General features: G+C 42.3%; 104 protein-coding genes and 4 pseudogenes (2 of these 108 running past the window's edge). 11 read left to right on the top strand and 97 right to left on the bottom strand.

What is annotated here, in order from left to right; genetic code table 11:
- From I2F76_RS05875 to I2F76_RS05815, 13 genes are all read right to left on the bottom strand, one after another.
- On the bottom strand, nt 1–3,175 hold the 5' portion of the coding sequence (locus tag I2F76_RS05875; RefSeq protein ID WP_195487433.1) for a family 20 glycosylhydrolase. Its footprint begins 362 nt before the window's first position; 3,175 of the gene's 3,537 nt are visible here — the first part of the coding sequence; its start codon is at nt 3,173–3,175; its stop codon lies off the left edge, out of view.
- A 161-nt stretch (nt 3,176–3,336) separates the two neighbouring features.
- Nucleotides 3,337–4,470 (bottom strand): molecular chaperone DnaJ, encoded by a 1,134-nt coding sequence (gene dnaJ / locus I2F76_RS05870; RefSeq protein WP_003004734.1) that lies wholly within the window; start codon nt 4,468–4,470, stop codon nt 3,337–3,339.
- A 266-nt stretch (nt 4,471–4,736) separates the two neighbouring features.
- Entirely contained in the window at nt 4,737–5,369 is a 633-nt protein-coding gene (locus tag I2F76_RS05865) for a DJ-1/PfpI family protein (RefSeq protein WP_061455650.1), read from the bottom strand.
- Between the two features lie 208 nt (nt 5,370–5,577).
- Nucleotides 5,578–7,401, bottom strand: coding sequence for a molecular chaperone DnaK (gene dnaK, locus I2F76_RS05860; protein ID WP_195487432.1), 1,824 nt, complete (start codon nt 7,399–7,401; stop codon nt 5,578–5,580).
- A gap of 259 nt (nt 7,402–7,660) precedes the next feature.
- Nucleotides 7,661–8,185 (bottom strand): nucleotide exchange factor GrpE, encoded by a 525-nt coding sequence (grpE, locus tag I2F76_RS05855; protein ID WP_320910008.1) that lies wholly within the window; start codon nt 8,183–8,185, stop codon nt 7,661–7,663.
- A gap of 24 nt (nt 8,186–8,209) precedes the next feature.
- Nucleotides 8,210–9,244 (bottom strand): heat-inducible transcriptional repressor HrcA, encoded by a 1,035-nt coding sequence (hrcA, locus tag I2F76_RS05850; RefSeq protein ID WP_003004578.1) that lies wholly within the window; start codon nt 9,242–9,244, stop codon nt 8,210–8,212.
- A 168-nt stretch (nt 9,245–9,412) separates the two neighbouring features.
- Nucleotides 9,413–10,186, bottom strand: coding sequence for a M15 family metallopeptidase (locus I2F76_RS05845; protein WP_195487431.1), 774 nt, complete (start codon nt 10,184–10,186; stop codon nt 9,413–9,415).
- Nucleotides 10,176–10,877 (bottom strand): histidine phosphatase family protein, encoded by a 702-nt coding sequence (locus tag I2F76_RS05840; RefSeq protein WP_195487430.1) that lies wholly within the window; start codon nt 10,875–10,877, stop codon nt 10,176–10,178. Before I2F76_RS05840 ends, I2F76_RS05845 begins: the two co-directional genes overlap by 11 nt.
- Nucleotides 10,878–11,000: 123 nt before the next feature.
- Nucleotides 11,001–11,690, bottom strand: a complete 690-nt coding sequence (locus I2F76_RS05835; protein WP_195487429.1) for a histidine phosphatase family protein — start codon at nt 11,688–11,690, stop codon at nt 11,001–11,003.
- Nucleotides 11,691–11,771: 81 nt separating this feature from the next.
- Nucleotides 11,772–13,109 carry a PFL family protein gene (locus I2F76_RS05830; RefSeq protein ID WP_003013901.1) on the bottom strand — a complete coding sequence of 446 codons (1,338 nt, stop codon included), beginning with the start codon at nt 13,107–13,109 and terminating at the stop codon, nt 11,772–11,774.
- 18 nt (nt 13,110–13,127) lie between these two features.
- The gene (locus I2F76_RS05825) at nt 13,128–13,394 is read right to left on the bottom strand and encodes an ACT domain-containing protein (RefSeq protein WP_003004214.1); all 267 of its coding nucleotides are present in this window, start codon (nt 13,392–13,394) and stop codon (nt 13,128–13,130) included.
- Nucleotides 13,395–13,678: 284 nt separating this feature from the next.
- Nucleotides 13,679–14,800 carry a VanZ family protein gene (locus tag I2F76_RS05820; RefSeq protein WP_195487428.1) on the bottom strand — a complete coding sequence of 374 codons (1,122 nt, stop codon included), beginning with the start codon at nt 14,798–14,800 and terminating at the stop codon, nt 13,679–13,681.
- A 144-nt stretch (nt 14,801–14,944) separates the two neighbouring features.
- Entirely contained in the window at nt 14,945–15,535 is a 591-nt protein-coding gene (locus tag I2F76_RS05815; protein WP_101770813.1) for a rhomboid family intramembrane serine protease, read from the bottom strand.
- A gap of 319 nt (nt 15,536–15,854) precedes the next feature.
- Here I2F76_RS05815 and I2F76_RS05810 point away from each other — a divergent pair, with 319 nt between their 5' ends.
- The gene (locus tag I2F76_RS05810) at nt 15,855–16,058 is read left to right on the top strand and encodes a CsbD family protein (RefSeq protein ID WP_049489171.1); all 204 of its coding nucleotides are present in this window, start codon (nt 15,855–15,857) and stop codon (nt 16,056–16,058) included.
- Nucleotides 16,059–16,983: 925 nt separating this feature from the next.
- Here I2F76_RS05810 and I2F76_RS05805 read toward each other — a convergent pair.
- The 15 genes and pseudogenes from I2F76_RS05805 to I2F76_RS05735 all read right to left on the bottom strand — a co-directional run.
- The gene (locus I2F76_RS05805) at nt 16,984–17,310 is read right to left on the bottom strand and encodes a hypothetical protein (RefSeq protein WP_031576111.1); all 327 of its coding nucleotides are present in this window, start codon (nt 17,308–17,310) and stop codon (nt 16,984–16,986) included.
- An 8-nt stretch (nt 17,311–17,318) separates the two neighbouring features.
- Nucleotides 17,319–17,615 carry a hypothetical protein gene (locus I2F76_RS05800; RefSeq protein ID WP_070595605.1) on the bottom strand — a complete coding sequence of 99 codons (297 nt, stop codon included), beginning with the start codon at nt 17,613–17,615 and terminating at the stop codon, nt 17,319–17,321.
- A 13-nt stretch (nt 17,616–17,628) separates the two neighbouring features.
- Nucleotides 17,629–19,032 carry a hypothetical protein gene (locus I2F76_RS05795; protein WP_070595607.1) on the bottom strand — a complete coding sequence of 468 codons (1,404 nt, stop codon included), beginning with the start codon at nt 19,030–19,032 and terminating at the stop codon, nt 17,629–17,631.
- Nucleotide 19,033: 1 nt separating this feature from the next.
- Nucleotides 19,034–19,624 carry a hypothetical protein gene (locus I2F76_RS05790; protein ID WP_070595609.1) on the bottom strand — a complete coding sequence of 197 codons (591 nt, stop codon included), beginning with the start codon at nt 19,622–19,624 and terminating at the stop codon, nt 19,034–19,036.
- Between the two features lie 514 nt (nt 19,625–20,138).
- Nucleotides 20,139–21,188 carry a DUF389 domain-containing protein gene (locus tag I2F76_RS05785; protein ID WP_000126416.1) on the bottom strand — a complete coding sequence of 350 codons (1,050 nt, stop codon included), beginning with the start codon at nt 21,186–21,188 and terminating at the stop codon, nt 20,139–20,141.
- A complete protein-coding gene (locus I2F76_RS05780; protein ID WP_001253404.1) occupies nt 21,185–21,508 on the bottom strand; it encodes a potassium channel family protein in 324 nt (107 codons plus the stop codon). Before I2F76_RS05780 ends, I2F76_RS05785 begins: the two co-directional genes overlap by 4 nt.
- Before the next feature lie 13 nt (nt 21,509–21,521).
- Nucleotides 21,522–21,863, bottom strand: coding sequence for a hypothetical protein (locus I2F76_RS05775; RefSeq protein ID WP_000397556.1), 342 nt, complete (start codon nt 21,861–21,863; stop codon nt 21,522–21,524).
- A pseudogene (locus I2F76_RS05770) lies at nt 21,845–22,090 on the bottom strand (TMEM175 family protein); the annotation flags it as partial. The gene I2F76_RS05775 and the pseudogene I2F76_RS05770, both read right to left, overlap by 19 nt.
- Nucleotides 22,091–22,488: 398 nt before the next feature.
- On the bottom strand, nt 22,489–22,827 hold the full coding sequence (gene cadX, locus I2F76_RS05765; protein WP_002889640.1) for a Cd(II)/Zn(II)-sensing metalloregulatory transcriptional regulator CadX: 339 nt from the start codon (nt 22,825–22,827) through the stop codon (nt 22,489–22,491).
- Nucleotides 22,828–22,838: 11 nt separating this feature from the next.
- On the bottom strand, nt 22,839–23,453 hold the full coding sequence (locus I2F76_RS05760) for a CadD family cadmium resistance transporter (RefSeq protein WP_002911684.1): 615 nt from the start codon (nt 23,451–23,453) through the stop codon (nt 22,839–22,841).
- A gap of 299 nt (nt 23,454–23,752) precedes the next feature.
- On the bottom strand, nt 23,753–25,816 hold the full coding sequence (locus I2F76_RS05755) for a heavy metal translocating P-type ATPase (RefSeq protein WP_002893754.1): 2,064 nt from the start codon (nt 25,814–25,816) through the stop codon (nt 23,753–23,755).
- A gap of 1 nt (nt 25,817) precedes the next feature.
- A complete protein-coding gene (locus tag I2F76_RS05750) occupies nt 25,818–26,096 on the bottom strand; it encodes a DUF6110 family protein (protein ID WP_002893755.1) in 279 nt (92 codons plus the stop codon).
- Nucleotides 26,097–26,276: 180 nt separating this feature from the next.
- Nucleotides 26,277–26,867 (bottom strand): annotated as a pseudogene (locus I2F76_RS05745) (IS256 family transposase); the annotation flags it as partial.
- Nucleotides 26,868–27,015: 148 nt separating this feature from the next.
- Nucleotides 27,016–27,349 (bottom strand): annotated as a pseudogene (locus I2F76_RS10560) (diacylglycerol kinase family lipid kinase); the annotation flags it as partial.
- 3 nt (nt 27,350–27,352) lie between these two features.
- Nucleotides 27,353–27,496, bottom strand: a pseudogene (locus I2F76_RS05735) (IS982 family transposase); the annotation flags it as partial.
- 350 nt (nt 27,497–27,846) lie between these two features.
- Here I2F76_RS05735 and I2F76_RS05730 point away from each other — a divergent pair.
- Together I2F76_RS05730 and I2F76_RS05725 are read left to right on the top strand one after the other, a co-directional pair.
- Nucleotides 27,847–28,455: a DUF1269 domain-containing protein gene (locus I2F76_RS05730; RefSeq protein ID WP_002893760.1), complete on the top strand. Its 609-nt coding sequence runs from the start codon at nt 27,847–27,849 to the stop codon at nt 28,453–28,455.
- A gap of 244 nt (nt 28,456–28,699) precedes the next feature.
- A complete protein-coding gene (locus I2F76_RS05725) occupies nt 28,700–28,921 on the top strand; it encodes a tyrosine-type recombinase/integrase (protein WP_002893762.1) in 222 nt (73 codons plus the stop codon).
- A gap of 109 nt (nt 28,922–29,030) precedes the next feature.
- Here the strand turns inward: I2F76_RS05725 and rpsI are convergent, their stop codons facing one another.
- The 5 genes from rpsI to rlmB form a co-directional block, all read right to left on the bottom strand.
- On the bottom strand, nt 29,031–29,423 hold the full coding sequence (gene rpsI, locus I2F76_RS05720) for a 30S ribosomal protein S9 (RefSeq protein WP_002893764.1): 393 nt from the start codon (nt 29,421–29,423) through the stop codon (nt 29,031–29,033).
- A gap of 18 nt (nt 29,424–29,441) precedes the next feature.
- Complete coding sequence (gene rplM, locus I2F76_RS05715; RefSeq protein ID WP_002876943.1) at nt 29,442–29,888, bottom strand: 50S ribosomal protein L13; 447 nt, start codon at nt 29,886–29,888, stop codon at nt 29,442–29,444.
- A gap of 152 nt (nt 29,889–30,040) precedes the next feature.
- The gene (locus tag I2F76_RS05710) at nt 30,041–30,904 is read right to left on the bottom strand and encodes a DegV family protein (RefSeq protein WP_195487427.1); all 864 of its coding nucleotides are present in this window, start codon (nt 30,902–30,904) and stop codon (nt 30,041–30,043) included.
- Nucleotides 30,904–31,416, bottom strand: a complete 513-nt coding sequence (locus I2F76_RS05705) for an NYN domain-containing protein (protein WP_014712893.1) — start codon at nt 31,414–31,416, stop codon at nt 30,904–30,906. Before I2F76_RS05705 ends, I2F76_RS05710 begins: the two co-directional genes overlap by 1 nt.
- An 18-nt stretch (nt 31,417–31,434) precedes the next feature.
- Nucleotides 31,435–32,163 (bottom strand): 23S rRNA (guanosine(2251)-2'-O)-methyltransferase RlmB, encoded by a 729-nt coding sequence (gene rlmB / locus I2F76_RS05700; protein WP_003010074.1) that lies wholly within the window; start codon nt 32,161–32,163, stop codon nt 31,435–31,437.
- 96 nt (nt 32,164–32,259) lie between these two features.
- Here rlmB and I2F76_RS05695 point away from each other — a divergent pair, with 96 nt between their 5' ends.
- Together I2F76_RS05695 and I2F76_RS05690 are read left to right on the top strand one after the other, a co-directional pair.
- Nucleotides 32,260–33,222 (top strand): aromatic acid exporter family protein, encoded by a 963-nt coding sequence (locus I2F76_RS05695; protein WP_070590477.1) that lies wholly within the window; start codon nt 32,260–32,262, stop codon nt 33,220–33,222.
- A gap of 114 nt (nt 33,223–33,336) precedes the next feature.
- The gene (locus tag I2F76_RS05690; RefSeq protein ID WP_125334924.1) at nt 33,337–36,567 is read left to right on the top strand and encodes an LPXTG-anchored zinc carboxypeptidase; all 3,231 of its coding nucleotides are present in this window, start codon (nt 33,337–33,339) and stop codon (nt 36,565–36,567) included.
- Nucleotides 36,568–37,045: 478 nt separating this feature from the next.
- Here the strand turns inward: I2F76_RS05690 and I2F76_RS05685 are convergent, their stop codons facing one another.
- From I2F76_RS05685 to I2F76_RS05630, 12 genes are all read right to left on the bottom strand, one after another.
- Nucleotides 37,046–38,713 carry an alpha-glucosidase gene (locus I2F76_RS05685; protein ID WP_195487426.1) on the bottom strand — a complete coding sequence of 556 codons (1,668 nt, stop codon included), beginning with the start codon at nt 38,711–38,713 and terminating at the stop codon, nt 37,046–37,048.
- Between the two features lie 66 nt (nt 38,714–38,779).
- Nucleotides 38,780–39,910: an ABC transporter ATP-binding protein gene (locus I2F76_RS05680; protein WP_003010064.1), complete on the bottom strand. Its 1,131-nt coding sequence runs from the start codon at nt 39,908–39,910 to the stop codon at nt 38,780–38,782.
- 124 nt (nt 39,911–40,034) lie between these two features.
- Nucleotides 40,035–40,895: a helix-turn-helix domain-containing protein gene (locus tag I2F76_RS05675; protein WP_195487425.1), complete on the bottom strand. Its 861-nt coding sequence runs from the start codon at nt 40,893–40,895 to the stop codon at nt 40,035–40,037.
- Nucleotides 40,895–41,290 carry a Mini-ribonuclease 3 gene (locus I2F76_RS05670; RefSeq protein ID WP_195487424.1) on the bottom strand — a complete coding sequence of 132 codons (396 nt, stop codon included), beginning with the start codon at nt 41,288–41,290 and terminating at the stop codon, nt 40,895–40,897. The genes I2F76_RS05675 and I2F76_RS05670 overlap by 1 nt, the downstream gene beginning before the upstream one ends.
- On the bottom strand, nt 41,283–42,626 hold the full coding sequence (gene cysS / locus I2F76_RS05665) for a cysteine--tRNA ligase (protein WP_195487423.1): 1,344 nt from the start codon (nt 42,624–42,626) through the stop codon (nt 41,283–41,285). The genes I2F76_RS05670 and cysS overlap by 8 nt, the downstream gene beginning before the upstream one ends.
- A gap of 20 nt (nt 42,627–42,646) precedes the next feature.
- Nucleotides 42,647–43,513, bottom strand: a complete 867-nt coding sequence (locus tag I2F76_RS05660) for a GNAT family N-acetyltransferase (RefSeq protein WP_195487422.1) — start codon at nt 43,511–43,513, stop codon at nt 42,647–42,649.
- A 12-nt stretch (nt 43,514–43,525) separates the two neighbouring features.
- Nucleotides 43,526–44,143: a serine O-acetyltransferase gene (gene cysE, locus I2F76_RS05655; protein ID WP_031576159.1), complete on the bottom strand. Its 618-nt coding sequence runs from the start codon at nt 44,141–44,143 to the stop codon at nt 43,526–43,528.
- A gap of 24 nt (nt 44,144–44,167) precedes the next feature.
- Nucleotides 44,168–46,390: a polyribonucleotide nucleotidyltransferase gene (gene pnp, locus I2F76_RS05650; RefSeq protein WP_195487421.1), complete on the bottom strand. Its 2,223-nt coding sequence runs from the start codon at nt 46,388–46,390 to the stop codon at nt 44,168–44,170.
- A 620-nt stretch (nt 46,391–47,010) separates the two neighbouring features.
- Nucleotides 47,011–47,748 (bottom strand): hypothetical protein, encoded by a 738-nt coding sequence (locus tag I2F76_RS05645; RefSeq protein WP_021154407.1) that lies wholly within the window; start codon nt 47,746–47,748, stop codon nt 47,011–47,013.
- A gap of 104 nt (nt 47,749–47,852) precedes the next feature.
- The gene (locus tag I2F76_RS05640) at nt 47,853–49,154 is read right to left on the bottom strand and encodes a DUF6287 domain-containing protein (RefSeq protein WP_195487420.1); all 1,302 of its coding nucleotides are present in this window, start codon (nt 49,152–49,154) and stop codon (nt 47,853–47,855) included.
- A gap of 79 nt (nt 49,155–49,233) precedes the next feature.
- On the bottom strand, nt 49,234–51,879 hold the full coding sequence (locus I2F76_RS05635) for an SEC10/PgrA surface exclusion domain-containing protein (protein WP_195487419.1): 2,646 nt from the start codon (nt 51,877–51,879) through the stop codon (nt 49,234–49,236).
- 47 nt (nt 51,880–51,926) lie between these two features.
- Nucleotides 51,927–52,892 carry a hypothetical protein gene (locus tag I2F76_RS05630; protein WP_195327161.1) on the bottom strand — a complete coding sequence of 322 codons (966 nt, stop codon included), beginning with the start codon at nt 52,890–52,892 and terminating at the stop codon, nt 51,927–51,929.
- Between the two features lie 330 nt (nt 52,893–53,222).
- Between I2F76_RS05630 and pepF the strand changes: the two genes are divergently transcribed.
- Nucleotides 53,223–55,019: an oligoendopeptidase F gene (gene pepF / locus I2F76_RS05625; protein WP_195327162.1), complete on the top strand. Its 1,797-nt coding sequence runs from the start codon at nt 53,223–53,225 to the stop codon at nt 55,017–55,019.
- A gap of 50 nt (nt 55,020–55,069) precedes the next feature.
- Here the strand turns inward: pepF and trxA are convergent, their stop codons facing one another.
- The 7 genes from trxA to I2F76_RS05590 all read right to left on the bottom strand — a co-directional run bounded on the left by trxA (nt 55,070) and on the right by I2F76_RS05590 (nt 62,866).
- Nucleotides 55,070–55,384 (bottom strand): thioredoxin, encoded by a 315-nt coding sequence (trxA, locus tag I2F76_RS05620; RefSeq protein ID WP_003013593.1) that lies wholly within the window; start codon nt 55,382–55,384, stop codon nt 55,070–55,072.
- Between the two features lie 12 nt (nt 55,385–55,396).
- Nucleotides 55,397–55,621 carry a DUF4649 family protein gene (locus I2F76_RS05615; protein WP_021154401.1) on the bottom strand — a complete coding sequence of 75 codons (225 nt, stop codon included), beginning with the start codon at nt 55,619–55,621 and terminating at the stop codon, nt 55,397–55,399.
- A 340-nt stretch (nt 55,622–55,961) separates the two neighbouring features.
- Nucleotides 55,962–56,231, bottom strand: a complete 270-nt coding sequence (gene rpsO, locus I2F76_RS05610; RefSeq protein WP_003004251.1) for a 30S ribosomal protein S15 — start codon at nt 56,229–56,231, stop codon at nt 55,962–55,964.
- Between the two features lie 411 nt (nt 56,232–56,642).
- Nucleotides 56,643–59,342 (bottom strand): Cna B-type domain-containing protein, encoded by a 2,700-nt coding sequence (locus tag I2F76_RS05605; protein ID WP_195487418.1) that lies wholly within the window; start codon nt 59,340–59,342, stop codon nt 56,643–56,645.
- Between the two features lie 372 nt (nt 59,343–59,714).
- Complete coding sequence (locus I2F76_RS05600) at nt 59,715–60,443, bottom strand: pseudouridine synthase (RefSeq protein ID WP_195487417.1); 729 nt, start codon at nt 60,441–60,443, stop codon at nt 59,715–59,717.
- On the bottom strand, nt 60,434–61,597 hold the full coding sequence (locus I2F76_RS05595) for an MFS transporter (protein WP_118397341.1): 1,164 nt from the start codon (nt 61,595–61,597) through the stop codon (nt 60,434–60,436). The genes I2F76_RS05600 and I2F76_RS05595 overlap by 10 nt, the downstream gene beginning before the upstream one ends.
- Before the next feature lie 105 nt (nt 61,598–61,702).
- Nucleotides 61,703–62,866 (bottom strand): MFS transporter, encoded by a 1,164-nt coding sequence (locus tag I2F76_RS05590; protein ID WP_195487416.1) that lies wholly within the window; start codon nt 62,864–62,866, stop codon nt 61,703–61,705.
- A 146-nt stretch (nt 62,867–63,012) separates the two neighbouring features.
- Between I2F76_RS05590 and I2F76_RS05585 the strand changes: the two genes are divergently transcribed.
- Together I2F76_RS05585 and def are read left to right on the top strand one after the other, a co-directional pair.
- The gene (locus I2F76_RS05585; RefSeq protein WP_195487415.1) at nt 63,013–63,699 is read left to right on the top strand and encodes a cyclic nucleotide-binding domain-containing protein; all 687 of its coding nucleotides are present in this window, start codon (nt 63,013–63,015) and stop codon (nt 63,697–63,699) included.
- Nucleotides 63,700–63,759: 60 nt separating this feature from the next.
- Nucleotides 63,760–64,374: a peptide deformylase gene (gene def / locus I2F76_RS05580; RefSeq protein ID WP_003004253.1), complete on the top strand. Its 615-nt coding sequence runs from the start codon at nt 63,760–63,762 to the stop codon at nt 64,372–64,374.
- A 52-nt stretch (nt 64,375–64,426) separates the two neighbouring features.
- On the opposite strand, the gene I2F76_RS05575 is transcribed toward def, so the two are convergent.
- The 22 genes from I2F76_RS05575 to I2F76_RS05470 all read right to left on the bottom strand — a co-directional run bounded on the left by I2F76_RS05575 (nt 64,427) and on the right by I2F76_RS05470 (nt 92,377).
- Nucleotides 64,427–65,431, bottom strand: a complete 1,005-nt coding sequence (locus I2F76_RS05575; protein ID WP_070665112.1) for a hypothetical protein — start codon at nt 65,429–65,431, stop codon at nt 64,427–64,429.
- 83 nt (nt 65,432–65,514) lie between these two features.
- Complete coding sequence (locus I2F76_RS05570; RefSeq protein WP_070665111.1) at nt 65,515–66,180, bottom strand: DUF443 family protein; 666 nt, start codon at nt 66,178–66,180, stop codon at nt 65,515–65,517.
- A gap of 206 nt (nt 66,181–66,386) precedes the next feature.
- Entirely contained in the window at nt 66,387–66,617 is a 231-nt protein-coding gene (locus tag I2F76_RS05565; protein ID WP_003010011.1) for a GlsB/YeaQ/YmgE family stress response membrane protein, read from the bottom strand.
- A 9-nt stretch (nt 66,618–66,626) separates the two neighbouring features.
- Nucleotides 66,627–67,868 (bottom strand): aminopeptidase, encoded by a 1,242-nt coding sequence (locus I2F76_RS05560; RefSeq protein ID WP_070594811.1) that lies wholly within the window; start codon nt 67,866–67,868, stop codon nt 66,627–66,629.
- Nucleotides 67,869–68,123: 255 nt separating this feature from the next.
- Nucleotides 68,124–70,976, bottom strand: a complete 2,853-nt coding sequence (locus I2F76_RS05555; RefSeq protein ID WP_195487414.1) for an AAA family ATPase — start codon at nt 70,974–70,976, stop codon at nt 68,124–68,126.
- 150 nt (nt 70,977–71,126) lie between these two features.
- Nucleotides 71,127–71,276 (bottom strand): hypothetical protein, encoded by a 150-nt coding sequence (locus I2F76_RS05550; protein ID WP_118228571.1) that lies wholly within the window; start codon nt 71,274–71,276, stop codon nt 71,127–71,129.
- A gap of 17 nt (nt 71,277–71,293) precedes the next feature.
- Nucleotides 71,294–75,688: a PolC-type DNA polymerase III gene (locus tag I2F76_RS05545; RefSeq protein ID WP_195487413.1), complete on the bottom strand. Its 4,395-nt coding sequence runs from the start codon at nt 75,686–75,688 to the stop codon at nt 71,294–71,296.
- 215 nt (nt 75,689–75,903) lie between these two features.
- Nucleotides 75,904–76,128 (bottom strand): hypothetical protein, encoded by a 225-nt coding sequence (locus tag I2F76_RS05540; protein ID WP_195487412.1) that lies wholly within the window; start codon nt 76,126–76,128, stop codon nt 75,904–75,906.
- Nucleotides 76,129–76,503: 375 nt separating this feature from the next.
- The gene (locus I2F76_RS05535; RefSeq protein WP_195487411.1) at nt 76,504–77,388 is read right to left on the bottom strand and encodes a DUF4299 family protein; all 885 of its coding nucleotides are present in this window, start codon (nt 77,386–77,388) and stop codon (nt 76,504–76,506) included.
- Nucleotides 77,385–77,852, bottom strand: a complete 468-nt coding sequence (locus I2F76_RS05530; protein WP_195487410.1) for a hypothetical protein — start codon at nt 77,850–77,852, stop codon at nt 77,385–77,387. Before I2F76_RS05530 ends, I2F76_RS05535 begins: the two co-directional genes overlap by 4 nt.
- A 1-nt stretch (nt 77,853) precedes the next feature.
- Nucleotides 77,854–80,073 (bottom strand): hypothetical protein, encoded by a 2,220-nt coding sequence (locus tag I2F76_RS05525; RefSeq protein WP_195487409.1) that lies wholly within the window; start codon nt 80,071–80,073, stop codon nt 77,854–77,856.
- 8 nt (nt 80,074–80,081) lie between these two features.
- On the bottom strand, nt 80,082–80,567 hold the full coding sequence (locus I2F76_RS05520) for a hypothetical protein (protein ID WP_195487408.1): 486 nt from the start codon (nt 80,565–80,567) through the stop codon (nt 80,082–80,084).
- Complete coding sequence (locus I2F76_RS05515) at nt 80,568–81,230, bottom strand: hypothetical protein (protein WP_195487407.1); 663 nt, start codon at nt 81,228–81,230, stop codon at nt 80,568–80,570.
- The gene (locus I2F76_RS05510) at nt 81,227–81,574 is read right to left on the bottom strand and encodes a hypothetical protein (RefSeq protein WP_195487406.1); all 348 of its coding nucleotides are present in this window, start codon (nt 81,572–81,574) and stop codon (nt 81,227–81,229) included. The genes I2F76_RS05515 and I2F76_RS05510 overlap by 4 nt, the downstream gene beginning before the upstream one ends.
- 31 nt (nt 81,575–81,605) lie before the next feature.
- Nucleotides 81,606–82,019: a hypothetical protein gene (locus I2F76_RS05505; RefSeq protein WP_195487405.1), complete on the bottom strand. Its 414-nt coding sequence runs from the start codon at nt 82,017–82,019 to the stop codon at nt 81,606–81,608.
- A complete protein-coding gene (locus I2F76_RS05500; protein WP_195487404.1) occupies nt 82,016–82,522 on the bottom strand; it encodes a hypothetical protein in 507 nt (168 codons plus the stop codon). The genes I2F76_RS05505 and I2F76_RS05500 overlap by 4 nt, the downstream gene beginning before the upstream one ends.
- 7 nt (nt 82,523–82,529) lie before the next feature.
- On the bottom strand, nt 82,530–86,945 hold the full coding sequence (essC, locus tag I2F76_RS05495; protein WP_195487403.1) for a type VII secretion protein EssC: 4,416 nt from the start codon (nt 86,943–86,945) through the stop codon (nt 82,530–82,532).
- A gap of 3 nt (nt 86,946–86,948) precedes the next feature.
- Nucleotides 86,949–88,238 carry a type VII secretion protein EssB gene (essB, locus tag I2F76_RS05490; RefSeq protein ID WP_195487402.1) on the bottom strand — a complete coding sequence of 430 codons (1,290 nt, stop codon included), beginning with the start codon at nt 88,236–88,238 and terminating at the stop codon, nt 86,949–86,951.
- A gap of 1 nt (nt 88,239) precedes the next feature.
- A complete protein-coding gene (locus I2F76_RS05485) occupies nt 88,240–88,482 on the bottom strand; it encodes an EsaB/YukD family protein (protein ID WP_013904565.1) in 243 nt (80 codons plus the stop codon).
- Nucleotides 88,483–88,938, bottom strand: coding sequence for a type VII secretion protein EssA (essA, locus tag I2F76_RS05480; RefSeq protein WP_070465180.1), 456 nt, complete (start codon nt 88,936–88,938; stop codon nt 88,483–88,485).
- Nucleotides 88,935–91,958: a type VII secretion protein EsaA gene (gene esaA, locus I2F76_RS05475; RefSeq protein WP_195487401.1), complete on the bottom strand. Its 3,024-nt coding sequence runs from the start codon at nt 91,956–91,958 to the stop codon at nt 88,935–88,937. Before esaA ends, essA begins: the two co-directional genes overlap by 4 nt.
- A 131-nt stretch (nt 91,959–92,089) precedes the next feature.
- Complete coding sequence (locus I2F76_RS05470; RefSeq protein WP_049474440.1) at nt 92,090–92,377, bottom strand: WXG100 family type VII secretion target; 288 nt, start codon at nt 92,375–92,377, stop codon at nt 92,090–92,092.
- Nucleotides 92,378–92,854: 477 nt separating this feature from the next.
- Between I2F76_RS05470 and I2F76_RS10555 the strand changes: the two genes are divergently transcribed.
- A complete protein-coding gene (locus I2F76_RS10555; protein WP_229289695.1) occupies nt 92,855–93,130 on the top strand; it encodes a hypothetical protein in 276 nt (91 codons plus the stop codon).
- Nucleotides 93,112–93,405, top strand: coding sequence for a hypothetical protein (locus I2F76_RS10550; protein WP_229289692.1), 294 nt, complete (start codon nt 93,112–93,114; stop codon nt 93,403–93,405). The genes I2F76_RS10555 and I2F76_RS10550 overlap by 19 nt, the downstream gene beginning before the upstream one ends.
- Nucleotides 93,406–93,459: 54 nt before the next feature.
- Here the strand turns inward: I2F76_RS10550 and I2F76_RS05460 are convergent, their stop codons facing one another.
- The 21 genes from I2F76_RS05460 to I2F76_RS05360 all read right to left on the bottom strand — a co-directional run bounded on the left by I2F76_RS05460 (nt 93,460) and on the right by I2F76_RS05360 (nt 111,400).
- The gene (locus tag I2F76_RS05460; protein WP_023919525.1) at nt 93,460–95,310 is read right to left on the bottom strand and encodes a proline--tRNA ligase; all 1,851 of its coding nucleotides are present in this window, start codon (nt 95,308–95,310) and stop codon (nt 93,460–93,462) included.
- Nucleotides 95,311–95,325: 15 nt separating this feature from the next.
- Nucleotides 95,326–96,585: an RIP metalloprotease RseP gene (rseP, locus tag I2F76_RS05455; protein WP_024054626.1), complete on the bottom strand. Its 1,260-nt coding sequence runs from the start codon at nt 96,583–96,585 to the stop codon at nt 95,326–95,328.
- A gap of 36 nt (nt 96,586–96,621) precedes the next feature.
- A complete protein-coding gene (locus I2F76_RS05450) occupies nt 96,622–97,425 on the bottom strand; it encodes a phosphatidate cytidylyltransferase (protein WP_024054625.1) in 804 nt (267 codons plus the stop codon).
- Between the two features lie 9 nt (nt 97,426–97,434).
- Complete coding sequence (locus I2F76_RS05445) at nt 97,435–98,184, bottom strand: isoprenyl transferase (RefSeq protein WP_024054624.1); 750 nt, start codon at nt 98,182–98,184, stop codon at nt 97,435–97,437.
- 154 nt (nt 98,185–98,338) lie between these two features.
- A complete protein-coding gene (gene yajC, locus I2F76_RS05440) occupies nt 98,339–98,665 on the bottom strand; it encodes a preprotein translocase subunit YajC (RefSeq protein ID WP_003004444.1) in 327 nt (108 codons plus the stop codon).
- Nucleotides 98,666–98,821: 156 nt separating this feature from the next.
- Nucleotides 98,822–99,067 carry a hypothetical protein gene (locus I2F76_RS05435; RefSeq protein ID WP_003009969.1) on the bottom strand — a complete coding sequence of 82 codons (246 nt, stop codon included), beginning with the start codon at nt 99,065–99,067 and terminating at the stop codon, nt 98,822–98,824.
- Nucleotides 99,068–99,292: 225 nt separating this feature from the next.
- Nucleotides 99,293–101,422 (bottom strand): AAA family ATPase, encoded by a 2,130-nt coding sequence (locus I2F76_RS05430; RefSeq protein WP_023919529.1) that lies wholly within the window; start codon nt 101,420–101,422, stop codon nt 99,293–99,295.
- A 355-nt stretch (nt 101,423–101,777) separates the two neighbouring features.
- The gene (locus tag I2F76_RS05425; protein ID WP_024056353.1) at nt 101,778–102,077 is read right to left on the bottom strand and encodes a hypothetical protein; all 300 of its coding nucleotides are present in this window, start codon (nt 102,075–102,077) and stop codon (nt 101,778–101,780) included.
- An 18-nt stretch (nt 102,078–102,095) separates the two neighbouring features.
- Nucleotides 102,096–102,476 (bottom strand): hypothetical protein, encoded by a 381-nt coding sequence (locus tag I2F76_RS05420; RefSeq protein WP_024056354.1) that lies wholly within the window; start codon nt 102,474–102,476, stop codon nt 102,096–102,098.
- Complete coding sequence (locus tag I2F76_RS05415; protein ID WP_070448949.1) at nt 102,455–104,050, bottom strand: hypothetical protein; 1,596 nt, start codon at nt 104,048–104,050, stop codon at nt 102,455–102,457. The genes I2F76_RS05420 and I2F76_RS05415 overlap by 22 nt, the downstream gene beginning before the upstream one ends.
- Nucleotides 104,040–104,435 (bottom strand): DUF1310 family protein, encoded by a 396-nt coding sequence (locus I2F76_RS05410; protein ID WP_024056357.1) that lies wholly within the window; start codon nt 104,433–104,435, stop codon nt 104,040–104,042. The genes I2F76_RS05415 and I2F76_RS05410 overlap by 11 nt, the downstream gene beginning before the upstream one ends.
- Before the next feature lie 163 nt (nt 104,436–104,598).
- Nucleotides 104,599–104,985 (bottom strand): DUF1310 family protein, encoded by a 387-nt coding sequence (locus I2F76_RS05405; protein ID WP_024056358.1) that lies wholly within the window; start codon nt 104,983–104,985, stop codon nt 104,599–104,601.
- 14 nt (nt 104,986–104,999) lie between these two features.
- The gene (locus I2F76_RS05400) at nt 105,000–105,407 is read right to left on the bottom strand and encodes a DUF1310 family protein (RefSeq protein WP_024056359.1); all 408 of its coding nucleotides are present in this window, start codon (nt 105,405–105,407) and stop codon (nt 105,000–105,002) included.
- 19 nt (nt 105,408–105,426) lie between these two features.
- A complete protein-coding gene (locus I2F76_RS05395) occupies nt 105,427–105,825 on the bottom strand; it encodes a DUF1310 family protein (protein WP_070448947.1) in 399 nt (132 codons plus the stop codon).
- Between the two features lie 105 nt (nt 105,826–105,930).
- Complete coding sequence (locus tag I2F76_RS05390; RefSeq protein ID WP_049507565.1) at nt 105,931–106,695, bottom strand: amino acid ABC transporter ATP-binding protein; 765 nt, start codon at nt 106,693–106,695, stop codon at nt 105,931–105,933.
- Nucleotides 106,696–106,714: 19 nt separating this feature from the next.
- Nucleotides 106,715–107,401, bottom strand: a complete 687-nt coding sequence (locus tag I2F76_RS05385; protein ID WP_003004305.1) for an amino acid ABC transporter permease — start codon at nt 107,399–107,401, stop codon at nt 106,715–106,717.
- 3 nt (nt 107,402–107,404) lie between these two features.
- Nucleotides 107,405–108,097, bottom strand: a complete 693-nt coding sequence (locus tag I2F76_RS05380; RefSeq protein WP_049507562.1) for an amino acid ABC transporter permease — start codon at nt 108,095–108,097, stop codon at nt 107,405–107,407.
- A gap of 66 nt (nt 108,098–108,163) precedes the next feature.
- The gene (locus I2F76_RS05375) at nt 108,164–109,042 is read right to left on the bottom strand and encodes a transporter substrate-binding domain-containing protein (RefSeq protein WP_155169342.1); all 879 of its coding nucleotides are present in this window, start codon (nt 109,040–109,042) and stop codon (nt 108,164–108,166) included.
- Between the two features lie 27 nt (nt 109,043–109,069).
- Nucleotides 109,070–110,071, bottom strand: coding sequence for a uroporphyrinogen decarboxylase family protein (locus tag I2F76_RS05370; RefSeq protein WP_195487400.1), 1,002 nt, complete (start codon nt 110,069–110,071; stop codon nt 109,070–109,072).
- A gap of 99 nt (nt 110,072–110,170) precedes the next feature.
- Entirely contained in the window at nt 110,171–110,371 is a 201-nt protein-coding gene (locus tag I2F76_RS05365; protein WP_006595041.1) for a hypothetical protein, read from the bottom strand.
- An 18-nt stretch (nt 110,372–110,389) separates the two neighbouring features.
- Entirely contained in the window at nt 110,390–111,400 is a 1,011-nt protein-coding gene (locus tag I2F76_RS05360) for a uroporphyrinogen decarboxylase family protein (RefSeq protein ID WP_416385348.1), read from the bottom strand.
- Between the two features lie 426 nt (nt 111,401–111,826).
- On the opposite strand from I2F76_RS05360, the gene I2F76_RS05355 reads away from it, so the two are divergent.
- Nucleotides 111,827–112,684, top strand: a complete 858-nt coding sequence (locus I2F76_RS05355; RefSeq protein ID WP_195327185.1) for a 5'-nucleotidase, lipoprotein e(P4) family — start codon at nt 111,827–111,829, stop codon at nt 112,682–112,684.
- Between the two features lie 62 nt (nt 112,685–112,746).
- On the opposite strand, the gene glmS is transcribed toward I2F76_RS05355, so the two are convergent.
- The gene (gene glmS, locus I2F76_RS05350) at nt 112,747–114,555 is read right to left on the bottom strand and encodes a glutamine--fructose-6-phosphate transaminase (isomerizing) (protein ID WP_195487398.1); all 1,809 of its coding nucleotides are present in this window, start codon (nt 114,553–114,555) and stop codon (nt 112,747–112,749) included.
- A gap of 231 nt (nt 114,556–114,786) precedes the next feature.
- Nucleotides 114,787–115,343: the final stretch of a glycoside hydrolase family 1 protein gene (locus tag I2F76_RS05345; protein WP_195487397.1), read on the bottom strand. Its footprint extends 829 nt past the window's final position; 557 of the gene's 1,386 nt are visible here — the last part of the coding sequence; the start codon falls outside the window, past its right edge; it ends in the stop codon at nt 114,787–114,789.

Genomic DNA, 115,343 nt, shown 5'->3' with positions numbered 1-115,343 from the left:
GACTTTGATCAAATGCCGAAACCTCTACATACTCAAGACCTTGCCCTTTAACCCCAGCCTGGATCACTCTGCGTTCTCCTTTAGCGAGATCTGGATTGGGCCGTTCCACAAGGTCAAAATCAAGTTCTTTTTCTACGATTTCAAGACTTGGTTTGTCTTCCACTAGGGCTTTGACGTCATTTTCAGCCAAGCTACCTACTTGCGTGATTGGCTTGAGCCCCGCAAGGGCTTGGGTTAGAGCAGCCACTTCTTGATCCACCTGATCTTGATGAGCACGGCTCACATTCCAATTCAAGCTATCTAAGACTTTCGCAAGTGCTGCGCGAGATTCTGGTGTGTATATGGCTAGATCTGTTGGCACCGTAGCAACTGCTTTTCTAAGAGCAGTGAAGTCTGCCTTGAAATAGTCCTTGTTGTGGTTGGCAAAAGCTTCCATGACCTGGAAGACTTCTTCTTCCTTGTATTCATTGGCCGGCTCATCAGCCCAAATTCCCAACATACTTCCGGATGTCGGTATCTTGACATCAGGATATTTGGTTGAAGCTAATTGTTCAAATGGAACGGTTTCTGAATGTTGAAGAGCTTTATCGAGTGGATAGCTTTGCTCTCCTCTATGGCCCAAAACATAGTACCAGTCACCGTTGGTATTGAGGAATTTGTAGCCCTTGTCTGCGAGGTACTGTGGAGATGCGAGGTTATAGCCCCACCATCCTTTAGACCAGTATGAAATCAAGACGTCCTTGTCAAAGGCAACATCATCTTCATCTCCATAATAGAAGCCATCGTTAAAGGCCATTGGCTGCAAGCCTTTTTCACGCGCCATAGCAGCAAGACTATTGGAATACTCCGCAAATTTACCATAGAGTTCATACCACTTGAGGTAGTACCAGCCTTGCGCACTGGTAGCGTCATTGGCATATTCATCCGTTCCATAATTAAAGATCTTAGACTTGTCTTTGAAGTAGTCCATGTACTTGCCAATCAAGGCTTTGGTAAAGTTGACTGCTGCTTCATTGGTCAAATCCATGGTTGTTTTTGAAACCGTATCAAAGCTGGCTTGTGGATTTTCAATGCCCAATTTTTCCATGGCAACCAACAAAGCATCCATGTGGCCAGGACTATTGACCGCCGCAATCAAGCCGATTCCTTTCGCAGTAGCATAAGCATGGAGTTCATCCATTTCTGTTTGAGTCAAGGCTTGACCATTTGGATCATCGTAATAGGCCTTGGTGCCTTCTAAAATGGCCTTTTTCACATCATCACTGGCATAGGTTTTGCCATTGGCTTCCACCGTCATATCATCGAGGACGAAGCGCATGCCATCGTTTCCGACCAGGAGGTGCAAGTCAGAATAACCCAACTCACTGGCCTTATCTACGATCCGTTTCAACTGCTCCAGTGAGAAGTATTTGCGGCCTGCATCGATCGAGATGACCTTCTTCATGGCAAGTTTTTCTTCCGCTTCTTTTGCTGCAACTTCTTTCGCGTAGCTTTCTGTATACACCAAAGCATCTTGAGCTGCTTTGAGATTGTCGATCAAGGTTTTGGCCTCTGCTCGAGTGGTGTTTGCTCCTGCCCCTTCTAAAGCTTTTTTAGCTGCCGTAAAGGCTACTAGAGATTCCGGTGTGTAGTGGTCCAAATCAGTTGGAGCTTCTGAAAGAGCTTTTTCGACGACTTCAGGATCTGCTACAAAGTAGTCCGCATTCTTGTCCGCGAAAGCATGCATGAGCTTAAAGAGAAGGTCTTTTTTGTAGGTTGCAGATGGCGTATCTGCCCAGGCAGCTACCATCCCACCGATGAAGGGCACCTTAGCCCCATCATTTTTTTGAACCACATCAATCGCTGACTTGTAAATTCCTTCAAGACCTTGATCAAGGTTGTACCAACCAGATCCAGCCTTGTCCCGTCCAAGCACATAATACCAAGCATCATTGGTATTAAGAATCTGATGACCTAGTTCAGACAAGAGTTTTGAAGAAGCGACATCATAGCCGTTCCAGCCACCTGTCCAGTAGGAGACAATGATATCCTTGTCAAAAGTGCCATAGGAAGTATCGCCATTGTAGTAGATTCCATCATTAAAAGCCATTGGTTTCATCTTGTGTTTTTTCACAATAGCTGCTAGATCATTAGCATATTGGATGAATTTTTCATAGCCTTTTTCTGGATAGCCTTCACCTGGCCAATGCTTGCTAGCTTGGAGAACCTGCCAACCATGGGCATCTGTAGCATCGTTGGCATATTCATCCAACCCGATGTTAAAGATTTCTGTCTTGCCACTGAAATAAGCTGCATACTTTTCTACCAAAGCCTTGGTAAAGTCTAAGGCTTTTTGGTTGTCCAAATCAACTGTCCGAGCTGATTTTTTAGTGCCAAAGTAATTAAAGTGAGGGTTTTCGATCCCCAATTGTTCCATGGCTGTCAGAATCGCATCCATGTGACCTGGACTATTAATGGTTGGGATGACGCCTACTTTCTTCGATTTGGCGTAGGCCAAAATATCATCCATTTGAGCCTGGGTCAAGGCTGTCCCGTTTGGATCATCGTAATAAGCCTTCGTCCCTTTTTCAACCGCATCTGTCACGGCTTGGCTAGAATAAGAAGTATCTCCCACTTTCAAAGACATGTCATCCAGCACAAAGCGCAAACCATCATTTCCAACTAGAAGATGCAAGTCTGTATAACCCGTCTTACTTGCTTCATCAATGATTTCCTTGATTTGGTCTGGTGAGAAGTACTTGCGACCGGCATCGATCGAAACAATCTTTTTCTTGGCTAATTTTTCTTCTTGGTCAGGAGCTTTAGCAGGCGTTTCCGTTGCTGCTGTCGTTGGTTGAGCTGCCACATCCGACTCTACGACAGAGCTTGCTTCTTCGCGAATCAAACGGTCAAGATCTGATACCCGCAATTCACGATCAGGCAGTGTCGGTTGACTTTGATCGACGATTGGGGCAGGAGCCGTTGGTTTTTCTACTGTTGGCTGAGAAGCTTCCTCATTAAGGGAAATCGTTGACTCACCCTCGCTTGGCTGAGTTGGAACTGTCGTTGAAGGACTTTCAGTAGTCGTCGGCGTATCGGCTGCTACAACCTGAGCGCCAGCAAAAAATCCTATGAGCACCGAAGCAGCTCCTACTGCATACTTGCGAATCGCATAACGTGGTTGATGTGATTTCATCAGGACCTCCTAAATTGTCTTTGTAATCGTTTTCTTAAATTTACCACGATATCTTAATAAATTCAATGAGGGTCCTCATTATTCTTTAATTAGGAGAGGAAGTTCTTGGATTCGATCCAAAATAAAACGAGCTCCTTACTCAAAAGGAAACTCGTTCATTCTTATAAATCATCTAAAGCATCTTTGACCTTGTCAAAGAACCCTTTTTTCTTTGGGTTGACCTTCAAATCACTTGCTTCCGCAAAGGCTTGAAGGGCTTCTTTTTGCTTGTCATTTAAACCAGTTGGGGTGACGACATTGACAGATACATATTGATCCCCCATAGCACCACCACGTAAGCTTGGAGCCCCTTTTCCACGGAGGCGGAATTTCTTACCGGTTTGGGTTCCTTCAGGAATGACCAAATCGACATCTCCGTGAACAGTTGGTACATGGACCGTATCTCCAAGAGCTGCTTGGACAAAGTTCAAGTCTAACTTGTAGTAGATGGTTGAGCCATCTCGTTCAAAGCGATCGCTCGGCTCAACATTGACAACGACATACAAGTCACCATAAGGTCCACCGTTAAAGCCAGCTTCTCCTTGACCAGCTAAGCGGATTTGTTGACCCGTTTCAACTCCTGCAGGAATCTTGACGTTCACGCTATGAGCTTGTTTTTCATGACCTGTTCCACGACAAGTCGTACATGGATCTTTGATTTCTTGACCACGACCATGACAGACGTCACAGGTCACTTGACGGCGCATCATCCCAAGAGGGGTTTGCGTATCCACATTGATGACTCCAGAACCATGACAGCGTCCACAGGTCACCGGACTAGTCCCTGGCTTAGCCCCAGAACCATGACAGGTATGACAGCTAGCTTCCCGATGGTACTTGACTTCTTTTTCCGCACCAAAAATCGCTTCTTCAAACTTGAGATTGACGCGGTATTGGAGGTCATCCCCTTGACGAGGTGCATTTGGATTACGACTTGCACCACCACCAAAGAAGCTAGAGAAGATGTCTTCAAAGCCACCAAAACCAGCACCATCAAAGCCACCAAAACCACCTGCTCCGCCACCGAAGCCACCATTGGCACCCGCAGCACCATATTGGTCATAAGCAGCCCGTTTTTGCTCGTCACTCAAAGTCTCATAAGCTTCTTGAACTTCCTTGTACTTTTCCTCAGCACCAGGCTCCTTGTTGATATCTGGGTGATATTTTTTAGATAATTTCCGATAGGCTTTCTTGATCTCATCTTGAGATGCATTCTTTGAAACGCCCAAACGGTCATAAAATTCAGTATTGTTCATACAAGATACTAAGAGCGAACAGAAAGCGACTGAAATTTAGGAAACCGACAAGAAATCCTGATTTCTTAGGCGGTTTATCTAATTTCCAAGCTTTCCGCTCGAGTTCAATTCCCCGAACGCTCTTTGTTCCTTTCTATTGATGTTGTGAATCAAACCACGATTTAGATCGGGTTCAGTTCCTTTCTTTTATATTGAATTAGAAACTTTGGAACCCGTGTTCAGTTACGAACACTCTTTGTTCCTTTCTATAATTTTCATGTAAATCTTTAGAGGCTGTTTTCTATACTTCGCTTCACTTGATCAAACTCTTGGTCCGATAGAGTAAATATCAAATTCTCTTCTGAGTAGTCGTTTCGTTCTTTAAAATAGTTGTCCGTATTCTCTGCCAACCCTAAGCTTAGAATTACTTTTCTTGCAAACTCTTGATGGGCAAAACCGATAGCCGTAATGTTTTGTTTATCTTGCACAACCAGTTTGGGTTGGAAATTCTCACGTGGAAGAAATTCAAAATAATCAAAGAAGTTTTGCCAAATTCCACCTGTAAATTTCGTGTCCTTCAACAGACCTGCTTTCGCTAATAAAAGAGGCGCTGAAGAAATGGCTGCAATGAGGATATCTTGCTCACCAAGGTCCCTCAAGAACGAAATCAATTTCTCATCCTGTAGAGCAGGTCCAATGTTAACCATTCCGGGCAAAATCACACAAGAATACTCTTCTATACGGATTTGATCTAGTGTTTTCGTTGGTTGACAAGGCAAGCCATCCTCAGAGACCACTACCGAATGATCTGAAGCGGCATAATCAATCGTAACATCAAAAGACAGAGCTAAAGTACTCGTTAAAGCAGTTATCTCATAAAGAGAAAAATTAGGATAAATGATACAAAGCACTTTTTTCATACGCAACATCCTCTATTTTACCGAAAAACAGAGGCTGGGTTGCAACCTCTGGATTTCTTTTTATCATTACGACGTTCTAAAACAAAGTCGATTATACTTTGTTTTAGAACTAGTAAGGCTGAATTGAGTTTCGGATTAAAGGAATCCTAGAATCTCGGAACCTTTCTTTATTTCAAGAGGTTCCGCTAAAACAATCCACTGGATTGTTTTACTTTTCCGTAAACTCTCCGTCTACGACGTCATCGCCTGCGTTGCCTGTTGCTTGTGCGCCTTCTGCTCCTGCTTGAGCTTGTTGCGCTGCTGCAGCTTGTTCGTAGAGTTTCACAGCAAGTCCTTGAGCTTTTTCGTTCAAGGCTTCCAATTTTGCTTTCATTTCATCCAAGTTGTTGTCTTCTTGGGCTTTCTTAAGCTCATCAAGGGCAGCTTGGGCAGCATCACGTTCTGCATCGAAGCCTTTACCTTCAGTTTCTTTGATTGTCTTTTCAGTCGCAAAGATAGCTTGGTCTACTTCGTTACGAAGGTCAACTTCTTCTTTACGTTTCTTATCTGCTTCAGCGTTTGCTTCTGCATCTTTCATCATGCGGTCGATTTCTTCGTCTGTCAAACCTGAGTTTGATTGGATAACAATGGTTTGTTCTTTTTGAGTTCCAAGGTCTTTCGCTTTAACAGATACGATACCGTTCTTATCGATGTCAAAAGTAACTTCGATTTGTGGGATACCACGAGGTGCAGCTGGGATATCAGTCAATTGGAAGCGTCCAAGAGTCTTGTTATCTGCTGCCATTGGGCGTTCCCCTTGAAGAACGTGGATATCAACGGCTGGTTGGTTATCTGCTGCAGTTGAGAAGACTTGTGATTTAGAAGTTGGAATTGTAGTGTTGCGGTCGATGAGTTTTGTGAAGACTCCACCCATTGTTTCGATACCAAGTGACAATGGAGTTACGTCAAGAAGGACAACGTCTTTGACGTCACCAGTGATCACACCACCTTGGATCGCAGCACCCATAGCCACAACTTCGTCAGGGTTCACTGATTTGTTTGGTTCTTTACCAGTTTCAGCTTTAACAGCTTCTACAACGGCAGGAATACGAGTTGAACCACCGACAAGGATGACTTCGTCGATATCTGACAAGCTCAAACCTGCATCTGAAAGGGCTTGACGAACTGGAGTTTTTGTACGTTCTACAAGATCACGAGTCAAATCGTCGAATTTCGCACGAGTCAAAGTCATTTCCAAGTGAAGAGGTCCAGCAGCTCCTGCAGTGATGAACGGCAAGCTGATTTGAGTTGAAGTCACACCAGAAAGGTCTTTCTTCGCTTTTTCAGCTGCGTCTTTCAAACGTTGAAGCGCCATCTTGTCTGTTGACAAGTCGATACCATTTTCTTTCTTGAATTCTTCAACCATGTAGTCGATGATTTTTTGGTCAAAGTCGTCACCACCGAGTTTATTATCCCCTGCAGTTGCCAATACATCAAAGACACCATCACCCAATTCAAGGATAGATACGTCGAATGTACCACCACCAAGGTCGAATACCAAGATTTTTTCTTCTTTATCAGTCTTATCCAAACCATAAGCAAGGGCTGCTGCTGTTGGTTCGTTGACGATACGTTCTACTTCAAGACCAGCGATTTTACCAGCGTCTTTAGTTGCTTGACGTTGAGCATCGTTGAAGTAAGCTGGAACTGTGATAACAGCCTTCGTTACTTTTTCACCAAGGTAGTCTTCAGCGTAACCTTTCAAGTATTGAAGAATCATCGCTGAGATTTCTTGTGGTGTGTATTCTTTACCATTTGCAGAAACTTTTTCAGAAGTACCCATCTTAGATTTGATAGAAATCACTGTATCTGGGTTTGTTACTGCTTGACGTTTTGCAGCGTCACCAACGATGATTTCACCGTTTTTGAATGACACTACAGATGGAGTTGTGCGGTTACCTTCTGGGTTTGCGATGATTTTTGATTCAGTTCCTTCAAGAACTGCTACTGCTGAGTTTGTTGTACCTAAGTCAATACCGATAATTTTAGACATGTGTTTTTCTCCTTGTTGATTTTTTCTTCTTTTTTCTTTTTGATACTCTTCTTAAGTGGCGACGCCGTCAGAGCTTGACTTCGTCAATCTCTTTGACTAAACTTTGAGCCTAAGGTCTCAAAGTTTGCGAAGATAGCGCCACGGCGAAGAGTATCGCCTTTGGTTCGCTTCGCTTCTTACTATTGGTGAAGCTGAACCATTGTTTATCTTTCTTTCATAGTTTAGTGTCGTTTCGGACAAGGTTTTTAAGTTTTCTCGCCTAGTTGAACACTACTACCATGGCTGGGCGTAGGATGCGGTCATGGAGTTTGTAGCCTTTTTGGAAGACTTGTGCGATGGTGTCTGCTGGATGCTCGTCATCTGCAGGTAAGGTTTGGATGGCCATGTGGTAGTTATGGTCAAAGGCTCCATCTGCTGGAATTTCTTCAATCCCTTCTTCTTTTAAGGCATGTACCAAACTTTCTTGGACCATTTCCAAGCCCTTCTTCACATCATCTGTCAAGCCTTCAACGGCAAGGGCACGTTCGAGGTTGTCCAGTGATGGTAAGATCGCTTTTGCCAAATCTTGGCTACGGTATTTTTGTAATTGTTGACGTTCTTCATTGGCACGGCGCTGAATGTTTTGCATTTCTGCATGAGCACGAAGGTACTTGTTTTCAAATTCCTCGGCACGCGCTTGTGCTTCTTCTAACTCAGAAGGTTGGTTGCTTTCCTCTACAACTTCTTCAGTTGTTTGGGCAACTTCCTCTTCTTTCACGTCTTCTTTTTTGATATCTTCTGTCAAGGCATACACCCCTTTCATTTGATCTTAATTTACTTCATAATGGTTGCTGTTGAGGTAACGGTAGTAGTCCGTCAACTTCATAACCAGTACCCGTCCGATGACATTGACCAGGCTAATCACACGCCTGTAATCCATCTCTACGGGACCGATCACATGCATGAGGGCCATCCCACGATAAGGCACTAGGAACTTGTGACTAATCACCGTCACATTTTTCAAGGCCTTTTCTTGGGATTCTGCAACCAGGATCTGGGTCATTTGGTCTTCTGGCATTCCCCCTCGTAACTCCAAGGCTACGTGTTGGGGATTATCTAAGAACTGATAGGTCTGAAGATCGGCGTAGGTTAATGATGAAACCTTTCCTTCTACAAAGACCAGTTCTTGAAACAGTTGCGAGAAGACGTAATCAAAGAGATCCAGCACATTGTCTGTCGTCTTGAAATAGCGCTGTACAATCTGTGGAATCTCTGTCCGCAAACGGTAGTGGATATCCAAGACTGTATTTCCAATGAAGCGTTCTTGAACCAGCTGATGGAAGATTTCCAAATCACTGGTTAAGAAATTCTTTGGAATGGCAAACTGGACGGTGACGGGCTTTGATTCATCCAAGGTCAACACCGCTAAGGCATCGTGATTGGATAATGGAACAATCTCAAAACCAGTCAAGCGCTGACGTGTCGGTTCAACATCCTGAATGACTGCGGTGTAGCCCGTCATTTGGGCTAGTAACTTAGCTGTAGCATCCAAGATATCGTCTAACTTAAAGGCTTCGAAATCAAAGGCTTTCACCACCTGGTAGACATCTTGCTCATCAATCAACTCTAGATCAAGCGAGTTCTGAACAAAATATTGAAAACCAGCTCGACTAGGCATGCGGCCACTCGAAGTGTGGGCCTTTTCAAGTAAGCCTTGTTTTTCGAGGGCAGCCATGTCGTTTCGAATGGTCGCACTACTGGATTGAATGACATCTTGTAGCGCTTTTGAACCGACTGGTTCGTGGGTCTTGGTAAAGATATCGACAACAAGATTGAGAATCTCATTTTGACGTTCTGTAACCATGACCTCACCTCTCTTTCATTTTTTAGCACTCTAAACACTCAAGTGCTAAACTATGATTCTATTATACACCCATCCAAAAGAAAGTCAAGAGAAAAATCCAAAAAATTAGCACTCTTTTTTCAAGAGTGCTAAAAATCATTCTTAAGACCTAGAGAAGTGAATCTCCTCTTATTTGCCAGCTTTTTTCAATAGCTGAATATATTCTTCCAATACTAGCTGATGCTTGGCCATATACTGAGCATTTTCTACGCCAACATAACGGAAATGCCAATTCTCAAAATTCACACCCGTGATGTTGCTCTTCCCATCTGGGTAGCGAAGAACGAAACCATATTGCGGTGCGATGGCAGCCAGCTGCATGCCCAACTCATCACTTTGACCAGCTTCGACACTCATATCAATCGCAAGCCCTGTCTGGTGTTCACTCGCACCAGGGACCTGTACCTGGGTCTGCACCTGTTTTTCAGCTTCTTCGTGCGAAAGGCCGCTAGCCTCTAGTTGCGCAACACGTTCATTATAGAGCTCTGTTTGCTCGGCCACACTTCGATAGCCTGATATCAAGGTTTCTTCTGGGGCAATTTTGCGAGCTGCTTCTAAAAATTGACGAGTTGGCTCTACAATTCGACTATCCACTTTGATAGCCTCCACATCTGTCAATTGCGGGTTCAACTCTGGCTTCACATTGTCACGATTGACCAAGATCAACTGCCAGTCTTTTGTCGAAACGGCTGGTAAATCTGATTTTTCTTCCTTTTTCTTAGAAGAAGAGGGAGTCGTTACAGCTGTTTTTTTGGCCTTCCAAAACTGAAGCCCTGAAAACAAGCTCGGCTTCGCTAAGTAAGCACCAATTCCTGATCCAAGGACCACAAGAAGAAAGAAACTCAATAGGTAAGGCCACCATTTCTTACGCTTTTTTCTTGCGCGTCTATACTTATTCGTCATGGCCACCCTCTAGAAGTTTTGCTCCAACCTTACGATAGGACATATCCCCAATCTTTTCAATATGAAAGGCACCATCTTCATAGGCCAAAACCGTCACGCTTCCGTTGTCCAAGACTAATTCTTCGACAGCCTTAGGATCGATGAGATAAATCAAGGTCGTAATGGTCATGCCGTGGCTAACCACAATCGCATTGCCACCACCAGCTGCTTCTAGCTCTTTTGCAACTGCCTCAAATCCTTCTAGGATCCGACTACTCAAGGCTCCCCAGGATTCAGCCCAACCAGTGGTATCCACTTCGACGATCCCTTCTGCTAACTCCATTAGGCTCAACTGATGGAAATCATCGACCTTAAAGACACGGGGTAAAACCCCCATGAAGAGATCGCCATCATAAGCACCGTCAAAACTACCAAAACACCACTCGCGGATCCGTTTGTCATAACGATAAGGGATTTTCCCTGTCAGACCGAGTTCTTGAAGAATAATTCCCATGGTTTGAATGGTGCGTCCAGAATCACTCGAAACAGCCTCTTCAAAAGAAAGCCCAGCTTCCTTGAGACCAAGTCCTAATTCTAGAATTCCACGCTCTCCTGCTTCTGTCAGCGGAGTATCTGACCAGCCCTGTGCCCGCCCAATTGTATTAAACATGGTTTTTCCATGACGAGCAATATATAATCTGGTTTTTGTCATTGTATTACCTCCGTATGTATCTCTTTCATTATATCATTTTTTGCAAAAAGAAAGTAGGAAAGCTCTTACAAGTTTTGAGAAAAAGAAAAGGCCATGACCAAAGGGTCAGCCTTTCAGGACGGATTATGATTCTTGCAAGCTTTCACCGACCTCACGGAAACTGCTATCTCCAACCCCCTTAACTGTCAATACTCCATCTTCATATTCTACAAGGGTAACACTACCGTTTGAAAGAGGCAGATTGAGATTTGGTTTTCCTTCGATCAAGCAGACCAAGGTCTGAATGGTCCAACTATGGCTGACCACCAAGGCATTGCCTCCACCATTTTCTTCTACTTCTTTGGCAATAGCTTTAAAACCTTCTAGGATTCGGCTTTTCAAAACTTCCCATGGTTCAGCCCAATTTGCTGTATCCACTTGGCAAATCCCATTGGCCAAGTCTTCCAAGGTCAAGGTCTTATAGTCTTCTACATCTAGCACGCGCGGCACGACACCGTGAAAGAGCTCCCCACCGTATGCCCCATCAAAACTACCAAAACACCACTCGCGGATCCGTTTGTCAAAGCGGTAAGGAATCTGGTCTTTCAAGCCCAATTCATCGAGAATGATCCCCATGGTCTGAATGGCACGGCCTGAATCACTGGAATAAGCTCGAGTAAACTCCAAACCAGACTCACGCAAGCCGATTCCCAGAGCCTGAATCCCTCGTTCTCCTTCTGCTGTCAAGGGTGTATCGGACCAACCTTGAGCACGGCCAATGGTATTAAACATGGTTCTCCCATGACGAATCACAAATAATCTTGTTTTAGCCATCTTGTCTCCTTTTGCAAGAAAAAAGTCTGGAGTTTTATCATCACAGACTTTTCTATTTTCTACTATTATACTAGATTTCTCTTAGTTTTTAAAGCTATGAACCGGAGCTGGAATTTGGCCACCACGGGCAATGAAATCAGCTGACGAAGCCTTGTTGACCTTCATTACCGGAGCAGACCCAAGAAGTCCTCCAAGCTCTAACATATCGCCTTCCTTACCATAAGGAATGATCCGAACCGCTGTTGTCTTTTGGTTAATGACCCCGATAGCTGCTTCATCGGCAATCATGGCCGCAATGGTCGTATCTGGAGTATCAGCTGGGATGGCAATCATATCCAGACCGACGGAACAGATAGCTGTCATGGCTTCCAATTTTTCCAGATTGATATGGCCTGATTGGACCGCCGCAATCATCCCTTCATCTTCTGAGACCGGAATGAAAGCACCTGACAACCCACCGACTTGGTTACAAGCCATGATCCCGCCTTTTTTCACTTGGTCATTGAGCAAAGCTAGGGCTGCTGTTGTCCCGTGGGTTCCTACTACTTCAAGCCCCATGGCTTCAAGGACACGGGCAACCGAATCCCCAACAGCTGGTGTTGGTGCGAGAGACAAGTCGACAATTCCAAACTCAACACCGAGACGTTCACTAGCCATTTGACCTACCAATTGGCCGACACGGGTAATCTTGAAAGCTGTCTTCTTGACTGTTTCCGCCAATACATCAAAGCTAGCTCCTGGAACTTTTTCGATGGCCCGTTGGACGACACCAGGTCCTGAAACCCCAACGTTGATGACAACATCCGCTTCACCGACACCGTGGAAGGCACCCGCCATAAAAGGATTATCTTCTACTGCATTGGCAAAAACTACGAGCTTACCAGGCCCCATTGGATCTGCTTGGGATGCTTCTTTAATGATACGGCCCATATCTCGGACAGCTGTCATATTGATCCCCGTCTTGGTCGATCCAATATTGACTGAAGAGCAGACAAAATCCGTCTCTGCAAGGGCGCGAGGAATGGAATTAATGAGGATTTCATCCCCTTTTTGGTAGCCTTTTTGAACAAGGGCTGAGAAGCCACCGATAAAGTTGACCCCAACTTCTTTGGCCGCACGATCTAGTGCCTTGGCAAAGGGTACATAATCTGTCGCATCTGTTGCGGCTCCGATAATAGAAATCGGAGTGACTGAAACCCGTTTATTCACAATGGGAATACCAAGTTCTGCCGCAATCTCATCCCCAACAGCCACCAAATCTTTGGCCTTTGTCACAATCTTATTGTAGACTTTTTCTGCCGCTTTTTCGATATCCGGATCAATACAATCGAGAAGCGAAATCCCCATGGTGATAGTCCGAACATCGAAGTTCTGCTCCTCAATCATGGCAATGGTTTCTGTTACCTGTTTAATGTCCATAAATTCTCAACCCCTATCTTACAAATTGTGCATGGCATCAAAAATCGCTGCGCTTTGGATATTGATTTTTACATGAAGAGACTGACCGAATTCTTCCAACTCTGAACGGAGCTGTGTGAAATCTTTTTTCTCATCTGACGATACAACCGCCATCATGGTAAAGTATTCATCCAATACGGTTTGAGAGATATCATCGATATTGAGTCCTAATTCTGCCACTTTCGTTGCAACACCCGCTACGATTCCTTTTTGGTCTTTTCCAACGACTGTAATAATTGCTTTCATGTCACTGCTCCATTCTATCTATTTGCTTCCATTGTAGCACAATCCCCTTAAAATCGCCCTTCTCAACTGGGAACGTTCGGATATATTAAACGTGTATAAAAAAATAAAGAGGCTGGGACAAAAGTCCTAGCCTCTTAATTGTTTTTGGATTGTCGAGCAAGACGCAGTGGTTGAGTGGGCTCTACTACGCTGATTTCATCAGTTTTTACAGCCCTACTCAACTGTGCGGAGGTGAGACGACGGAATCGAATTCTAACGAATTACCGATTTCTGTCCCACTCTCTCTATTTTGACGATTCAGTTTCATCTTTTAAGAGCTCTTTCTTCACGCGCACCGTGCTCTCATATTCAGCTCCAGCTAGACGGTCAAAGGGAAAGCGACGATTGAGCAAGACGATAGCAAGAGTGAGAATCAGGTACAATAAAAGCATAAAGAAGAGCAATAAAATCATAGACAGGGTTAAAAGGGAATTGTCCGTCAAATCGCTATTCAAGAGCGAAATCAAATAGAACAACCCTTGAGGAATCAGATAGAAATAACCTACTACTAGAATCCCCCGCCAGATGGTGCGAAGCCATTTTTGCTTGTCAAAATGCAAGCGGAATTTCAACAAAGCCATTCCCAAGGTTCTGCCCCGCCACAAGGGAATCAAGGCAAAATAAACAGCCAAAACCGCTACATAAGGAATCGTCTCTAAACGCTCGATTACCGCGTAAAGTAAGGATAGCATCACAAAGTCGATCAAGAAGGCAAGACCCATCCGAAAACCAGACACTCTGGTTCCTACTCGGAAAGAATGCTCGTCAATTTCGTCTCGTGTCGGCAATAACCAAACCAGGAACCAACCAAGCAGATAACCCACTCCACCACCAGTGGTATTTTGAATAATATCATCGACATCTGCTAGGCGGTAAGGGCCCGGATACATAAAATAGAGACCTGATAACTGGGTCAGCTCCAAAAAGAGACTAAAGAGGGCTGTCAGGAGAATCGTTTTCTTAAAACCACACTTGAAATAATAGCGTAGATACATCCCAAAAGGAATCAACATCAGAATATTAAAGGCAGGCACATAAAAAGTTGGATGCTTAAGGGCTTGAATCCAAGTACCAGTCTGCGCTAAATCAAAGGGGTTCTCCTTGAAAAAATCCACTACAAAGGCAAAGGGATGGAGATTGACCATTTCCGAGTAGCTAGTATGAATCTTACTTGGATCCGGCAGAGGCAAGATCACCAGCAGATAGACCGTCATCAAGTAAAGTATAAAAGAATAGAAAATCAGCACCCGCAATTTATTGACCGAACCATATTTTCGATAATTCAAAATCATGTAGGGCAAGGTCAACAAAAATGCCAGAAAAGGAAAGAGCTGAACAGCTGTTTTGATTGTAGAGATATACCCCATTGTGTCTCCTTTTTACCGTTATAAAATCACCCTTTGCACAATGACAAAAGGTGATTTCTTCATTGATATAGAATATTATACGGCGCGGTAGAGGAAGAGTCAAGGAAGTACGATGAAAACCATACTGAGGAGCCGTCTTAATAGTTAGCTCCTTCCCTTCAAGCCTTTACTTCCGATAAAGACCAACAGATAACTCACAATCCCTGAAAGATGCAATAGTGTTGAGATCCATCCGGTGATTGCTGGTAAGAGCATGAGGCCAGATAGGAAAATTAAGAATAGATAAAGCCATTTTACGGTGCGCGAAAATTCTTTCCACACGTTTGGCAGGAGCATAACCCCTCCGGTCACAAAGGCATAGCCGACGGCAGAGATCCCTGTTGCCTGAATGTCCTGCCCGTGTGTTAAGAAGTGAAAAACGATGGAAGAGAGGACTGTCGCCGTCACAAAAACGATTAAGACTTGTATGGAGCCTCTTTTTCTTTCTAGCAGTCCACCGAAGGGAAGGATCATGAGTCCGTTTAAAATCAAATGGACCCATAAAAACCAGGCAGGGGCTCCTTTACTACCATGCATCAAGGTCCCACTGACATACTGCCAACCATACACCGGCTTCGAATGAAAAGCTAATAAGTCATACATAGCATCCCCATAAAAGGAAGTCAATAGACCGAGCAACAAACAGATTAGAGCTAAAGTGCTGATAATAGGGTAGGTTGTGAGGATTCTTTTCATATTTATCTTCTCTTTTTCAAAAAACAGCGTTACGATGTTTCCATTCACGATTATTATACCATTTATTTCATTGGAGACAGAAAAAGTTTTTTGCTTCTTTCGTTTCAAATCTTTGCTGGAAAAACGAAATATCGTGACTTATTAGTCGGTCATTATTCGTGACCGGAAAGCGATCCTGTTTTTTAGCCGTAGCAAAAATTTGACTTTCTATTTTAAAAAGAATATACTCATTCTAATCTGAGACAAATATTTTTTATTTTTTTAAATCAACAGTATTGCATTCAGAGAAATAAACGACTAACTTCATGGAGGTGACGCTATGTCATTAGAAGAAAAATTGAACCAAGTAAAAGGCTCTGTTAAAGAAGGCCTTGGTAAATTAACCGGCGATACAAAAACAGAAGCTGAAGGCACTGCTGAAAAAGTTGCTTCAAAAGCAAAAGAAGTTGCTGAAGATGCAAAAGAAGCTGTCGAAGGAGCTATCAAGGGCGTTAAAAATATCTTTCATAAAGACGACAAATAGTCTTTAACATCCTAGACCCACTCTATTTTCTACAGTCATGTTTGACTGTGGAAGATAGGGTGGGTTTTTATTTTCCATTTATCTTAGGTATAGAAAAAACACCCCGAAGGGTGCTCTTTGTAAGTATAGTAATTCCTTCGAATTAACATTTTGCGTGCAGTGGTTGCTATCCATTCAAATATCGCTTCGCTTGTTTTCTTGGGGCAACTGTGCATAGCATATCTCTACGCGACTAAAGTCGCTAGAGCTATCCTAATTACGCACCGCCAGTTCTCATAGATAAAAACACCTTGCAAGATGTAAAATGTTTTCGCTTGTATTCTGTATTCCAGTAACGAATTAACGTTTAGAGGCAATTGACTTCGTCGAATTGCAGCCGTATTTGTAAGTGGCTAAAGCCACAACAACTACATCAACTGCCACAATTTAGTATGAAAACATACAAAGAACACCTCGAAAGGTGTTCTTTGTAAATATTGTAATTCTTTCGAATTAACGTTTACTAAATTGTGAAGCTTTACGAGCTTTCTTAAGACCTGGTTTGGAAAGTATGAGTTTCAGTTGGACTAAAAACAGCGTAATATCAAGTCTTTTCAGAACTAAAACTACTTATTCATTTCATAAAATTTGAATCAATATTTTTTAAATAGGGGAATAGTTTAGTTCTGTAAGTATTGATATAACACACCTACAAAGCTTATTATATCAGATTTTTCTCAGTTTTAGAAAAATAGGTAGAGAAAAAAACAACATCTGGATTCTCCAAAAAATCTTGATCAAACAATCTTTACAACGAGTTGACGTATTTATAAATAAAAGGAATCGCTATCAAAAATTAGTTCATTTTCAATTTGGAATTTACACAAATTTTCGGACAATTGGAGCAAGTAGTATTACTATAAAGTATTATAAATAGTGATAGGAGTTACACCTTCTTCTTTTCTTCTTCAAGAGATTCCATGCTTTTATTATAAAGTTTATTTTCTTCCTGATACGTTTGGCTTAATCTAGTTTCAAACCTAGAAATTCTCTTTTCAAAATTATCTCTATTTTCTTCTAATTGCTGCAATTCATGTATTGGAAGTTCTTGATTATGTTTATGACAATAGGAGATGATAAAGTCAGTTATATCTTCATATAGTCTTTTTGCATCTCGCTTCATATCTTGATAATCTAATTCATAATCTGCTACTTTTCTTCTGAAAGCTTGATGATCACTCTCGACTTTATTAATTTTATCATTAATATTCATGTATTCTCCTAAAGTATTGGGCTGGACAGATCAGGTTCAGGTACTTCAGTTAAAGTTTTATTAATTGCATCAGCAGCACCCCCAGTTAATCCTCCTTCTAGAGAAGCAGGTACTTGAGAAGTGGCAAAATTCTGCATTTTAAACGCCTGATTAGCCAGCCAAGTTTGTAAAATAGCCCCTTCAGCCATTAGGACACCTTTTGTTGCTGAAACTAGAGCCTGGATTGCCAATCGTTCTTGAACTTTCATGTATTCAGTTTTTATGCGCTCTGCTTCTAATCGATCTTCAGTATTCGGTTCAATCATTCATTAACTCCTTTTAATTGCTAAAAATCTTGGCACCTATTTGATCACTTTCAATAATTCTATCAGCAACTTTATTCAGATTATCTGAAATTTGAGACATTCTATTCCTATAATCGCTTGCTGAAGTGATAGTTTTTGTCTCTTTCCCACTGTTCCATGCAGTATCCAAACTTAGTTCAGATAATAGAACCTCTACTTCACTAGATGATAAGTGACGAGCAATACTATATGCTTCAGATTTGAGGGATGAAATTTTTTGAGAAACCTTTTCCTTTTCAGATTCAATTTTTGATTTAATTTCTTCTTCGTAAACCTCAGCTTGAAGTTTCGTGGTTTCCGCACTTACTCGGACCAATTCTTCTCTTAAACTAATTTTTTTACTACCAGAACTAGACTTCAAAGAGGCCTTTATCTCTTTTATTTGTTTGATATTTAAAGTGATTAAATCTTGTTTAGTTGGTTCAGGAGCAAAAGGACCGTAATTATTTAAATACCCGTTAATATAAAACTCCGGCCTATCAAAAATATCTTCTAACCCATAATTAACAATTCCTAAATTTGGTTTAAAATTCTTTGCTTTATATTCCGCTATCTTTCGGACCTGCTTTTCAGTCATGCCAGAGGCGAAAAGGTTTTTTTTATAATAATAATCGATATCTAAAGCATTTCCCTTTAATACAGGTGTTCGTGGTGAATGTCCATCTTCGTCTCCAATAACTTCAAACATCATTGTTTTTCCATAGGGAACTGCACCACCATTACCATCAAGTTTAACAACGTCCCTTCTACTATCTCTATAGATCGTAGCGTTCTTATTAAGATAGGCTACCTGTTCCTTTGAAATACCACCTGTATCTACAGCTTTTTTAGCTGCGAAATCCATGAAATTTGTAACTTTAATAGTCCGATTCTCTTTAAGGCCATACTTTGAAGCTGTATAAGCTACGCCAGGTCCTGCTTGACTATGCCCAGACATATTAGAAATTATACCATTATGAGATTTTATTTTCTCTTCAGTAATTTGATAAAACATATCAATATCATCTGCTTGGGGAGTTAGCATTCCTGGAAATATACCAAACGCCCCACTAGCAAAGAATGCTCTTTCAGACGAATCAACAATATCTCTATTCTTTTTAAAAAAATAAGGTTGATTCCCCAATTCTTTAGAATTTTCAAAGGGTATTTGAGTTCCAGCAACAACTATCGTTGTTTCTTGATAATTTGGATTATTACCTTTTGGATCATCAACAGGGACAAAGGCAATTGCTTGGGTAGTAGCATCCATGCTGTTAACGATTTGGAAATATCTGTCTTCACCATTTATTTTATAATTTAGTACTTTTCCTGGCTTTTCCCTAACATTATTTTTAAGACCAAACTGTAATCTCTGTACTTCTTCATTAGATAAAGCCATATTATATATCTCCTTTTCTTAAGTCATCATTATAAACAATCTCAGCATATGGACTTCCTTTTTCATCTTTTACTACCCCTTTTAATTGACCATTATCAACCAATAATTTAATATTACCATCCGTAGAGGATTCTCTAATTAGTTTTGCTTCATCAGGCAGGTGCTGTGCTTTAGAAACATCGATATTATTTCCATTGGAGTCCTTTAAATCTATAGCTTCATTCCCGCCTCCATCAAAATTGAGAAGAACATGAGAAACGATACCAAAACTGCTTGGATTATAGTTATTAATTGGAGTTCCTAGAGTAGCCTTATTTCCATACTTATCATAAATAGTTGGACGGACATACGCATTTGAGAATGTTGACCCTTCCTCTGTAACGTATATTGGGGAAAATTCAATCTTCTCAATACCTCTATAGTGTTCTTTGATGTAGGTTCCTATTTGCTCTTCTAGCAAACGAAAGCCATGCTGATAGAGTTTGGCTGTTTTGGGGCCAAGATTTGGTTTAGTCAGCTTATTATACATATATGTTCCTCCAAATATAAGAATGATTACAATAGCAATTATTTTAGTAACCTTATTTCTCATTAGTCGCCTCCGATCTAATTGATTATCCACCATTTTTTCATGCAACCATATTACTTATTATAACATAATTGCAAATTTGTAACATTAAGCCAAACAGAAAAGCATCCCGTATGTTGAATACGAAATGCTTTCAATATCTGTAAATAAGTTTTAACGTTTACTAAATTGTGATGCTTTACGAGCTTTTTTCAAGCCTGGTTTGGAAAGTATGAATTTCAGTTGGACTAAAAACAGCGTAATATCAAGACTTTTCTCCGCTTTTATAAAAGCGTTTTTCCAATCAAATTCAACTAATTTTATCTAAATGGTGTGGATTTTACCCCCAAAATTACAGAGAATGGAGCTGATAAACACTAAACGTTCACACCATTAGTTAAATGATTTTTTTCATCATTTTTCTTAGATGATAGAACTTCTAATTTATTTCTTATTCAAGCAAAAACAACCTGCTATAAGTAAGAAAGAGGAAGATACAAGAAAAACACGGCGTAAAAACCGATTCAGTTCATTGTCCTCAATCCTTGTCTGCTTCATTTTCTTTTACGAGATCGTTTTGTGAATCTTTTTCAGAGAGTTTTTGATCAATATACTTGTCAATGTTTTCATAAAATTCCTTGGTCGCTTCACTATCTAATGTTGGCGAGTTCTGAACTTGATTCACTTTCAATTGAACAGATTGAATACCGTAAGAGGCTTGTTTTTGGTGGAGTGTTTCTAATTCTTCTTCTGAAATCGGATCTCCAACAACCGTCAAGACCAATTCATTGTTACTTGACTTGTAGACTTGATTAATAACCGTATAATTGGCGAACTCTTTTCCTACAAACTGTTTGATCCCTTCTTTGCGCGCTTGTTCTATTGTCAGAGTAACTGCCGAATAGCTAGCTGGAAGAATCAACAATACAATCAAAGAAATCAAGCCAATTCTCATTTTAATGCTCAGCTCTTTAAATGAAGTTAAAGGAGATTTTCTCATCAAAATTCTTGTTCCAACAATGTTGGCTAGCATGATAAAGACACAGTTGATCAAGAAAAGATAGAGAGCCCCCAATAAAAATCGTACATTCCCATTAGCTAAACCATAGCCAGCAGTACAGATAGGCGGCATCAAAGCTGTAGCAATGGCTACTCCTGGCACGATATTGTTTGCTTCTTTTTTCCTTGAACCGATCACACCAGCAATCCCACCAGCAATAGCAATGAGAACATCCCAAATGGTTGGAGAGGTTCGTGCGATCAACTCGCTACTTGCATAAGACAAGGGAGAAATCCAGAAATACAGAGTCGAGACAAGCAAACTGACCAACACTTGAGTCAATAAAACCTCTAGAGATTGCTTGATTAAACGCGTATCAAAAATAGCTAAACCGAATCCCAGTCCAACAATCGGTGTCATGAGAGGTGAAATTAACATGGCTCCAATAATAACAGCTGTTGAATTCATATTTAGACCGATAGAGGCAATAAAAATTGCACACATCAAAATCGCTGTATCTCTCAATCGAACATGAAGGTCATCGTATAATTTCTCACGGTATTCCCGTGTTGAATAATTGGCAGTCATTTGTCCTCTCCTCTTTCCTTATTTAAATCGGTATAATAATTAATAATAACAGCTGATAAACAGCCAAAAAATATGAGCCCATAAATCGTCAAGAAGACACTGGTAATCCTTCCAATCAAGGTCACAGCTAGGAGATCCCCGTAGCCGACAGTCGTCGAAGTCACAAAAGCATACCAAAGACCGTCTCCGTAATTTGTGATAGCAGGTTCAACTAGGAAAAGCACGCCTCCTGACCCAAAAACAAAGGTCACAAAACTCAGAGCAAACCGAGTAAAACCCGTAACCTGTATAATATGCCATAACATTTTTAAACGTCTCATTTGTTCTCCTTATTCATACTAGCTCCTGACCGAGCCGTTTTTTCCAATAATCAAAGTGAAGATAGGACATGATCTCCATCAGAGAAAGATAGACAAACTGATAGATCTGATTTAAGCTGATTATCAACTGATATTGTTTGAAAAATGACTGGAAGAAAGACCAGATATGACTGTCTTGAATCAGTCCCTTCTTAACATCAGACAGGATATTAGCTAAAGCTCCCAAGGACTGAAACGGTAAATCCTTGACATTTATATAGATCCGGTCCACCACATCATTCAGACTGGTATCTTGGATGGCATGAAATTCTCCAAAGAGAACTCCTGCCGCTCCAAGAGTAGAAACAAATTCCACCAAATAATTTCTGAGGAAATTTTCTCAACCTTTTCCCATAATGTGTTTAGTGCCATCCATAACGATCCCAACCAGAAAAAAGAAAGAAAATAAGCAAAGAAATTTTGCCGTAAATCCCAAAAAGCTTGAAGACTTGGTGTCGTTGGTTTTTCTAATTCTAAGATTAGGATAGTCATTATAATTGCTAGAACCGCATCTGTCAATGCAATTAATCTATCTTTCTTCATCAGATTACATCGCCTTTCATTTTGTAGCATTCTATCTCATCGTATAATATTTATTAATCTTAAATATTGGATAGTCACTTCATATTTTGAGTACAAACAAGATACACTAAAAAGCATGTATCTGTCATATTCTATTTAACTTTAGAAATATTCATCCATCTAAAAAATAAATATATCATATTTCACAATAAATGACTACTATCAAAGATACATTTTCTTTCAGATTTCTCCCTTTTCAACTTGGCTAACTTGACCTGCATTACCTAGGTCGCTTTGCTTTAAATTATACTTTTTTCTTAAACATTTGCTACGAGTAGTCTTTCTTGTGAGTAATTTTCATCAAAAAATTTCATAGATAAGTCCTATATATAATCATGATAAAGTAGTAAAAATAGTTGTTATCCTAGTTGATTAAAAAAGTCTTTGATTTCCTCATCTTTTATAAAATAATATATAATTTTCCCCTCTCTTCTAGTATCCAAGATGTTTTGATTGGCTAGTTTACGAAGATGGTGGGAGGCAGATGCCATACTGAGATTTAGTAAACAGGCTATATCACAGACACAGAGTTCTTCAACAGCAAGGAGATAAAAGATGATATTTATCTGTTTATTATCGGTAAATTTTGATAAAATGCGAAGTGATTTTTGGACTTTTTCCTTTTCAAGGTAGTTCGTTGCGGTTGTAACATTTTGTTGATTTATAACATCCACTTGACAGATACTATCTTTTTTCATAATTTTTTCTCCTAGCCTAACACAGCCCATAGCATGTCAAAGCTGTTGTTTTCAATCAGGATATACATCCCCAATCCTAAATAGACAACGGCAATAAACCATCTACTATATTTTTCCAAAGTTTCTCCAACAGAAGGGACTTGTGCTAATTTTTGGGCAGAAAAAACCAAGAGATAAATCATGACTAGAAAAGTAAGTAAAGTCACTATCAAATTCGCTAAATTTAAGGTGGTAAAATATGGGACAAAGACACCAATATTGTCAGCGCCACAACTTGCAAAAGTAATCATAGCGACTAGAAAAATCAGGTTTTTATTGTCTTTTCGCAAACCATCTTTTGCAATAGCTTCTCCATCAGAATCTCCTAAAAGCAAAACTTTGAGGCCTAGGAAAATTGGAATCAAACCGAGTAAACCTAAAATCTCTTTACTAGGAATATAATTTAAGACAAATGCAAAAAGCAAACTTAGGAATATTAGACTAACAGAGCCTAGAAATTGTCCTAAATAGATGTTAATGATGTCCTTTCTGCTTTTTCTTTTGGCAAAAAATAACATTAGGATAATAAGTAAGTCTACGGCTGTCCCAGAATACAGGATTATTGAAGTAACAATATTTTGAATCATAAAACACCTCATTCAAATATATTTTTGAATGTATTCTAACATTAACCTTTGTAGATGTCAACTTAAAATCCACCAATTAATAATTGCATGTCAATATTTGTATTGTGAAACTAGTTTCAGAAATATATAGTCTTAAAGTATGTCCACTGCCAATGGTTTTTTCAATATTTAAAAGGAGAGAACCAATTTGGTCCTCTCCAGGGTATAATTTTCCACCAACCCACTACAGTTGACAAAGAGCCGTTATTCTCAAATGAGACAACTCCTTTTAGTTTTTATAACCTCAGCTTCTCGGTCTCTTACCTACTTTTAATAGAAAGACTACGAAGGACGATTCTTAAAGTAGTCAGATTGTGCAATATCGAAAGATTAGATGGGCTTAACCAATTTAACAACCCAAATCCAATTAAACTTCCATTTATTACAACTGTTTCTTGAATATTTCTTTGAATTAATTTCTGCAACGATTCAGATAAAGAATTCAATTCCTCGAAGAAATCTAAACGATTATCTAATAATAAAATATCACTCATCTGCTTAGAAATATCAGCACTTTCATTCATCACAACCCCAATATCTGCAAGCGTCAAGGCAGCAGAGTCGTTTAACCCGTCTCCAACCATCAAAATAGTTCGGCCAGCTTTCTGTAATTCCTGAACCAACTGAAACTTACCATCTGGTTTTAAATCAGTATAAACGTTGTCAAATGGCAGATCTTTAACCAACTCTTCTGTTCTAGCCAACGTATCACCAGTTGCCAGAATCAGTTTTTTCCCTTGGCGCTTTAGCTTTTTCAATGCAACTTTCGCCTCGCTTCTCAAGGGAGTGTGGATACAAAACATCCCAATTAATTCTTTCTTATAAGCCAAAAACAATAAATTGTAATGAGTCTTATATTGCTCAATCAAGGCCAGCTGCTCAGAACTAATTCTTACCTGTTCGTCTTGCATTAGTACATAATTTCCAATGACAACCGATTGACCATCAATTTGCGATTTAATCCCTTTGCTTGCAACATACTGAAGCTTGCCATGCATTTCTTCGTGTTCAATGCCTTCAATTTCAGCTTGTTTAACAATTGCATTGGCAATAGGATGATAGATATGTTCCTCCAAACATGCACTTATTCTTAAAATATCTTTCTCAGTATAATCTCCGAAAGGAAGAACCTTTTCAACCAAAGGATAACTCGTCGTGATGGTACCCGTTTTATCAAACAAGAAAGTATCCACTTCCAGATATTTTTCTAATACATCACCATCTTTAATAACCATTTCTCGATTTAGACCTTCCTTTATGGCCGTAAGGTAGGCTACAGGTGTGGATATTTTTAGAGCACATGAAAAATCCACCAATAAAAAGGAAATGGCTTTTGAAAACGAACCTGTTAACAGATAAGTCAAACCAGCACCTAAGAAGTTATATTTTACAACCTTGTCTGCCATCCTAATAAAATGACGTTGTTTTGTCTTCTTACTCTCTTCAGATTTTTTCATCAGATTGATGAGTTGCAAAATACGACTGTTTATCTGATTATCAGTCACACGAATTCTTAACTCTCCTGTTTCCAAAACAGTATTCGCACATACAGAATCTCCCTCTTTCTTTTCAACAGGGAAGCTCTCTCCAGTCAAGGAACTCTCATTGACCATGCCTAATCCTGAAACCACTTGGCCGTCAAACAAGATTTCATTACCTTGGGAGACAACTAATACATCACCTACTTGAACATCAGAACTCTTGATGCTGATGACCATGTCTCCCCGCACTAAGAAAACATCACTTTCTTTAGCAAGAAGGCTTTGTTCCAAATCTGTTGCTGTTTTTTTTAAAGACCACTGATCCAGATGATTACCCAAATCAAGCATAAACATGATGTTGCTAGCTGTCTTGGATTGGTTCATAAACAAGGACAACAAAATGGCCGAACAGTCCAAGACCTCCATGGTTAGTTCCTTGCGCGCTAAAGTTTGATAGGCTTCTTTGACATAACCCAAAGCCTGATAACAAGTCCAAATATAACGAATAGGGTAGGGTACAAAACTTCGAAACAGCAAACGCTTAATCGCTGCACCCGATACAATTGAATAAGCACTCTCTTCTCTACGAATGGGAAGAGTCATCAAGTCCGAAACTTTCCCCTTGTCAATTTTTTTTAAAAAGGCCTCTGCATTTTCTAATACAGAGAAGCCTTCTTTCATACGTAGAGTAAAGTGCTGCTGATCCATATAAAACTGAATAGAGTCGATCCCTTTTTCATCTTTAGCCAAGGAACGAAGATAATCTTGAATATCCAAGGTCAGTGAAAACGAGGACGATAATCGGATATGTTGATATCCTCTGTGTAGCACTTTAAAAGACATATTATTCACCTGTCAGGCTATCTAATTGTTCTTCTTTCTTTTCCTGTTCGTATAAATATTTAGCGTCTTGTAAAACATCATCACCGTGTTGTTTTACAACAGAAACAGATGCATCCAGTCCATCTTTCAATTTGTAAGCTTTAGCCAAGGCCTTAGAATAGCCTTTCTTAGCTTCTTTACTTGCTAAGACTTTCAAGCCAAGCGTCCCAAATGCTACCCCTCCTAAGAAGAGAGATGATTTTTTCGCAACTTTTGCGACGTTTAATACTTCTTTTAACATGTTTATTTCCTCCTTGTAACTATTGTAGCGAAAAATGACAGCAAAAGCAATTGCTGATATCTGATATATAGATAAAATTCTCTATACTGATATTTAATTATATTATGATGAAAACAATATACTTTATTTTTTGATACTGTAAATAATTATGTGTAAACACTTAAGTAGAGTTACGGAGTGTTAATTAAATAAGCTTTCAAGTGTATCAGAACATTGACCAAACCCTTTATGGATTCGTTGACTTTGCTTGAAATTATAATCTTCAAACAACGTAACTAAGTAACGTTCCAGAGCCTCCTCATTAGGAAAAAGAACCTTCTTTTTCGTTTGATGTTTGATTTCTTTGTTAAGAGACTCAATGAGGTTTGTCGAATACATGCTGTGCCAAATCTGGTAGGGAAACTGATAAAAAGTTAAAAGATTATCCGTCTTCTCCAGACTTTCCATGACTTTCCTATACTTTGGTTTCCATTCGGCGAGAAAGTCCTCTAAAGCTTGTCCTGCCATTTCTAAATTTTCAGCACGATAAATCATTATAAATTGCCCCAGAATAACCGCTCTATCTGCTCGTTTCACTTTACTAGCTAGATTTCGACTAATATGAATTAAGCAACATTGTTGTTTAGCTAATGGGTGAGCCTGACTGATAATCTGCTCAAGCCCCTTAAAGCCATCTGTAACTACAAGAGAAATCTGTTGGATTCCTTGGTTTTGAAGCTTGTCTAACAGGGTGGACCAAGAAGCATTGTTTTCTTGAGGCAACTGTGCATAGCATATCTCTATGCGACTAAAGTCGCTAGAGCTATCCTAATTGCGCACCGCCAGTTCTCATAGAAAAAAACACCTTGCAAGATGCAAAGTGTTTTCGTTTGTATTCTGCTGTCCAGTAACGAATTAACGTTTACTAAATTGTGATGCTTTACGGGCCTTTTTCAAGCCTGTTTTCTAGTATTTTTATATCTATTGGCAGATTATCCGACTTATCCCCATCAACATCTGACTCTAACTCAACCTCTGAAGAAATCCTAATATTGCGTACTTTGATATATTCGATATTATTGTTACCTACTAGATCCCCTTTTTAATAAATCTGGGATAGCCGATAATTTAGAAATGATGGATGAATCCTTTAAAATCAAGATATTTCCATATTCATCTGTATTTTCATCAAATAGTTTTTTGTCTGCATAGTAATTGGATAGAAGAACTAAGACCTGAGTAGCTTCACCTTCATAATTGCCATTTTTGCTTTCAAAAGGTAATAATTGCTTGTTCATAGCTTGGCGAATCAGTTGCACCAGCCAAATTAATTGTCTTGACCGACGAATAAAGCGACTTCTTTCAAGGATTCGACCATAAGGAAACAGTTGGCAGATTCTATAAAAGTGTCGATGTGATTCGGCACGCTCATCAGACTCGCTACACAGAGCTGGTACATAATATCTGCTATAATTTTCTGGAAGATTTGGTCAAGCGGTCTTTTAGCCGTGTGACAGGCATACAGGAAAAACACTATTTATTTACTTTTTGCACGGGAGGCTTTAAGATGTTGCTGGACGCCTTTCTTGATAATCACTCAGAGTCGCCAGAGTGTCTGGGCTGGGATATGGCAAAGATATACCGCTGCCTGAAACTGTTCTTTGACGCTGATAAACGCGACATATCAATTAAAATGTCGCACTAAAATGATTGAAAAGTGATTGAAACTGTATTATAATGAACGTATATATTTAGAAAAGAGGTACTAACTATGGAAAACCTAGTAGTTTCAGTCTTTAACACTGAAAGCGAAGCTTATCAGTCCTTTGCGGATTTGAAGGCTTTCCGCCAAACTCAGACGACCAAGGTTGCTCAAATCGCCTTGGTCAAAAATGAAAACGGTCACATCGTTGAAAAAGAACGCTATGACTTTGAAGATTCAACGACGGATGCAACCCTAGAAGGTGGCTTGCTCGGTGCAGTTATCGGGCTTTTGGGTGGTCCTATCGGCGTCTTGTTTGGTTATGGTATTGGCAGCCTCTATGGTTTGGCTGCTGGTGATACCGTTGATACGGCAGAAGCTGGCTTGATTGACGTTGTGTCTCAAAAATTGATCGACGGCGAAACAGCCGTTGTCGCCTTGGTGCAAGAAAACAACGAAGCAGTCATCGATGCTTACTTCACCAAGTACGACACCCAAATCGTGCGTTGGGATGTAGCAACCGTCGTAGCCGAAATCGAAGCAGCTCTGCAAGTCCAAGAAGACCTCTACAACCAGGCACGTGCACAAATGAAGGCTGAACGTAAAGCCGAACGCAAGGCTAAACTTGAAGAATTCAAGGCAAATGTCAAAGCAAAATTTGACAAATTGAAAGCCTAACGTCTAAGCGTCTCATAAATTTAAATGTGACTGAGACGCCATTTAAAATTTATGTGCGTCGGATTCTCACAGTTAAATAATTGCGTTGACAAAGCCGTTACAGCCGTTCTTCCATTCTTTGAAAAGAATGTTTAATAGACAAGAAATCTGGACTAGTATTGGTCTGGATTTTTTTGTGAATATAGAGGTCATAGCTTTTTGACTATGCTTCGTTATAATTAGAAAAATTTTAAGTTTTATCAAGATGAAATCAGTCAGACGAAGACATCCCGAATTAGCACCAGCATCACCACACAAACTAAGACATACTGGTGCTACTCTTGCTAAACAAGCAGGTGTTTCTCTTGAAGCCTTCTCAGAAGCTCTTACTCATAGTGATAAAGAGATTACAAAAACTTACGTTAATATCAAAGATAAAGTCAATCAGACTGTAGGTGATATTGCTTTTCGTAGTTTAAAAAATTGATGGGGTGAATATGGGGTGAATTTTGGGGTGAACTTTGATTTTTTGAAACAAAAAAGACATCCAAGAAATAATTCTTGAATGTCTGTAAACGTTGATATAATCGTATTGATTAACGTTTTGAGAATTGTGATGCTTTACGAGCTTTCTTAAGACCTGGTTTCTTACGTTCAACTTTACGTGAGTCACGTGTAAGAAGTCCTGCGCGTTTCAATGAATCGCGGAAGTCTGGGTCTACTTGAAGAAGGGCACGAGCGATACCGTGACGGATAGCTCCTGCTTGACCTGCGTATCCACCACCTACAACGTTAACGAAAACGTCGTATGAACCTGCAGTTGAAGTAACTGCGAATGGTTGGTTGATTACAAGACGAAGGTCAGCGTGTGGGATGTACTCTTCAACATCTTTTTTGTTAACAGTGATTTTACCAGTTCCTGGAACAAGGCGAACGCGTGCAACAGCGTTTTTACGACGTCCAGTACCTGCATATTGTGCTTGTGACATACTTTATTGTTCCTTTCCTTAGATAAGTCCTGAAATATCAAGAACTTCTGGTTGTTGTGCAGCGTGAGTGTGCTCAGCTCCAACGAATACTTTCAATTTCATACCTTGAGCGCGGCCAAGAGTATTGTGTGGAAGCATACCTTTAACTGATTTCTCGATCAAACGTACTGCATTTTTAGAACGAAGTTCACCAGCAGAGATTGATTTCAATCCACCTGGGTGGTTTGAGTGAGTGTAGTAGATCTTATCAGTTGCTTTTTTACCAGTCAATTTAACTTTTTCAGCATTGATAACGATTACGAAGTCACCTGTATCAGTGTGAGGTGTGAATGTTGGTTTGTTTTTTCCGCGAAGCACGCTAGCAACAACTGCTGAAAGGCGTCCAAGAGGTACATCAGTTGCGTCAACAACGTACCATTTGCGTTCTACTTGGCCTGGTTTAGCCATGAATGTAGTTTTGTTCATGATTTCTCCTATATGAATGTCGTTTTTGTTTACAGGGCGGATGTTCCGGTCCGCGAGTTATTTGAAAGGTTCCGGGGCCTTACAAATGGGGTAAACAATACCGCCTACTATTGTATCAAAATTCTAAGATAAAAGTCAACCGATTTGGAAAATTATTTACGATTTTCTTTTCCCATGACAAATCCGATCAAGGAATTCGGGCCAACGTGGGCTGAAATAACTGGTCCAAGAGGCATCACAAGGACTTCATCGATGCCTTCAAGCGCAAGCATTTCTTGCTTCAGTGCTTCTGCTCCTTCTAGATCGTTGGTATAAGATACCAAGGCTGTGCTTTCACCGATATCTGCTTTGATCAGCTCCAGTAATTCCCGGACAGCTTTTTTGCGTCCCCGAACCTTGCTAATAGGGACTAATTTCCCTTCCGCATCTATCCAGAGAATGGGTTTGATGCTGGCCAAACTTCCCATGATCGCGGCACTTTTTGAGAGACGGCCGCCACGCATGAGGTGGTAGAGGTCATCAACTAGGAAATAAGTCCGCAGTTTTGGCGCTAGGTCCATGATTTCTTCTTTGGCTTCTGCTAATGAACGACCTGCATCACGCGCAGCTACTGCTCGCATGACCAGATAACCCTCTCCAATCCCAGCAGCCTTCGGATCGACAATCTCGATCACGGCTTCCGGGTAGTCTTCTAAAACCAGGTCTCGTGCCATGACTGCACTCTGATAGGTCCCAGATAAGACCGATGAAAAGGCCACATAAAGCAGATCTTTTCCTTCTTTGGCAAATTGTTTAAAGGTTTCCTGAAATTGGCCCACATTGACCTGACTGGTTGTCGGTTTGGCCCCATTTTTCATGGCTTCTAAAAGCTCAGGGCTGGTCAATTGAGCTTGGCCTACTGTCTGGTAAACCGTCCCATCTAACTCAATGGTCAAGCCAAGAATGGTCACCTGATGTTCCTTGGCCCAGTTTTGGTCTAAATCTGCGGTCGAATCGGTTAAAATAGCAAATGTCATTACTTGTCTCCCATCATTTCTTGTAATTGTCGCAATACTTGGTGATCGAGCGGTCGCATGGGTGGTTTTTGATCGTTAACCACTCGCTGCGCTTGATTGAGGTTTCCTTTGACGACTGCGACCCGTTTTTCTAACTCTCTGGCAGATACCCGAAGAGCTCCTTGAGCAAAGACGGTCCATTGCTCATTTAAGTCACTGGTCGCTACTGATACTTGGTGGAGGGGCGTGTTAAGCTCTGCCGCCAAGCGCTCGATATAGTCATCTGCCGTCTCATCCTCACCGGTAAAGACCACCTGAACATTGAACTCCTCATAGGTCTGCCGCACTCCTGGCATATACTGGGCATCAAAGACACAGATGACTTCGATTCCTTCAAAGCTAGCATAGTGGCTCAGTTTTTGCAGGAGGATATTGCGGGCTGCATCGAGCTCACTTTTTTGAAAGAGCTGGCGGGTCTCCTGCCAAAAGGCAATCATATTATAGCCGTCAACCAATAAGATTTTTCGTTTCATATCATTGCCTTTCTAGGATTATAGTCGATTGCGAAAGACCTCATACATAAGGATGGCTGCTGCCACACTGGCATTGAGGCTTTGCACATGACCATTCATGGGAATGGTGATCATCTCATCGACTTGTTTTTTGATATTGGCTGAGATCCCTTTTCCTTCATTGCCAATGATCAAGGCTAACTTGCCAGCCGTATTCCACTGATGAGATGGCGTGCCGTTCATGTCGGTTCCAAAGATCCAGAAGCCCTCTTCCTTTAGCTTGTCTAAGGTTTGGCTAAGATTGGTCACACGCGCAATGGGAATGTGTTCCACTGCTCCGGTAGAAGTTTTTGACACCACTGGGGTCACCCCAACCGCTCGGTGCTTAGGAATGATGACTCCTGAGACATTGGTCGCATCAGCTGTCCGCAAGATAGATCCAAGATTGTGCGGATCTGTTAAGCCATCGAGAATCAATAAAAGCGGGTTCTCTTCTTGGGCTGTCTGTTTCAGAATCGCTGCCAAGTCGGTGTAAGCAAAGGCTGCCACTCGAAGAACAAAGCCTTGGTGAACAGCTCCTTCTGTCATTTCCTGCAGGGTTTTCTTTGGCGTCCAAGAAATCGACACTTTTTTCTCAGCTGCTAAGGCCTTGATCTTGTCGACATTTTTTCCTCGGAGATCTTCTTGAATATATAATTTATTGCCTGTATTGGCTTGTAAAGCCTCGGTGACTGCGTGAACACCGTATACGATATCGTTATTTTCCATAGAACTAGTATACCACAAGAAAGGAGGTTGAGGCCAATTCATGATATAATGAAATCAAATCTATCTTAATGAAGGAACCGAACTAGAAAGGAAGCCATGCCTCTTTTTCAACGAACCATCAAGCTCACCTTGGCCACCTGTTTAGCAGCTGCCCTTGCTTATGCTCTGGGCTTGACCTATGCCATCTCAGCTGGCGTCATTGCCATCTTGAGTATCTCTGATACGCGTCGCAGTACGATCAAGCAAGCCTACCAGCGCTTTATGTCGACCTTGCTGGCCCTTGTGATCGGAAGTATCGCTTTTTCCTTTTTTGGATTCAACCTTTGGGCACTGGGAGTCTTTATCGCTCTCTATGTTCCATGCGCCTTTCTAATGGGTTGGCAGATTGGCATCACCCCTAGTACGGTCCTCGTCACCCATCTCTTGATTGAGCAGTCTACTTCCTGGGGGCTCTTGCTCAATGAACTTGCCCTCTTTTTAATCGGGACCAGCTTTGCCCTGCTGGCCAATCTCTATATGCCTTCTAATCAGGCTGCGATTGATCACTACCATGATGTTGTCGAAGACCAACTGAAAAAGATCCTTGGTCGTTTTGCGGAATTACTTGGTAAAGGGGATGGTCGCAACGATGCCCGCTTGATCAAGGAATTGGATGGTATCCTAAAGGACGCTTTAAATCTCGTCTATCTGGATCATTCCAACCACCTTTTTCATCAAACCAACTACCACATTCACTACTTCGAAATGCGCAAGCGCCAAAACGATATCCTGCGGGATATGGCAGAAAACGTCAACCGCTGTCAGTTAGCAGCGAGTGAAAGTATGATCTTGGCTCAACTTTTTAAGAAGACTGCGCAACAGTTAAGTCAGGAAAATCCTGCCCAAAATCTTCTAGATGATATTACTCAGTATTTGGCGATCTTCCGCGAACGGCCCTTGCCCAAGACCCGGGAAGAATTTGAAACACGCGCCACCTTGCTCCAATTGTTAAGAGATTTAGAAACCTTCATTCAGGTCAAGGTTGATTTTTACCAACAATTTCATCAGGAGACAGAATAGACAAAGAAGCCCTTGCCAAATGCAAAGGCTTCTTTATTGCGGGAGATGTTGAAAACGTTTTCCTAAAATGGTATACTGGAACAGGAAAATAACTTTTTAAGGAGGGTCTTCTATATGAAGTCTTCATATAAGAAACATTTGTACACTACGACGCTCAGCCTCTCAGCTGCTGTCTTGCTTTCTGTCATCGGTCATGGTCAAGTATCAGCCGATAGCTTAGAAGCGCCTCAAACAGAACCAAGTACGGTCCTTGAAGCAGCACCCGCTACTGAGCAAGCAGTGACAGCTGAGACTGCCAGTCCTGCTACAGCTGAAAAAGGAGACACCGCAGCCCCTGCCACTTCTGCGGAAACAGCCGCGACCTCTGATGTGGCTTCTACTACAGAAGTTGCTCCAGCTGCTAGTCCAAGCACTAACCGTGCTACAACAACCGCTGACCAATCGACACGATTGGCAGATAGCACCATTTATCTCTCTGAAAAGAGCACGATTGATGACAAAGTCCAAGAAAAAGCTCAAGCTGCTGGCAAGATCAACTGGACCTTGGACAACAAGCCTCTCTCGGAGTGGAAAACCTGGGATATGGAGACTGGAACCCTAAGCAAGGATCCATTCCTTACTATCACAGAGACTGCAAACGGCAATGATTTGGATCTCCATATGGAAGTGAAAGATCTCTTTGGTGAAGATCTTAGCCTTCGGAGCCCAAATAATATCCGCCGGACTTACCGCAACTACATCGGTAATCATGAGCTGGTCGGAACCAATGCAGACTTGGGTGTGACCATCAATAAAACTCTTGTTTTTCGACCTTACCAAGACTACCATACACATGAAGAGATGCTCGCTGCTATCGAAAAATCCAAGGAAGAAGCGAAACCCGATCGTTTGGTGCAGTTAGAAACCCTTGGTAAGAGCGCCCAAGGCCGGGACATGAAGATGGGGATCGTGAGCAAGGACCAAGCCAGCATCGATCACTACCTGTCTAGCACCAATCCTACAGCTTTGACCAAACCAAGCGAAATGCTGGCTGCACTGAAGGACAAGACCTTGGATTACAAACTACCTGTCTTAGTCCACAACACCCATGCGGATGAGCAGCCAGGGATCGACATCATCACAGGCCTCTTTAATACCTTTGCGACCAAGGAAAAGGTGAGCTTTAACACCACAGATGAAGCTGGAAATGCTAAAACTGTCACGCTAGATATTCCAACCTTGCTCAATAAATTCATCTTCTTATTTGACTTCACGGAAAACCCAGATGGAGATGCTCTCAACCTGCGGGCCCTAGCAAACGGGCTCGATCCAAACCGGGATGCCAGCTACCAAACCAACCCTGAAGTCCGGACCGTCATCCAAATGATCAACAAGTGGAATCCGATCGCTCTCTACGACTTACACGGTTTTGTAAAAGAATTCTTAATCGAACCTGCAACACCTCCACATGATCCGAACTTTGAATACGATCTCATGTCCAACCTCATGCTGGAAAATGCCCATCATATGGGCCGGGCTGGAGTTGCCAATTCCAAATACGACAGTTACATCATTCCAAAACTAGATTGGGGCGATGGCTGGGATGATTCCTTCTCTGGCTATACAGGGGTTTATGCTGTCTATCACGGCATCTTGGGCCACACCATTGAAATACCAGAATCCAACCAAGAATCCTATAAGGCTGGACGCAATGCTGTCCTAGGCGGCATTGACTTCCTCAACCAAGATCCAGACCGTCTCCTTGAGATGCGGCTCAACTTCTACTTACGTGGTCTCAATAAAACGGAAGATCCAAAAGCTGAAAATGAACTGGTCGGCCCAAATGGGGAAATCGTTGGACGTGTGAAAAACGGTCGTCCAAAATTCTTCCCAGACTACTACGTCATCCCAATGGGTCTCGACAAGGACAATGACGCCCAAGAAGCCTTCAATATGATCGACTACTTCAAACGCAATGGTGTCCTCGTCAAAGAACTCAAAGAAGATATTGGAAGCTATAAAAAAGGTGACTTGGTCATTGACATGGCCCAAGCCAAACGCGGCTATGCCAACCACATTCTCTACAAGGGCTCCAACGAATCTGCCTGGGCTGCGATGTACGCAGAGTTACTGGTTAACTTCCCAGATATGAGAGGGTTCAAGTCCGAACCTGTCTTTGCGGATGGTCTTTTCAATGGAAAATTAGGCGAAGTCACCACTACCCGTGCGACTCGTACTTCTGAGATCGATCCAAAAGCTCCTTACTATGTGATCGCAAATACCTCAGCCAGTGCCGTTAAAGCTATCAACCAGGCCATTTCCCAAGGAAAATCCGTCTACCTAACAGATGATGGCTACATCGTTGACCGCGATACCTTTGCTTCACTCCTGCCAAACTATGCCATCTATGGTGATGCCCTCTACAAGGTACCAAGCGGGCCAACCTTGAAACCGATGAAGGTCTACTCTCCAAACTACCACTATAATTGGGCTGGAGTCGATGCGCCTGCTCATACTAGTCTAGTCCTTGAAAAATTAGGCTTCCAAATCGTCAATACTCCAGAAGAAGCGGATGTTGTTATTTTGGAAAGCAATCGTTTTGACGCTTCCATCTTTGGTAAGAAACCAACTCTCGTCATCGGCGGGGAAGCCATGCAGAAACTGGAAAAATTGGGAGTTCTTGCAGGATTTGACGCTGAAAAATTAAAAGGCGGTAGCGACTACGAAGGCTTGATGAAAGCGATCATTGATGATCAGGATCCATTGACCAGCGGATACAAGAAGAACGCCCTCTTCTACTCCAACTCAGGAAACTGGATTGAAAAGGTTCCAGAGCATTTCAAAACCTTGATGAGTATTGCTCCGAGCGATTATTATATTGCAGGTTGGTGGCCACATAACGATGTTCTAGCCAACAAAGTCATGGCCATCTCTGGAGAACTGATGGGACAACCACTCTTTGTCTATGCAGGAAATCCAACCAACCGTCAACACCCTGTCCACTTCTTCCGCTGGGTAACCAACGCGATCTTTGGCAGCAAGTTGGCTAGCTTGATGGATTACGTTCCAGCTAAGGAACCAGATCAAGTGGTGGTTCCAATTCATAACCAAACAACCACTCCACAGCCAATCTTGACCAAGAAGGAGACTCCTAAAGTTCTCCTTCCACAAAAAGAAATGACAACTGAAAATGGAGAAAGTGTGCAAGCCTTGACTTACCAAGTGGGACAAAGCTTCCAAGAAAGTCCATCCAAGGCACAATTGCCACAAACTGGAGAAGACACAAGGGCGCACTTCATTCTTTCAGGCTTCTTGTTAGCCATTAGCGGAGGCTTCCTCCTCTTGAAAAAGAAAGAAGTTGAATAAGATTTTAGACTAGCTATGAATTTCAAGTTCATCTTTTCATAGAAAATCAATTTTTCATATAAAATAATCTAAAAATTAGACAGAAATTATAAAACTCGCTCTAATATTTAGCATTATTCAGTCTTATACTGAAACTTCCCGCTGTGAGAAAAGTGCTTGAAACTGTCATGTTTCAAGCACTCGGGAGTTTTGAAAGTAAAACAGTTCGGGGAACTGTTTTAGCCTGAGCCTAAAAATTGAAAAGCGAAGGGGTTCAATACTAATTGAACACGGGCTACGGATTGTGTCAAAAAGATAAGTTCTCCTAGAATCGAAAGATTCTGCGTCAAACTTCCTATTTTGACTTTATCCGTAGACGCCCTATGTATCTTAATTAGTCATGGAACTTCGTAGAAGTTCGCTGACGTCCGTACTCACCTAAGGAAAGTTACGAAAGATATATCTTCAAAAAGAACCTTCGCGTTTGCGAAGGTTCTTTCTATTCCACCAATTCCAGCACAATGCTTTGGTAAGGGGCCAATTCTAATACCTGGTCTCCTTCTTGGAACAACCCAGCAGTATTATTTAAAACGAGCGTTTTAATCGGAGCTGGTAACTCCAAAGTGGCCTGGCGATTTTGGAAATTGCTGACAACCAAGAGAAGCTTGTCCCCACGGCGTTCAAAGGCAATGATATTCTCACGGTCCCGATACGCTGGGATCATATCTCCAAACCGGATGGTATTTCCATAGAGGGGATGGCGATACAAGGCCGTCAGCTGGCGGTAATAATTCAAAATAGAATCTGGATCCTTTTCCTGGTCTTCCACATTAATGGAATAATCTGGTTTGGGACTGATCAGCCAGGCTGGTCCATCGCTAAAGCCCAGACCTGGCTCTCTTGTCCACTGCATCGGTGTCCGCGCATTGTCTCGGCTGTAGTTGGCAATCACTGCTAAGGCTTCTTCCTCGCTCAAACCAGCTTCTTTAGCCACATGATAGCCATTGATGGTCGCGATATCATCAAAGTCCTCTACTGATTCAAAGACTTGGTTTTCCATTCCAATTTCTTGGCCTTGATAGATAAACGGAATTCCCTTGCGCAAAACCTGAATAGTTCCTAGGGCTTTTTTACTGGTGTCGTTTACTGGACCTTCAGCAATATAATGGGACACCCCACGAGGCTCATCGTGGTTTTCAATGATGGTCGAGAGAATCCCAATACTATCTGCGCGCTCATGCGCTTGGAAAATACTTTCCTTGAGTTCATCTGCAGTTGGAAGAGCATGATCGAACCAGCCTTTTCCTTCCTGACCCAGCATGGTTTGTTTGAAGTCAAAGATGGAAGAGAAGACACCATCTTTTCCAATGAAGAAATGCAATTCTTCGTCGGTTTCATTGAAAACTTCCCCTACTGTGAAGGCATTGTACTTGGCGAAGGTCCGCTCCTTTAACTCTTGCAAGAAAGGTTCAATCGGTTGGGCATTGACCAGCGATTCCGGTACTGGGACCAGGCCATTGTCACGATCGGACGGAAGTGAACGCCATTCTAAATCTTTTTTAATGTTGATGATGGCGTCGATCCGGAAGCCCGCAATTCCCTTGTCCAACCACCAGTTGATCATCTTGTAAATCTCTTCGCGTAAGACAGGATTTTGCCAATTGAGATCCGGCTGATCCTTGTGGAAAGAATGGAGATAGTATTTGTTGGTGCCAGGAACGGGTTCCCAGACACTGCCTCCAAAGTAACTTTCCCAGTTGTTGGGTTCCTTGTCACTTTCGATGAAATAAAAGTAATCCGCATAAGGACCATCTGGATCCGCTAGAGCTTTTTGGAACCACTCGTGATGACTGGAGCAGTGGTTGACCACCAGGTCCATGATGATGGAAATGCCCCGTTTCTTACCTTCCGCAATCAGCTCCTCCATATCTTCCATGGTTCCAAAAATAGGATCAATGGCATAATAGTCGGAAATATCATAACCCTGGTCAATAAACGGACTCTTGTAAATAGGCGATAACCAGAGAATGTCAATCCCTAATTTTTGAAGGTAATCGAGTTTCTCCGTGATGCCTTTCAAATCCCCAACGCCATCACCATTGCTGTCTTTGAAGCTTTTTGGGTAGATCTGATAAGCGACCTTCCCCTTCCACCAGTCTTTTTCCATGTCTTGTCTCCTTAAAATGAAAGAGACTGAGACACATTGTCTCAGTCTCTATAGCGTCAGTAGGTATTAGTATACTGTTTTTTCAGTTTCTTTGTCGAAGAAGTGAGCTTTGTTCAAGTCAAATCCAAGTTCGATGGTTTCACCAGTTCCAAGGTAGTCACGTGCATCTACTTTAGCGATGAATTCGTTGTCACCAACTTGGCAGTACAAGTGAGATTCTGAACCAAGCAACTCAGATACAGAGATGGTTGCTTTCACGACTGATTCTGGGAATGTTTCAAGGAAAGCAGCTTCTGTATTCACGTCTTCTGGACGGATACCAAAGATCAATTCTTTACCATCATAGCCTTTTTCTTTCAAGACTTTCAAAGCACCTTCTGGAACTTTCAAGTTCAATCCATTGGCAACGATGTGTCCACCTTCCAATTTCACGTTAATGAAGTTCATAGCAGGGCTTCCGATGAATCCAGCTACGAATTTATTCACAGGGTTCTTATACACTTCTTGCGGAGTACCGATTTGTTCTACACGTCCGATAGTACCTGTACCAGCTGGGTTTTTAGTAGCAGACATGATAACGATACGGTCAGCCAATGTCATCGCTTCTGTTTGGTCGTGAGTTACGTAGATTGTTGTAGCTCCGATACGACGGTGGATTTTCGCAATTTCAGCACGCATGGATACACGAAGTTTAGCATCCAAGTTTGACAAAGGTTCGTCCATCAAGAACACTTTTGCATCACGGACAATGGCACGACCCATGGCCACACGTTGACGTTGACCACCAGAAAGGTCAGCTGGTTTACGATCCAAGAATTCTTTCAAGCCAAGGATTTCAGCTGCTTCTTGTACACGTTTGTCGATATCTTCCTTGCTGTATTTACGCAATTTCAAACCAAATGCCATGTTATCGTACACAGTCATGTGTGGGTAAAGAGCGTAGTTTTGGAATACCATGGCGATATCACGGTCTTTAGGTGCCACGTTGTTTACAACAGTGCCATCGATTGAACATTCACCTTCTGTGATGTCTTCAAGACCAGCGATCATACGAAGAGTCGTTGATTTACCACATCCTGAAGGACCTACGAAAACGATAAACTCTTTGTCTTTGATGTCCAAGTTGAAGTCTTCAACTGAGTAGTGTTCGCTGTTTGGATATTTTTTATAAATGTGACTAAGATTCAATTCTACCATGATGGTACTCCTTTGATTTTTATAGTTCTATTGTAAATGAAAACGTTTTACAAATCTATGGCAAGTCTCACAAAAAAGAAAAAGAGTTTTGTGCAAGTTGCACAAAACTCTGGATTGATTCCGTTTAAATCACATCTTGTAAGACCAAATGATAGCACAGGGCTAGATCTGTCAGATTTTTCAACTGAAGACCCGTCAACTCCTCCCACTTGTCAATCTTGTATTGGAGCGAATTGCGGTGGAGATAGAGTTGCTGGGCGGCCTTGGTGACGACTGCCCCATTGTCCCAAAGAGCAACAATGATGTCTTGCAATTGATCTTGACTTTCAATCAACTGATGCAAACTTGCCTTGATTGGAGTGAGATCCAAATCTGCCTGCTCGATTCCCCACAGATAGAGTTGAGAAAAGCGATAAACACCTTGATGGCCCTCTCGAATCCAAGCTCGAAAGACCGCCTGTTCTGCTCGGATGACAGGAGACACTTTCCCGTCTTTTGACTCGGTCCATACTTGCCCGACCAGGATAGATAAACGAATATTGAAGTCATACTCCATGGCAGAGACAGTATCTTTTAAGATATCGGCCACAGGTAAAGACTGGTCTTGATCTAGAATGAGCACATAATCTTGTCCGCTCAGTTGCAAGGTTGCTCGGAAGTTGGGCAAGAGTGTCTGCATCATCTCTAACCAAGAAGCCGTCCCTTCCGCTGTTGAATGTGAGATGTGGCAATAGACGAGCTGCATTTTTTGGATGACTTGAGGGGCTTCTCCCTTTCCATCGATCAGGTACTGGTACCAAGGATTAGGGGCAACCTCTTCTTCACCGCCCAACCAGGAAATCAATTGTTTTTCTCGCTCGGTTAGCTCTTCTTCCTTCAGCAGCAGCCATTGATGAGCCTGAAGGGGAATGGCTACATAACCCGTTGGTGGATTGGGTTGATCCGTTACCTCTGCCTGAGGAAACCACTCTCTGATATCTTTCACTACTTTGTCCCTTCTTCCACTTTTTGAATACACCAAGCCACCAATTCCTCTAAGCGGTTGATTTCATCTGTCAAGTGCAAGTAACCCATGACCGCTTCAAAACCTGTCGACATACGATAGGTCACAACGTCAGCATTTTTGGCCTTGGTGTGGCTATTGGTATTGCGACCGCGCTTGTAGATCTCCAACTCTTTTTCCGTCAGAATTTCTTGCTCCAGCATGCTTTCAATCAAGCTGGCCTGAGCCCGAGCAGAGACATAGCGGGTGGCAGCCTGATGAAGCTTATTGGGCTTGGTCATCCCTTGAAAAATCAGGTGTCTGCGAATATACATGGAATAGACCGCATCTCCCTCAAAGGCAAGGGCAATCCCATTGATTAGATTGACATCAATCACGTGTCCACCTTACACCTTCTTTTGTATCCAAGAGCTTGATTCCTTGTGCAGCCAATTCATCGCGAATCGCATCTGCTCGCGCAAAATCTTTCTTAGCCCGCGCTTCCTGACGTTCAGCGATCAAGGCTTCAATATCCGCATCCAAAACTTCTTCAACAAAGACCACTCCAAAGACTTCTAACATCTTTGCCAAGGCATCCTTAACGTCTTGATTGTAGTGACCTGAATTGATCCATTTGGCCAATTCAAAGACGACGGTGATTCCGTTTGCGGCATTGATATCTTCATCCATGGCCGCGATAAACTTGTCCACAAAACTTTGCAAGTCTGCTGGATCTACTTCTCCTGTGAACGGTTGCTCATAAGTGTTTTTCAAATACTTGAGGTTGGTCTCCGCATCGCGCACAGCTTTTTCTGTGAAGTTAATCGGCTTGCGGTAGTGCTGGGTCGCAAAGAAGAAACGAAGAACTTGACCATCAATGGTCTTGAGTGCATCATGCACAGTGATAAAGTTGCCCAAGGACTTGGACATCTTAACATTATCAATATTGACAAAACCATTGTGCATCCAGTAGTTGGCAAAGGTCTTGCCTGTCTTAGCCTCTGACTGGGCAATTTCATTGGTATGGTGCGGAAACTCAAGGTCAGCTCCACCACCGTGGATATCAATGGTATCGCCTAAAATCCCCGTTGACATGACCGAACATTCGATATGCCAGCCTGGACGACCAGGTCCCCAAGGGCTTTCCCAAGAAACTTCACCTGGTTTGGCAGCTTTCCAGAGGGCAAAATCGACTGGATTTTCCTTGCGAGCTGTTTCCTCATCTGTCCGACCAGAAGCACCTAGCTCTAAGTCTTCCAAAGTTTTATTGGCTAATTTTGCATAGTTGTGGGATTTTTCCACACGGAAATAGACATCGCCTTGGCTCTCGTAGGCATAGCCTTTTTCGATCAAGTCGATAACAAAGCGAATGATATCATCCATAAACTCAACCACACGAGGGTGGCGGGTTGCAGGCTTGACTCCAAGAGCCGTCACATCTTCACGAAAAGCCGCGATGTACTTATCCGCCACTTCCTGAGGAGTAATGCCTTCCTCTTTGGCACGATTAATGATCTTATCATCCACATCTGTAAAATTGGAAATGTAGGCAACTTCGTAGCCACGATACTCAAAGTAGCGACGAATCGTGTCAAAGGCCACCGTTGAGCGGGCATTCCCTACGTGGATATAGTTGTAAACCGTCGGACCACAAACATACATGCGGACCTTTCCTTCCTCGATGGGGACAAATTCTCGCAAATCACGAGACATGGTATCATAAATTTTTAACACGCTTCATTTCCTTTCTGTTTCTACTCTTTTGGCTTCAAATAAACCACCTGAGTCTGTTTGACAAAGCCAATCTTTTCATACAAACGTTTGGCACCTACATTGCTGTCTTCCACGGCAATCTGAAAGGACTTGTCATTTTGCTCAATGAGTTGGTTGACAAGAGATTTTGCCAGGTAGCTTCCATAGCCTTTTCCACGTTCATGTTCGGCTATTGCTAAACCATAGAGGTAATTCGTATTACTCGATAAATCAACTGTACAAGTTCCAATAACCTGACCGTTTTTTAGCAAAATATATAGGCGACTTTCTGGATCTTTCAGAGCTTCAGCGACATATCTATCCACAACTTCTTTAGATTCATGCTCCTCTGAAAATGCCTGAAATTTCAACTGACTAATTTGATCCTGATACGAACGATCTGCTAACAAAACGTCCAGATTGGAAACAGTGGCTAACGGATAAGGTCTTCTATCCTTACCTAACCAGGTTTCTGTCTCTTCATCCTCGACCAGTCCCCAATTGCTGGCAAACTCAGGATGGCGCTCTAGAAAAACACGTTCTGTCTGAAAAGTTACAGACTCAATTGGATAAGAGGCCGTTTCTGTCTCAAAACTTCCATACAAAGCACGCGCAATTCCCTGCCGACGGTGATTGGGGTAGACCAGAATCGCTACTTCCACATCTTGGTCATCCGCATAGATAGTTAATAGGCCAACAAGTTCACCCTTTTCATAATAAAGGAAAAAGGCGGGCATATCGGGATCAAAATTGAGCATATTGGAGAGATAAGGATCCCGAAAAGTTCCGTCATACTTCTGACAGATGGCAATAAGGGCCTTTGCTTCCAGTAGTTGGTGGTCATTCAATGTATGGGTTGCTTGAATCACGTAGCGATCTCCTTACAAGCTAGAAGACCGATGACTGGCTTCCTTGGCATGCTCCATCTTATTCACATAGTATTCGCGTTTTTCTTCTTCTTGGTGAATGATTGGCTCATCCTTCTTACCGTGAACACGAACAATCTTGGCAGGAATACCGACAACGGTCACATCACTTGGTACATCTGAAACCACGACCGCTCCCGCTCCTACTTTGGCCTTGGCCCCAATCTCAATCGGACCGATGACCTGGGCATGAGCGGAGACCAAGGCTCCTTCACGAACCGTTGGATGGCGTTTCCCGACATCCTTCCCTGTTCCCCCAAGGGTCACCCCGTGGTAGAGCATGACACCTTTTTCAACAATGGCCGTTTCCCCGATAACGAGGCCCGCTCCATGGTCGATAAAGACACCAGAAGCAATGGTCGCACCTGGATGGATTTCAATCTGGGTCCAAAAACGCCAAAACTGACTATGCATCCGCGCCAAGAGCTTAAAGCCATGGTTCCACAAAAAGTGGGAAACACGGTGAGCTGCCAGTGCTTTGACGCCCGGATAGGTCAAAAGGACCTCCAGCGAGGTACGCGCTGCTGGGTCATTTTCTTTTACAATATCGATGGTTTCACGCCACCATCCCATACCGTGCTCCTCCTTTTCTAATGATTATTCTGAATCTTTTTGTGTAATAGTAAAGTCTTTTTTAGGTTTGTGGTCTTTGTTGTGGTGACGAGGACGGTCGCCATGGCGATGAGTTTTTTCACCTTTTTCCTCGCTGTTTTCTGCTTTTGGCGGACGAGGGAGAAGAGCTTTCATAGAAGCATCGACACGACCTTTTTCGTCAATCTTGATAATCTTCACATCGACTTCATCACCGATGGCTACCAAGTCTTCGACACGGTTGGTGCGCGTCCAAGCCATTTCAGAGATATGAACGAGGGCATCTGTCTTGTCAAAGAGGTTGACAAAAGCACCAAATTTCTCGATCCGAACCACTTTGGCATGGTAGACTTCGTCCACTTTCGCTTCACGAACCAAACCAGCAATGATTTCCTTAGCACGGTTGATGGCATCTTGGTCGCTCGAGTAGATAGATACGTTACCTTCTTCGTCGATATCAATCTTAACGCCTGTTTCAGCGATGATCTTATCGATGGTTTCTCCACCCTTACCGATGACAATCTTAATCTTGTCCACATCAATCTTGATGGTGTCAATTTTCGGAGCTGTTGGAGCCAATTCTGGACGAACTTCTGGAATAGTTGCTTCGATCACATCAAGGATTTCAAAACGAGCTTTCTTGGCTTGAGCCAAAGCTTCCGTCAAGATTTCCGCAGTAATCCCTTGGATCTTGATATCCATTTGAAGGGCTGTAATCCCATCACGAGTTCCTGCAACCTTGAAGTCCATATCTCCAAAGTGGTCTTCCAAACCTTGGATATCTGTCAATACGGTATAGTTATTTCCATCTGAGATGAGACCCATGGCAATACCTGCTACTGGTGCCTTGATTGGCACACCACCCGCCATAAGGGCAAGTGTTCCCGCACAGATAGAGGCTTGAGATGAAGAACCGTTTGATTCCAAAACTTCTGCTACCAAACGAATCGCGTATGGGAATTCTTCCAAGCTTGGCAATACTTGAGCAAGAGCACGCTCTCCAAGAGCACCGTGACCAATTTCACGACGACCAGGTGCACCGTAACGTCCAGTTTCCCCTACAGAGTATTGTGGGAAGTTATAGTGGTGCATAAAGCGTTTCTTGTATTCTGGATCCAAACCATCGATGATTTGCGTTTCACCCATTGGCGCCAAAGTCAAGATAGAAAGAGCTTGCGTTTGTCCACGCGTAAAGAGTCCTGAACCGTGCACGCGAGGAAGGTAGTCGACTTGTGCATCCAACGGACGGATTTCGTCGACCTTACGACCATCAGGGCGAACCTTGTCTTCAGTAATCAAACGGCGCACTTCTGCGTGTTCCATTTGTTCCAAGATTTCAGCTACATCACGCATGATCCGGTCAAATTCTTCGTGGTCTGCATATTTTTCTTCGTAAACGGCTGTCACTTGGTCTTTAACCGCTTGAGTCGCAGCTTCACGCGCTAATTTTTCTTCTACTTGAACTGCTTTTTGGAGGTCACTGTTGTAGGCTGCAATGATTTCAGCTTGCAAGTCAGCATCTACATGAAGCAATTCTACTTCTGCTTTTTCTTTCCCAACTGCTGCAACGATTTCTTCTTGGAAGGCAATCAATTCTTTAACAGCTTCATGCCCTTTGAGAAGGGCTTCCAACATGATTTCTTCTGACAATTCTTTAGCGCCAGACTCTACCATATTGATAGCGTGTTTGGTACCAGCTACTGTCAATTCAAGAAGAGAGCGCTCAGCTTGTTCTTGCGTTGGGTTGATGACGATCTCCCCATCCACATAACCTACTTGTACCCCGGCGATTGGTCCGTCAAACGGAATATCTGAGATAGAAAGTGCCAAGGATGAACCAAACATGGCTGCCATTGGGGCAGAGGCATTTTCATCGTAAGAAAGAACCGTATTGATGACTTGCACTTCGTTACGGAAACCTTCCGCAAACATAGGACGTATTGGACGGTCGATCAAACGCGCTGTCAACGTCGCATCAGTAGAAGGACGTCCTTCCCGTTTCATAAAGCCACCAGGAAATTTCCCAGCCGCATACATTTTTTCTTCGTAGTTGACTTGAAGTGGGAAGAAATCCCCAGTTGCCATCTTCTTAGACATGACAGCTGCCGTCAAGACAGTTGACTCACCGTAACGTACGACAACAGCGCCATTTGCTTGCTTGGCAACCTGGCCAGTCTCTACGATTAACTCACGACCCGCAAAAGTCGTTTGAAACACTTGTTTTGTCATTGTAATCCCCTTTGGATTGATAAAATTATACGACTTGCCTACAAAGATCAAGATATTTTGGACGGTTCGGCTTGCCGAACATTTCTGTAGAAAAATAGGAAGGTGACGCCGCACTCGATGAGTGCTAGGAAGCTTATCTTTTTTCCTAAGAAATGAGGCCAAAATTCAGTTCATCAGGATACAAAGGGCGTGAAGAATCCCGTATGAAAATAGGAGATTGACGCAGTGTGCCACGCACACCAGGAAATCTATCTTTTTCACTAGGGGATTAGCCCGTGTTCAACTATCAAGATATTTTGGACGGTTCGGCTTGCCGAACATTTCTGTAGAAAAATAGGAAGGTGACGCCGCACTCGATGAGTGCTAGGAAGCTTATCTTTTTTCCTAAGAAATGAGGCCAAAATTCAATTACTCAAGATACTAAGGCTACCCAACTCAACGAGATAGGAATTTCAAGAGCCCATCTATTTGTTATATCCTCATCTTTGTATCCAAGCACGTATACCTTTTATTTTAACATATTCAAGCCCAAAAGAAAAAGGCTTTAAGGGCCTTTTTCTGCGAATCTTCCAAGAGACCTATATAAAAATTTTAGATCCAGGTATAGCTTCTATTTATTTTTAAGATTTCGCGAATTCTGTACTGTCGACATAAAAGCGTGTTTTATGGCTTCCACCCTTGTAGTTCTTATTGTTACGTTTCAAGACAAAACGTCTGTATGGATCGGAAGTACCTTGGATAGTCGTTGTCACTTCAACTGAATCTTCATTGACCACCCATTCATCAGGCGAAGGGATTTCCATCGGTGGCATCGCTCCTCCACGACCACCAGGTACAATTTCGTAGAAGGCCTTGTCTTTTGTCGAATAGAGCCAGCCGTCCTTCTTTTCGTTTGTCAGTTGGATCAGCTTGTCTTGTGACAGACTGCGGATAGAGTCCGATGTCTCTTCTGCATTCAATTTATCAATGACATCTTGCAGATTATAGGTTCCCGGCGTATAGGTATTGTAGTAATCAATGAACATGTCTTGCGGGTAACCATCAACCGCACCGTGATCATTGTTCAACTCTAGCAAGCGAGTCGGTTGCACCTGAAGTGAATAGGTCAAAGACGCACTGTTTTCAATGATCGAGTAGATATCCGCTTGGTCCGCTTTTGACAAGGTCCCAATGGCTTCTTTATCATGCTCATCTGACTTAGCTTCTTCTGACTGTTCTTTTTCTTGCGCCTTGTCAGATGATTTTTTGACCGATGAAGCTCCTACTGGACTGTGCTTACGCTCATAGCGTTTTGGGGCGCAGGCTGCTAGGGAAATTACCGAACCAACTGTTAAGAATAAAATAATAAATTTTTTCACAATATCTCCTATTTTTTTATCCTAGTCTATCAAAGGAAATCTATTTACTCAGTATCAATGAAGAGACCACTAGCAAATATAATTTTTTGTTTTTCTAACCTTTTTTAGTCTTCCTTATAGAACAAGTCGCTTTGATCTGAAATAACATTCTGACCCCAATAAATAATATCCTTACTATTATCAACAGAAAAATTTCCATATTTTAATGATGCAGGAAACTCTTGACCTGCTGGGAAAAAACTCATTGCTGAAGCACCAGCTGGGGCAGTTGAATGAACACTACTACTTAAGTATCCAAATTCATGATTAAAGCGGTCTACAACCTGATCTGTTGGTGCACCATTTATCTTTGATATACCGTTATCATCAAATGTTACACTCATTCCTTTCCCATTTCTCCAGGTCCCTGCAATACTTGAAAAATCACCGTTCTGAATTTCTTGAATATTCATTCCACTGCTTTTCTTACTTGTGCTTGCTGATTTAGAACCATCCACACGCGTTGTGAAGTCAAGGGCGATCCAGCCTTGTCCAGATTCAAGCTTGCCCCAGGTATGACCATCGGCATCTACGGTTTCCGTAATGGTGTGAGTTCCTTTTGAGATCATCCCTGCAGAGGGTGCTGAAGTAGACGGTTCTTTTCGAATACGAAGATCGGCCACGCTAACTTGTACTTGAAAGCTTTCCGATTTTTTCTCTTCTGCTTTAGCTGTTGATTTGGAGTATCCTGTACCATCAAATGTTTTCCAGTCAAGTTTACTGAGGTCTAACTTCTTGGCTGAAATACCGAGAGCCTGCTCTGCTGTTTCCTTCCCACCAATTTGAATGGTTGCTTTCTTTTCTTCCTTGGCTTCCCCTTTTCCTAGTGAATATAGGATCAATTCCATTTCTGGATTAAGGGATTGCCAAGTGGCATAGACGATTTGCCCATTGTCAAAAACTTCTAAGCTAGAGCGATAGCCACCTGCAGAAGCCACATAGGCTACATGGAGCAAGGTTGGCTGCTTATCTTTCAAATAATACACAGCAGCAATCGTTTTGCCATCCCCAATCAGCAGTTCATCATTACCATCACGATTAAGATCCTCAAAAGCATATTGCCACTCATTGGTACTCCCAAGTGTTTGAAGGTTAAAGACATACGCATATTCTTCTGAAGTTGCTTCGATCTTCTTCAGTTCATTTTGTAAAGCTGTTTTGTCCTTAGTATGAATGGCAACCGCATAAGACTTATAGCGATCTAATACCTCTTGATAATACTTTTGACCTGTATCCTTCTTCTCTTTTTTAACCGATGATGACGTTGCTGTCTTTGTTTTACTTTGGCGTTCATAGCGTTTGGGCGTACAAGCCACCAGAGCTAGAACGGACGCACCCGCCAGTAGTGAAATCATAACCTTTTTCATAAAAATTTCCCCATTCGACTTACTTTTTTCTTAAAATTATATCATTTTAGGCTGGGTTTCCCCAGCCTAAATAGTGTTTTTATTTTGATTCGCGTTTGCGTTTCAATCCAACAAAACCTAGAGCTGCCATTGCTAGCCCCATAAGTCCAAGTGTACTTGTAGTTCCACCAGTTGATGGCAATTTCTTCATATTTGCTTGTTCTTCTTGAGCTGCAACTGGTGTGTTTGCACCAGGAGTTCCTGTTACGATTGGGACGATTGTCTTCATCACTTTGTTTTGAGTGGATTCATGACGAACTGGTTCGTTGCGACGAGTTTCTTCTTCGTGTTTGATACGTTCTTGTTCGAGACGAATTGCTTCTTCCAATTGTTTCGCTTTAACGAGTTTTTGATAAGCTTCGAAGACGCGAGTGTAATCTTCTTGAGCCACTTTCGCTTTTACTTTCAAAGCTTCAAGTTTTGCAACTTCTGTTTCAAGAGTTGCTTTAGCTTCAGCTGTTTTAGCTTTTGCTTCAGTTAGTGCTTTTTCAGCTTCAGCAAGTTTTGTAGGAGCATTCTTGAGCAATTCAAGATAATCTTTTGCGTCTTGTACGGCTTGTTCTGCTGATTTGACAGCTTGTTTAGCACGTTCAACTTTAGCTTTAGCTTCAGTTGTTGCAAGACCTTTTGCTTTCAAATCGTTTTCAGCGTCGATTGCTGTTTTAAGAGCAAGTTTAAGATCTTCTTCTTGAGCAACCAATTTAGCTTTAGCGTCTTTTAATTCAGATTCGCGTTGTGCACGAACTTGTTGCAAGTTTGCAAGATTTGATTTAGCTGTTGCAAGTTCATCTTTAGCTGTTTCAAGAGCTTTTGCAGTTTCAACTACTTTAGCTTGAGCTGCTGGAGTTTGTTCTTTGACCGCAAGCGCGTCATCGTATGCTTTTTGAGCTTTAGCAATAGCATTTTGAGCAGCGTTCAATTTTGTTTGAGCGTCAACTTGAGCTGATTTTGCAGAAGCAAGATCATTTTCAGCAGATTTAACGGCTTTATCCGCTGCTATTTTCTTATCTTTTGCTGCCTGAAGTGCTTGTTCTTTCTCTGCAATCGAAGAAGTAAGGGAGGATTTGTATTCAGCATCAGTACTAATATAGTCTGCCTTATCTTCGTTCATAGCACGGCTTGTTGACAAAATGTGAACCGCACCAGAACTTATACCGATACCAATACCAGTTCCTTGAAGTGTGATTAAATGTTTTGTGTGACCGTTAGATTGGTCACCATCGGCAAACATCATTTTACGGATTGCGCTCGCAATGTCTTGTTTGATATTTAACATAGTGTATCCGTCAAAGTTTTCTTTATGCCATTCTGGTAAAAGTCCCCCAAGAGATTCTCCCGCACCGTATTGTCCAAGAATTGAAGATAGGTGTTCCCAATTTTTAAGAAAATTAAACTTATCTGGTGTCCCTCCATTATCCGCATAGAACTTAGAATATCCATGAGCGATAGTGTCAGCCATTTCTTGACCACCTACTGTCAATTGAAGAGGTTCTATTGTTTTACCTGGTTCGCGTTTAGACCAATATTGTTGGTTAAGGTCATTCAACATTTGAGCCGTAAATTCAGCAAGTTCTTTACGTTGAGCTGATGTAAGATTTGCAAGATCGACGACTTCTTTATTAGAGCCAATGCCTGTTTGGCTATAAGCATCCCAGTCGATTTCTGGTTGCAATTTCATGAACTCATCTTTATGAGAGATGAACCATTCGTAGTCCTTAATATCGTGTTTTGCATAGTCAGCAGGAACGAAGATTTTACGGAGAGCTTCGTCTTGTTTCAACTTAGCAACTTTTTCTTGATAAGCGGCGTTTGCTGCATCAAGTGCTTTTTGAGCTTCATCAACTTCAGCTTGAGCGACACCTGCTTTAGCTTTTGTTTCAGCAAGAGCTTTTTCTTTTGCTTCTACGTTAGCTTTTGCATCAGCGAGACCTTGTTCAAGAGCAGGAACGTTCTTTTCAGTACGTTCTTTTTCGAGAGCTGATTTTGTTTCATCAATTTTAGCTTGACGGGATGCGTCGAATTCTTTTGCACGAGTCAATTCATCTTGAGCGGCTTTATTCACAGACTCTGCATCTTTCAGTTTATTTCCCGCAATCGTCACTGTCTCCTGTGCTCTGGTCAGTGTTGTCTCATTAAGAGCTTGTTCTGCCTTCTTCACTTCTTCCTTGGCTAATGCGACTTTTGCTTTTTCATCTTCTATTTTTTTAGTAGCCTCTTCATATTTTTTTCCTGATTCGGCTTCTGCTGTCTCAGCTGATTTCACACCTTCTTCAGCCGTTTTTACACTTTCTTCAGCTGATTTCACACCAGCCTCTTTTGTTTTAATGGCTTCTTCAGCTTTTGCAATATTTTCAGGAGTTGCTTCCCTCGCAGCTTCTTTTGTTTTTTCATAGGTTGCTGCTGCCGTTTTTTCAGCAGCTTCCGCTTCCTTAGCCTTTTGATCGGCCACGCTGACAACCTTTTCTTGTTCTGTTACCGTTTTAGCCGCAGCATCAGCTTGCTCTTTTGCTGTATCAACTGCCTCTTTTGTAACCTCAGCAGTATGGTCAATATTTGAAACAGTTGCTGATGTCCCTGTCTGAGGTTGAGCAACTGGCGCTTCTTCAGCTTGTACAACTGAAGTTACAGCAGTAGCGGCAATAATAGTAGCACCGATAGCAATACTTTTCTTTGTTGTTTTATTCATAATTATATTCCTTCTATTTACTTCCCTACCTATTTATCCCGGATTTCTTATCTTCCATAACGAATATTCTCAAGTTCACTTGCTACAGCACGTGATGCAGCAGCTGCTTCTTGTGTTTCTGCAATTTGTCTAGCACTTAAAATATTTGCATGTTCTTGAAGCTTGATCATTCGTTCTTGATTAATAATCTGCTCTTTTTCAAGTTCGATCATCTCTGCCTCAAAGGCTCGACGGGCTGCACGGTCTAAATATGTATCGTATAGATTAATTGCTTCCTTTATATTATCTGCTTTGAAATTATTAAACGCGTGAATAAGATAGTTCACTGCATCTAGTGCATAATAATCTTTAGGGTACCATCCTTGACCAATTGCTACAGCTTGATTCCGGAAATTTTCCATCAAACGTCCCTCTTGCTGATAGGCCAATTCTAATCGTTGATTTTCTGCAACTACTGCTTGGTAATCTCTTAAATGCTGCTCATTTTTATTACGAATACCTTTATTCACAAACGCAATCATGAGTTCCAGCTTATTTTGAATGATGAAATAGGTGGCTACAATTGATACTCCAAGTAGAATTAATGTTATAGGATTAGGAGTCAAAAGCAAACGTAGAGGGAATACCAGTAAGATCCCTCCCATAATCAGTGTCGCTGGATAAATCCAGCTATCCTTTGAACCTTTCATACGACGATACAATAGAAATAAAAATCCTGATAAGAATAATACTTCAAAGATAATATCTCCGATTAATCGATTCACAGCACCAAGTAAGATGACATACAATAAATCCCCTAATAGTATCGAAATACTTGAAAATACCATAATTGAAAAAGCAAGCTTGAGGGATTTATGAGACAATGTGTTGTCGTTATATTCATCTTGTTGAATCAATTTGGCTGTTCTCATTTGATTAACAAGTGTAACCTGACGTGAACGGGCTTGAATAAATCCCAATATATTCTCACGAATGAGTTCTAATTTAGAGACAATTTCTTCTCTTGTTTCCATATATAACCTCCCCTATCACTAATTAGCAACATTTTACTAAAATTTTGAATATAAGAATTGCCACAAAAAATTATCAAACAATCCTTATATTCTTTATAGCTATTAGTGTTGAGTATTGCATGAAATGCAATACTCTGATGTACTTAGTATATCAGCAAAATTTCAATCCATGTCTTACCTAAATATAGTAGTTAGAATTGAAATTTTAATCTAAAATGTTTTCCCAGCTCTTTTCAAGATTTTTACACAAGCATTTTCCCCTCTCCCCCTATGTTTCTGTCTTTTTTTCTGCTATACTTAGTATAGTTATTTGATCAAAAGGAGAACACTATGGAATTAAAAAAACGTTCTGAATTTCCTGAAAACGAACTCTGGGACCTCACAGCCCTCTACCAAGACCAGGAAGACTTCTTGCGCGCCATTGAAAAGACTCGCGAGGAAATCAATGAATTTGTCCGTAACTACAAGGGCAAGCTCCACACTTTTGAAGACTTTGAAGCTGCCTTTGCGGTCTTTGAACAAATTCAGATCCAACTCAGCCACATTGGCAACTACAGCTTTATGCCACAAACCACTGACTTTGGCGACGAAGCTTTTGCGGAAATTGCTCAAGCGGGAATGGATTTCGAAACTTGGGCCAGCGTCGAACTTTCCTTCTTTGATGATGCTTTGGTCGAAGCAGATGAAGATGTCCTCGAACGCCTGGGACAACTTCCTCACCTCACTTTTGCCATTCGCCAAGCCAAAATCAAGAAAGCTCACTACTTGGGAGCTGATGTGGAAAAGACCTTGACCAACCTTGGTGAAGTCTTCTACGGACCGCAAGACATCTATACCAAGATGCGGGCGGGCGACTTTGAAATGGCTGATTTCGAAGTGGATGGAAAAGTTTACAAGAATAGCTTTGTTACCTATGAAAACTTCTACCAAAACCATGAGAATGCAGAAGTCCGTGAAAAAGCCTTTCGTTCTTTCTCAGAAGGTCTCCGCAAGCACCAAAACACGGCTGCTGCTACCTATCTAGCCCAAGTTAAGTCTGAAAAGCTGATTGCAGATATGCGGGGCTACGACTCTGTCTTTGACTATCTCCTAGCTGAGCAGGAAGTGGATCGTGCCATGTTTGATCGTCAGATTGACCTGATCATGAAGGACTTTGCTCCGGTCGCTCAAAAATTCCTCAAACACGTGGCCAAGGTCAACGGCCTTGAAAAAATGACCTTTGCTGATTGGAAGTTGGATTTGGACAGTGCGCTCAACCCTGACGTTACCATTGATGACGCTTATGACTTGGTCATGAAATCTGTCGCACCACTTGGAGAAGAATATTCACACGAAATTGCCCGCTACCAAACCGAACGCTGGGTCGATTTCGCAGCCAATGAAGGCAAGGATTCCGGTGGTTATGCGGCAGATCCATACCGCGTCCATCCTTATGTCCTTATGAGCTGGACAGGACGGATGAGTGATGTTTACACCCTGATCCACGAGATCGGACACTCTGGTCAATTTATCTTCTCAGACAACAACCAAAGCTACTTCAACGCCCACATGTCGACCTACTATGTGGAAGCTCCTTCTACCTTTAACGAGCTCCTCCTCAGCGACTATTTGGAACACCAGTTTGACGATCCTCGTCAAAAACGCTTTGCTTTGGCTCACCGTTTGACAGATACCTACTTCCACAACTTCATCACCCACTTGTTGGAAGCAGCCTTCCAACGCAAGGTCTACACCCTGATTGAAGAAGGTGGAACCTTCGGCGCTAGCAAACTCAATAGCATCATGAAGGAAGTCTTGACAGAATTCTGGGGAGACGCCGTTGAAATCGATGACGACGCAGCTTTGACCTGGATGCGCCAAAGCCACTACTACATGGGGCTTTACAGCTACACCTACTCAGCTGGCTTGGTTATCTCAACAGCGGGTTACCTGCATTTGAAGAACTCCGAAAACGGAGCTAAAGATTGGCTAGACCTCCTTAAATCAGGTGGTAGCAAGACACCACTTGAGTCAGCCATGATCATCGGAGCAGATATCTCAACTGACAAACCACTCCGCGATACCATCCAATTCCTTTCGGACACTGTGGATCAAATCATTGCCTACAGTGCAGAATTGGGAGAATAAAATTCAAAAAAAGCTAAAGAAGGTTCATTCTTCTTTAGCTTTTTTGCTTTTTAACTCAACTCAGCCACAATGGCCTTAATTTGTGCTGCGGTATGCACTCCTGCTACTTGTTTAACAACCTGCCCATCTTTTTTAAAGAGCAAGGTTGGGATGGACATAATGCCGAAAGCACGCGCTGTTTCTGGATTTTCATCCACGTCCATTTTTAGGATTTTTAACTCATCTTCCGAAAGTTCTTCCGATAATTTTTCTAAAATAGGAGCTTGCATGCGACATGGACCACACCAGGTTGCCCAAAAGTCTACCAAGACCAAGCCTTCTTTGGTTTCTGCTTCAAATGTTGCGTCTGTAATTGCTTTTGCCATTTTCTTTCTCCTTTAGTTTTGGTACTGCGTCAAATCTTGCTTCATCAAATAGAAGAAGACATCTCCGTAAGTCCCTTGGTAATCCAATTCATACCCATTATAGGTCAGTTTCACAACAGGATAAAAATCTGCTACCCCAATCAAGCAGGCTTGTTGGGAGCGTTCAAACTCTTCGTAGGAATCAAAATGCATGACTCTTTCTTGTTTTGCACCGTCTAGATATGTAATTTCAATCATATCGATAACCTCTATTTCTTATGATGCATCAATTGTAACTCTAGATATTACATCTGTCAAACAAAACGACTTCCTCAGAATGATGGATCTTGTTCGATAAGGAAAAGACAAGAAAACAGCCCCCTGAATCCAGAGAGCTCCATTCTTGCTGGATAGAACGTTTCTAGACAAGGCGACGAACCGAAGATTGTACCGGATTTCTTCTGAAAACAAAAAATCTCCCCGAAGGGAGATAGATCTGGTCTATTTTACCTTACGATGCTAGGAACCGAAGCCGAAGATTATACTCGAGTATATCGAGGCAAGGTGACAACGCAGCGTAAGTGGAAAATAGAGCAGATTAACGACGAAGTCCAAGAGAGTTGATCAACTCACGGTAACGGTTAACGTCGTTTGTACGAAGGTAAGCCAACAAGTTACGACGGCGACCGATTTTCTTCATCAAACCACGGTAAGTAGCGTGGTCTTTTTTGTGTTGTTTGATGTGTTCGTTCAAGTGGTTGATTTCCCAAGTAAGGACAGCAACTTGTACTTCTACTGAACCAGTGTCACCTTCGTGACGTGCGTATTGTGCAATGATTTCATTTTTTTTCTCTTTTGAGATTGCCATGATAAGCTCCTTTTCTTTATGCTCTATCCGAGTGGCAGGTTTGGCATATCCTGCTACCAAGAAAGAGTTAGTTGTCTATTCGACCTTCTTATTCTACCAAGATTTCATCTTTCTGTCAAACACTTATGTTTCCTTTGAGAGGAGCTTTTCTCATTTCTAAAAAGAACCTTGGGAATATGGACAGTTTGATGGATCATTCTTCAAGCAACTTATTCAAAAGAGAGTGGGACAGAAATCGGTAATTCGTTAGAATTTGATTTCGTCGTCCCACCTCCGCACAGTTGAGTAGGGCTGTAAAAGCTGATGAAATCAGCGTAGTAGAGCCCACTCAACCACTGCGTCTTGCTCGACAATCCAAAAATAATTGAGAGGCTAGGACTTTTGTCCCAGCCTCTTTTATCGGTATGAAGCTTATTTCTCTTTCCGTTTACCACGCAAGAGCAAAGCCAAAGCAAAAATTGCTAAGAGGGCACCGAGTATGGTCAATCCGTAAGCAACAACTTCACCAGTTGATGGAAGAATTTTTTTCTTTCCTTCTTTTGGTGTAGTTGGAGTTTCTGGTTTTTCCGGTGTGCTTGGTGGCGTTGTAGGAGGAGTTGTTGGCGGTGTCGTTGGTGGTGTCGTCGGTGGAGTTGTTGGCGGTGTCGTTGGTGGTGTGGTAGGCGGAGTCGTTGGCGGTGTGCTTGGTGGGGTGGTAGGAGGTGTTGTTGGTGGCGTATGACGATTGGTTACCGTGAAACCATCAATGTTGCTTGTATAACCTGCTACTGGATCCTCTGTAATCGTGTAGGCAATCTTCTTACCTTCCTTGTATACAGGTAGATCCGTGAAGCTTGCCTGCCAATTATCAGTAGCTGTAATTTCTTTTACAGCCACTTCTTGACCATCCGCAAGGAGGCGAACTGTGATTTTTTCAGGACGAAGACCCTCTTTATTGTCTGCATCATCCCAGATCTTCTTGACCGCTACTTCCGTTACTTCTGGTGTGCGGCTATTGGTGATCACTACATTTCCCTTGTTACTGTCATCAACCGTACTAGTATAGCCTTTGACTGTTCCAACTTCTTTCACTTGGTACTGAATCTCTTTGCCTTTCGCTTTTAGAGGCAAATTGCTAAAGGTATGAGTCCAGTTATTTTTAGCAGAAAGTTCCACTTCTTTTCCTTGAGCTTTGCCGTCTGCATAAAGCTGTACCTTAATGGTGTTTGGACGTTTCCCATCTTGGTCATTGTTGTCTTCCCAACGTTTTGTAACAGTGACGCTGGTTTTACCAGGCTTGTAGCTATTGGTAATGGTTGTTCCATCAATCGCAGCAGAGTAATTGGCTACTGTGTCTTCTGTGACTGTGTAGACAATTTGTTTGCCGTGATTGTATTTTGGAAGATTGGTAAAGACTGTCTTCCAATCAGTCGCTGCACTTAGCTCTTGGCTAGCTACTTCTGTACCATCTGCAAGGAGACGAACAGTGACCTTGTCAGGACGAACACCATCTTGGTTGTCATTGTCTTTCCAAACTTTCGTTACTGGAATCTCAACAACTTCTGGTGTCCGAGTGTTGGTAATATTGGTTCCCTCAATAGTTGCTTCATAGCCTTCAACAGGTTCTTCTGAAACAGTGTAGGCAATGACATTGCCAGCATCATCGACCACATCGAGATTATCAAAATGATAAGCCCAAGTTCCTGTAGCATCTGGTTTCACTTCTTTAGAAGCGACTTTGACACCATTTGCTAGGAGGTTGACTGTGATTTTTGACGGACGCTTGCCATCTTGATCGTCATTGTCATTCCATGTCTTTTGACTAGCAACGCTTGTCTTTTCTTTTTGGTTCACAACATCACGAGAAATCGCGAGGTCATTTCCAAAATCGTCCTTGCTGATCTTGATAGGTTCTTTAGAGAGAACATAGCCTGTTGGAGCTTGAATTTCTTGAACCGTATAAGCTTGTTTGATCAAGCCCGTAATGGTACCAACACCATTCTCATCTGTCGTAATAGTTCCCACTTGCTCACCAGTATCATCTGCTGTCACAGCAAAGACAGCACCTGCAAGCGCTTGACCATTTTCACCTTTTTTATGAATAGTGAAGGAGTATTTCTCACCATTAAATTTTCCATCAAGGAACTGATACAGAATGTCTGCAACCTTATTTTGCTCCTTGATTTCTGTAGCTGTCATCTTCGCATTGTTTTTGTAGGAAGTATTGATGGCTGGGACCTTGTCCAAATAAACATCATAGCGAATTGTCATTCCTTGTTCTGGAGCTAGATCTCCGATGTGAACCGTTAGAGAACGACCATCGGCACTGACAACAGGGGAATAATTCTTGGTGACATTGGTGGTATCTCGTAAATGATAGGCACCATCTTCGTTATCGATCTGCCAAGTTCCAGTATGGATATTGACAGAATCTGCTTTGATTTTTCCATCTGTAAAGGCCAATTGGTCTTTAATATCAATATTATGAAGAGCTGTGTGACCTTGATTAATGTTCAAGGTATAGGTCAATTTTAATTTATTATCTGAGTTGGTCCAGCCCCATTTGCTAAAGACTTCTGGAGTAGGAGGATTTTCACCCGGATTGACCCCTTTGTAATCGATATTCCCACCTGAAATCACTTTCTTATCGATCGTGAGAGTAAAATCAAGTGTCTTTTGCCCTTTGACGACTTGGTGGTCTACACGCGCAAAGAAACGCAGTTTCCCTGTCACATTGGCCATTCTTTCAGGATAATCCGTGTAGGTTACAGTGATGACTTTTCTTTGATCATCTACCGTTGCTGTCGCGACCTTTTGACCACTTGGATCCAGCAGGTCAATGGTATCCGTTTCAAAGACCTTAAAGTCATCTCCAAGTTGGATAACGGTCTGATCTCCCTTTTTTACACGTCCATTTGGCAACACAAAGTTTGCTTCAACTTGAAAACTTTCCCAAACACCGAGTGGATCTGTAATGGCCCCACCAGTTGATTTCGAGATGTTTACAGATGTCACAACATCATTGATCGTATCTGCATGGACTTTAGCCGGACTATTGGGTTTGGCAAATCCTAAAGCCGCTACCAAAAATAGGACAACTGCTATCACAACAGAATAAAGCCTCTTTTTCATAAACGATTTTTCTCCTTTTTCTACGTTTACTAGATAAGGTATGTGAGTCGAAAAATTATCACTACATATTGTGATTTTATGCACAACCCATCTTTTTTCATTATAATCGATTTACTTTGAGAAGACAAGCTATTATATATGCTTTTTTGTATTTTAAGTACATTTTTTTGATACAAAGAAAAATAGAGAGTGGGACAGAAATCGGTCATTCGTTAGAATTCGATTTCGTCGTCCCACCTCCGCACAGTTGAGTAGGGCTATAAAAGCTGATGAAATCAGCGTAGTAGAGGCCACTCAACCACTGCGTCTTGCTCGACAATCTAAAAATAATTGAAAGGCTAGGACTTTTGTCCCAGCCTCTTGGTTTTTTGCTTATAAGGGAACTCCGAAGACCTCTAGGGACTTGAGTTCAGAAGGCTGGAGTCTCCGCCATTCTCCCAATTTCAGGCTTGGGTCTAGCGTTAGAGGACCCATAGAAATCCGCTCTAAATCCACCACTTCCTTGCCACAGGCAGCGACCATGCGCTTGACCTGATGGAATTTTCCTTCAGCGATTTCGATTTCGACGTAGGAGCTGGCGCTTGTCTCATCCACCTCTAAGATCTGCAACCTCGCAGGCAAAGTCGTGAAGTCTTTGAGGGCAATGCCTGCTTCAAAACGGGCCACATCTGCCTCATCCATGATCCCAGCCACCTGGGCACGGTAGACCTTCGACACATGTTTCTTCGGTGAAAGCATGGCATGGGCGAGCTTACCATTATTGGTCAAAAGGAGCAAGCCATGGGTATCGATATCTAGGCGCCCGACAGGAAAGACTTCCTTTTGACGGGCTGTCTCATCCAATAGATCCAAGACAGTTTGGTGATGGTCATCCTCAGTCGCTGAGATGACTCCAGCTGGTTTATGAAGCAGATAATACACAAAGGTTTCATGGACCAGATTTTCCCCCATAAAGGTCACCTGATCCTTGGCTGGATCAATCTGAAGTTTCCCTGCTGTCTCTTTTTTTCCATTCACTGCAATTTTCTTTTGCTTGAGGAGTTGCTTGACCTCGGTCCTACTCCCCACACCACAATCTACTAAAAATTTATCTAGCCGCATGATGTCTTCCCGCTCTTTCGCACAATCCAAAGGCCAAAAAAGGAAATCAGGATCATGAGGATACCAGAAAATCCAAAAATGAAGGCTGGAGCAGATGAGATAGTCCCTAATAGACTAAGGACAAAGGTCGTTGCGATCGAACCTGTACTACATCCCAAAACCGCCATGGACGTTGCCTGGCTCAAGACCCCTGCGGGCATCTTATCAGATAAGACATTGTAAACTGTTGTAAGAGCTACACTATAGGCAAAGCCTGCAAGGATGGTCACAATGGCAAGCATCCAGAGATTGGTAGAAAGCCCGATCAACAGTTGGGTCAAGCCATAGGCCACTCCCGAAACGAGCAACAAGCGATCGCGGAAGAGCTGGGTCAAGGGTGAGAAGGCTAATCCTGCAAGGATCCCGACAAATTGCATAGCTGCTAACATAATCCCTGCAGTTTGGGCAGTGCCATGCCCAACTTGCTCCACCACACTTGGAATCCGAACAGTAATCATGACATTAGATAAGACGATCGACGCCGCAACAACAGCTAAGCCTAGTGCCGTCCGCCATTGACCAGCTGTCATCTGATCATTCCGATGTTTCTCCTCTACACCAACTGTTTTCGAACTATATGGCACAAATAAGAGATACAAAAGTAAGATTGGAATACTGATACCGTAGACGAGAAAGGCAGCCTGCCAGCCAAAGCGAATCAAGAGACTCACTCCAAAGGTCAAAACAGCTGTCCCAACAACCTCTGCAGAACCCCGAATGCCAAGTGTTTGGACACGTTCTTTTCCTTTATAGCGCTCACTGATAATGGCAATGGCAGAAACATTGAGCAAGCCAACCGCCATCCCGAAAATAATCCGAGACAAAAAGACAACCGGATAAGCTGGACTGATTAAGGGAATAAAGCCACATAGAGCGTAAGCGACTAGGCCTATCACAATCATCTGACGCTCTGAAAATAGGCGCCCAATCCATTTATTGAAGATGAGTGAAACCATGATCCCTGCAGAAGGAAGCGAGACCAAGAGCTCAATCATGCTGTGAGGAATTCCCTTGTAATAGGCAAACATGGCCGACTGCGCACTCGAAATCGAAAACGAGGTCGTCAAAATAAATGAAAGCGCGAGAATACTCACTTTCTCCATGATTCTTTTCATTATTTTTTCCTTTAAACTATTCTTTTTTTCACACTCCTCCTATAATAACACGAGCTAGTGACAGGACGCAATAGATTGAATTAAAAAAACGAAATGATTTTTCAATCATTTCGTTCGTACTAGTAATTGTGAGGCGAAGACTCCTGTTAGGAGCATCAAAGCACCAATCAAGACAAAGAGCAGATGATTGGAAGGAGCTAGTGGCGTCACCAACTGGATGAAGAAAGAGGAGACGGCTGATCCAAGATTGCAGCCAATCAAGACAAGCGAGGTCGCAAGATTCAGAAGATTAGTCGGAATTTTTTCAGATAAGTGATAGAAGATACTGGTTACTCCTGTACTGTAGGTAAATCCTGCCAAGAGGGTTCCTAGAACCAGGCTCCACAGCTGTCCAGACAAGCCAATCAAGGCTAACGCTAGACCGAAACCAAAGCACATGATCATGAGCAAGTTCTTTTTGAAAACATGTGTCAAACTAGCAAATCCTACCCCTGCGACAATCCCTGTTAATTGCATCAGACTCAAGACGGTTCCAGCTGTTGTCGCTGTTCCCATATGAGCGTCAACAATGATATCCGGCACGCGCAGACTAATAATAGAATTGAAACAAATGATGATACCAGCAATCACGGCTAGCATCAGACTAAAACGCCATTGAGGGGAGCGAAGGCGTGCGGAACCTTTCTTTTTCTCCTTCAAGCTAGACTGTTTTTTCCCCTTAGGATAGGGGACAAAAAGGATATAGAGGAGTAAAATCAAGTAACCACCTCCATATACAGCAAAGATCGCTGGCCAGCCTAGGGGTAAGAGTTGTCCCACCATAAAAGTCAAGATGGCAGAACCCACCACTTCAGCAGACCCCCGATAGCCCAGCATCCGAGTCTTGTCATTGCCTGAGTAGCGTTCACTGATAATCGAAATAGCCTTGGCATTGATCATTCCTGTCCCCAAACCAAAGAGAAAACGACTCAGAAAGATGAGAGGATAGTCCTGCACGACCAAAGGCACAAGGCCGCTAGTTGAAAAGAGCAAGAGCCCTGCGACAATCATCTGGCGCTCACTCATCCACCGCTCGATCAGGCTATTTAAAAAGAGCATGACCACAACCGCAAAGGCCGGCAGGGAAACCAAGAGTTCCACCTGTCCTGCTGAATATCCGAATTGGCTGAAATAGGCCTTCATAGCTGGCAAACCGGCTGTAATTGAAAAAGATGAGATCAGCATGAGCGACAAGCTCAAGAGACTGATTCTTTCCATTGTTTTTTTCATTTTTTTATTTCCTACACTTTACTGGTAACATTTGACTTTACTAGTTTTTTTTAGAAAAGATTCAAACTAGTATTTTCAATAGAATCCTAGTATAATCAATTTAGAAAGAGAAAAATAGGACATTTGTCCTATTTTAGGAGATTAAGATGAAAAAAATTTCCCCATCTACGAAACTCATGGAGATCATCACTGACTACCAATTGGATCAGATCTTTCCAGGTGACTGTCTTAGTCAGCTGGATCTCGTTCTCTATCAGGCTGGAGAGTATATCTGCCGCCAGGGTTCTGACCAAGATGTCATTCCTTATTTTCTCAAAGGCCGGCTCAAGATCGTCCACAGTCTTGAAAATGGTAGCGACACAATCCTTGAAATCCAAGAAAAACCTGGACTCTTAGGAGAGATTGAGCTCCTGCTCGATCGGGTCTGTATCACATCGGTCATTGCAGACCAAGACTCGCTAGTCGTCCAGCTCCCAGCCCAGCACTTTAAGAAGCGCCTCCTGCTTGATCCAACCTTTTTGCGCTCTACGGCCAAGACCTTGGCTGAGAAATTGCACCAGATCAACTATTTGGCTCCTGCCAACTTTCATTATTCGGTCAAGGAACGCCTCGCTACTCATTTTATGGAACATTGCGATGAAAATGGGACCCTCAAGCCCAAGATGAATCAGCTGGCCCTGCATTTTGGGATCAGCTACCGCCACCTTAGCCGCGTCATCAAGCAGATGATCGAAGAGGGCTTAGTCCAAAGAGAAGGGAGAGTCTATACGATTTTAGATGCAAAAAGGATGAATGATTTGTCCATCAAACATGCGGAAACCGTCGACAGATAACTTTAATTTTAGGCTCTTTTGTGTTATCATGGAGGGTAGAAAGAAAGTGAGAGTAAAACGATGAAAGCAATTGAAAAAGTTACAAGAGCATCCCATTTGATTGATATGGATGACATTATCCGCGAAGGAAATCCCACACTTCGAGCGGTTGCGGAGGATGTGACCTTCCCTTTGTCTGACCAGGAAATTATCCTAGGTGAAAAAATGATGCAATTCTTGCACCATTCTCAAGACCCTGTCATGGCTGAAAAACTCGGCCTCCGTGGAGGAGTGGGACTCGCGGCCCCTCAGCTGGATATCTCAAAACGGATCATCGCTGTTTTGGTTCCCAATCCAGAAGATGCCGATGGCAACCCACCAAAAGAAGCCTATAGCCTTCAAGAAGTCATGTACAATCCAAAGGTTGTCGCCCATTCTGTTCAAGATGCAGCTCTTGGCGACGGGGAAGGCTGTCTCTCAGTAGACCGCAACGTCCCAGGCTATGTGGTTCGACATGCCCGCGTGACTGTTGAGTATTTCACAAAAGATGGGGAAAAGAAACGCATCAAACTCAAAGGCTACAACTCCATCGTCGTTCAACATGAAATCGACCACACCAACGGCATCATGTTCTATGACCGCATCAACCCAAACAACCCATTTGAAATCAAAGAAGGACTTTTGATTTTAGAATAGCGTAACCGACAAAAATACCTAACTGAGAAAACTCTCGGTTAGGTATTTTTTGTTATTTTTTGTCTTGCCTTTTATTCGAAAACTTGCGCATGATGGTACGCGCTATGCTAATGAAGAGGTCCAAGACGATTCCTAGGGTAACCATTCTGACAAACCACACTAATAAAATTGGTCGTCTTACCTTTGCATCAGCATATCCTAAATGATCAAGTGCTACAAACATCAATAGATAGCATACTATTTCTAACGGAATGCGAAGTTTAGCTTTTTTCAGACTGAAGCCTTTCAACCAACCCCATAGTAAATCCCACAACGTCGGATTCTCCTCAGGTTCATCCTCCCAGTAATCCTTGCTTTTCGTTTTCAAATACAAGAGGTAACCCACTTCTGTCAGCAATTGAGTAAAAGCGTAACTGAATAGTATGCTTACGGATACTCCTAGCACCACTCCATAATAGCCAGTAAGGGCCGCTCCTATCATGGAGCAGACGAAGATGATCGTTAGGGCATTGCTACTGTAACTACTTGATTTTGCGAAATAATTTCCCAGGGTTCTAGTTGGTGAAAAGCCAATCTTTAACTGCTTCTTAAGCCAAAAATGATGATAAATAAAGCCCAATAAGGTACAAATCACAAGAAAAGTAATGACGATGAAGCCATATTTCGGGAAACCTACTTCAAATTCCTTATTTGCAAGAGCAGAAACAATGATGAGCAAGCCCATGACTTGGAGCGATAAAAACATTCCTACATAGGTGAATAAGAGTAGAGTCGTTGACAACACTTGTCTTCTATATATAAATGCCCCCATTAACGGCAAGAAAAATGCAATGATATGGTAAAGACAATAGATGACGAGGATATCAAAAAACCAATGACTAAATGGTTTTATACCTTTCGATACATCATACGAATAAAAACAAAGGATTTCAAATGCGAACAGAAATACGCCTGTCCACGAATTGATCATCATAGCCGCTGAAGCGCGTGTATTGGCTAAACTTTTAAAGTAGACTTTGTTCGCCTGCTTAATATCGACTTTCTTTTCATTTTTCATAGCATGCTCCTTTCTAAAAAATTGTTTTAAGGGCCAAAAGCAGATGGACGCTGCTATTGCTTCTGGGTTTTACTCGACTGGATCTACTTGATTTTAGCTTTGAAATCGTCGCCTGGAGCATATAAACCTAAAATAGCTGATGCTAAATACATAAATGAAGTAACAAATAGGACCATATGAACAATTAGATTTGGTTTAATTTTACTCAAAACTGAGTAAATCATTGCACTTGACAAAAACAAAGGAACTATCAACAATAAAAGATTTCTTAGTACTATCCTAAATTTTGCTGGGCGACAATAGATTCTTTTAGCTTTCTTAGAAGCCATCATTCCAGTCTCTATTTTCCTAGTGCTCAGCCAAATACGAAGCCCAACAACAATACATAGAACAAGGATCATTAACACTAGATTCAGTAGATGGGAAGTAAAATATAAATAATCCTCTATCGGAAAAGCTCTACCTAGTAAAACTGCTAAGGAACCAGCACCAAGTGTTGAGATCCCCACTTTAGTCTGAGTTGAAAGCATGTTCTTATCTCCTTCAAGCACTTTCGGAGCTATTGCTTCTACTTCATCCTCTGTTAGCTGATAACCTTTATGAGGGACAAAATAGGTAAACCATGGAAGAAAATAACTTGTTATAATTGGCCGATCGACTTCCATTAAATACCATTCATTCTCTACTTTTAACAAACGATATCGAAAATTCATTTTCGGTAAATACTCGATTTTTGCGGGTTTAAACATAGATGTCTCTTACTTTCTATACTGTTTCATTCTTAGACGGAGAAACTAAACTAACTTTTCACCAGTCTACCACAGCCATAATTATCTTATTTAATCATAACAGAACATACCTTCCATCATACCTGATTTTACTTTGATGATCAAGTTTTGACTAAAAAAGAGGTTGGAAGATTTCCAACCACTCTATCTGTTTTAGCAAGTTAAACCTAGCTTCCTCTTTCCCAGAAGATGGCTAATAAAATCATGGCACCAAGAATCGATGGGATAATCGCTGTACCGTTTAGGCTTGGTCCCCAAGCACCAAAGAGTAATTGTCCTAAAAAGGCACCAATCCAGCCCAGGAACATTTTCCCAAAACATCCCATGCGTTCGCCACGATTGGTGATAGCTCCAGCTAGAAGTCCGATCAAAAGACCGACAAACATACTTCCAATCATAGTTTCTCCTTAAATTGCCCAATCTCCATTGCGGAAGACTGGGACGCGGGTGCCGTCTTCTCGGATGCCGTCGATATTCATTTGATTTGAGCCGATCATGAAGTCGACGTGAACGTCTGAGCGGTTAAGGCCGGCTGCTTCGAGTTCTTCTTCCGTGAACTCTGCACCACCTTCTACGCTGGTTGCATAGGCTGCCCCGATGGCCAAGTGGTTAGAGGCATTTTCATCAAAGAGAGTGTTAAAGAAGGTAATGCCTGATTGGGAAATTGGGCTTGGATCTGGTACGAGGGCACATTCACCCAAGGCACGCGCTCCCTTGTTTTTGAAGACCAAATCTTTCATGACTTGATCGCCTTTTTCAGCTGTGATATCCACAATTTCTCCATTTTCAAAAGTCACTTTGATCCCTTCGATGATGTTTCCGTTGTAGCTAAGCGGTTTTGTAGAGGTGACATAACCTTCTGCGCGACGGAAGTCAGGAGCTGTGAAGACCTCTTCTGTCGGCATGTTTGGCAAGAAGCTTTCACCTTGGGCATTGATGGCTCCGGCAGATTCCCAGACGTGATTTTTCGGCAAGCCAAGAGTCAAATCGGTGCCAGGCGCTGTGTAGTGAAGGGCTGAGAATTGTTCCTTATTTAGTGTATCTGCCTTGCTCTTGAGAATAGCTGCATGCTCTTCCCAAGCCTTGACTGGATCTTCCTCATAGACCCGGCAGGTCTTGAAGATTTGATCCCACAGGAGATCCACTGCTTCTTCATCGCTCGCCGCATTTGGGAAGACCTTTTTCGCCCATTCCAGTCCTGCTGCAGCAGCAACGGTCCAGCTGACCTTGTTGGATTGAGTAGCGATGCGCATTGGTTTCATGGCCATGCCCAAAGCCTTAGCTGAGGCAGAAAGCTTCTCTGCATCAACACCATTTAAGGCACCTGGATCAGACGAGCGCACACCCAAGCGACTAGCCTTGTGGTCTAAGAGGTAGTTCATCTCCGCGATCTTATAGTCTGGCACATTGTCCAAACGATCCATCGGTGCATGGAGGAATTTTTCCCGGGTAGTGAAGTCATCGGCCCATTGGACAATCACTTCGTGCGCACCCAAAGCATAGGCTTCCTTCACAATCAAGTGGGCCAATTCTCTTTGTTCCACATCAATGTTCAAGACCAAGGTATGGCCAGGTTGCACGTTGATGCCGTTCGCCACTAACAATTTAGCGTATTTTTCGAGGTTTTCTTTAAAATTTGGTAAAACCATTGTTTTCTCCTTCATAAGTGAATAATCTTCTCCTAGTATACCATAAGTTCATGCAAAAAGAGAGCGGGACAGAAATCGGTAATTCGTTAGAATTCGATTTCGTCGTCCCACCTCCGCACAGTTGAGTAGAGCTGTAAAAGCTGATGAAATCAGCGTAGTAGAGCCCACTCAACCACTGCGTCTTGCTCGACAATCCAAAAATAATTGAGAGGCTAGGACTTTTGTCCCAGCCTCCTTTTTCTTGTTCCTTCTAGCTTAAGGAAGAACATAGCCTTGATCATCCACGGTATGGGGTTGTTCAGAACTGCTATTCTCTCTCAAGGCTTCCAAATCTTGATCCAAAATGGAATTGTAGTCTGTACTACCTTCACGGGTTACCCGAGTTGATACTTGGCGCAAGAGTTTTTCATTGAGATTGCGAACCCAGCGACCATTACTATGGTCATTGGCACGCATATAATTCCCTTTCACAATCTCTCCATAAAGAGCTTCATTGACTTGGTAACCTTGCTTACGCAATCCTAACAGACCGATCTCCACGATCTCATCTGGGCTGTAGTCTTCAAAATCAAATGTAGTCGGGATTCGGCTTTGCAGACCTGAATTGACCTGCAAGAAGTCGTGCATCTCTTTCGTGTAACCAGCAAAGATAATGACGATATCACGACGGTGGTCCTCCATAAATTTGAGGACTTCATCCAAAGCTTCCTTCCCAAAATCATCATTTACACCGGTAAAGAGGGTATAGGCCTCATCGATAAAGAGGACACCACCCAGTGCACTCTCCAAAACTTCACGCGTCTTCAAAGCTGTTTGACCTTGGTAGCCTCCAACCAGATTGCTCCGCGATACTTCGATGAATTTCTTCTGATTGATCACCCCTTTTTGGAAGAGAATGTTACCCAAAATGCGGGCAACGGTGGTCTTCCCTGTACCGGGATTTCCAAGAAAGAGGGAGTGCAAGGTCGTATCTTCGACGATTCCTCCTTGTTCGGCCCGTTTTTGGTTGAACTCAGCCATGGCTACGAACTGTTCCACTTGCTCTTTCACCTTGGCAATGCCAACCAAACGATTGAGGGCGGCCATCCCATCTTCTTCCTTGTCGGCTCCTGCCTGGTACTTGCCTTGGTTAAGGACAGCATCGATATCGCTATTGAGGATGGTCTCAATATCATCGGAACCTTGGGCCACTACCCGATCTGCCATGGTCTTGGTCAATTGCTCATCCAGGTTACGGATCCAGCGACCATTGCTCTTATCTAGCGAGCCATCATAGGCCCGTTTGACATGACGCGCATAATAATCCCGGTCTTCGAGCTTGTAGTCCCCTTTGCTTAGGATCATTTCGCCCAGTTGGACAATCTCATCTCCTGTGAAATCTTCAAAGATGAAATTATTTGGTACCCGAGAACGAAGGCCTGGATTGGTCTTTAAGAACTCCTCCATTTCCTTGGTATAGCCGGCAAAGATAATCATGATGTCGTCACGATTGTCCTCCATAAATTTGAGGATGGTATTGATCGCCTCGATCCCAAAGTCCGCACCGCTGTCCTTTTTATCCAAGCTATAGGCTTCATCAATAAAGAGGATGCCTCCTCGCGCTTTTTCAAGCAGGGCTTGGGTCTGTTCAGCTGTTCCTCCAATATTTGAAGAGATCAGATCGGACTCCGTTGCTTCCACGAAACGGAATTCTTCTCCTGAGAGGACACCTGCATCAAAGAGCACTTGTCCCAACAGACGGGCCACAGTGGTTTTCCCTGTACCAGGATTTCCCATAAAGGCAGCATGCAAGGTTTGCTTTTCAGGAGCCTTGCCACTGGCGATTCGTTTCTTGTTAAATTCCACCATGTTGATCATTTTCTTGATCTCATGTTTGACTTTTTCAAGACCAATCAGGCTATTGAGTTCTTGAAGAGCATCTTGTTTCTTCTCTGGTTCAGAGTCTCTTGCGGTGGTTGGAGCCACCGTTGAATCCGTCGTCTGTCCCGTAGGAACGACTTGCGCATTGCCCTTGGCCACTTCTCTACCGACAAGATAATCACAGTCATCCTCAATTTCCTTGGTCAGATCACGCGCATCCCCTTGCTTATAGGTCATGGTGCCCACCTTCGCAAAAGCTCCACCTTGAAGCCGTATATTGGGATCCGCAATCTTATGACAAATCATATGCTCAGCCATCAGCACACCATCATCAAAAACGCCAAATGAAATGGTTTCGGCATTCTCATTCAAGAAGGTTGTTTCTCCAGTCAGGGAAGCAAAGGACTCTTCATAGACGCATAAAAATTCTGTAAATGTAGCCTGGTGAGCTCGGATCATACTATTGTATGAATTGATGGAGGTCATATGATCCGAATCCGAATTGAATTGAACATTATTATCAAGACAGACCCCAGTACCAGTAGGCAACTCAATTTTACAGTTTTCAGACTCCCAGATGACATTCCTCAACCAAACTGGTGGAAAGTCCTTTTCCAGATCCCCGCCTGTAATCGTTGAATTTTTTGCGATCACTTCTGAGTCCTTGGCATGGATCGTATTATTCCCAAATATTTCAATATGGACATTTTCTAAGGTCAATTTAGATCCTTCTGACAGATCAATCTTAGAAAAAATCGTTGAATTGCGAATAGACAATTCCGAAGCGGACATACCGATGGCACTTTGGTGTTTTTCCGGAACCTTCATCCCGACTCCTTCCAGTGTCAACTTCGAATGCGTATCCATATAGATAAAAAATTCATTATTTGTTGGAGTGGTTGCTTCAAAATAGACCTGTTTACAGATGATATCTGAGCTATTCCATAAGAGCAAGGTAGTGTAATTCCCACCAACTTTAAACCACAGATCTTCAAATGTCACCTGAGCTCCCTCTACAAATCGGAAGGAAGCCTCAATCGTGTTGTTAAACATGCGCCCATTGCCATTTGGATTTGGGACCACATGCCCCACAAAATGAAGGTTCTTGTCGATCTCGATCACTTTATTTGTCGGCCATTGAAAGACATACCCATTTTCAAACTCGATGGTATCACCATCCTGCGCTTTTTCAAGCGCATCCATAAAGTTCCAACTATTATTGTAAGGCCCTACTAAATATCTTGCCACGCGCTTTTCCTCTGTTTCATTTTTTCTGTTTCCTTGTTACAAACACTTGTCACTAAAAATTGTAACACAATCCAGTGCCAAAGAAAACACTTATCAGATCTGAAAGGACTGAAAAACCTCTATTTTCAAAAGGAAAATAGAGGCTGTCAGTTAATCTTTCAAGGCTGAAAATAAGCCGGCTAGAGCAATCGCTCCTGAGATCATCGCGGTGGAAAGGAGCAGCACATTGTCTGCCACTTCTAGCTTGTACTCAAAGACTTTTTCAGCTGGTTTGTCTTCTGCAAAAATTTCTACCTTCATGTTCTCCTCCTTTGTTTCTAGAACAAATCATCAAAGAGGCTCAACTGGTTATCCTCTGGCATATTGCTAAGAATGCCCATCTCATCCATCTTTTCAACCAGGGTGGACGAAACACCGCCGCGCTTCCGGAGCTCGGTCTTAGAGAGGAATTCTCCTTCTTCACGCGCCCGCACGATTTGCTTGGCAACGTTCTCTCCCAGACCATCCATAGCGACAAATGGCGGAATCAGGGTATCCCCATCAATCAAGAATTCTGTCGCCTGACTGCGATAGAGGTCTAGCTTGCCAAACTTGAAGCCCCGCTCCCACATTTCATTGACAATCTCAAGGGTGGTGTAGAGATCGATCTCTACATTAGAAGCTTCGTTGTTCTTGCGTTTTTCAGCGATTTCTTTCATCCGCGCTTTCACGGCCTCAAGGCCTGCACCCATGGTTTTGATGTCAAAAGCCTTGGCCCGAATCGAGAAGTAAGCACAGTAGTAATAAAGTGGATGATGTACCTTAAAGTAGGCTACACGAAGGGCCATCATAACATAGGCCGCCGCATGGGCTTTCGGGAACATGTACTTGATTTTTCCACAGGACTCGATGTACCATTCAGGGACATTGTTTTCCTTCATGGCTTGGATGTAGCCATTGCGCTCTTCTTCTGAGATCTTGAGCCACATCCCTTTCCTCACGCGCTCCATGATGGTAAAGGCCATCTTAGGCTTGAGACCCGCGTGCATGAGGTACACCATGATGTCGTCCCGACACCCGATAACGGTCGATAGATCGGCAATGCCCGCCTTGATCAAGTCTTGGGCATTTCCCAACCACACGTCGGTACCGTGAGAAAGACCAGAGAGCTGAAGTAACTCTGCGAAGGTCGTCGGATGAGTCTCTTCGACCATGCCCCGAACAAAGTTGGTCCCAAACTCTGGAATCCCCAACATCCCTGTCGGTGTTCCAATCTGCTCGGCTGTTACCCCTAGCACTTCTGTCCCAGAAAAGAGGGCCATGACCCCTGGATCATCCATAGGGATATCATTTGGATCAATACCTGACAAGTCCTGGAGCTTCCGAATCATGGTCGGATCATCATGTCCCAGGACATCGAGTTTGAGGACGTTTTCATCGATATCGTGGAAGTTAAAGTGAGTGGTCTGCCATTCAGCGGTCACATCATCTGCCGGATACTGGACCGGAGTAAAGTCATAGACATCCATATAGTTTGGAATAACAACGATTCCCCCCGGGTGCTGACCGGTCGTCCGTTTGACCCCAGCTGCACCAAGAGCTAAGCGTTCGACCTCGGCATCTCGGTAGTACTTGCCAAAATCCCGCTCATAGCCCTTGACAAAACCATAGGCGGTCTTAGCTGCGACCGTACCTACCGTTCCTGCCCGGAAGGCATATTCTTCCCCAAAGATATCCCGGACATCTAAGTGGGCACTCGGCTGGTCTTCCCCAGAGAAGTTCAAATCGATATCGGGTACCTTGTCCCCATCGAAACCAAGGAAGGTTTCAAAAGGAATATCTTGTCCATTTTTGCTGAGCTTATGGCCACAGTTTAGACAATCCTTGTCCGGCATATCAAAACCAGATCCATAAGAACCGTCGGTGATGAATTCACTGTACTGGCACTGGCTACAAACATAGTGAGGCGAAAGTGGATTGACCTCGGTGATCCCGATCATGGTCGCGACAAAGCTAGATCCGACGGATCCACGCGATCCAACCAGGTAGCCCCGCTCATTGGAACGGTGCACCAGCATCTGTGAAGCCAGATAAATCACGGCAAAGCCATTCCCCAAGATAGAGGTTAATTCCTTTTCAATCCGCAGATCGACAATATCAGGGAGCGGATTACCATAGATCTCAAAGGCCCGCTTATAGGTCAATTCCGCAACCGTTTCTTCGGCCTTGTCGATAAATGGCGTATAGAGGTCCCCCTTGACCACTTCGACCGGCTCAAAGGTCTCTGCGAGTGCATTGGTGTTTTCAATAACAATCTTGCGCGCCAAGTCTTCTCCCAAAAAGGCAAATTCGTCCAGCATTTCATTGGTAGTTCTGAAATGCGCTTTTGGCAGAGGCGCTGGCTGGGCATCTTCTCCGTGCCCAATGGTCCGGTTGATCATGGCCCCTTGACCGAGACTACGGACAATGATCTCCCGATAGATCTCATCTTCCGGCTCCAGATAGTGGACATTTCCTGTCGCAAGAACGGGCTTGCCGAGACGATCCCCCACTTCGATCAAGCTCTTGATAATGGTCTGGAGCTCGTCCATGTCCTTGACCTGCTCCTTGGCAATGAGGGGCGCATAGATAGCCGGTGGCATAACCTCGATAAAGTCGTAGTACTTAGCCACTTCGACTGCCGCATCCACACCTTGCGACATGACCGCATCAAAGACTTCCCCTTCTGAGCAGGCCGATCCGAGGATCAAGCCCTCGCGGTGGGCGTCCAGCACAGTCTTGGGAATCCGAGGGACTCCTTCGAAATACTTGGTCCCAGAAAGTGAGACCAGTTTAAACATGTTCTTAAGGCCGGTCTGATTCTTGACATAAAGAGTCGCATGCTTGACTCGAGCCTTCTTATAAGAATTTTCATCGATCAAATCGATATTCAGATCCTTGAGATTGGTCACCCCGTGCTTTTCAGCGACATCTTTGATGAAGATAAAGAGCAGGCGCCCCGTCGCTTCCGCATCGTAGTTGGCCATGTGGTGATGCTCCAAGCCTACCCCAAAGCGCTTGGTCAATGGCCCCAAACCATGCCGTTTAAAATCTGGATAGAGGTTGCGGGCGAATTCCAGGGTATCGATGACCGGTTGAGTGATCTTGGGAAGACCATGACGCTCATAGTTGGCATTCATGAAGCCCACGTCAAAGGTGGCATTGTGGGCAACGAGAACCGTTCCCTCACAGAAGGCCTGAAACTCCTTCAAGACCTGTACCAAGGGCTTAGCCCCACGGACATGCTCGTTGGTGATCCCTGTCAATTGGGTCGTAAAGGCGGACAGAGGATGGCCCGGATCGATAAACTCATCAAACTCCTCAATGACATTGCCCTTGTACATCTTAGAAGCGGCGACCTGGATCAAGTCATTGTAAATGGCCGAAAGTCCCGTCGTTTCCACGTCAAAGACCACATAAGTCGCTTCATTGAGGTCCAGATCTACCTCGTTATAGGTGATGGGCACCTTGTCCTCTACGATATTGGCTTCCATCCCATAGATCAGCTGGATTCCAGCTTTCTTGGCTGCTTTAAAGCCATGCGGGAAACTCTGCACATTGCCATGGTCAGTGATAGCTACCGCTTTGTGGCCCCACTCAGCTGCCTTGGCGATCAGCTCTTCGACTTCTGGCAGGGCATCCATCGTCGACATATTGGTATGGGCATGGAATTCCACCCGGCGCTCGCCTTCTGGCATCAGGTCCTTGCGGGCATAATGCACGACTTCCTGGATGTCTTGGACATTCATGGTCAAGTCGCGCGTGAAATTGTTCATTTCGATATTTCCCCGCACCCGTAGCCAGCTGTTCTTCTTGATCATGTCAAACTTCTGGGCTTCTTCCTCATTTTTGACCCATTTCTGAAGAGAAAAACTCGAAGTATAGTCGGTCATCTTAAAGCTGATCAAGACCCGACCGGTCCGTGTCACCTTGTGCTCCACGTCAAAGACCACACCCTCAAAGACAATTCGGTTCTCTTCTGTCGTAATCTCGATCATCGAAGTGATCTCAGCCTTGTCTAGCTTAGGTTTAGCCGCAGCCTTCTTAGCCTTAAAATCAAAGGCCGGCTTTTCTTCAACTGCTGGCGGCGGAGCCATTTGAGCCAAGGATTCCATAGCCCGCAGAGTCTCCTCATTTGCCGCTTGGAAGATCTTTTCATTTTCCTCCTCAAAGCGTGCCACTTCTTGCTCTGTCAACTCCTCATCAGACTCCACCCGACAGGTGAAATGCGGAAAACCAAAGGATTCCAACTGCTTGGCAAGATTGGGCAAATGATTCTTACGAAAATGCTCCGTATCAACCGAAGAAGGCCCAGAGATGATCAATTCCTGCCCTTCCGCGCGCACCTGCAAGTCTTGGTAGAGCCCCTTAAATCCTTGACTGGCGCAAGGCCCATCCTCAAAGACCTCACGATAGTAGGCCTGCAATAAATCAGTAGAAAAGCCCTGATTGGCCACTTGGATGGTAAAGGTCGCCTGGTTTCCCGTCTTTGAAAATTCGTCCTTCAAGCGCTGGCGCAATTCCTTAAACAAAGCAATCGGCAAAACTTCCGCAAAAGCAAAGCGGAACTCCCAAACCCGACTAACCTTGTGCACCACGACTTCTTGAATCTCCGCATGCAAAAAGGCACTGGAAGATCGCATCTCCAGCGGCATATCCAGCTGATCCATTAAAATTTCAAAGGTGTTGGACATTGTTTCTCCCTTGATCTTGATTCTTTTGCTCGCTTTTGAGTAACCTACTTTCTAAGAAAAAACAGGCCATTCAAAAACATTCGTAACCCTTATTTTATCACAATTTAAGGATTAATTCGAGGGAGAAGTGAAGACGAAAAAATCACCAGACTAGCGATGATTTCTCTCCATGTCTGGGTTAATATTCTTTAGTATTCATTCTTTCTTCTCACCTTTTATAATAACGATAAAAATTCTTCCTGACTATTCACTATATATTCCTTACCATCTACAGAATACTCTGAAGAAATTGTCACATCCGAAAATAGATTCTCTCCTTCTCTATCAAAAAGTTTAAGAATTGGTAAATATTCTTCTAATTCAGGTTTTTTACCCAAAATACCAATCATGGATTCTTTTTCAGAAAATATTTCTTCTGCTTTTGTATACATACTTGACATTATCGCATCTGAAAGAATAAGAAAATTAGTAGCTAGAGGCGAGACCCAGCGAGAAGGTATCGGAAGAGCCACAAAATATAAGAGATTGAAATAAGGTCTTAAACTCCTTAGGAAAGCAACTGTCAGTGAGATAGTTATTTTCGTTTGTGGTATTGAGAACACTCATCAACTGATCAAAAATATTAAAGATATTAAAGGTTTCAAAACTTTAACAAACTAAAAGACTATTCTACGTATCTCCTTGAAATTAAAAAAGGAGAGAACCAATTCGGTTCTCTCCAGGTTGTAATTTTTTATCAACTCACTACAGTTGATAAAGAGCCATATTTTGTAATCCTTTAAATTTTTTACAGAATATAAAATCCCTAACTTTAGCTATTTTGGTAAATTATCGATGATTTGTTGCAATCTATCAGGTGAAATCGGGTCAACCAGAACGTATTTGGCATCCAACATATATATGCCCTCGGTCAACGACTCTAAGAATTGTCGATAAGGAACCTCGGCTAGTTTTTCACCATCGGCTGTCATAATGAATAATCGTGCTACTGCAACCTTACTTCCTCGATACTGTTGCAAATATTGAGGTTCCAACTCAGGGTATGCTGGTAGGACTGTCCGCGCTTCACTATTTAGATAATTAATAGGGATAAGGATGTCCTCACCATTTTGCTCTACTTTAAAAACTTGCTGCTCAGAGTAATAAGCATTTAGCTGTTGGGTAAAGCGCAAGCGTTGATCATAGCTATCTAGGAGTTGATCGTCAGAAACATGAATAATTTGCCCTAGATAAAGTTCATTGATGTAAATAGGACGTCTCACTCCCATTACTTCAACTATAGGATGGACTTTTACTTCCTTGGTTAATTCTGAAAGAGCTGATAAGAAAATATCTGTGAAATGAAATTCTAGAATGGAATCTTTATCATAAGCCACGCCATCATATTCACAGACATTTACATCTAAGAGAATGAGCAAGGTTTTCAAGAACATCAAGGCTCCGGTCCAGTCAGAAGCTGTCGCCAAATCTGGAACAGCTACCTGATAAACTTGACCGTCGAAAGATAGACGGAAGCCTAGGCTAGACTTCCCTTTGACTCCAAACTGCACAGAATGAAAATCCGAGATAAGAGAGTCTGTAGAGGGTTTTAAGCTCGTATCCTTAGCGGATACACTATAACATTCAAAGGGTTCTGCTTGAAGAACCTCTCCAATCCTTAGTGATTGAGTGCTTTTAATTGTAAAATTAACTGATTTCATTTTTTCTTCCTTCTGTCTACTGGTAGATTTTTTCTACGACGTAGAATGGTTACTTCGCTGATAGGGATTTTCCCTGAAGCATACATGGTCTGGCCATATTTATCATCCATTAACACCGCATCATTAGCTAAATTGTTTTCAATTAGAAATTCTTTATCAAAAACCAGGAGTCGCACGTAGGAATCAGGTGCTGTATAATCATCATCACCACGCTTTTGACCAGCAATTTGAAATTCATGATCTTTATACAAGACACGATCATAAACCACATACCTTTGACTAACCTCGCTGTAAGAAATAAGCTTTCCGTATATACCTTCACCGGCATCGGAAACATAGGAACTATAGGGGATGTAGCCTTCATCCAACATCGCTGGATCTTCCGAAAGCAGGATATAACTATTTATATAATTCACAAAATTAGAGTATACTTTGTTTTGATAGACTAGAAATTCTTTACGCATACTATCCCTTCACATACACCATTTTACCATCTTCACCAACTATACCAACTAAGACTTCTTCTCCGCCAACATTTAGATATAATTTGGAACCTTGCTTAAGTCTACTTCTATCTGAATGACGATATTCTGGAACCAAAAACTCATCTGAATCTGATTTTATAAAACCATTTCCGCTTGCAGGGTCGATTACTTTCTCAGGCTTACCTTTAGAATCCATTATAATATTACCATCTTTATCAAGTAAATTTCCATCCATATCCCCATATGGAATCGTAATATAACCAGTTTCATCAGTCGTGTACTCTAAACGAAGGTATGCGTCTGTTTTAAGCTTCAAATTACCATTCTGATCACGTACTGCCACCCTATTTCCATTGGAATCAATCATAGTTTCAACAAAAGGAGAACCCTCATAGTCAAGACGTAATCCTTCAACCGCTTCATGAATATTTGTAATATTTTTAACATCTGAACGCTTCGCTACATAACCACCAGCGGTCGCGTCTTCTTCTTGATTAAACATCCAACCCTCAGCATCAATCGGCATAATCTTTTGCATTACTGTTGAAGTATCCGGTTTTGGAAGTGTATTACGAATATCAAGCATCATATCATATTCAGACGGTGTCATTTTTGTCACATGCGTATTCCTTAGTCGATTAAACTCATCCCAAGAAACACCGTACTCCTGCAGTTTAGAGTCAATGATTTCTCGAGTTGTTGGTTCCTTCACCTCTGGCACATCCAACTCAACCTTCGGCTTAGTTGTTCCTACATGTTCAACAGCCTCACCCTTTATAGTAGATAAATCTTTCGGTTTTGTCAACACATCAATATCTGGTTTCTTGGATTTTGGAACTGCAGTTGCTGCTCCAGCCACTGCTTCAACCGGTTTGATTTTTGATGTTTCCACATCAACATGAGGTTTTACTGGTACATCAGTATCCACATTTTTACCTTTTATAGTGGATAAATCTTTCGGACTTGTTACCGCATCAATATTACCATTTTGAGATCCTGAATTCTTCCATTTTGCCTCTGCTCGTTTAGAAATATCTCCCACTACCTTACCGCCTGCAAAAGTAACTAACGATAAAGTTGGGTCTTCACCTTTTACAACTGCATTATAACCAATGTGTGACAGGTTTACAGTATCCTCAACCACTCCCGTCGTCTTAGCTACCTTAGCTAGGGTATCATCAGCAGCCCCTGCAAACTTGAATGCTTTTCCCACTCCAAAGGAAGATACTGATGCAAAAGCTTCTGCAGCAGCCCAGACTCTATCATCAAAATCAAGCTCTGTCCCAGAAATTAAGGTATTACCTGTAATAGCCGAATAACCACCGTCTACAAGCGAGTAGGTCGTTCCCATAGTTCCTGAAGTTGTAGCTACAAAAGCAGCTGTTGCTGCTAAGGCTGGAGAAGTTGTCCCAAATGAGAATACTGTAGCAACTGCTGACACTGCAAAAAGTCCTATTCCTAAATATTTCTCTACTGGTTCTAACCATTCCTTATTATCTTCTTGCCACTTAAAATGTTTTAAACCTGAGTAATTTGATATTTGCCCATGATAAAAGGTAGCCATCAATTCCTTATCACTCATTTTTTTATATTTTTCAATTTCTTTTGCACTCATATCAGTGGCATTGTTAATTTTATCTCGAAATTGTTTTAATTTTTCTTTATAAACTTTCTGTGTTGACTTAATAGGACTAGCTTTTTGATCAAGTAATTCTGATAAAGTATATGTCTCAGTTTGCTGGTAATAATACAAATTCCCATTTTCATCAGTATATGGTATAGATTTTTGATATGTAAGGTTCTTTGTTTTATATGGCTTATCACTACCATTCACCTTATTTAGAGATTTTAGACTCTCATCAATTCCTTTTGTAAATTTACCGTCTATTCTCTCTAACACTTCACCGTGAACTCGTTTCGCTAAATCCAGTAATTTTTCTGCTCGATTATATGAAGTAGTAAAGGTATTAGAAGGCATATCCTTACCAAGAGACGCTTCTCCAGTTTGTTTATATAGATCCGAAACTCCCTCATCTTGTACTACTTGGGTCACTTCTTTAATATCTTTAAGTAGATTTGTTACCTGTGTATCACCCGTTTGATCTCCATACCCCCCGTAATTCATATATCCAGTACCTGCACTCGTAGTTGTACCTGACCCAGATTCAAAATCCGATTTATTTGAATAATATTTCGTCATTAGTTACCTCATTCCTGTTTTTGAGTCTTTAATTGTTCAAATGCCTGGTTGGGATTTTTGCGAATATACTCCTGAGAAACAGCTATTTTATTCTTTTGTTCATCAGATACTTTTGCAGTGGATGGTACTTTAGTATTTAATACCAGGTTTGCAATCTGCAATGCTTGTATATTATCCATTTCTATAAATTTAGAATATGTATCTAATGAGAACTGATGAAGAACATTTGCCAAGGTTTCCATTTCTTGAGCTTTTAAAATGTATAAATTGAGATCCCCATCATTTCCTATATATTTCTTGAATATTCCCTCACTGCTCACATCAGGTAGAGTACTGACCACACTAGATATAAAGGAGACTAGATTTTGACAAGCAATAACAATATTATAAGCCTTCAAAATCAATTCTGATTGAGCATTCAATTCTAAAGAAATCGTTCCATTTTCGCCATTTCCAGTTTTAACTTCTTCCATCTTAGACTTAGATTTTTTCATTTAGATACTCACTTTCATCCCATGAATCAGGGTAGTCTTCAATTGATCTACTGAAACAGATCGTATTTTTTCACTTTTCAAATCATATTCAAACAAACCACTCTTTGAGTTAAAGAAAAGTACATCATTAATAACCTTGCCTAATTCTTCAGTTTTCAAACGTATCATTTTTGAATCTTGGTAATAAGCTTGTAGTCTCATAAAAGAATAAGGCTCCCATTCTGATTTCATATAATTTTTCTTTTTATCAGCTAAATGATGTAAAATTTCATGATTCTCTAAAAGTATACTAAGTAAAGCAATGGTATTAAAGTAATCAATAATATACTCATTATCACCTACTTGCTTAATGACAATAGCCATTTTTTTTTCTTTGTCAACACCCGGTGCACAAAAATAATTGCTATCAATTTGAAAATGGTAAGAATTTTGATTATACAACTCTACATAATACCCAAATTTTACAAAGTCATCTGTTGGCCGGCCTTCTTCAAGTAAACCAATTTCCTCTAAATCTTTATATCCTTTTTCTAGTATTTTTTTTAATTGAGATTTTCTAGATTCATTTTCATCAGAAACAGGCAATGGCAAAAATGGTAAATCATTAGATTTATCGTTCATCAATTGCAGAGTATATAAAGCCTCTATTGTTAATTTTATCATGCGTTCTTTATCTCCTTTATTACCTCTGCCGACGGAATATCATTTAAAAGGGTTTCCAAGCCATTTACACATGTTTTTAAATTTTCTACACTAACTCTATAATCAGTATAATATTGATTTAGAATTGTTTTTAAATCAACATATGTCCCTTTTGCCTTCCCTTTCCATTGACTATCATAAGATTCCAAATTACCTATTTGAATTTTTACTTCATCTAAATATGAAATTGCTTGTTGTAAATCACTTTTTATACTTGAAATATTACTACTTTCATATTGAATTGTATCTGCACTTCCCCAAGCGCCTCCACCATCATTGATATTGGTATTCATAATACTTGCCATAGTATCTCCTTTCGTTATGAGAAATCAAAATTTACCAGTGGAACAAGAATTCGTCCACTAATGGAATGTGCCCCTCATTAAATTTATCCTTATCTCGATTAATTTCAGTGGTTAGAGATGAAATTTTAGAATCTAAGGTTGAATAAAGGTTGACAAATGAAGTATTAGAATCTCTTACAAAATCACGATATTCTTTCATCACCTTAATATCTTTTGTTAATTTACTTTTTAAGTCTGATAAATATGCATAGCCATCATTAGAATCTAATTTATCAATTGCATTTTGCGTTCTTTTTATAAAACTATTAATCTTTGCTAATTCTTTTTTGTAATCCAATCCATGACTACTTATTGAATTTCTTACTCTCTCATACTTTGCTTTTTTTGCTTCATTCTTTGTAATTCTACTTTTTAGTTGTGCATCTTGTGATTTCGATTTTGTCACTGATCGTTACCTCCTTGGACGTTTGATTCCTCCTCACTTGGAGTTACTATATCGGGTACATCAATCTGTTCATGTTGCTTATATACACTTTCTGGAACATCTGTTGGGGTACTATTTATTTTTTGTGGGTTATACAGTGTAAAAAAGCTAATCAAAACGACTAAAATACTCGATCCAATAACAGCCAATCTTTTTATATGCCAAATTCTTGGTAGTGGAATTTTAGCACTTATTCCTGATTTTTTTACCCATTCTGGATTATTCCTCATTACTTGATTAGCCCCAAATAATGGACGTAAATATGCCATTAATCCAATAGCGACAACAATACCAATTATTCTAAACCTATTACTGTTAGAAAATGGAACATGTCCAATTTCCATGAATACCATTCCCACAATAATAATTACAATTACTAATAGCATCCCTAAGGAACGCCATAATCCTTCACGACGGTATAATTTTAGTTCATCGAAAGACATTTCTTCAAATTTTTTATCCATTTTTTCCTCATTTCGTAATCTTCAATTTCGTCTGAGAAGCTTGATAGTGTAGATATACTTGATCTTCTGGTAGAGCTTCCTCACGTCCAATGCTTGTTCGAGTATAGATAGTCTGATCCGACATCTTCATGGCAATCAAAGCTGTATCTAGTTGGGACTTCAAATATTTAGCAGTATCATTATAAGCGGAAATAAAGTTCTTATGCATACTGAATACAAAGTGTAACCCTACTTTAAGTCCTTCTTCCATTAATAGACCAATGTCATTTGTTTCTACTCCGCTTTCAGATACAAATTGTCCCATATCGGTGATAAAAATATAATGTTCAAAGTCGCCACCATTTTGTCGTGCATAATGAACTTGTTCTTTTAATTGTTCAATAACCGACTTAAAATCAGATGTTGACGGAACATAGTTATTAACACTCGCAACGAATGTTTTATATTCATCCGTTGGATCTAATATTGTGACCTTATGACCTGAAACAGTTTCAACAACTGTTCGAATCATATGTTTCGTAACAAGTGACAATGAACTATCTTTATCAGAGAGCAACATCAAGTGTTTCAGTTTCTTCATTGGAAGTCCAATTGTTTCAACTTCTTCTAACTCAAGACCAACTGGTAATTGATGATCCTCGATCACTTTTCTGGTAGTTGGCATACTCATAAAGTTCTGAATTGTCAACTCATCTGGCACCATTGGAATACCTGCTGGGGTGCGGCCTGTCCACATCTCTTTGAGACTTTGGACTTGATCGCGGAGATTGTTGATGATTTGGATATCATTGTCCCCTGCGACTGGTAGGGCGAACTGGACGACATCGACTTCGTCACGTTTCATGAGCGCGCGTCCCTTGATGTCTTCCATAGTAGACGCCAGTGGGGTTGCTCCCACGATACCGCGGACTTCAGAGATATCATTTTGTGGCAAGGTCAGCTGGTGCTTGAAGTTTGAATAGAGCTGGGCCCGTAGGTTGTTCTGACGGCTAGCTGTGATGATCAAGTGCACACCGATGCTGAGACCTTCACGAGAGATCCGCATGAAGAGCTTGAAGAGATCTGTCTCATAAGGCTCGTCCTTCATCGACTCATAGCTATCCATGAGGATGAGCATGGTTGGCTCTTGCTTACCGGTCACTTCACGGTAGAGGGCGATGGTGCCGACACCATGCTCAGACAGGAGCTTCTTCCTGCGATCCAACTCGCGGTTGATGATCCGGATGAATTTCTGGATTTTCTCCGTCTGATCCAGCAAGAGGCTATCTGCCACATGTGGTAGTTGGCTCAGTGGTGCTAGACCATTGGTTCCGAAATCAAGCAGGTACATGGTCAGATTTTCTGGACTCTGCTTGCGAGCCAGATCCATTGCGACTGTCTGAAGGAAAGTGGTCTTTCCTGTACCTGGACTTCCGTAAAGGAGGATATTGCCATCTTTTGACAGATCGATAGCGACTGCTTCTTGCTTTTGCGCTTGCGGGATATCGGCGACCCCGATCAGGACGCTTGGAGCTGTCCGTTTTTGCCAAGCCTCGATCGGCACGACCTTGTCCAACTCATCCAGCGTGATCCGCTCTTTGAGCGGAGGCAACCATGGTTGGGCCACAGCTGCGATGCCTTCTTGTTGGTGCAAGTGGTTGATTTCTTGCACGATGACATCCAGTTCTGTCGGCACTTCCTTGATTTCTTCTGCCATATCCAGACCGGATAGGTCTTGGTTGAGGACTTCGTATTGGCCCAGTTCATTAATCAAGTAGATGGTATGGTCTTCGATTCCTAGCTGGTCCTTCTCAGGCTGGTAGTCTGCTCCTGACCAAGCGGTTTGGAAGAGTTCATAGACTTCGTTATTCCCGACTTGGAGATAGGCACGACCGGTCTGAGTGATCTCAGCCGCATCTGCCGTCCGCAGCATCTCCATGGAGTCGCCACGGTCTGCCACCTTGAGGGCTAGCTTGAAGCGGGAGTTGGACCAGATCTGGTCATCCACGACCCCAGAAGGTTTTTGCGTCGCAAGGATCAAGTGCACCCCGAGGGAACGCCCGACACGTGCGATAGAGACCAATTCCTTGATGAAGTCTGGTTGGTTGACCTTGAGTTCGGCGAACTCATCACTGATCAAGAAGAGGTGAGGAAGCGGTTCTGTCGCTTCACCGAGTTTAAATTTCTTTTGGTATTGGTTGATATGGTTGACCCCATATTGACCAAAGAGGCGTTCCCGACGATGGATCTCCGCATTGATAGAGGCTAGGGCCCGCATGGACTGGGCGCCATCCAAGTTGGTGATGGTCCCAAGCAAGTGAGGCAGATCCTTGAAGAGATTGGCCATTCCCCCACCCTTGTAGTCGATGAGGAGGAAAGCCACATCGTGTGGGTGGAAGTTGACGGCAAGGCTCAGGATATAAGACTGAATGGTTTCAGACTTACCAGAACCGGTTGTCCCTGCAATCAAACCGTGTGGTCCATGGGCTTTTTCATGGAGATTGAGGTAGACCAAATCGTCCTTCCCGCGCAGACCAATCGGCACTGCCAAACTTTGGTAAGGGGCATGGCTCTCCCAACGACTCAAGACCTTGAGGTCATTAAAAGTTTCCGCCTGGTACATTTCAAGGAAGGTCACCGAGTCTGGAATTGAACTCTTAAGCTGTTGGATATGCTTGAGAGGGGCAAGGCCACGCGAGATGGCTTCCTTGTCATAACCTTCAGGGAAGTGATCCAATTGGAAGTCAAGCTCACGAAGAACCCCTTCTTGCAAGAGCAATTGCCCTTGGTTGCGGTCCTTGATGGAGATAACGGTTTGGATATTTTCAGAAAGAGATGAGAGCACATCTGCCACATAGATGATAGAGCATCCTAGCTCTGTCGGATCCTCACGGAAGAACTCCATGATGACATGGTCCAAAATCAAGGTTTCATCGGTGATGAGGACCACATAGTGCGGGTGGAAGATCTTGGTATCATTGGCTTTTTCTTCCTCTTTTTGCGCCTTGCGGAGCTTGAGGATTTGGTTAAGACTGTTCAAGACCTGATCGCGTGTCCGCTGATTGTAGACAAAGCTACGGACATTCATATCTTGCAGAGTTGCATGAGGTAACCAGCGCATCCAATCCCAGCTTTCTTTTTCCTCTTCTGGAATGATCGGAATAATGGTCAGATCATGGTAAGAGTGAAAGACAGCTAATTGGGCAACCAGGAGTTGCAACTGTTCTAGCACGATAGGGCGAGGACCGACGTACCCTACAGGTCCCCGATTTAGGCTTGCTACAATCGGAAGATTGTCGATCTTTTGATGAGCTTGGAACAGAGTATAGCCTTCTTCTTCCAATGCATCTTTCTTCCCACTACGCTCTTCCTGACCATATTTGAGCTCATAGCTGGTTGGAACCTTGCCTAAGCCCAAACGATAGGCCAAAAAGTCAAAATGAAGCGGTGTTTTTTCGTAGATCCGCGAGTCATAGCGTTTGACCATCTTGGTCAAATCTTCGATCGCTGGGAAATGGTAAAACATGCCTTCTCGCTGCTTCCGAGATAGCTGTTCCAAGTCCTTGGCCTTGTCCTTGAGATAGAGATGGTAGAGCTCCACGCGCTCTTTCTTGTCTTCTTTGTATTTCTTACGATTCTTGAAGAAGCCTTGGACCGAAAAGATCACACTAACCACAGACATGGATACCGTCGCGATGATATAGAGCCCCCGTGGTTGGAAAATGGTGATCAAGAGGGTCACCCCAACCATGATGAGGGGTGGCATGATCAACTTCAAGAGTTCATCCGATGGCTTTTGAGGCTCCGCTCCCGGAGGATTGATCAAGATCTTGTCTTCCGAACTCCGGTAGATGATCCGCGGAGACCGGTGGTACTCTGGATAGTCCTTGTAAAAGTCGTAACGCGAATGCAAGCGTGGCACCAGATAAGGACTTACTTCGACAGCCCCTTCCACACCAAATTCTTCTGGATAGAGCTTAAAGGTCACATCTCCAATGGCAAGTTCATCCCCAAAGGCCAGTGGAAAAGTCGCTTCACTGACGAGTTTGTGGTTATGGTAGAGTTTTCCAGATAAGAGCTGACAAGTCCAAGTCTGCTCTTTTTTCACAAGGAGAAAGCGTACTGGATAGTGCAAGCGCACATCCGCACCCTTTTCATCTGCTACAAGGATCTCTTCCTTGTCTAGCAGTTCATAGGTATGGACTTCTCCTGTCGCCAAGTAGCAGACTACATCCCCAAGGATCGTACTATTTTCAAGCACACCCTTGTCTTCACCATACTGGTAGAAGATTTCTCCTTGACTCCATTGAAAATGAAGGGGATTTTCTTGCGAAGCCAGGGTCAACTGAGCTGTTTCTTGATTCGATACGGTCGCTGTTTTCCCCTCTTCTAGCGCTAGCTCATAGCGAAAACCTTTTTTATAGAGTATGATACGTTTTTTCATAGACTACTCCTTGTGGTCGCTAGACTCAGTCGAGCTTGCAGTTGTAGAAGACGAACTTTCTGTTGAGGAGCCTTCTGTAGATGAAGCTGTTGTTGAGCTGCTAGTGGAAGATTTGGTTTCATCTGTCTCTGCTTCCAAGAGTTTAGAGCGGGCATCCCAGTATTTTTTGTATTCACCCTCAAGCTCAGAGAGTTTCTTCTCGCGCTGTTCACCAGAGAGTTTTTCGCTATCACGTGTCGCCTTGATTTCTTTACGAAGGGCATAGATAATCAAGTCTGAATCGTCGATCCGCTTGGCTGTATCCAGCGCTTGGGTAAAGTCATGACGGCCGATATAGATCCAGTAGTGGAGATAGAGGCTATCTGACTTGAGCGTAACATTGTTAAGGATGACCTTCTTTTGGTCCTCTGAGAAATTCAAGCCTTGCAAATAAGACGTCGCCAACTCATATTTCTGTGTCGTTGGAAGACTGCTTGGAGCTACTCCCTCTAGCTCATCGATCACACCGGTGTAGTCTACTTTGAGATAGGCTGTATCCGCTTGAAGCAACTTTTCTTTAAAGGGTGCTTGGAAAAAGACTAAATAGATCAAAGGCAAGAGTAAGAGGGCCACTACAGCTGAAAGCCATATTGTTGCCAACTTAAAGATTCGGTGTTGACGACTTGAAACCAAGGTCAAGGTCTTTTCTTCCTCTTCCTTGCGTTCTTGGTAGGCTTTCTCTAAGAGAACTTTCATCTCTTCTAAGCTAGCAGCATCACGGATTTCCACCAAGAAATCTGGCAGATCTTCTAATTCGAGCGTGCCTTGATAGAGCTCCATGAAATCCCAGTCCCCAAAAAGAGTGACCGCATAACACTTGGCCTGGCGCAAGAATTCAACCTGATCCCACTTGCGTGGCACCATCATTCCCGGAACCCCGCGGTAAGCGATCTTGACTTGCGCATCCTTGGTCACAAACAAATTGATGGGATGCAACATAAAGGTCACCGGAAGCTCCAAGGCTGGCGCCAAATCTAAGACATTAATAGCTAGACGTAGACGGTCTGAAACCGGTAATTCTTGGATTTCTTCTGCACTCAAGCCCAGAGCATCTGTCTGATAGGTCAGATGAATCTGGTCTTGATCCGCTGTCATGCTCTGCTCTAAAAACAAGGGATGATGGAGATCCAAAATCCATAAATTGCGTAAATCCTGGCTATCCACTTCTGAACGCTTGAGGTCCAGCTGCCAGCTCGTGTCTTCTTTTTCAAAACGGAAGACTTGTTCTTCCAGTGTAAATTGTTCTTCTTTCACCTTACCACTCCTCAATCTCGATCAGATCACCACTCGTGATCGGATACTCTTGTACCACCTTGCCTTCATCCAGCAAGATGCCCTTATTTACCACGCGCAACTGATACTTGCTTCTAGGTTCCATGGCAGACCCAAAGATCTGATCCAATTCCCGAATCAAGCGTCGCACCTCCATCCGTGTTGGGATTCGGAGATCATGGCTTGCACCATTCATACGGAAGGTGACATTGATATGTTGCTCCATTTAGGCCTCTTTTCTATAGATTCGATAGGAAATATAGCCAGCAATCCCAAAGAGAAGGGCACTCCAAGCCAGCATTTGCAAGGCTGGAATAAAATCCGACAAGCTGGCCGAATTGTCCTCCACATTGGACTCGAATTTAGATAATTTTTGATTTTCAGGCTGGAACAGGTCCGCTTCAGGCCCTGTTTTTTTCTTTCCCTTTATAGCAGAAAACAACTGGCCGTCTGAATCGGTCAATTGTTTCTCTTGCTTGCGTTTTTCATCTGCTAATTTTTTCTGATCCTTCTCATTGAAAAGAGACTCAGTCGCATCCAATTGGCCCCCGAGTGTCTTTTCCTGCTCTGTCTCAAGACGTGAGTTGTTGACCTGCAGACGATTATCGATAAAATCATCTGCAGAAACAACAACTACTGGCAAGAGACTAAAGACAAAGAGAAGATACATCATTTTTTTCATAAGCTTGATTCAATTTCCTTTGTTTGAGTAAACTTCTTTGGAATGAAGATATTGGCAACCGCCAAAAGACCGAAGAAGACCAACAATCCGAAGAAGACGCCGATACCGGCTGTTTGTCCATCAAAGTAACCCGCAAACTGTCCTTCTAAAATAGAAAGGAGGTTGACATTTTTCACCAGTGCTGGAAGGCCTGACAAGGTCGCGGTCGTTCCGATCGCGCTTGATAGGTAGACATAGCTGATCAACATGAAGAAGGCCAGTCCCATTCCAATCACACGGAAGTGTTTCAAGAGGAGGTATTGCAGTTGTACCAAGACAAAACTTGCTAGAACCGCTAAGAATACCCATGAAGGTACATATTCACGACCAACAGAGAGTTGAATACTTGAAATCATTCCGATCACCAGTCCAAGGATGAGAGAAAGTCCCACAAGGACACCGACAGACAAGAGATCTGATTCTTGCAAGCGATTTAATTTGAAGCGATCTTTCACCTTACGGATGATTGGCTGAGTCGCAAAGAGATAAGCTGTAAAGAGGCTCAAGATTTCTAGCATAAAGATCCAGATAAATGGACGGTAGACGTTGATGGTCGCTTTCACAGAAGAAGATTTCTCTGCAACTGGATTTGACAAGAAGTCGAGCAAGACTTCATTTGGCACACCATTTTCGTAAGCATTGTTGAAGACTTTGCGGAAGGCTTCAACGAAGTTTCCATTTTCAGACAATTCCTTATCGAATTCACCCATCAAGCTCTCTGCATTGCTAGACAATTTCTCTGTATTGCCTTGGGCTCTTTCCAATTCTTTGTTCAATTGGCTAAAGATTTCATTGGTAGAGTTGGCAGCGTCCACATTGCTACGAGATGAACTCTTAACACCTTCTGTCGAAGTCAACAAGGAGGTGTATTCAGAACCAAGAGCTGACAAGTCTGCATCGGTCTTGGTTTGAGCCTGTGTCACTGTTTCTTGCGCTTTTGAGATCTCTTCTAGGCGTTTTTGAAGGTCTGCATACTGCTTCAATTGATCGTTGATATTTTGGGTTAGATCCTTGTTGGTGTTTTCGATGGCTTGAAGATTAGCCTGCAATTGTGGTCCCAAGTCTTGCAACTGTTTAAGGGTACCATCTAACTGGGCTTTCACACTCTTCGTTGCATCCCCAGATTCATCCGTTTCAATACTCTTACGGTAGTCATTGATATTGCTTGTAACCGCGGATTTCACGACATTGACCAAGGCTTCCGTCAAATCCATATCTTCGATTGGATCATAGAGCGATTGACGATCTCCCTTGTCATCTTTTGGATAGTAAGCATCGATCAATGCTCCTGCGCGTTGATAATCCAAGGCGATTTCACTAGCTTTCGACGCATAGTTAGCAACAGCTGTTTTCAAGTCTTCTGCAGATACGGTCACACTGGTTGAAGAAACCCCATTCACAAGAACTTCAACATCAATCGCGCTTGGCATAGCTCCTCCATCTTCAGCGAGGTGAATTTGGATTTGTTTGCCATCTTTCAGTTCGACTTCCTGCTCGCCACTACCTGCATAAGTATGTCCATCATAGGTCCAAGTATCAACCTTGACTCCTGCTGGTACTTGGATGCTAACCTTCTGTTTTCCAGATTTAGCATTGAGGACATCGGCAACTGCAGTTGATTTGGCATCTACTTCTGCAGCCAAAGTTTTTAATTCATCAGCATTTCCATTTGCTTGCGCCATCGTCCCAGCAAAAGTACTATCAAAATTAATTGCTGAATTGAGGTTGCCATATTTATTCAGATTAAGACTAGCTGGATCTAAAGACGGAAGTTTTTCAATTGCTTGACGAATGTCATCATCCGCTTTATTACGAGCATTGCTGAGAGTTTCGATTTTTGTCTTCCCAATCAAGGTACGAAGGGTGACTTTGTCTCCTTCTTTTAGACCATAGTAGTCAAGGATCTTCGCTTTTACAGTAGACTCGATGTTCTTTTCGTGCTCATCTAATTTGTCACGTTCTGCCTTGATCCCTTTTTCGAGGTCTGCCACACGATCATTCACATCTTTGGTCAAGCCTGCATAGGTCTTGGTCCCTGAAGCATCTCCTTCTGTTTCAGCTGGTTGACTCAATTGCTTGGTAATCGCTTCTTGGTTTTGTTGTAAATTCTTATACAACTCTTGCGTCTTTTCACTGACAACAGACTGATTCATAGACATCAGCTGGTTCATGAACTCTTCATGGCTGATCTTGTCCTCAGAGCGTTGCTTAATCAATGTGTCGAAGTTTTGACCGTACTGATCCTGAGATTGGGTCAACTGATCAAAAGCCTGGGTATAAGACTCAAGAACTGTCTTCAAGGCATTATTCGACTCGACAGATGATGTCGACAAGCTATAGAGACTCGGGAAGATATTTTTGGAATCTAAAGCCGAATCCAGCAAGTTGCTTCGGTAAGAACCAATGTTGGTCGATTGGATCTTGTTACTTGTCTCCACGTTTTTCTGAGCTGTATAAAGGTTGCTTAGAATACTGACCATATACATATCAACCAACTGGCTATTCAAGTCTGAAACGATATCTTTAGCGACTTTATTGGCCTCGTTCTCAACCTGAGAATTCCCAGCCGCATTGACCTTATACGTCACAGTTGTCTTCTCTGCATTGACTGCGTTCACTTCCAAGACCTTCTCTGAGAAGTCACTTGGAATGACGATCATCAACTGGTACTTGCCATCTGCAAGCCCTGACTCAGCGGCTCCACGAGGGAGGACAGACCAGTTTTGCGAATTATCCCGTTCGATATTCTTTACATAGCTAGCCCCAAGGTTGTATTCTTTATCATTCAGTTTAACCGCCTTGTCTTCATTGACCACCGCAATATTGAGCTTGGTGTTTTCTGTCGTTTGTACGGTCTTGGCTTCGTTTTGCTTTTGGTCCTTTTGAACCGTCGTATAAAGACCCACTACAGATCCCATCAAAAGGAGCACAACTGCGCTCTGACCAATGTATTTTAACCATTTTTTATTTTTAACTTCCATACCTTTTCCTTTTTCTAATTCATAGATACAAAATAGGGGTTAGGAATTAAGAATCTAACCCCTATTTTCTATATATCAAAAGACAAAAGGGTGATCTACCTACAAGAAGTAAGATCACCTCCAAGACTATCTTAGTGGATTTGTGCAGCGATATCTTGGTCAGTTTGTTCAACGATATCAGCAACTTTGATCAATTGACCGTTGATGTCTTCCAACAATTGAGCGAATTGTTTGATTTTTGGAGACAATTCGTTGAATTGTGCTTCAAAGCTATCAAATGCAGATCCATCCCAGTTTGCGTCGATGACTTGTTGTTCATGAGTCAAAGTAGTAAGGATTTGATCGATGTCTTGAGAACCTTGTGCATAGCGTTGTGCTGATTGACGTAGGTCTTCTGGAGTTAATTTAATTTGAGCCATGTGTTTCTCCTTTTGGGCTGATACCCTTATATTTTTTTCATAAACAATACATTTTAGTACGAATTAGTAAAATGCCAGATAACTGTATATTTTACCTTTTGCTCCCTTTTTGTATTATTTACTTAAAAGTATCTTAATGAAATATTGCCAGAATGTCAAGTTTAGAGGGGTAACTGATAAAATATTGTAACTTTGTTACAGATGTGTAACATTTTGTCATAAAATCGTAATATATTTCCTGAATTCCTTGCCCTAATAGTCTCCAACTAGTATTATTTCTGGAAAGAAAAGAAGACACTCTGTCCTTTTATATTAACTCAACACATAGATAAAAGTTGTTGATTTTAGGTGTTTTTAAAAGCAAATTTCGATGACTTTTGTATATTTTTTCATTTTTAAAACTTTTATGGTATAATGAAACCTGTTCAAAACTTGTTTCATACAAGATCGAACACCATTAACCTATAAGGAGTATATATGAAAAAATTTCTACTTGTCTCTGTCTGTCTACTAGCTCTTACCGCTTGTAGCCAAGGCCAACAAGGCAAAGGGACTACTAACGCTTCTTCCAAGCAAGAGGCCACTCAAACCAAAAAGGAGCAAGTCCAAAACAAGACCTTTGTTAGTGACCTCGGCGATCACCACCAAAACAAAATTCAAATCGGCTACAAAAAGATGAAATTGTCTCTTTTACTTTTCTTAGTTTTGAACCCATTTCCTCAGATTTGCAAGACATGGATCTTTCCGAGTTAAAGGAAATCTACCAAGAAGAATTAGAACATAGCGATATCTATAAAAGCTTAAATGGCAAGCCTGGTCTTAGCTTCCGCATTCAAATTTCGAAAGATAAACAATCCTATGCCAAGGTCTTACAAGCTGACTTCTCAAAAATCAAGAAAGATGAGTTTGCTTCCATCTACGGGGATCAAGGGGAGGAAGAAAGAGCCGAGTTCAAGAAATACCTCAATGGCAAACCTCAAGATCTCTTTACCTATTTCAAAGATCAAGGCCTCAAAGAAGAAAAATAAAAAGAGCTTCCTGAGTTTCATCACCACACTGGTGAGAGCTCAGAAAGCTTTTTCTTATTTGTTCAAGATTGAAAGAGTTTCAAGGAGATTGTCCGCATGAACTTCAATGGTATCTCCTGTCGCTTTGATTTTCACTTCAACGATGCCTTCAGCTGCTTTCTTACCAACTGTTACGCGGATTGGAAGTCCAATCAAATCACTATCGCTGAATTTGACACCAGCGCGTTCATTTCGGTCATCCACCAAGACTTCGTAGCCTTTATTCACCAAAGCTTCTTCGATCCGATCGGTCAAAGCAAGGCTTGCTTCATCCTTGACATTGACTGGAATCAAATGCACATCAAATGGCGCCAATTCTTTAGGGAAGTTAATCCCCCAAGCGTAACGGTATTCCCCTTTTGGAGTCTTATTGACAAAGAGGCGTGCATGTTGCTCCATAACAGCTGAAAGAAGACGGCTGACACCGATTCCGTAGCAGCCCATGATGATCGGAACTGCACGACCGTTTTCGTCCAAGACATCTGCTCCCATGCTAGCGGAGTAGCGTGTACCGAGTTTGAAAATGTGACCGATTTCGATCCCACGTGCAAAGTTCAAGAACCCTTTCCCATCTGGTGAGATTTCGCCTTCACGAACTTCACGGATATCGACGTATTCTGCAGTAAAGTCACGTCCTGGGTTGACACCAGTCAAGTGGTAGCCTGTTTCATTGGCACCGACTACTGCATTACGGCTGTCTTGGACCTTGCGGTCTGCGATAATCTTAACATTTTCAGGAAGATCAACTGGACCGAGAGAGCCAAAATCAGCTCCTAATAATTCTTTCACTTCCACTTCGGTTGCAGGTTCAAAGAAGTCTGCGCCGAGGTGGTTTTTCAACTTCACTTCATTGAGCTGATCATTACCTACGAGAAGGGCAACAACAGGCTCACCATCTGCGATGTAAACCAAAGTCTTGATAGTAGCTTCTTCTGGAACATTCAAGAATGCAGCTACTTCATCAATCGATTTGACACCTGGTGTTTCCACGCGTTTCACTTCTTCTTCCGCTACAACACGGTTACTTGGCTTGTATTCGTTAGTAGCCATTTCCAAGTTGGCAGCATAGGTGGATTCACTTGAATAGGCAATGGTATCTTCACCAGAGACCATCCATTTGAGCAATTCTGCTTTGATTTCTTCTTGGACTTCTGCTGGAATTTCATCAAAGGAAGCTACTGATTTGTCTAAAACAACCCAACGATCCAAGTCTGTACGAGCAGGTGTAACAGCCATAAACTCTTGGCTATCTTTTCCGCCCATGGCACCACCATCACCGATGATGGCTTTGTAGTCGATGCCACTGCGGGTGAAGATCCGCTCATAAGCTGCCTTGTATTCATCATAAGTGACATCCAAGCTATCGTAGTTGGCATGGAAGCTATAACCGTCTTTCATGATGAACTCACGGGTCCGCAGAAGACCGTTCCGTGGGCGTTTTTCATCGCGGTATTTTGGTTGAATTTGGTAGAGATTCAATGGCAATTGTTTGTAAGATTTTACGGAGTCGCGCACAATAGCGGTAAAGGTTTCTTCGTGAGTTGGACCTAAGATAAAGTCAGAGCCTTCACGGTTTTTCAACTTATAGAGGTCTTCCCCGTAAGTTTCGTAACGACCAGATTCACGCCAGAGATCCGCACTCAAAAGGGCTGGAGCAAGCATTTCTACTGCTCCAATTTTTTCGAATTCTTGGCGCATGATGCCTTTTGCTTTTTCAATGACTCGATTTGCTAATGGCAGATAAGAATAGACACCAGCTGATACTTGGCGAACATAACCTGCACGCAACATCAAAGCATGGCTAATGACTTGGGCATCGCTTGGCATTTCGCGAAGCGTTGGAATCAACATTTTACTTTGTTTCATGGACAATATCCTTTTCTATTTCAAAAATAATTTCATAATATCATTCCAGGTGACAGCAATCATCAAAATAACCATTACAGCTACACCTGCAAGCGTCATATAGGTTTCTACTTCCTGTTTCAGTGGTTTTCTCCGGACGACCTCGATCAAATTGATCAAGATTTTCCCACCATCCAAAGCGGGAATCGGGATTAGATTGAAGATGCCAATATTAATAGAGAGCATGGCCATAAGAGACAAGACTGCCGGAATCCCTAATTGAGCAGCTTGTGAGCTGGCATTGTAGATAGCGACCGGACCACCCAGTTTATTGAGACTAAAGTGGAAAATGATATCTTTCAAAGCTCCCAAAATCCGTGTCGCTGTATTCCAGGTATCTGTAAAACCAGACAAGAGTTTATCCACAAATCCCGTCTTGAGGCCGTTTGTCACACCCAGATAATAACGATTCCCTGACTTGGTTGGCTTCACTTTGACTTCTTTTTCTTGGCCGTCTGCTTTGACCTTCAGGGTCAATTCAGGAGCTGTCTTGCTATCCTTGGTTGCTTTTTCGACAGCATCTGTCAACTCATCCCAGTTGCTGACGGTATCGTTGTTAACTTGAAGGATCTGAACATTACTTTTAACACCAACCTTAGCCAGCGCCCCATCGGGTGCCACCTGAACGTTGTTGCTGTAGTAGTCAATCGCACCACCGCGCATAAAGGCTAAAAGTGAGTAGACGACAATACTAAGGATAAAGTTGTTCATAGGACCCGCAAAGTTGGTGATCAACCGTCCCCAAATGCTGGCATTCTGATACTGAACATCTCTCGGTGCAATCCGCACTTCTGTCCCATCTTCCTCAACAATAGTCGCATCATGATCGACACTATAGGTCTTTGTCTCATCGAGAACCAAGCCCGTAATCTCCAGTTTGTCTTCGAAGTCAAACTGGGTCACATTCATGGGAAGGGCTGTCTGATCCAGATTCTTTCCTGAAAGATTAATCCGGACGACCTTCCCAGCCTCATTTAGCGTCAAGCTGACAGGCGTTCCGGTTTTAATCTCAGTTGTATCCTCACCCCAGCCAGCCATACGCACATAGCCACCTAAAGGCAGGATGCGAATGGTATAAGCTGTTCCATCTTTACCAATATGGGCAAAGATCTTTGGACCCATCCCGATCGAGAATTCTCGCACCAGGATGCCCGATTTTTTTGCAAAATAGAAATGACCAAACTCGTGAACGAGAACGATCACTCCAAAAATAACAATAAAGGCAATAAACTGCATCGTTCTATATGTGGTTTCCTTTCTATCTCTTCTGTCTTAGAACAAGCCCAAGAAATGCATCAAGGGAAAGACAAAAATCAAACTATCAAAGCGGTCTAGGACACCGCCGTGTCCTGGAATAAATTTTCCAGAATCTTTTACACCGAAGTGGCGTTTAATCGCACTCTCTACCAGATCTCCAAACTGACCTGCAATACTAAAGAGGATGGTGAAGAAAATCATAGCAAGAAAACCATGTCCACCTGCCACAGAGCGATCCACAATCATAAAGATCACGGTTACCGCAACTGCAGACAAGATTCCGCCAAGACTGCCTTCTATCGTTTTATTCGGCGAGACTGCAGGCATGAGCTTGCGTTTCCCAAATTGACTTCCGACCAGGTAAGCACCTGAATCTGTAGCCCAGACAATAAAGAGGGCTAAAAGAACTTTGTCGATTCCAGCGATACGCGCATCTACTAAGGAATGGAAACCAAGTCCAACATAAAAGCTAGACGCAATGGGATAGACTACATCTTCATAATTGTAATTCTGAGCAAGAACAGTTGTCCCCATGAGAATCAAGACAACCAAACCATAGGCAATCATATTGCCATCTGCTGGAAGGTAAGGGAGGTAGTCCTCAATCGGCAAAGTCAGGACGAAGGCCGCTAACATGGCTAGCGCTCCTTCAAAGGTCGCTGTCTCAAGTCCCTTCATCTTGAGCAATTCATGAACCCCTAGCATGGCGATCAAGCCAATCACAATCTGGAAGAACACCCCTCCAACCATTACTGTTGGAATGAAAAAGAGCAGGGCAATTCCTCCAAAAATCACACGTTTTTGTAAATCTTTCGTCATCATCTTCTCCTAAACACCACCAAATCTCCGATGGCGATGGCTATATTCTACTATGGCACTTCGTAGTGCTTCCTCTCCAAAATCTGGCCACATCACATCTGTGAAATACAACTCACTATAAGCAGCCTGCCAAGGAAGGAAATTACTCAAACGGATCTCTCCGCTGGTACGAATAATCAAATCTGGATCCCTTAGGACGCGTGGCAAACTCTCGGTATAGAGAGAATCTGCGATCATCTCTTCTGTGATATCTTCTGGACTGAACTTCGCATCCAAGACTTCTTGGGCGATCTGCTTCACGGCCTGAGTGATCTCAGCACGTCCACCATAATTGAGTGCGAAATTCAGGATCAAGCCTGTATTGAGATGGGTCATTGCTTCTGCTCTTTCCAAAGCCTCCAGCGTTTCTTTTGGTAATTTCTTGGTATCACCGATCATTTGAATCTTGACATTGTTGCGATGCAATTCGGGGACGAAATGATCATAAAACTCGACCGGCAAGTGCATAATGAACTTGACTTCATCTTCAGGGCGTGTCCAGTTTTCCGTAGAAAAGGCATAGACCGTCAAGACCTGAACCCCCATATTTTTTGCTGCAATCGTCACTTCTTGGAGAGCTTCCATCCCCGCCTTATGACCGAAGACGCGCGGTTGCATCCGCTTTTTCGCCCAGCGACCATTGCCATCCATAATGATCCCAATGTGTTTCGGGACTTCTAAAGGTATCTCGATTTTTTCTTTTTTCTTAAAACGAAACATGTTTTTCTACCTATTTCAATATTTATCGCTTCATTATACCATAAATCCCCATAAAATAGGGACTCTGGCCTCTTTTTTGAACCAGCAAGGCTTTCCTTCATCACATCGTCCTATTTGCCCACCAAAAAAGAGGCCTTTGCCTCTTCTTTGATGATTATTCTTCGATGGCTGAATCGGCATCTGAGCTAGCGCCTTCTGTAGCAGTAGCTGAGATTCCTTCTGATACAGGAAGAACTGTTTTGATCGCTCCCAATTCAAAGGTCAGGTAGACACCATCAACATCCAAGACAACGGTCTTGCGATCTGTATCGACTTCATCGATGGTTCCGTACAAGCCACCAATCGTGATGACTTCATTTCCTTTTTGAAGTTTATTCAAACTTTCCATCCGTTTTTGGTACTGTTTCTTTTGGCTACGGCTCATGAAGTACATCAAACCGACCATAAGAACGAGCATAATTAGCAAACTTCCGCCTTGCATATGTTTCTCCTTTAATTTTCATATATGCTATACTATATCAAATTTCGCCCGTCTTTTCAAGTTTCCCCATCCTCTTCAAGCAAAATCAGACCTCAGTCTCAGAGAGGAGGCAAGTTTTGATGAAAAAGAAAAAAACCACGAAAAGTGGGCTACTGACTAGTCAATCGTAATGCCATACTTTTCATGATTCTCATCATACCAATCAATCAAGGCCAAAGCCGTTTGATAGGTAATATTTTTGATTTTACTCGTTCCCTTCGTCAAAGTCGCTAGGCTCATTTTGCTGATGTTTGTTTCAGTTGCGACACGATAGCTCGTCAAGCGACCGTCAACCATCAGTTGAACAACGGCTTCCACTTTTCTGTATTCGGGAGTTGAGTAGATATCAATTGTATTGCTCATCTTACTTCCATTCCTCAAATTTTATTCTTGTATAGATTATATACTTATTTTCTTTATTTATTAATAATTTTGCTCAAATTGGATTAATTTCACTAATTATTGATGTTTTTTTAGCCCAAATAGGGTATTTTTCGCCTCATACGGCGAATAATTTCCCCCAGGTGGGAAGAAAAAATAAAGACTGCTATATGATAGCAGTCTCTATTTTTCACAAACTAATTCGCCTTAGTCTGCTTGTTTATCAGTGTTTTCTTCCTTCTTTGTGTCTTTTTCTCTGATCACAAGGACACCATCTTCCATGTCTGCTTCGAGATGTTTGGCATCCAAGTTATCCAAGTGGAAGTCTGTGACTTTGTCACGGATTTGTTGTTCAACTACCCGACGGAGTGGACGAACACCCATCACTTCATCATAACCTTCTTCAGTCATATATTCTTTAGCTGCATCGCTCACTGCCAAGTCGATTTCTTTCTTAGAAAGGGTCTTATTGACATCTACCAACATCAAATCAACAATCTTAGAAAGGTCTTCCTTGCTCAAGTGTGAGAATTCAATGACAGCGTTGAAACGGTTCAAGAATTCTGGACGGAAGTAAGGTTTCAAACGATCCATGAGTTCTGGTTTATCCGCATCTTCTGTCAAGTTAGCTTCGTAACCAAAGCCAGCGTTTGAAGTGGCGATAATCACAGTGTTCTTGAAGTTGACCGTGTTCCCTTGACCATCTGTCAAACGACCATCATCCAAGACTTGAAGGAGAAGGGTGATCACTTGAGGATCTGCCTTTTCAATTTCATCGAGAAGGACGATTGAGTAAGGGTTACGGCGAACACGTTCTGTCAAAGTATTGCTATTGTCATCGTAACCAACATAACCAGCAGTTGTACCAATCAATTTAGAAACGGCTGTGCGGTCGCTGTATTCTGACATGTCCAAACGGATGATGGCATCTTTGGTTCCGAACATATCAAGAGCCAATTGTTTAGCCAATTCAGTCTTACCGACACCAGTAGGACCTACAAAGAGGAAGCTACCGATTGGACGGTTCCCTTCGTCAAATCCTGCACGGTTACGACGGATGGCACGTGCCACTGCTTCAACGGCTTTATCTTGACCGATAACCTTGGTTTGCAAACGGTGACCCATATCTTTCAAACGTTCGATATCAGTTGCACCCATTTGAGACACTGGGATACCCGTCATCCGTTCTACTGATTCAGCCACATCGTTGATTGTTGCAGTTACCTTATGGTCTTCTGTATGGTTTTCAATTTTCTTTTCAAGCTCTTCGATACGAACTTTTGCTTTCAAAGCTGCTTCGTAATCTTCTTTAGCCGCAGCTTCTTCTTGTTTGGTTTTTTCTTCTTCAATTTCATGTTCCACAGCATGGACATCTGTTACTGGATGTTGAGCCGCCAAGTGAGCAGCTGTTACATCGACCAAGTCAATGGCCTTATCAGGCAAGCTACGTTGTGGAATGTATTGGATAGAATAATCAACTGCTGCTTTCAAAACTTCATCTGGCAAGATGACATTGTGGTGTTTTTCATAAAGATCACGGATCCCTTGGAGAATCTTGAAAGTATCTTCAGCTGATGGAGCATTGACTTTCACTTCGTTGAAACGACGAGCAAGAGCTGCATTCTTCAAGATAGTGTTACGGTATTCATCTTGAGTCGTTGCACCAATGACTGTCAATTCCCCACGTGAAAGAGCAGGTTTGATGATATCCGCAAGACCTTTAGAGCCTTGACCATCACCTGTGCTACCTGCACCAAGGATTTGATGGATTTCATCAAAGAAGAGAATAACATTTCCCATAGCTTTGACTTCTTGGATCAGATTTTGAATATTTTCTTCAAAGCTACCACGGTATTGCGTACCAGCTTCTAGACCAGAAATATCAATCGAGATGATTTCTTTATTCTTGATAGCAGCTGGAACATCCCCGTTCACAATAGCTTGTGCCAAACCTTCTACAACTGCTGTTTTACCAACACCGGCATCCCCTACAAGGACAGGGTTGTTCTTGGTACGACGAGACAAGATTTCAGCAGTTTCTTGAATTTCTTTATTACGTCCGATGACCGGATCCAATTTTCCTTCACGAGCTTCTTCGGTCAAGTTGCGACCAAGTTTTGCAAGGATCCCATCTTGTTTCATTCCTTTACCTTGATGGTGTTGCACTTGCTCGCTTCCTTCATTTGGAAGTTGACCAGTTTGGCGGTAAATAGCGAATTCTTCTGGTGTCACTTCACGACCGTTGATCATGTAGCGACGGCTTTCAGAACGAAAACCACCCATGTTTCCCATTAGTTGATTGAAAAGATCATCCATATTGTTAAAGTTGTTGTTCATATTGTATACCTCTAATTTACATAATTTTAATTCATTCTTGAAAATTAGCAGACCAATTGGCTGCTGTTTGATTGTTTACATAATTTAAATTCATTTATATAATAATAGCCCTACAGGCTAACAGTTTCTATTTTTCCTTTTATCAATTAGTTGTCTTAATTCTGGAAATAGCATATCACCATCTCCTTTCCACTATTGATCTTGTAAACCAGTAGGTTTTTCAACCTCTTTTTGTTTACATAAATTATTATAACGCAGACTGAATTCTTTGTCAACACTTTTTTACATAATTTTTTAAATTTATTAAAAAAATCTGGAGTCACTCCAGATTCTATATTTAAATAGAAGTTCTTGGCTAGATAGATTTAAATTTACCAGCTTTTTCTTGAATAACCGTCTGTACGTTTTTAGCAAATTGACCCACCATGGACTGATCCAGTTGTTTTCCAACTACCTGGACGTCTTCTTCAGCTACTGTTGTAATCGCAGTCAATCCATCATTGTAACGTTTCTCAACTCCTGCCTTGCAGGCCAATAAAATGGGCGCATAGACAACACGGATTAAATCTTTTTCAAGTTTCTTTCGGCTTTCGATGATCCTCATCTTATCTTTCATATCTAAATCAAAGAAATCTTTGACTGGACTATCACCCATACTTCCTCCTCTTCTATACTATGAAACTTTATCTTGTGCAAACTCCTCTTCCAGTTGGCGTCTATCTTTCCGGTAGGATTGCCATAAATTCTCTTCCTCGATTTCGATCTGTTTTAAGGCTACTTGTGCAGCTTCTCTAGCTTCGAGATCATACTCTTCGATACAGCGATGGAGGGACTCCCATTCACAACTGCTATCAATCTCCTGCTGTTGTAAAAAGGAAGCTGCCATCGCATACTCTTCTTCCAGCATCTGGGTGAAGAGCTGCTGTTTTCTTTCCACTAGGCAACGCTTTTCATCTAGCTCCAAGCGCGCTTTTTGGAACTCTCTTTCCAAGTGATCTAGTTTCTTTTCCTTTTTTGAAAGAGTAGATGAAATTAATAAGCTAGTTGTTCCCACTGGTTCATTTCTCCTGCTATTTTTTGATCTTTTGCTTTTAAGAGCTCAATTCCTGTATTCACTTGCTCGTTTAAAGCATGAAATTCATTCGATAAGGACTGATATGCAGCCAAACGATTGTCGAACCTTTCTCTTACTTGAGTGACAACTGTTTGCCTTGTTGCACCAGCCTGTGCATAGGCCTCTTCTACTTCGGAAAGATTGAGAATGAAGCCTTTCGGAACGGTCTGTAATACTTTCTCCAAAGCTTCTAAATCTGTATCCAGTCGTGCCTTAGATTTCTGAGCTTGCTCCAGCCCTTCATCCACTACTCGAATCAGCTCATCAGAAGCCAAGCGTGCCTGCAAGGCATCGAGATAGATTTGTTCACTTGAACTCAGTCCACCACCTGTTTTTTGTAATTTATCCTTTAGGCGATAGTAAACCTTCATCCGCTCTTCAATGATTTCCTTGCGAGTGATGGCTTCCGTTCCCTTTTCAAGAACCAAATTCCCATCCTTATCATAGATATAACCATGCATCATGTGCTGCAGGCCAGTATTTATCAAATTTTTAGTTTTGAGGTGCTTGACAATCCCACTGGATTCCTTGCTTCCAGAATCCTGATAGCCCAAGCTAACCAAATCTTTATGGTCAATGTGGTTGTAAATTTTGTACTTCAGCGAATCTATACGCGCTTTTTGCTCGGGTGTTAAAATAGGATAGGCATTAGGGCCATTGTATAGATGGACAGTCCCAATATGAGAAGCTTCCTCTTCCGTCAAACAGGCAAGCGCATACTGAATATTCATAGACCCCAGAGAGTGACCGTATAGATCGATCTTGGCATTGGGGTATTTTCGGATCACCTCTTTCAAATGAGCTGCAGCATCTTTAAACTGCGGAGGCGGGAAAGTACCGTTTTCATCATTGTATTTTTTTAAAAAAGCAGCTCCCATTAAAGCAGGAAATTTAACCTGTTCTTCGGCTGTTCTTTCTGCAAAAAAGCCGACCGCATCTGATGCTTTTTCCTGTATGAAATTGCTGACAGGATTGTCCATCGCTTTTTGTATGAACCTACCTAAGGGAGTGGCCTCCGGTGGAAGATTAACAGATGTAGGAATAATTGCATCTTCAAAAGCTTCTACAGCATTGTTAAAACCATTTTTAGCCTTATCTCGCGCATAATTCTTCGCATATTCTGTTGCATACTCGCTTGCACCACCAGGGTTCAAAATATTGGAAGCTGCTGGCAAATCTGTCCCTACCCAATCTGTAAATGTATCATGGAGTAATTTTTGTGTACTTATTTCAGTTTCAGATCCCTTCATCAAAACTGTCACATCATGGATTTGGGCGCGATCTTCATCAGAAGCAGAATAGGGGACTGGATCTTGTTCAACCCCCTTGCCACTATCCGTTAGTACAAAGACCTGTTCTTCATTGCCATTTACACTATCATAGATGTGAGCTAAGTTACCAATATAATCATCTCCATCGTTAATAGAATAATCTTGACCCATTTCTAACGGTTGATATTCCAATAAGGATGTTTTCTGATGTTGAAGATCCGAAAAATTAGAATTAATGACCATCACTTTCTCCTCTTATTAGTCTCGTTAACTTTTTTGGCATCCCAGACGCTGCAACGGTATATTCCCCAGAATCTTCCTCTTGAACTGTCATATTGATTATTAATGTATCATCATTGTTAATGACTACCTCTAGAATCAGTCCTCCCATTGGGTTATATTTTAATTTGTCTTTTAAAATCCTATAAGTCTTTATTTTCCCATTTGGAGTTAATGCCTCTGGATCCTGTTTTTTTAAATATTTTTCAATCGCCACTTTCATTTGCTTACTCTCTGCGATTTGAATCATTTCTTGTTTTTTTGCAGATTGTCCATTAAAAAAGCTACAGCCTCCTAAGCTCAGGCTAAATACTACCATTATCAACACAATAAATTTACTTTTTTTCATTTCTTCCCGTTTCTTTTTCTAGTTTTCTTAAAATTTATTATACAAAATTCCATCAACGTCTGAAATGTTACTTTTGTTAAAAAACATTGCCAAAAGGTTACAAGCACTAACTATTGATGTAACATACCAGCTTTGATTCAGAAAATGTTTCTGGTTACCTATTTTAATTGTTGGTTAATAAATCACTTAACTCCTCTGTTTTCCCAAAATAGGTCTCTTCATATTTCCCTGTAGTAGCATCTTCTTGTATAGTTGTGCTCAAAACTAACTTATCATCATTATTTATGACTATTTTTACTAATAGTCCTCCCATTGGATTATAATCTAAATCATCTTTAGAAATTTTATACGTTTTAATTTTTCCTTCTGGTGTAAGTGCTTTTGGATCTAATTTTTTTAACATATTCTCAATCGCCACTTTCATCTTCTTGCTCTCTGCGATCTGAATCATTTCTTGTTTCTTTGTAGCTTGTCCGGTAATAAGACTGCATCCTCCTAGAAATAGCCCTGACAGAATCATGATTACGGTCATACTGTATCTTTTTTTCATTCTCTTGCAATTCCTTATTTATCGTTTACTAATTTCTTGGATAATTCCCCTGAAATGACTACTCCATTCTGTTCCATATGACCATCAGACTCTTGGGTTAAGGTTGTCGTAATGGTTAAATTCTCATCCTCATTAACCATCATTTCTATCGTCAAACCTCCCATGGGATGAGATCTCAGCCGGTGGATATTAATTTTATATGACTTCACAATCCCCTCCGCTGTCAAGGCATTGGGATCTTCTTGTCTCAATATATTTTCGAGAACTCTTTTTGATTGCTTACTCTCTGCAATCTCTAGCATTTCTCTTCGTTGCTCTGATCGTCCGGTAGTAAGACTACATCCTCCTAGGCACAAAGTGGTTAGCAATAACCATAACGTCCCTATTATTTTAGTTCTCATATTTTCCTTTGATGCTTCCATGAATGACTCCACTATGAATTTATTTCCCAGTCTCTTCTGCTTTACTTAACAGATCATCTAATTTTGCTGAAATACCGTAACTACCTGCTTCGAACTGTCCTGAATCTTCCATTTGAATAGTCGTATCGATCGTTAACTTTTTATCGCCATTGATCACGAGATAAACATTCATCCCTCCCATTGGATTGTATTCCAATTCACCTTTTATCAGGGTATAGGAGTGAATGACTCCTTCTGAAGTGAAAGCTTTCGGATCGATACTGATTAACAAGTGTCTTATCGCTCGCTCCATTTTCGTGCTTTCTGCAATCTGAATCATTTCTCTTCTCTCAGCAGCTTTATCCGTAAAAAGACTGCAACCTCCTAGAAACAAAGTCAGTAAGAATAGTAGTACAAATCGTTGTTTTTTATCAGTCATATTTCCCTCTCACTTATATTATTCGTAATGATTTTTAAAAAATGAGCTAATTTTTAAATTTTTTCCAGAATCCAAAAAACACACCCTTACTAGGTGTGCCTCTTGTTAAATCATGTATTCGACACTATAAGTGGCGTCGGATAAAATCCGTGAAAGGAATTGTTTGGTTCGCTCTTCCTTTGGACTGTTGAAGAATTCATGGGGCTCATTTTCTTCAATGATATGCCCGCCATCCATAAAGATGACATGATTAGCCACATCACGCGCAAAGCTCATCTCATGCGTTACGACAACCATGGTCACTCCTTCTTGGGCTAGCTGTTTCATGACATCTAAGACATCCCCAACCAACTCTGGGTCCAGTGCTGAAGTCGGCTCGTCCAGCAAGATCACATCTGGTTTCACTGCAATGGCACGTGCGATTCCGATCCGTTGCTGCTGACCACCTGATAATTGAGAAGGATAGTAATCCTTATAAGCGAGGAGACCAACTTTTTCAAGGGCGGATTCCGCCCGTCGGATGGCTTCTTCTTTTGGAATCTTACGAGCTACAACCAGGCCTTCTAAGATATTTTCAAGAGCTGTTTTGTTGGCAAAGAGATTATAATGCTGGAAGACAAAGGCTGTCTTTTGGCGGATTTCTAGAATCTCTTTTTTGCTAAGTTTTGAGAGGTCATATTCTTTTCCACCTAGGGTTAGGTGGCCTGTGTCTGCCTTTTCCAAGTGGTTGAGGCAACGAAGGAAAGTTGTTTTTCCTGATCCAGATGGGCCCAAAATGACGACAACGTCCCCTTGATTAACCTTGAGATTGACATCTACCAGGACCTGATGGTCCTTAAATTTTTTCGATACGTGTTCTACTTCTAACATCTTCTTATTTCTCCTTCTTCTAAGCGAGTGTCAGGCGTTTTTCCAAGAGGTTGAATCCCCACTGAATCACCCCACAAATGACAATATAAAGAATAAAAATCACGAGATAGGATTCAAAATATTGATAACCATAAGAGGCTTCGACCTTGGCAATGGCGGTGATATCCTTGATGGTCATGACAAAGACAAGGGAGGTTCCTTTGACCAAGTTGATAACCAAGTTACACAAATTGGGCAGGGCTGAACGCAGGGCTTGGGGAAAAACAATGCGGATATAGGCTTGGCGATTGGTCAAACCAATGGCTTGCGCTGCTTCTAGCTGGCCCTTATCCACGGTCAGGATGGCTGAGCGTAGAATTTCAGCCAGACTCCCTGTAGTCATCAAGCTAAAGATGATAAAGGCATAGTAAATGGGATTGATCTCAAAGACATTAAAGTGACTGCCAATACTCTTAAAAAAGCTATTCAAGAGGCTGGGAAAGAGACTATAAAAGAAGAGAATCAAGAGAATCGGAGGCGTCGCGCGAATAAAAGCCAAGTAAACCACTGAGAAACTGCGAACCCCTTTGACCTTATAGATCTGACCGAGCGCCAAAAAGAGGGCTGGAAAAAAACTCAAGAGAATCGACACGACCATGATCAGAAGGGTCACTGGAACACCACCCAAGGTGGCTAGAAATGTTTTACTAATAAAATTGAAATCCATAAGCTACCTTTCTGTTACACTGAGTCGTTTCTCAAGGAGTTGAGCGGAGAGGGAGATCACAAGGGCAATTGCCCAGTAGATCACTGCTACGGCTGTATACGTTTCGAGGGAATAATTCCCAAGATTGCGACTGATCAAGTTGTTTCCTGCTCCCATGATATCGATAAAGCCAATAGTATAAGCCAAAGCGGCATCGCGCATGAGGTTTAAGATGGCAGTCGTCATATTTGGAAGAGCCACACGAAAGGCTTGGGGAAGGACAATCCGCCAAATGGTTTGAGCCGGCGTCAAGCCGATACTCAAGCCCGCTTCCATCTGACCTTTTGGAATGGCCAAATAGGCTGCCTTGAAAACCTCAGAGATCATCGCGGCAAAGAGAAGAAACATGGCAACAAGGACAAAGACAAACTTGGACCAGTGGTCAATGTCAATGCCCAACCACCAGTTCAAAAATTGGGGAAGTCCATAAAAGACCAAAAAGAGCAAGACAATCGGAGGAGTACAACGCAAAATAAAGACATAGCCTTTTGCCAGACCTGCTCCTACCTTATCTTCTGATACTTGTGCCCAGGTCAAAACCAAGCCAAATGCAGAACCGAGAACCGTCGTTAAAACCATCAAAGCTAGGGTCGCTGGTAGGGCTTGGACCAAGGTTGGAAGAAATGACCAGACCTTGGAAATGTCGTATGAGACCATGTTTCTTTTCCTTTCTGTATCCATATAGAAATAAGGAAGCTGGGGCTATGCGCACCCAGTTCCATCTTATTTCTCTTTATCTACATAACTGAAGACATCTTCACCGAAATATTTTTTCGACAATTTAGCAAGTGTCCCATCTTTTTCCAATTCTTTGATGGCCTTGCTGTATGCTTCCGCAAATTTTTCGTTTTTCTTATCCTTATGGATCAATGGGTAAGTTGGAATTCCTTTGTAGGCAAACCAGCTCAGTTTGTCCGCATATTGGTGGTAAGAACCATCTTTATCTGTGACAGCTTTTTCAAAGGAAAGTTTGATATCAAAGAAGGCATCGTAACGTCCTTCAAGAACCCAAGCATAGGCATCTGCGACTTTGAAAGATTCCGCAGCTGTTAATTCGATTTGTTGGTCCTTATGCTTTTCATTGTATTCTTTAATAACATTCCATTGTGCATTTTGTGGTGAAATTGGAACCAATTTTCCTTTTTCTTTAGCGAAGTCATCGATGTTCTTGTATTTATTCGCATCTTCTTTCCGGACGGTAAATCCGATGATACTTGCTCCGATTGGTTCTTTTGGAATGATAAATTTCTTGGCACGTTCTTCGGTATACCAAGCTCCTTTGGTTCCGATATCGTATTTACCAGATTCTAGACCAATCAAGAGATCGTCATCACTTGTTCCGGTGTACTCAAACTTGTAGTCTGGTAGTTTTTCGTCAATGGCTTTGAGAACGGCTACTTCATAGCCATCTGACTCTCCTTTTTCATCAACGAAATCATACGGTACATAGTTTTGAGTGTGGGCTACTTTCAAGGTTGTCACCTTGTTCGATCCTGTTGAGCCTCTGCTGTCGTTTGCATGGTTCAAGCTCCGTCCAAGAATGGTTGCACCTGCAATGGCAAGCACTGCCACCCCACCGATAATCCATGTTTTTTTACTCATACTCTGTTCTCCCTCTTTCTATTTTCCTTATTCTGCTGCAGCTTCACGAACCCATTCGATTCGTTCTTCATCAATGTCACTTGGAATCGTACAATCGGCACCAATGACCAAACCTGTGGTTCCTGTTTCTGCGATGATGCGTTTGGTTTCTGCTTGGATCGCAGCCTTATCTCCTGTGTAAAGAAGACCATTTTTGCCATTTTCAAAACCACCAAGAACCGTGCGTCCACCGAAGATTTCGCGTCCTTCTGCTAGGCTGATGCCTTCTGGTCCAACTGCCCAGTTAATGACTTGGGCTGGGTAGCCTGTGAAGAGATGGATATCATTGCGAGCTCCTTCGTAGCCACAGATATGAAGGATATTTACGCCACCGGCTTCATTGGCTGCCTCTAAGACATGGAGTTCACTCGGTGCAATACTATTTTTATAAACTTCTTGGCTCACGCGCGCATCTTGGATGCTTTGAACACTGAGGTAGATCCCGTCTGCCCCTGCTTCTTTGATGATTCGTTGGCTCAAACTTGCAATATCTTGGCCAATCGTATCCAATACTTTTTTAAGAGTTGCTGCATCTTGATCGATAAAGTTTGCGATCAAGTCATCTCCTCCCGAAACTTCTCCGACCAACCATTTGAAGTAGGTCACTGGAGCAAAGATATTGTAGATAGCCACAATGTCTTCTTCAAAACCAGCACGGATTTTTTTAACGAGCTCTACTTGCTCTGTGATCCATGGATGATCGGCTCCAAGCGGTTCAATCCCTGCTAAATCTGAGATGTTTTCAAGGCCTTTGTGAATAGCTGGATTTGGATAAGCAAAGTAACCATCGCTCATAAGTTTGACAAAGTCTGGTTTGACCTTGTGAAGAAAGTTTTTATGGCCATTGAGATTTTTTTCAATAATTTCCGGATTGGAAAATCCTTTCAACCATTCTTCTTCTGTTGTAAAATGATGCCAAAATCCAACTGGCACACGGTCAACTGCTTCTCCTTTAAAAGCTTTTAAGACTAATTCTCTTTTTGATGACATGTTCTTACCTCGTTCTAATCTTTTCTTGTTTGTTATCTTATCACTTCGATAATTGTTTGACTAATATATATTTTTTATCAAGCCCTTCATCTTTTTTTATCACTGATCTTCTAGGAGCAGGACTCCTGCTAGATCAGACGGGCGAATGAGGGAGAGACTATGAGCTGGAATTTTCTCCAGTCTTTCCACATCCGGATCCGTTTTGCTTTCCTCTTGACTGCTAGCGGCAGCAACTTTTGCGAGTCCTAGGACTAGGAATAAAGCTACCAGCATCAGACACCAAATATTGATTTTTTTCATCTCCCTCTCCTTTCTCTTTTATAAGACAGCTGCTTGGCGCACCCAATCAAGACGTTCCAATTGGAAATCGTCTGGCACGGTGCAGTCTGCTCCAAGGATCAAACCGCGACTTCCAGCTTCTGCCACCAAGCGACGGGTTTCTTGCTCGATAGTTGCTCGTTCCCCTTGGTAGAGCAAGCCTTTCTTACCATTGACAAAGCCACCCAAGACGGCGCGATTGCCAAAGAGCTTGCGCCCCTCTGCTAAGCTGATCCCTTCATGATGGGTCGCCCAGTTGATAACCTGAGCTGGATAATCCTTGAAGAGTTCCACTTCATTGCTAGCTCCTTCAAAGCCACAGATATGAAGGATATTGATGCCACCCGCTTCATTGGCCGCTTCTAGGACAGCGATACTGCTCGGTTCAATAATCTTGCGGTATTCTTCATCTGTCACTCGCTCATCTTGGACCTGCTGGGTTGAGAAGTAAATCCCTTCAACACCTGCTTCTTGGATCAAGCGGCGACTTAAAGTAGCGATGTCTCCTGCAATCACGTCAAGGACATGAGCTAAAGTTTCTGGATCCTCCTTGATAAAGTCTGTAATCACTTGGTCTCCACGGGATTGATCCGTACGGAACCAGCGTTTCAAATAAGAAATAGGCGAGAAGATATTGTAGAAAGAAGCAATCTCTTCATGGAAATGAGAACGAATCTCCTTGACCACTTCAATTTGTTTTTCAATCCAAGGATGATGCTCCCCGATGGGCTGAATATCCTTCAATTCTTTGATTGATGTGATCTCTTTCGAATAAAGTGCACTCGGATAGCGGAAAAAGCCATCGCTCATGATCTTGACAAAATCAGGTGAAATCTCTTCTACATAGTGTTGGTGTCCTTTAATACTTTTTTCAACTACAGCCGGATTGTCTAGCCCCAATTCTTTTTCTTCTTGGGTCACATAATGGAGCCAAAATCCTACAGGGATTCGCTCTACTGCTTCGCCTCGAATGGCACGAAGAACCAATTCTTTTTTACTCATACTGTACATCCTCCTCAATATTTCTCCAACAGAAAGATTGACTGCTTCCCTTCTGGAATTTGTAACCATGATATCACCTCGAAAAGTAGCTGACTAATATATTTTCCCTATCAAGGCCTTAAAATTTCTTTATTAAGAAAGGTATCAAAAAAACGCAAGTCCTTGAAAATAGGGACTTGCGGGTATCTTTCTTTATTGTTTCATTTTAGAAGAAAAGGACCGCTTTGATCTTTTCTTGACCTGGTTATAGCAAAAAACTATACCCCTTCTTTTAAAGGAAAAAATAGCATATGTTGAGGCGAAGAAACCTTTCATAACAGCATTTTTTCTCCTTTGTTCTTTTCACCGATTCCTAGACACCTTCTCCTCTTTCTTGTCAGGCAAGATTGAAAGGAGTATAATTTTTATAGAATAATTTTAAGGAGTGTACGGTTTATGAAAACAACAAAAACCACCTTTACCATCGTTTCTGCTCTTGCTTCTGTCATTTTACTGACGAGTTGTGGAAGCAACACCAACAAAACGCAAGAGACAAAAGCAAGCAGCACTAAAAATCAGGTGACGATGACCTATGATCAACAGCGCTCACAAGAAAATACCATGTCTGTCCTTTGGTACCAAAAGGCAGCTGAAACTAAGGCTTTGTATTTACAAGGCTACAATGTCGCTACTGACCGTTTGAAAGAGATCCTCCAAACTCCTTCTGATAAGCCTTATTCCATCGTCTTGGATTTGGACGAAACTGTTTTAGACAACAGCCCTTACCAAGTTCAAAACGTCAAAGATGGTACGGCCTTCAATCCTAAAGATTGGGATGTTTGGGTGAAAAAAGCAGCCGCAAAAGCGGTGCCAGGTGCCAAAGATTTTCTTCAATATGCGGATCAAAACGGGGTTCAAATCTACTACATTTCTGACCGTACAACCTCTCAAGTAGATGATACCATCAAGAATCTTGAAAAAGAAGGCATTCCTGTTCAAGGACGTGACCACCTCATGTTCTTAGAAGATGGCGTCAAATCAAAAGAAGGCCGTCGCCAAGCTGTGCAAGAAAAGACCAATCTTGTCTTGCTTTTTGGGGACAACCTGGTTGACTTTGCAGACTTCTCTAAGACATCTGAAGCTGATCGCGACAAGAAATTGGACGAATTGCAAAAAGAATTTGGTGAAAAATTCATCATCTTCCCAAATCCAATGTATGGATCATGGGAATCTGCTGTCTACCAAGGTAAAAAACTAGATGCCAAGGGACAAACAGAAGAACGCCTCAAAGCCTTGCAAGGTTTTGAAAAATAAAGCAAACATCCTCGCTAGGAAAAACCTAACGAGGATGTTTTTTCTATATAGAACAGATAATTTTATTCAACTGTTACAGACTTAGCAAGGTTCCGTGGTTTATCAACATCGAGCCCACGATGAAGGGTTGCAAAGTAGGCAATCAATTGGGTTGGTACTACCATTGAGATTGGAGAGAGGTAAGGGTGAACCGCTGTCAAGACCAAATCATCTGTCTCTTTAGCAACATTTTCCTCTGCAATGGTTAAAACATGAGCCCCACGTGCTGCCACTTCTTGGATGTTTCCACGTGTGTGGCTGGCTAGGACTGGATCAGACAAGAGGGCGATAACCGGTGTACCCTCTTCGATCAGAGCGATGGTCCCGTGTTTCAACTCACCCGCAGCGAAGCCTTCACATTGGATGTAAGAAATTTCTTTTAATTTCAGACTGGCTTCCATGGCAACATAGTAATCTTGGCCACGTCCGATATAGAAAGCATTGCGGGTTGTTTCCAACAAGCCACGAACTTTTTCATCGATCACTTCTTTTTCTGAAAGGGTTGATTCGATCGATTGGGCAACGATAGACAATTCGTGCACCAAATCAAAGGCTTTGGCCTTCTCATTGCCATTAGCTTCCCCAACAGCTTTCGCCAGAAAGGCAAGGGCTGCGATTTGAGCCGTATAAGCCTTAGAAGAAGCTACCGCAATTTCAGGACCAGCATGGAGCAACATGGTCATGTCTGCTTCACGTGAAAGAGTTGAACCTGGAACATTGGTCACTGTCAAGCTTGGAATGCCCATTTCATTGGCTTTGACCAATACTTGGCGGCTATCGGCTGTTTCACCAGATTGGCTGATAAAGATGAAGAGTGGTTTCTTGCTGAGAAGTGGCATACCATACCCCCACTCAGATGAAATACCGAGTTCTACTGGGGTATCCGTCAACTCTTCCAACATTTTTTTAGACGCAAATCCAGCATGGTAAGAGGTACCAGCCGCAAGGATATAGATGCGGTCTGCTTCTTGAACAGCCTTGATAATAGCTGGGTCTACTACTACTTGACCAGATTCATCTGTATAGGCTTGGATCAACTTACGCATGACAGTTGGTTGCTCATCGATTTCCTTGAGCATGTAGTATGGGTAAGTCCCTTTTCCAATATCAGAAAGGTCAAGTTCAGCCGTGTAGCTAGCCCGTTCTTTGACGTTTCCATCATAGTCTTGCACTTCAACGCTGTCAGCCTTGACAATGACCAACTCTTGGTCATGGATTTCCATGTATTGGTTGGTTTCACGAATCATGGCCATGGCATCAGAGCAGACCATATTGTAACCATCGCCAAGACCGATCAAGAGTGGTGATTTATTTTTTGCCACATAGATGGTGCTTGGATCTTCCGCATCCATCAAAGCAAAAGCATAGGCCCCACGGATGATGTGGAGGGCTTTTTTGAAGGCTTCAAGCGTAGACAAGCCCTCTTCTTCAGCAAATTTTCCGATCAAGTGGGCTGCGATTTCTGTATCTGTTTGCCCCTTGAAATGGTGACCAGCCAGGTATTCTTCCTTGATTTCAAGGTAGTTTTCAATGACGCCATTGTGGACCAAAACAAAACGACCTGTCTCCGAACGGTGTGGGTGAGCATTGTCCTCAGTTGGTTTTCCATGAGTGGCCCAACGGGTATGTCCAATTCCCGCTTCCCCTTCGACACCTTCTGCCTTAGCTGACAATTCTGCAATGCGACCAACTGCCTTTACCAATTGGCTCTTGCCTTCACTAGCCAGAAAAACACCTGCAGAGTCATAACCTCGGTATTCGAGCTTTTCAAGTCCTTGAATCAAAATATCAGTAGCATTTGTATTTCCTACAACACCAACGATTCCGCACATAGTCTTTACGATATAGTCTTGCTATACTTTCCCCTTTACTTAGTCAAACGACCCATGGTCGATTTCTCAGTTACTGTAAATTGGTCTAGTCTAATTTACCAAAAAAGTAACCATTGGAGTCAGTATACAATGCTTTTTCCAGTTTGTCAACTAGGAAATATAAGAAAATTGGTCTAGTTAAGGAAGGGTTAAGAAAAACCTATCAACATCTTGGTTGATAGGTTGCTTTTTCTACTCTTCAAATCCATTCTGCTGGCTCAATTCACGGAACCAATGGCCGGATTTTTTGAGGGTGCGTTTTTGACTTTCGAGATCCAACTCAACTAAACCATAGCGGTTCTTGTAGCCATTGAGCCAAGACCAGCAGTCAATAAAGGTCCAGATCAAATAGCCTTTACAATTGGCACCATCTTGAATAGCCCGATGGAGCTCACGAAGATGGTCTTTGACAAAGTCAATCCGGTAGTCATCTTGGATCACCCCATTCTCGCGGAATTTTTCCTCGCCTTCGACCCCCATCCCATTTTCTGTCAAAATCCACTCGATATTGCCATAGTTTTCCTTGATATTTTTGGCAATGTCATACAGGCCTTGCTCATAGATTTCCCAACCACGGTGGGGATTAATCTTGCGACCTGGCATGACATAGGGTTCATAAAATTGCTCAAAGAGTAGGGGAGAAGCTGGATTCGGAGCATAACGAGGAGCTGCTACACGGAGTGGTTGGTAATAGTTAACACCTAGATAGTCGACGGTATTTTCCTCCATCAAGCGCAACTCAAAGGGAT

Origin of the sequence: Streptococcus parasanguinis (genome assembly GCF_015557775.1) — a bacterium.
Taxonomy (GTDB): Bacteria; Bacillota; Bacilli; order Lactobacillales; family Streptococcaceae; genus Streptococcus; species Streptococcus parasanguinis_AA.
Note: the sequence above shows the minus strand (reverse complement) of the source record. Positions and strands in the feature narration are given on the sequence as shown.

Excerpts from the sequence above, each read along its gene's own strand:
- def (WP_003004253.1), top strand. The coding sequence starts at position 63,760 with ATGAAAGCAATTGAAAAAGTTACAAGAGCATCCCATTTGATTGATATG.
- I2F76_RS05460 (WP_023919525.1), bottom strand. The coding sequence starts at position 95,310 with ATGAAACAAAGTAAAATGTTGATTCCAACGCTTCGCGAAATGCCAAGC.
- essA (WP_070465180.1), bottom strand. The coding sequence starts at position 88,938 with ATGAAAAAAATGATGTATCTTCTCTTTGTCTTTAGTCTCTTGCCAGTA.
- cadX (WP_002889640.1), bottom strand. The coding sequence starts at position 22,827 with ATGAAAAAAGATAGTATCTGTCAAGTGGATGTTATAAATCAACAAAAT.
- I2F76_RS05585 (WP_195487415.1), top strand. The coding sequence starts at position 63,013 with ATGAAAAAAATTTCCCCATCTACGAAACTCATGGAGATCATCACTGAC.
- I2F76_RS05630 (WP_195327161.1), bottom strand. The coding sequence starts at position 52,892 with ATGGAAACAAGAGAAGAAATTGTCTCTAAATTAGAACTCATTCGTGAG.
- I2F76_RS05685 (WP_195487426.1), bottom strand. The coding sequence starts at position 38,713 with ATGGAAAAAGACTGGTGGAAGGGGAAGGTCGCTTATCAGATCTACCCA.
- I2F76_RS05500 (WP_195487404.1), bottom strand. The coding sequence starts at position 82,522 with ATGGATAAAAAATTTGAAGAAATGTCTTTCGATGAACTAAAATTATAC.
- I2F76_RS05830 (WP_003013901.1), bottom strand. The coding sequence starts at position 13,109 with ATGGACATTAAACAGGTAACAGAAACCATTGCCATGATTGAGGAGCAG.
- I2F76_RS05520 (WP_195487408.1), bottom strand. The coding sequence starts at position 80,567 with ATGAAAAAATCTAAGTCTAAGATGGAAGAAGTTAAAACTGGAAATGGC.
- I2F76_RS05575 (WP_070665112.1), bottom strand. The coding sequence starts at position 65,431 with ATGAAAAATGAAAAGAAAGTCGATATTAAGCAGGCGAACAAAGTCTAC.
- I2F76_RS05405 (WP_024056358.1), bottom strand. The coding sequence starts at position 104,985 with ATGAAAAAAAGATACAGTATGACCGTAATCATGATTCTGTCAGGGCTA.
- rseP (WP_024054626.1), bottom strand. The coding sequence starts at position 96,585 with ATGCAGTTTATTGCCTTTATTGTTATTTTTGGAGTGATCGTTCTCGTT.
- I2F76_RS05550 (WP_118228571.1), bottom strand. The coding sequence starts at position 71,276 with ATGAAGGTAGAAATTTTTGCAGAAGACAAACCAGCTGAAAAAGTCTTT.
- I2F76_RS05400 (WP_024056359.1), bottom strand. The coding sequence starts at position 105,407 with ATGGAAGCATCAAAGGAAAATATGAGAACTAAAATAATAGGGACGTTA.
- I2F76_RS05375 (WP_155169342.1), bottom strand. The coding sequence starts at position 109,042 with ATGAGTAAAAAAACATGGATTATCGGTGGGGTGGCAGTGCTTGCCATT.
- I2F76_RS05810 (WP_049489171.1), top strand. The coding sequence starts at position 15,855 with ATGTCATTAGAAGAAAAATTGAACCAAGTAAAAGGCTCTGTTAAAGAA.
- I2F76_RS05780 (WP_001253404.1), bottom strand. The coding sequence starts at position 21,508 with ATGAGACGTTTAAAAATGTTATGGCATATTATACAGGTTACGGGTTTT.
- I2F76_RS05790 (WP_070595609.1), bottom strand. The coding sequence starts at position 19,624 with ATGAGAAATAAGGTTACTAAAATAATTGCTATTGTAATCATTCTTATA.
- I2F76_RS05430 (WP_023919529.1), bottom strand. The coding sequence starts at position 101,422 with ATGAACAACAACTTTAACAATATGGATGATCTTTTCAATCAACTAATG.
- I2F76_RS05385 (WP_003004305.1), bottom strand. The coding sequence starts at position 107,401 with ATGGATTTCAATTTTATTAGTAAAACATTTCTAGCCACCTTGGGTGGT.
- I2F76_RS05470 (WP_049474440.1), bottom strand. The coding sequence starts at position 92,377 with ATGGCTCAAATTAAATTAACTCCAGAAGACCTACGTCAATCAGCACAA.
- I2F76_RS05590 (WP_195487416.1), bottom strand. The coding sequence starts at position 62,866 with ATGAAAAAAACAATGGAAAGAATCAGTCTCTTGAGCTTGTCGCTCATG.
- I2F76_RS05615 (WP_021154401.1), bottom strand. The coding sequence starts at position 55,621 with ATGATTGAAATTACATATCTAGACGGTGCAAAACAAGAAAGAGTCATG.
- trxA (WP_003013593.1), bottom strand. The coding sequence starts at position 55,384 with ATGGCAAAAGCAATTACAGACGCAACATTTGAAGCAGAAACCAAAGAA.
- yajC (WP_003004444.1), bottom strand. The coding sequence starts at position 98,665 with ATGCAAGGCGGAAGTTTGCTAATTATGCTCGTTCTTATGGTCGGTTTG.
- I2F76_RS05515 (WP_195487407.1), bottom strand. The coding sequence starts at position 81,230 with ATGATAAAATTAACAATAGAGGCTTTATATACTCTGCAATTGATGAAC.
- I2F76_RS05825 (WP_003004214.1), bottom strand. The coding sequence starts at position 13,394 with ATGAAAGCAATTATTACAGTCGTTGGAAAAGACCAAAAAGGAATCGTA.
- I2F76_RS05600 (WP_195487417.1), bottom strand. The coding sequence starts at position 60,443 with ATGCGGCTAGATAAATTTTTAGTAGATTGTGGTGTGGGGAGTAGGACC.
- I2F76_RS05820 (WP_195487428.1), bottom strand. The coding sequence starts at position 14,800 with ATGGGGTATATCTCTACAATCAAAACAGCTGTTCAGCTCTTTCCTTTT.
- I2F76_RS05605 (WP_195487418.1), bottom strand. The coding sequence starts at position 59,342 with ATGAAAAAGAGGCTTTATTCTGTTGTGATAGCAGTTGTCCTATTTTTG.
- I2F76_RS05360 (WP_416385348.1), bottom strand. The coding sequence starts at position 111,400 with ATGTACAGTATGAGTAAAAAAGAATTGGTTCTTCGTGCCATTCGAGGC.
- I2F76_RS05845 (WP_195487431.1), bottom strand. The coding sequence starts at position 10,186 with ATGACGAATAAGTATAGACGCGCAAGAAAAAAGCGTAAGAAATGGTGG.
- I2F76_RS05640 (WP_195487420.1), bottom strand. The coding sequence starts at position 49,154 with ATGAAAAAGGTTATGATTTCACTACTGGCGGGTGCGTCCGTTCTAGCT.
- hrcA (WP_003004578.1), bottom strand. The coding sequence starts at position 9,244 with ATGGTTACAGAACGTCAAAATGAGATTCTCAATCTTGTTGTCGATATC.
- dnaK (WP_195487432.1), bottom strand. The coding sequence starts at position 7,401 with ATGTCTAAAATTATCGGTATTGACTTAGGTACAACAAACTCAGCAGTA.
- I2F76_RS05380 (WP_049507562.1), bottom strand. The coding sequence starts at position 108,097 with ATGGTCTCATACGACATTTCCAAGGTCTGGTCATTTCTTCCAACCTTG.
- I2F76_RS05565 (WP_003010011.1), bottom strand. The coding sequence starts at position 66,617 with ATGATTGGAAGTATGTTTGTCGGTCTTTTGATCGGACTTCTAGCTGGA.
- I2F76_RS05805 (WP_031576111.1), bottom strand. The coding sequence starts at position 17,310 with ATGAATATTAATGATAAAATTAATAAAGTCGAGAGTGATCATCAAGCT.
- rlmB (WP_003010074.1), bottom strand. The coding sequence starts at position 32,163 with ATGGAAAATAACGATATCGTATACGGTGTTCACGCAGTCACCGAGGCT.
- I2F76_RS05730 (WP_002893760.1), top strand. The coding sequence starts at position 27,847 with ATGGAAAACCTAGTAGTTTCAGTCTTTAACACTGAAAGCGAAGCTTAT.
- I2F76_RS05510 (WP_195487406.1), bottom strand. The coding sequence starts at position 81,574 with ATGGCAAGTATTATGAATACCAATATCAATGATGGTGGAGGCGCTTGG.
- I2F76_RS05815 (WP_101770813.1), bottom strand. The coding sequence starts at position 15,535 with ATGAAAAGAATCCTCACAACCTACCCTATTATCAGCACTTTAGCTCTA.
- I2F76_RS05705 (WP_014712893.1), bottom strand. The coding sequence starts at position 31,416 with ATGAAACGAAAAATCTTATTGGTTGACGGCTATAATATGATTGCCTTT.
- I2F76_RS05365 (WP_006595041.1), bottom strand. The coding sequence starts at position 110,371 with ATGAAAAAAATCAATATTTGGTGTCTGATGCTGGTAGCTTTATTCCTA.
- rpsI (WP_002893764.1), bottom strand. The coding sequence starts at position 29,423 with ATGTCACAAGCACAATATGCAGGTACTGGACGTCGTAAAAACGCTGTT.
- dnaJ (WP_003004734.1), bottom strand. The coding sequence starts at position 4,470 with ATGAACAATACTGAATTTTATGACCGTTTGGGCGTTTCAAAGAATGCA.
- I2F76_RS05545 (WP_195487413.1), bottom strand. The coding sequence starts at position 75,688 with ATGTCCAACACCTTTGAAATTTTAATGGATCAGCTGGATATGCCGCTG.
- I2F76_RS05635 (WP_195487419.1), bottom strand. The coding sequence starts at position 51,879 with ATGAATAAAACAACAAAGAAAAGTATTGCTATCGGTGCTACTATTATT.
- I2F76_RS05760 (WP_002911684.1), bottom strand. The coding sequence starts at position 23,453 with ATGATTCAAAATATTGTTACTTCAATAATCCTGTATTCTGGGACAGCC.
- I2F76_RS05680 (WP_003010064.1), bottom strand. The coding sequence starts at position 39,910 with ATGGTAGAATTGAATCTTAGTCACATTTATAAAAAATATCCAAACAGC.
- I2F76_RS05485 (WP_013904565.1), bottom strand. The coding sequence starts at position 88,482 with ATGGAGCAACATATCAATGTCACCTTCCGTATGAATGGTGCAAGCCAT.
- I2F76_RS05835 (WP_195487429.1), bottom strand. The coding sequence starts at position 11,690 with ATGGCTAAAACAAGATTATTTGTGATTCGTCATGGGAGAACCATGTTT.
- I2F76_RS05795 (WP_070595607.1), bottom strand. The coding sequence starts at position 19,032 with ATGGCTTTATCTAATGAAGAAGTACAGAGATTACAGTTTGGTCTTAAA.
- I2F76_RS05435 (WP_003009969.1), bottom strand. The coding sequence starts at position 99,067 with ATGAGCAATACAATTGATATCTACTCAACTCCCGAATACAGAAAAGTG.
- pepF (WP_195327162.1), top strand. The coding sequence starts at position 53,223 with ATGGAATTAAAAAAACGTTCTGAATTTCCTGAAAACGAACTCTGGGAC.
- I2F76_RS05785 (WP_000126416.1), bottom strand. The coding sequence starts at position 21,188 with ATGACTGCCAATTATTCAACACGGGAATACCGTGAGAAATTATACGAT.
- I2F76_RS05525 (WP_195487409.1), bottom strand. The coding sequence starts at position 80,073 with ATGACGAAATATTATTCAAATAAATCGGATTTTGAATCTGGGTCAGGT.
- I2F76_RS05355 (WP_195327185.1), top strand. The coding sequence starts at position 111,827 with ATGAAAACAACAAAAACCACCTTTACCATCGTTTCTGCTCTTGCTTCT.
- I2F76_RS05560 (WP_070594811.1), bottom strand. The coding sequence starts at position 67,868 with ATGGTTTTACCAAATTTTAAAGAAAACCTCGAAAAATACGCTAAATTG.
- I2F76_RS05695 (WP_070590477.1), top strand. The coding sequence starts at position 32,260 with ATGCCTCTTTTTCAACGAACCATCAAGCTCACCTTGGCCACCTGTTTA.
- I2F76_RS05750 (WP_002893755.1), bottom strand. The coding sequence starts at position 26,096 with ATGTTAAAAGAAGTATTAAACGTCGCAAAAGTTGCGAAAAAATCATCT.
- I2F76_RS05865 (WP_061455650.1), bottom strand. The coding sequence starts at position 5,369 with ATGAAAAAAGTGCTTTGTATCATTTATCCTAATTTTTCTCTTTATGAG.
- I2F76_RS05840 (WP_195487430.1), bottom strand. The coding sequence starts at position 10,877 with ATGACAAAAACCAGATTATATATTGCTCGTCATGGAAAAACCATGTTT.
- pnp (WP_195487421.1), bottom strand. The coding sequence starts at position 46,390 with ATGACAAAACAAGTGTTTCAAACGACTTTTGCGGGTCGTGAGTTAATC.
- I2F76_RS10550 (WP_229289692.1), top strand. The coding sequence starts at position 93,112 with ATGGATCTTTCCGAGTTAAAGGAAATCTACCAAGAAGAATTAGAACAT.
- I2F76_RS05390 (WP_049507565.1), bottom strand. The coding sequence starts at position 106,695 with ATGTTAGAAGTAGAACACGTATCGAAAAAATTTAAGGACCATCAGGTC.
- I2F76_RS05710 (WP_195487427.1), bottom strand. The coding sequence starts at position 30,904 with ATGACATTTGCTATTTTAACCGATTCGACCGCAGATTTAGACCAAAAC.
- I2F76_RS05450 (WP_024054625.1), bottom strand. The coding sequence starts at position 97,425 with ATGACGAAAGATTTACAAAAACGTGTGATTTTTGGAGGAATTGCCCTG.
- rpsO (WP_003004251.1), bottom strand. The coding sequence starts at position 56,231 with ATGGCAATCTCAAAAGAGAAAAAAAATGAAATCATTGCACAATACGCA.
- I2F76_RS05540 (WP_195487412.1), bottom strand. The coding sequence starts at position 76,128 with ATGTCAAGTATGTATACAAAAGCAGAAGAAATATTTTCTGAAAAAGAA.
- I2F76_RS05530 (WP_195487410.1), bottom strand. The coding sequence starts at position 77,852 with ATGCGTAAAGAATTTCTAGTCTATCAAAACAAAGTATACTCTAATTTT.
- essC (WP_195487403.1), bottom strand. The coding sequence starts at position 86,945 with ATGAAAAAACGTATCATACTCTATAAAAAAGGTTTTCGCTATGAGCTA.
- I2F76_RS05570 (WP_070665111.1), bottom strand. The coding sequence starts at position 66,180 with ATGTTTAAACCCGCAAAAATCGAGTATTTACCGAAAATGAATTTTCGA.
- glmS (WP_195487398.1), bottom strand. The coding sequence starts at position 114,555 with ATGTGCGGAATCGTTGGTGTTGTAGGAAATACAAATGCTACTGATATT.
- I2F76_RS05595 (WP_118397341.1), bottom strand. The coding sequence starts at position 61,597 with ATGAAAAGAATCATGGAGAAAGTGAGTATTCTCGCGCTTTCATTTATT.
- I2F76_RS05535 (WP_195487411.1), bottom strand. The coding sequence starts at position 77,388 with ATGAAATCAGTTAATTTTACAATTAAAAGCACTCAATCACTAAGGATT.
- I2F76_RS05690 (WP_125334924.1), top strand. The coding sequence starts at position 33,337 with ATGAAGTCTTCATATAAGAAACATTTGTACACTACGACGCTCAGCCTC.
- I2F76_RS05755 (WP_002893754.1), bottom strand. The coding sequence starts at position 25,816 with ATGTCTTTTAAAGTGCTACACAGAGGATATCAACATATCCGATTATCG.
- esaA (WP_195487401.1), bottom strand. The coding sequence starts at position 91,958 with ATGGAAGTTAAAAATAAAAAATGGTTAAAATACATTGGTCAGAGCGCA.
- I2F76_RS10555 (WP_229289695.1), top strand. The coding sequence starts at position 92,855 with ATGAAAAAATTTCTACTTGTCTCTGTCTGTCTACTAGCTCTTACCGCT.
- I2F76_RS05410 (WP_024056357.1), bottom strand. The coding sequence starts at position 104,435 with ATGAAAAAAAGTAAATTTATTGTGTTGATAATGGTAGTATTTAGCCTG.
- cysE (WP_031576159.1), bottom strand. The coding sequence starts at position 44,143 with ATGGGATGGTGGCGTGAAACCATCGATATTGTAAAAGAAAATGACCCA.
- I2F76_RS05395 (WP_070448947.1), bottom strand. The coding sequence starts at position 105,825 with ATGACTGATAAAAAACAACGATTTGTACTACTATTCTTACTGACTTTG.
- I2F76_RS05415 (WP_070448949.1), bottom strand. The coding sequence starts at position 104,050 with ATGGTCATTAATTCTAATTTTTCGGATCTTCAACATCAGAAAACATCC.
- I2F76_RS05445 (WP_024054624.1), bottom strand. The coding sequence starts at position 98,184 with ATGTTTCGTTTTAAGAAAAAAGAAAAAATCGAGATACCTTTAGAAGTC.
- I2F76_RS05725 (WP_002893762.1), top strand. The coding sequence starts at position 28,700 with ATGAAATCAGTCAGACGAAGACATCCCGAATTAGCACCAGCATCACCA.
- I2F76_RS05370 (WP_195487400.1), bottom strand. The coding sequence starts at position 110,071 with ATGTCATCAAAAAGAGAATTAGTCTTAAAAGCTTTTAAAGGAGAAGCA.
- I2F76_RS05425 (WP_024056353.1), bottom strand. The coding sequence starts at position 102,077 with ATGGGTGATAGTCCAGTCAAAGATTTCTTTGATTTAGATATGAAAGAT.
- rplM (WP_002876943.1), bottom strand. The coding sequence starts at position 29,888 with ATGAACAAAACTACATTCATGGCTAAACCAGGCCAAGTAGAACGCAAA.
- I2F76_RS05800 (WP_070595605.1), bottom strand. The coding sequence starts at position 17,615 with ATGATTGAACCGAATACTGAAGATCGATTAGAAGCAGAGCGCATAAAA.